Genomic DNA, 110688 nt, shown 5'->3' on the forward strand with positions numbered 1-110688 from the left:
CTGGAGGACCGCGCCCAGCAGCTGTCCCTGGCCTCCAAGTACAAGTCCGAGTTCCTGGCCAACATGAGCCACGAGCTGCGCACCCCGCTCAACAGCCTGCTCATCCTCGCCCAGCTGCTCGCCCAGAACCCCACCCGCAACCTCACCCCGAAGCAGGTCGAGTACGCGGGCATCATCCACTCGGCCGGCTCGGACCTGCTCCAGCTCATCAACGACATCCTCGACCTGTCCAAGGTCGAGGCCGGCAAGATGGATGTGAACCTGGAGCGAGTCTCCCTCAAGCAGCTCCTCAACTACCTGGAAGCTTCCTTCCGGCCGGTGACCAGCCAAAAGGGCCTGGAGTTCGACATCACTACGGCCCCTGGTGTGCCCGTCGATCTCCTCACCGACGACGCCCGCCTCCAGCAGATCCTGCGCAACCTGCTGTCCAACGCGGTGAAGTTCACCGAACACGGCCGCGTCCACGTCAAGATCGAACCTGCGGCTTCGGCGGAGCTCCCCGACGAACTGGCCCAGGCCGGCTCCGTGGTCGCCTTCCGCGTCATCGACAGCGGCATCGGGATCGCCGAGCAGCAACTGGAAGCCATCTTCGCCGCCTTCCAGCAGGCCGACGGCACCACCAGCCGCAAGTACGGCGGCACCGGACTCGGACTCTCCATCACCCGGGAGATCGCCCGACTCCTGGGCGGCGCCGTCACCGCCCGCAGCGAGCTCGGCAAGGGGTCCACCTTCACGCTGTACCTCCCCGTCTCGGGCCGCGAACCCACCGAAGAAGGACCGGCCGCCCTCGAAAGCGCGGCGCCCGACAGCTCGGGGGCAGCCGAGCCGGACAGCACTGCCCAGCCGGCTCTTGAGGAACAGCGTCACCCGCGGCGCATTCTGGTCATCGAGCAGCGCAGCAATGGCCTGCTCAGCCTGGTCGCGGAGAGCGCGGCCGGAGACCTGACCGCGGGCCGGGCGGTCACCGTGCCGGCAGACCGTGCCGAAGTCGTGACCGCGGTCACTGCGGCCGATGCGGCAGCCGCTCTGGCGCAGGCGCCTTTCCACTGCGTGGTCCTGGAACTCGGCTCCGACGGAGAAGGACTGCGCTTCCTCAAGGCTCTCGGCGGGGACAGCGCGCTTGCCTCCCTGCCCGTCCTCGCCCACGACAACCGGCGTATGACCAGGGAGCAGCAGGCAGAACTCGCCGAGCGGGCCGCCGTCCAGCCGCTGGAAGTGCTCTCCAGCCTGGATGAACTCCGCGAGCGGATCGCCCTGCATCTGTCGGCGGACCGCCCGGGCGACGTCCCCACACTCGTGCGCGCGGATGACCACCTTTCCCTCGAACATGCCGTCGTCGACGCGAGCCTGGCCGGCCGGTCGGTCCTCGTGGTGGATGACGACCCGCGCAACCTCTACGCCATCAGCGGCATCCTGGAACTGCACGGAATCCACGTGCTGCACGCAGAGAACGGCCGCCGGGGCATCGAAACCCTCACGGGCACCCCTGGGATCGACCTGATCCTCATGGACGTGATGATGCCGGAGCTGGACGGATACGCGGCAACCACAGAGATCAGGCGCATGCCCGAGTACAGCACTCTGCCGATCATCTCCGTCACGGCGAAGGCCATGCCAGGAGACCGTGAGAAGAGCCTGGCCTCCGGCGCCAACGACTACGTCACCAAGCCCGTCGACGCCAATGACCTCATCGCCCGACTCCGCCGGTGGCTTCCGCACCAGAGCGTCTCAGGTCCCACCCCAGCCTGACCGCCCTGGCCACCTTCGGAGGAAGAGCAACGCACAGTGAACACCACTCCTGACGACTACGCGGCATCCCAGCCCGATGCCATCGCCAACCCCACGGCGGACAACGCCGTACTCGACATCCGCACCGAACTCGGGCCGGAGAGTCCTCTACCGTCCCGGCCCCCCTTGCCCACCACCTCCGAGACGGAGGGGGGTCGGCTCGCCGCGACCGTGGAGCGCCTACGCGAGGAGGCTCTGCAAGCCCAGTCGGCGGCCGACGGCCGTGCCCTGGTGGAGCTGGCCAAGGGCATCCTCGTCGGGCAACTCGGATGCGGGCCCGCCGAGGCATCCCGACAGCTCGCCAAACTCGCCGAACAGGCCGGCACTTCCCTGCTGGCTCTCGCCGTGGACGTCATCAACCAGGCGGCCCGCGACCGCGTCAGCGAGGTGGCGGAGGGCTTCCTGACCACCGCTGTGGCCGAGCAGGCTTCCGACGCGGCGCCCGCGGTCCGGCTGCGGGCTGCGGAAAGCCGCGTCCTGGCAGCAGGCGACACACCGGCCGTCGCAGCGGCGCTCCTCGAAAACGCGCTCGCCCCTCTCGGGGCGCACGGCGTCGCCATCTGGGTCACCGGGGCCGACTCCTCGCTCACCCTGGCGGGCCAGGCGGGCTTCGCGCCGGAGGACGCCGACCGCTGGCGCTACGTCCCCCCGGAGGTCGCCACCTGCGCCCGGCTCGCCCTCACCCACCGCGAGCTCTCCATCGTCAGCAGCCTCTCGCACGCCAGTCTCCCTACCATCGGGCGGCGCCAGCATCCGGACGGTGGCCGTGTCGTGATCCCCGCAGGCACGGGGGGCCGCATCCACGGCGTCCTGGAAATCGGCTGGCCCCAGCCCCTGCCCGCGCAGCCCGTACAGATCATCCGCCAGCTCGAGGCGCTGGCCGAACTGTGCGCCCACACCCTTGAGGAGCAGGCCCCGCACAGCACTCCCGACCCGTCCGGCGCCGCGCATCACGCGACCCTGGCGGAACTCACCGACCTCGCCGGCCATCTCGACGACACCGCACTCGTCCTCGCACCCGTCCTCGACGCCGGCGGTCGCCTCACCGATTTCCGCATTCACCACGCCAACAACAGCTTCATCGACCCGGCAGGCCGTCCGAGCCCCATGGTCACCGGCCGCCCCTTCCTGGAGACTTACCCGGCGGCAGCCGAGGACGGGGGTCTCTTCGACAAACTGGAGAGGACCTACGCCACCGGCGAAGCATGCCAGGCACTGCGCACCGTGCTGACGACCTTCGTCGGTGAGGTCCCCCTCACCACCGTCGCCGACGTGCGCATCAGCCGTCACGGCTCCGCCCTCCTTCTCATCTGGAAGGTCGAGGACGAGAGGGCCCGGCTCGCCAACCTCCTGCAGCACGCACAACGCCTCGGCCGGGTCGGCGGCTTCGAACAGAACATGCACACCGGAGAGATCAGCTGGAACGAGCAGTTGTTCGCTCTGTTCGGGCTGCCGATAACCGCTACCCCCGTTCCTCTCGAGGACCTGGCAGCACACACGCACCCCCACGACGTCAACTCCATCGGACGCTTCCTGCGCACGCTCCTGCACAGCCGGCGCGAGTCGTCCGTGGAATTCCGCCTTCAACGTCCCGACGGCAACACGCGCCACATCCGCATGGTGGCCGAGCCCGTCCTGGACGGCCAGGGCCGCCTCTACTCCGTGCGTGGCGCCTGCCAGGACGTCTCGTCGCAGCACTGGACGGAGGTCGCCCTCGCCGCCACCCGGGACCAGCTTGCCGACACCGAAGCAGAATCTGCCGACCGCAGCCGCCTCGCCCTCCAACTGCAGCACGCCATCATGCCGCCCGCGCCCGCTGCCCTCGAAGTGCCCGGCATCCGGATCGCGGTGCGCTACCGACCGGCTGAAGCGGAATCTCTGGTCGGCGGGGACTGGTACGACTCCGTCGTCCTGCCCAACGGCAAGATCCTCCTCAGCGTGGGCGATGTCGCGGGACACGGCATCCAGGCCGCTACCGGCATGGTCGTGCTGCGCAACGCACTCCGCGGCCTCGCTGTTACCGGCGCCGGCCCGGCGCAGCTGCTCGCCTGGCTCAACCAGGTCGCATTCCATCTCACAAGCCACCTGACCGCCACCGCCGTGTGTGCCCTCTTCGACCCGGAGACCCGGATTCTGCAGTGGGCACGCGCCGGGCACCTGCCACCCGTCCTGGTCAGAGGTGTAGAGGCTCAGTCCTTCGCCCTCACTGCCGGACTGCTGCTCGGAGCACTCCCCGATGCGACGTTCACGGAGGAGGAAGTACAGCTCGAAGTCGACGACATCCTTCTCATGTACACGGACGGACTCGTCGAACGGAGAGACATCGCCGTCACCGACTCCCTCGCCCAGCTCCTCACCGTCGCGTCCCGCTCCGCTGACACGCTGGAGAAACGAATGGACAGCGTGCTGACGTACAGCGCGTCCGACACCGACGACGACACCTGCCTCATCGGAATCGAGGTCCACTGACCTGAGCCGACGTGATCGACGTGCGCCCCTGCCTGCTTGCGGTCCGATGCGAGGGGCAGAGCCACGGCTTCCCGGTACCCGTCGGCGGGGCCGGCGCTCTCACGGCGGCGCTGGTGAGCCGGCTGCGGCGGCGTCCCGCGGTGCGGGGAGCGGGTCGCCGAGGTCGTCGTACGGGCCGGGACCGCGGCGGAGGCCGTCCCCGACGACCCGTTCACCCTGTTCGACCAGATGACCACCGCCGACCCCAGCCGCTCACCGACCGGCACGGAGTCGGCGTAGGCAGGTACCCATCTGCCGCGGAAGATCTGCTCCGCCGCCGGCCCGGACGGCATTACCGGCCGCTGGGATTCCCACGAGCAGACGGCCATGGCCGACCGCATCGAGGCACAGGCGGAACGCTTCGCCCCGGGCTTCCGCGACCGGATCGCCGCTCGTCGGATCCTGGCACCCACCACGCCGCAGGCGATGGACGAGAACCCGCACAACGGCGCCATCGACAACGGCACCACCGCCCTCCACCAGGAGACGGTCTTCCGGCCGACACCGGGCTCAGGCCGGCCCGAGACGCCGGTCAAGCGGCTCTATCTGGCTTCCGCGGCTGCCCATCCCGGTGGAGGCGCGCACGGGGCCCGGGCGCGAACGCTGCCCGGGCCGCCCTGTGACTCTACGGCCTGCCCACGCTTCTCCACCGGGCCCAGCGCGGCTACGAACTGGCTCTCCAGCTCGCCCATCGCGGATTCGACCTGATCTTGAATTCCGCGGCCGAGGAACGGCTCGAACTCGCGGCTGCCCCCACTGCCAACAGCCAGTGACCATCGTCGCTCTCCTCGCGACGCCAGAGGCCGCCCGCCCCTCCATGCCCACCGGACTTTCCGATGTCGTCCCACTCCGCCGGGCTCCGTGACAGCACCATCAACGGGTCGGCAGCCTGGAAATCCGGCTGCCGACCGCAGACCCTGATGGCAGAGTCTGACCATGGTCTTCTTGCGCTGCGAAGCGGTCCGATGGGTCGATGACGAACCCCAGCCCGGCCTCGTCGAGGTCCGCTTCACCGACGCCCACGACCAGCAGTGGGCCTTGATCGACAAGTGGCCCGTCTTCTCCGGCGACGACCTGGCCCCCGACTCGCCCTATCCCGTCGAGGTCGGCGTCCTCTGCAACATACTGACCACCGGCAACACCGCGGGCACTTCGGACACGGTCAGGATCTCCGTCACTCCCTGGGGCCTCGAATCACTCGAAGGCCGCATCGAGTTGGAAGTGCGGGCTGATCAATTGACCACCAGCTGAGGTTCACGATCACGGGGCCCCGCCGACCTGACGGTCGGCGGGGCCCACGCATGCTCTCCGGCTCCTCACCTTCCCCACACCGTTCAAGCAGCAACGAAGTGAGGCGACGAGCACCAGCGGCCGTTTTCAAGAATCGCCATCAACGGCGCGGCACCAAGGCCCAGGCAGCCCCCGGCTGCTCGGGGCCGCCGACATCCTGCCGTGCCACAGCGTGCCGGCCTAAGCTGAAGCCCTGCAGAGCCCCCCGCGTCAGGCGACCTCCCGGCCCCGCCCGTGCCGGCACCAGCGGGCAGTGCGCGGTCCTACGCTTCACCGGCCGACTGACGGGCGAGGACGTGATCTTGCTGGAACAGCCGCTCCTCGACCCGCGGCTGACCGACGCCGACGAGTGGGTGTGGGAGGTGGCCGGTCTGGAGCACCTCGACCTCCTCTGCGCTTACGCCCTGCTACGAGCGCCCGGCGCGGCGGTTCCGGGTCGGTCCGCGTCCGCGGCGCCGGACGCACCATCCAGCGGACCCTGAGGCACGCCGGGGTGCACGCCGTGATTACGTTCGAGGAATAGCCACAGATCGAGAACGTCCAGGCCGCGGGTGTCAAGTTCTTTGACATGCGGTCCGGGTGGTGCGGGCACAAGCTGGTCATGACGGATTTCACCGCGCAGATGGTTTCGGTCAGAGGCGAGGTGGCCCGGCTGTGCCTTGGCTTTCAGGCGCTGCCCCTGGGACGCCGGTTGAGCGCGATTGCCGAGCTGCGAAGCGAACTCGACGAGGCGACGGGCCAGGCGCTGGAAGTATCCATGGCCGCGGCACGGCACGAGGGCTGGGGACTGCGCCGCATCGGCAAGGCCGCTCATCTGTCGCATGAGACTGTCCGCGGCCGACTGGCCCATCTGCATCCCGGCACAGGGAGGTGCACGTGAGCGGTCCCTTGCCGTTCCGAGTCGGCACCCGGATCACCGACGGCCGGGTGGTCGTGAGCGTGCGGGGCGAGATCGACCTCGATACCGGCCCCTGCCTCGGCGACGCCCTGGAAGAGGCTCTGAAAGCGGGAACGCCCGGCCTCGAGGTCGACTTCCGCCAGGTGTCCTTCTGCGACTGTTCCGGCCTGTCGGTCCTGCTGCGCACCAGAGCTGCCGCGCGCAGGGCCGGTGTGAACTTCGGCGTGAGCGGAGTGAACGCCCCCGAGGTCCAGCGCCTGCTCACGCTCACCGAGACCGCCCCGCTTCTGCTGCTGCCGTGGCAGCGGGCCGCCGCCTGACCGACCCCGGGCAGACTGCGCTCGGCCTGGTCAGCCCAGGAGGCGCGCGTGCGTTGCGGCCGGACTGTCGGTGACGGCTAGGGCCGTGTGGGTGCCTGTCAGCTCCAGCAGGACGACGAGCCGCTGGCGAAGAGGGCCGGCCACCATGAGGCGGGCGCTGCGGTGCATCCGGAGCAGGATGTTGAGCAGGGAGGGGTCGGCGAAGGTCACCCTGGACATGTCCGCGACGATGCGCTGGATCGCCGGGTCACTCGCCGCGGCCGCGCCGGTCTCGGCCTGGGGTGCGGGTGTCCAAGTCGAGCTCACCCTGGCACATCGCGACCCGGGCTCCTCCCGCATCGGGCTGCACCACCACACGGGCCCGGTCCATCCTCATCTCCCATCCCGCGCCCCGTACCGCCGGGGCCCCGCCCCTGCTACCGCCTCCGGCAATACACGCTTTCCCGCGGCTTTCCGCAACCGTCGGCGCAAAGAAACAGGGCCGGTGCCGGCCCTGCTCCTGCTCGGTTCGGCGGGTACATGCGCGGCATCGGTCGGGAGCGGGAAAGGGGATCTTGTGGTGGGAGCGCTGGTTGCGGGTGGGTGGGGCTTGTTCGCAGGCGCGGCGCTGCTGGTAGGCGCCGACATCGGCTTGTTCGTGCAGGTCCCGGCGCGGTGGATCGCGCTGGTCCTGGCGTTCGGCAGCGGGGTGCTGCTGTCCGCGGGGTCCTTCGAGCTGATCGCCGAGGCGTACGAGCGGTCCAGGATGGAGCCCGTGGTCCTCGGCGCGGTCGGTGGGGCCGTCGTGTACTCGGGTGTGAACGCGCTGCTGGCCCGGCGCGGTGCTCAGCACCGCAAGCGCTCCGGCCAGCAGCAACCGTCGGAGGTGCAGGCGCCGGGGTCAAGCAACGCCATCGCGCTCGGCTCGTTGCTGGACGGGGTCCCGGAATCGGTGGTGATCGGCACCAGCCTCCTGGGCGGCGGCCACCTCAGGGTGGTCACGGTGGGGGCGGTGTTCATCAGCAACCTGCCCGAGAGCCTGGCCAGCGCCGCCGGCATGCGTAGCGCCGGCCGCAGCCGACGCTACGTTCTGACGCTGTGGAGCGGCATCGCTCTGATCAGCGGCCTGGCGGCCCTGGCCGGCTACGCGCTGCTCGGGAACGCTTCCGAGCCTGTGATAGCCATGATCACAGCCGTGGCCGGCGGAGCCATCCTCGCCATGATCGCGGACACAGTGATTCCCGAGGCACCTGCTGACGGGGCTGGTCACCGTCGCCGGGTTCCTGTCCGCGGTCGCGCTGACCCACCTGTGAAGCCGGCCCGTGCCTGTCGGCCGCAGCATGGGCCCGGAGGGAGCCGGGCGGCGTCCGCGCGCCGCGTACCGGCCTGCGGCCGGGCCCGGACAGGATGGGGCCCGCACGGCACCGACGACTTCTGCAGACAGGTACCACACACGTTGATCACCTTGGGCATCCAACGCAATGGCGCAACCGTCCTGGCCCACATGAGCGGGCACCTCACCGACGAAGCGGGCATCCAGCTCCACCAGGCACTCGATCACCTCACCGGCGACGACCGAGACCTGATGGTCGATGTCCACGCAGTACAGGCCATGGACGCCGACGGCCTGCTGCACCTGGTCGACCTCCACCGGCGCGCCGAGCAACGTGGCCTCCGGGTCCTGGTGGTCGGCTGGCAGGCCCAGCACCAGCAGCTCATGGACCACATCGCGGGTATCCCCGGCCGCGGCCCAGCCACCGGTGAACGGTTCGCCCTGGCGGGCTTCCGCCGCCTGATCGAACAACGGACCCGCCAGGTACGGGATGCGACAGACTTCGGATCAGCTTGGCTCCCCCAGCCATGATCGCGGGCACGCGCCGGACCGGAACGAATGCCTGCGCCAGCAGCCGGACGGACCTGCACCGTCGGAGCCGCTTCCAGCCCGAGCCGCCGCCGTAACTCCGGTGCCGGACTGGCGCAGAACGAAGCCTCAGCCAGTCGGCAGCCGGCGGACGCCGCCGGTCTGCGCCCCGCAGCGCTACCGGATGCCGCGGCAAGGCGGGTCAGCCTTCGATGCCGGTGGTGGTGTGGGCGGCGCCTACCGGCTTCGACTCCGGTGAGCCGCGTTGACGCAGGTAGATCGACAGGACGACCATCGCCGCGACCGCCAGGAGCTCGGACTGCCAGTTCTGCAAGGTCCGGTTCCAGAAGTCCGGCGTACCGATGTAGCCCGCCCAGCTGACCGGGTCCTCGAGCTGGCGCAGCTGCTGGTCGTTGTAGGCGGCAGTGCCGGAAATGGACTGGGCGAGCCAGGAGAGCAGGAACAGGGTGCCCATGACGATGCCGAGGGAGCGGGCGTAGAGGGTCTGCCGCCAGTCTTTGGTCCCTGCCCATCGTGGCGAATCCGCACGGGCGTGATCACCCATGCGCTGATCGCGCTCACTCTCCGGCCCCGCCTGGTGGACCTTCTTCGACTCGGGTGAGCCGCGCTGGACGAGGTAGACGGTGCCGAAGATGTAGAGGAAGAACTGCAGGAACTCCGACTGCCAGTTCTCGGTGACGTCGACCGCGAAGTCGGAGGACGTCAGGTACTCGGCGAACCCGAGCGGCTGCAGACCGTCCACGATCATCTGCTCGTTGAACTCGGCCCGCCCAGCGACGGCCTGGCAGGCCAGGACCACCAGGAACGCGATCCCGAAGACGAGGGTGAGGCTGTTCTCCCGCCAGAAGCCCCGGCGCCCCTCACGGCTGTCAGTCATCGCTGGAGCACCCCGATGGTCATGAAGTAGCCGAGCCCGCCGATGATGACCACCAGACAGGCGGCGAACAGCAACCGCACGCTCTCACGCCCCCTTCACCCGGCAGTCGTAGGGCCGGTCCGGGCGCGGCGTGCAGCCCGCGGCCACGATCTTCCAGCCGCCGCTGAACATCGACAGGAACAGGGTGTCGCCCGCCATCCGCACCTGCGCCTGCCTCCCGTACGCCTCCACGCGCCGCACACCCCTCGCGGCAGACAGGTCCTGGCCGGCGAGTGCGGCCGAGCATGCCTGCTGTGTGTCCTGCTCCAGCTGGGCGCGGGTGGCCGGGGCCAGCAGGGAGCAGGCGCGGGCATGGTCCCCGGCGGCGAGGGCGGTCTCGAAGGCTGTCCCGGCGAGCGCGGCGGCGTCCTGCCGTGCGGCCGGCGCCCCGCACCCGGCCAGCGCAGCCACCGCCACGGCCAGGGCCATCACGGGCCGCACGCGTGCGCCCGGGCACAGCCCGGGGGTCACTTGGAGTCGGCGCTGGGAACGGCCAGCGGATCGCGCGGGGCCTTCTTCTTCTCCGCCTCCAGCTCCGCACCGAGTTCGGTGAGCCGGTTGCGGCCCATCGCCTTGCGGACGTCGGGGAACCAGTCCTGTTCCTCTTCCTCGACGTGGTGGCGCACCTGCTCCATGAGCACGGTCATCTTTGCCTTGAACCGCTCGTCGCCCGGGTCCATATCCTTGATCTCCGACAGCATCCACACCACCGCGTGGTGTTCCTCGATGCTCTCCAGAATGTGGTCGGTTGTATCCGGGGCGGCCTGGCGGGCAGCCGGGTAGAAGACCTTCTCCTCGATCCAGGCGTGGACCGTGAGCTCCTCGATCACCTGGTCGGCGATCGTGCGGCGCTCCGCGGTATCGCCGTCGCCCGTCTTCTCGAACCGTTTGAACAGCTTATCGACGGTCTTGTGGTCCTCGCGCAGCAGCACGATCGCGTCCATCGAAGTGACCTCTCGTCAGGTGTGGACGCGGCCGTTGGTGCCGTCGTGGCCGTCGGCCTGGTCGTCGTCGAACCAGTAGTCGCCGGCCGCCAGGTAGCGGAAGGAGTGGCCGCTGTGCTTGGGCAGGACGACGGTGGCCGCGCGCGTCCCATCGCCGCGTACCTGGAGCGGGTGAGCGGCCGGGTCCCAGTGGTTGAAGTCGCCCACGACACTCACGGGCCCGTCCGGGCTGTCGCAGGGGAGGACGAAGGTGACCTGCGTGCGGTCCTTGACCTGTTTACGTTCGAGCATGGAGGGACTCCTGGGAGGCGGAGAGAGGCAAACGGCCCGAGCACCCTCGCACGGCACCGCGCACCGCCCGGCCGGCACACGCCGCTGCGGAGGAGACCGTCACCCCCCTGGATGCGCGACGGCGGGAAGGTCAGTGGCCGAGGGCGTTCTTCAGCTGCTGCTTGGTCATGGTCGAGCGGCCCTCGATGCCGCGCTTCTTCGCCTCCTGGTACAGGTCGTCCTTGGTCCGCTCGGACGAGCCGCCCCCACCCCCCGACTTCTCCCCGCCCCGCTGCGAGGCGGACTTCCCCTGCGTCGAGGAGCGGCTGGCGGTCTTGCTCTCGCCGGACCGGGCGCGTTCCTTGTTCACCGTGCGGGAAGCCATCTCCTTCGCACGGGACTCGGACATACCGCGCTTCTCGCCGGACTCCTTGATGTGCTCGTACTGTCGCTCGCGCTTCGGGCTGGATCCCCTAGGCATGACAAATCCCTTCATCGGTGGACTGTCTTCAACGCCATCGTGTGCGCCTGATGACGCATCCGCATCTGGTGCTGCTCCGCGGACCCGCCTCCTGTCATCAACGGCCGCATCACCGGGCGGGAGCCCCGTCCGGGGTTCGGACCTGCACGGTCATGCCGCTGCGGGGCCGGGTCGGGATCCGGGTCACGGGGATGCGCAGGTCCTGCTCGGGGAAGTCGAGCTCGAGGTCGGCCAGCGTCTGCGCCAGGGTGGCCACGAGGTGGACCGTGATGTCCTCTCCGGGGCAGCGGTGGCCTGTGCGGGCACTCCCGCCGCCCTGGGCGATGAGCTCGCCGGGGCCGGGCTCCCGGCCCCGGAAGCGCCGCGGGTCAAAACGCTCCGGCTCGGGCCACAGGTCGGGGTCCCGGTGATGGCCGGGGACGTCAAGGAGCACCATGGTGCCCTCGCGCACGTCCTGATCGCCGAAGCGCAGGTCGCGGGCGGCAAGGCCGCCGACGAACGGTACGAACGGGTAGCAGCGGCGCACCTCGTGCGCGAAGGCCCGGGCATACGCCTCATCACCGGCGCGGAGTTCTTCGCGGACTGCGGGGAAGCGGTGCAAAGCGTGGGCGGCGAAGGTGACGAACCACGTGATGGCCACCGTGGGGCGCAGCACGTTGAGCATCTCCACCGCGGCCGTGTGGAGATCGAGCGGGCAGCCGTCCGCGTCCCGGTGGTCGGCCACGGCCTCCAGCACGGTCGCCTGCCCGCCGGAGCTAGATCGTGACGTGTCGCGGCGGACGCCGTCGACGGCCTGGGCGAGCGCGTTCTCCTGACGGCTGCGGGCCCGGCGGGCCTTCCACTGACGGGCGCCGGGGGTGGCAAACCCGTCAACCATCGCCACGCAGTCCTCGGCCAGCCGGCGGACCTCGGCCCCCGGCGCGCAGTGGACACCGCTCCACTCGCACACCGCCCCGGCAAGAGCGACGGCCATCTCGTCGAACAGCACAGCCTCACGACCGCGGAGACCGTCAGCCGTGCGCAGCCAGTGCTCGCGGGCCAGGTTACCGAGGCCCTTCACACCGTCGGGAGTCATGAGGTGGGAGGTGAACAGCTCCTTGCGGACCCGGTGCGTCTCGCCGTCCAGGGTATGCACGGCACCTCGGCCGAAAAGGGTGTCCAGGACGGGGCCGGGCAATGCGCCGTGCCGCAGCACGTGGCGTTCGTCGTAGAAGAAGTCCACCGCCTCCGGGCCGTGCAGCAGCACGGCCGGCCGGCCCATGAGCCGGGTCGCGACGGCTGGCGGGTTGCCGTGCCGTTGGCGCAGGGCGGGAGCCCAGGCGTAGCCGCGGGTCAACAGGGTCAGGGTGCTGTCGGCGTACGGATGCATGCCGAACGCTTACCCGGTCGCCCTGAGCGTACGCGCCGCCCCCTACGGCATACCCCGTGCGGGTCACGGTGGACGCGGTACCTCGGCAGGCCGCGCAGGCCGAGGTACCCGGCGGGGGCCGTGTCGGGCGGCGTGCTGCGGGTAGGCGCGATGGGAGGCATTCGGCGACGACGCCGAGAGTGCGAGGGAGCGGTCGTGAGGCGACATCCGGTGCACGCGTCCGGCGATCCGATCGCCGATCCGTGGGGTGCCCGCACCCCCTACCGGCAGGGCGGGCCGTGGCCCGCACGCATCGACTCCTGCCTCGCCGATGGAGTGGCTGGGGCAGACGTCGAGGCGTGGGTGCAGGCGGCTTCGCTGCTGCACTCCGATGGTGACGCGATGGACATCGCCGTGCAGGACGGGCGGATCGTCGGCGTCCGGGGCCGGGCCGGTGACCGCGTCAACCGGGGCCGGCTGGAGCCCAAAGACCTCTACACCTGGCAGGCCAACGGCTCCGCGGACCGGCTGACCCGCCCCCTGGTACGCGAGGGCGGACGCCTCGTCGAAAGCGACTGGCCTACGGCAATGAACCGCATCGTCGCCACGTCGCGGAAGCTGGTCGGCTCCCACGGGCCGCAATCCGTCGCCTTCTACACCTCGGGGCAGCTGTTCCTGGAGGAGTACTACACCCTCGCCGTCCTCGCCCGCGCCGGGATCGGCACCCCACACCTGGACGGCAACACCCGGCTGTGCACGGCAACGGCCGCCGAGGCGCTGAAGGAGTCCTTCGGCAGCGACGGGCAGCCCGGCTCGTACGAGGACATCGACCACGCGGACGCCATCGCCCTGTTCGGCCACAACATCGCCGAAACCCAAGCCGTCCAGTGGATGCGCATCCTGGACCGCCTGGACGGGAGTGACCCGCCCAGGCTGCTGTGCGTCGACCCTCGCTCCACCCCGGTGGCCCGCCGGGCGGCGGTGCACCTCGCGCCCCGGCTCGGCACGAACGTGGCCCTGCTCAACGCCCTGCTGCACGAGGTCATCCGACGCGGCTGGACCGACCCCGCCTACATCTCCCGCCACACGGTCGGCTACGACAGACTGCGCGCGGAGCTCGCTCCGTGCACGGCGCGGTGGGCCGCCGACATCTGCGACATCCCGGCAGCCGCGATCGAGGAGGCGGCCGAACTGGTCGGCACCGCCGACCGGCTGCTGTCCACCGTCCTCCAGGGCTTCTATCAGGCCAACCAGGCGACCGCGGCCTCGGTCCAGGTCAACAACCTGCACCTGATCCGCGGCATGCTCGGCCGCCCCGGCGCGGGGGTGCTCCAGATGAACGGGCAGCCCAGCGCCGAGAACACCCGCGAATGCGGAGCCGACGGGGACCTGCCGGGATTCCGGAACTGGCAGAACGAACAGCACGTCGCCGACCTCGCGAAGGTGTGGAACGTGGAACTGTCGGCCATCCCCCACGACGCGCCACCCACCCACGCCATGAAGATCTTCGAGCTCGCCGAGCAGCACAAGGTCCGCATGCTGTGGATCAGCGCCACCAACCCCGCCGTCTCCCTCCCCGAGCTGGCCCGGATCCGCTCGACCCTCGCTCAGGAAGGACTGTTCCTGGTGGTGCAGGACCTGTTCTTGACCGAGACGGCCCAGTTCGCCGACGTCGTGCTGCCCGCGGCGACCTGGGGCGAGAAGACGGGCACCTTCACCAACGCCGACCGCACCGTCCACCTCTGCGAGAAGGCCGTCGACCCACCCGGCCAGGCCCGCCCCGACCTCGACATCTTCCTCGACTACGCCGCCCGCATGGGTTTCGAGGACAAGGACGGCGCCCCGCTGGTCCACTGGACCAAGCCCGAGGAAGCCTTCGAGGCGTGGAAGGAGTGCAGCGCCGGCCGCCCCTGCGACTACACCGGCCTCACCTACGACAAACTCCGCGGCCCGAGCGGCATCCAGTGGCCCTGCACCGACCTGGCACCCGCCGGCACTGACCGCCTGTACCGCGACGGCGTCACCTGGGCGCACCCGGACCTGTGCGAGACGTACGGCAAGGACCTCGAAACCGGCGAACCCATGGGCGAGAAGTGGTACCGGGCGACGAACCCCGACGGGAAGGCCCTCATCCGGCCCGCCCCCTACCTCCGCCCGAAGGAGTGGCCCGACGAGGAGTACCCCTTCCAGCTGACCACCGGCCGCACCATCTACCACTTCCACACCCGCACCAAGACCGGCCGGATCCCCGAACTCGCAGCCGCGGCCCCAGAGGTATGGGTGGAGATCGCGGATGCCGACGCCGCCCGCCTGGGCCTGGCCGAGGGTGACATCGTCGAGGTCACCACCCGGTGCGGCACCCTGCGCGGCCGCCTGCGTACGGGCACGGTGCGCCCCGGCGTCCTGTTCGTGCCCTTCCACTACGGCTACTGGGACACTCCTACCGCAAACGCCCCCGCCGCCGGGGCGCCGGGGCGAGCGGCCAACGAGCTGATCCCCATCCTGTGGGATCCCGTCTCGAAGCAGCCGCAGTTCAAAACCGCGGCCGCCGCCCTCGCTCTCGTCGAACGAGCCGAAGACCCGGCCGCAGGCCGACGGCGCGCGAACGACTGCGGCACGGTCAGGCCGAATGGGCTTCCTCGAAGGTGATCTCGCGGCTCGAACGGATATCGGCTCCCATGTTGCGCTGCATCATCCGCAGCGCCGCGTCCGCGAGACCACCGTCGATGTGGGCGACCGCGTCCCTGGCCACGACGACGTCGAGGTGGCGGATGTGGGCGTCCAGGGCCGAGTAGAGCACACACTGCTCGGTCACCTGCCCGCACAGCACCACCGTGCGTACCCCGAGCTGGGTCAGGAGGTAGGCCAGCGGGGTCTCATAGAAGACCGAGTGCCGGGCTTTGACGACGAAGAGGGATTCCTCGTCCGGCACGATCGGCTCAACCAAGTCGGCGCAGGGGCCGGCGAGAGCCGCTTCGAGGAGCTCGCCGTGATGGGAGCGCCAACGCCCGAAGTTGTCGTTCACATAGATCACCGGCGCATCAGCAGCCCGAGCCCGCTCCAGCAGTGCCTCGACGCCCGGCAGGGCCCCGCGGACCGAGCGCATGAGCACCTCGGCATCCGGGTGCTCGTAGGTGCTCAGCATGTCGATCACGATGAGCGCCGTCCGGCCCATGCCTCCACCTCCCGTCACCCACGGCTCCGTCCGACGGGCCGCACCCCCACCCTGCGGGATGACCGACCGGCCACCCCGCTCGCCAGGCCGGTCCGCGCGCGTGGACCACTCCACCCGGGGTACGCGCGCACTACCGGAAAGGAAACGAATTCCCAACTTGATCACCTTGGAAGGAGATGCTGAACATGAACGGCAAGGCACTGAACCAGCCGGCCACGCACCGGGTGCCGCCCGAAGAAGAGGCCCGCACGTGCCGTCCCGCCATCGTGCGCCAGACGCGCACCGAAGAGCCCACGGACGAGAAGAAGCCGGGCAACCCGGACTGGAACATCATCCGCGGCGAGGACTGACGCACGACGCCTGCGTCCGGCCCCGGCCCCGGCACGCACCGCGCCCCCGGAAGCCCCGCCCCCGGCAGCGCGTGCCGGGCCCGGCCCCGCGAGCAGCAGCCACCACCTGCCGCCCTCCCAACCCCCGATAGGCGGCAATCCACCACCGGGGCGGGATGCGACTGCATCACCGGGGTAGCCGGACCACATGGACACCACCGAAACCACGCCCCTGCGCGCCGTCGCCCTCGTCTGCACGCTTTCGCCCTCGCCGAAGCCGTCCAGCTCCCAGCTGCTGGCCGAACAGACCATGGCCGCGCTCGCCGACCACGGCGTCACAGGCAAGGTGATTCGCATTGCCGACCATGACGTCAAACCGGGCGTCGAGGTCGACATGGGCGACGGAGACGCCTGGCCTGAGATCCGGGCCACGATCCTGGGCTGCGACATCCTGATCCTGTCCACCCCGATCTGGCTCGGCCACCCCTCCAGCGTCGCCCAACGCGTCCTGGAGCGTCTGGACGCCGAACTCGGCGAGAGCGACGGCGAAGGCCGCATGCTCACCTACGGCAAGGTCGCCGGCGTGTGCGTGGTCGGCAACGAGGACGGCGCCCACCACGTCAGCGCCCAGCTCTTCCAGGGCCTCAACGACGTGGGCTTCTCCCTGGCCCCGAATGCCGTCACCTACTGGGTCGGCGAGGCCATGCAGGGCACCGACTACCAGGACCTCGATAAAACCCCCGAAAAGACAGCGGGCACCACCAAGACCCTGGCTGCGAACACCGCGCACCTTGCACGCCGTCTCAAATCCGCCGCGTACCCGCCCTCGTCCTGAGCCCCGCGCACCTGCCGGAAGGAGATCATGATGTCCTCCCACGACCAGCCCAACGACCCGGTGACCCGGTACCCGCGGCCCCCGTTCCCCGCGCAGGACCAGGACCATCCAGGCTCGACCGAGGCGATGGATCCCCGCCCCGATCACGGCGAGGACACCTACAAAGGCCACGGCCTGCTGGCCGGCCGCAGGGCCCTGGTGACCGGTGGGGACTCCGGGATCGGCCGCGCCGTCTGTCTCGCCTTCGCCCGCGAAGGCGCGGACATCGCGTTCACCCACCTGCCCGAGGAAGCCGGAGAGGCCGAAGAGACCACGCGCCTGATCCGGGAGGCAGGCCATACCGCGCTGGCCGTCGCCTGCGACATCCGGCACGAGGACCAATGCGCCGCCCTCGTCGACCAGACGGTGAGCGAGCTCGGCGGCATTGACCTGCTCGTCAACAACGCCGCCTACCAGATGTCCCAACCCGACGGCATCGAGGCGATCACCACTGAGCAGTTCGACCGCGTCATGAAGACCAACCTGTACGGAATGTTCTGGCTCACCAAGGCCGCCCTGGCCCACATGCCCCGCGGCGGCTCGGTGATCAACACCGCCTCCGTGCAGGGCTACCAGCCCAGTCCTCACCTCCTCGACTACGCCATGACCAAGTCCGCGATCATCTCCTTCACCCACAGCCTCGCCCAGATGCTCGCCGAACGCGGCATCCGCGCCAACGCCGTCGCACCGGGGCCGGTCTGGACCCCGCTCATCCCGGCGACGATGCCCGACCCGACCGACTTCGGAAAACAGTCACCACTGGGCCGGCCCGCACAACCCGCCGAGATGGCACCCGCCTACGTCTTCCTCGCCTCCGACCGGGCCTCCTACATCACCGGCGAGATCGTCAACGCCACCGGCGGCACCCCCCTACCGTGACCCTGACGAAGTACGGCAGCTCCCATGGAGCAGAACCGGCACGGGACGGCACGCTTGACTCGGCTCGCTGAAGGATCTTCACGAGGGTCTTCGCCGATCTCTCGTCCACCAGCTTGACCCCGAACTGCGTGCTGTCGAATTGGCGTCCCGGCGATGCCTCCAGCTGTAGCGCCGACCGTTCCACCGTTGACACCAGTCGGAGGCCGTCGGAATCTCGGCCAAGTCGGCCAGCGATAGCGCCTCCTGGGTCGAGCGCATCACTCATGGCGTTCCGCCTCCGCTACTTTCGCAGCATCGTTGACAACACGCCCGGACTGTCTGCAGAAGCAACGGTTCCCCTGGTGCCGCGAGCGCTTGGCCCCGATCTGCTTCTACGCGGTGTGCAGCCACCTGCGCCGACCGGCTCCCGCAGCGCGATCCGAGGCACCCAGCGCCACAATGCGTCGCTCGACTCCATCAGCACCGCTGTCACCGGCGAGGAGCTGGGAGACGGGCCGCGCCGCGTGTATGTGGCGGACAGCGCCTGGTAGATGATCCCAAGGTCTCCCCGGGGCCAGCCGGCCAGACGTGAACAACCTGATGGCGGGTGCCCGGGCCGCGCCCCATCGGAAGACCTCGTCCCGACGAGCGGGGGTCCCTGCGGACCTCGGTGACGACTGCCCCCACCAGGGCACGGTTGTCGGTGTGCCTGCGGCGTGGCGCACAGGCCCGGCCGGTGTGGCTACCGGGCGGCTGGGCACTGCGTGAGGGGCGCGCCTCAGCCGCGTGTTGTCGGGCCTCGGCCCCAGTGTGGCCTCGCTGGTCCTTGATCTTGACCATGCGCCCTGTCCGGCCCCGGTGGACGGCTTGGTCAAAGTGGATACGTGGGCGGCCGGGCGTTCGATCACCGTGGTGGCTCTCACGCCTGCCCACCACCTGTCAGGAATGCCTCGGCCTGGCGCTCCGGCGGTGCGTGCGGCCCCGGCCGGCCTCGGCGCAGACGAGGTCCCGGGCGCTACGCAGGACGAGGAAGCGCTGCTCCGGCAACTACGCCGACGGCTTGGGGTGGGGGTTCGGGTGGATCGGGCGGCAGGAATCCGGCGGGCCCGTCACCGGAGGCATCCCTGTTTCTGACGCTGGTGTCGCGGCTCGTCTGGCGGGTAGCGGGTGGGTGAGAATGTAGGGCGGGTGGTCCTTCGGGAGGTGAGGTGCTGTGGGGGACTTCTCTCTCTTCCCCGAGGACGCTGACCCTCCGATCGGTGCGGAGGACCTCAAGCGGCTGTCGCTGGCGTTCACGGGCTTGCTGTCGGGTGGCTCGGGCATCAACGCGCCGGCCGCGCTGTGCCGGGCGTGCGTGGATCTGCTGGACATCACCGGTGCCTCGGTTTCGCTGGGCGGGGACAACGACGCCCAGGCGTTGTGGTGGTCCAGCGATCCGGTGGCGGGACGCCTTGCAGAAGCCCAGTACACGCTCGGGGTCGGTCCGTGCCAGAGCGCCCTGGCCCTGGCGGCGCCGGTACTTGCCGCAGACTTGACGGGCGGCACGGATGCACGGCGCTGGCCGGTCTTCGCCCAGCAGGCCGTCGAGCTGGGTGTCCGGGCGGTGTTCTCGCTCCCGCTGGGCTCGGCCGGGCTGGCGGTGGGGACCCTCGATCTCTACCGCGACCGCCCCGGACCGCTCTCCGAGCGGGACCTGTCCTTCGCCTTCCCGGCCGCCGACGCCATCACCACCGCTCTCCTCGTCCTCCAGGCACAGGACGGCCCGGGGGATGAAGCGGCGTGGCTGGGTGTGGCGGAAAGCGACCATGAAGAGGTGCACCAGGCCACCGGCATGATCATGGTGTTCCTCGACCTAGACGCACAGCAGGCCCTGGCCCGCCTCCGGGCCCACGCCTTCACCCGGAGCCAGAGCGTCACCCAAGCTGCGCGTGACGTTCTCGCCGGAAGGGTCACGTTCGATGAATAGGCTCTCCCCGCACGGTGGGACCGGAGCAGGAAAGACGGTGACGGACATGAACCGCGAACAGGCGATCACCGAGGCTTTCGTCGGCCTCACCGACACCGTCGCCGACGACGTGGACCCCCTCACGCTCCTGCGCCGCCTGGTCGACCACTGCGTACGCCTCACCGGCATGGACGCGGCCGGAGTCATGCTGGCCAACGCCCGCGGCCGCCTGCAGTCGGCGGTCGTCACCGAGGAGCGGGTCGAGCTCACGGAGATGTTCCAGGCCCAGGCCGATGAAGGGCCTTGCATCGACTCCTATCACACGGGCGATGCCGTCCACGCCGACGACCTGGCCGCCAGCGACGAGCGCTGGCCGGTCTTCACCCCGCTGGCCCGGGCCGCCGGGTTCGCGGCTGCGCACAGCTTCCCCCTACGGCTGCGCGGGCAGAACATCGGCGCCCTGAACCTCCTCGCCCGCACCCCCACCCCCCTCACGCCGGATGACGTCCGCCTCCTTGCGGCGCTCGTCCACACGGCCACGACGTCCGTGGTGACGTGGAGCCGGGAGCCCCTGCGGCCGTACGACATCGTCACCCGCACTCAGGCCGCCCTCTCCGCCAAGGCCGTCCTCGACATGGCCACCGGCATGCTCGCCGCCACCGCACCCCTGACCATGGCCGAAGCCGGACAGCGCCTGCGGGGCTACGCGGCCTCCCAGCACCTACGCTCGGCCGACGTCGCCGAAGACCTTGTGCGCCGACGCCTCACACCGGCCACCGTCCTCGCTGGGACGCCCTGAGGTCTCGGCTCCGGCAGCCCTGCCGGCATGCCGCAGACGGCAGCGGCCCCGTCGGTGCGGGCATTGGCTCAGTGCGCCGGCGTTTTCACCCTTGCGGGGCGTCCTGTCGGGCTCCTGCGGCTCCGGTCTCTCTGGCCGCGGCGGCGAAGCCCTTGAGGCTGCGCAGCATGCGGGTGGGACTGCCCCGGCCGGCCTGCGGGCACAGGCTGTCGACGAAGTCCAGGAGGCGGCGGGGCTGGGGCTGCCAGTTGTAGGCGAAGAACGCGATGCCGTGCTCGTCCAGGCGGCGTACGAGGTCGAGGAGGGCGTGCAGGCCCACGACGTCGAGGAAGGTCAGTCGTCCCATGTTGCAGGCGACCACGTCGACGCCGGTGAGGTCCTCCTGGATCCCGTCAAGAGCGGAGCGGGTGTCCAGGTCCAGTTCGCCGGTGGGGTCGAGGTGCGCTGTCGGCCCGTAGCGCCTCGTCCGCATCCGGACGTCCATGGGACGCGCCTGACCGGTTTGGGCTTTCTCAACCCCCGGGCGGCGAACTTCGGAGTGCGGGGTGACCGACACAGCAGTGTTCCGGACGGTCAGCACGTCCTGGGCGCCGGTGATGTGCAACAGGCGGGCGACAGAGCGGCTCAGCGCGGTAAGGACGAGAGTCTTACCGACGTCGAGGGCCAGCTGATGCATGTCCAGCAGGACGTGCAGGCCGGAGCTGTCGCAGATGGTGACGGCGGCCAGGTCGACGTCGAGTCCACCGAGGCTGGCGTCCAGGGCTGCGGTGAGGTCGGCGCGCACTTCGGCGGCGTCGTCCATGTCGATCTCGCCGCTCACGCGGACTCGTGTCCGCTCGGGCCCGGGCGCGACGGCCACGGCCAGGCGTTCCTGAGGTGAGGTCATGGCCTTGCTCCCTTCGCCGCCCCGACGCATGGGAACGAGGGCCTAGCAGGGCAGAGGTTCAGTGGCCGGGTCGGCGGTTCGGGTATCAGCCGTGCGGATCGCGCTCACGCTGATCACCCTCGGCGGTAGGGGGCCCGGCCGCCCCGGCCCGGGGGTCCAGGTCGACCAGGACCTGCAGGAGGTCCGCGATCTGGTGTTGCCCCTCGGCCGGATGACGGAAGAGAGTCTCGGGCGTGACCGCGTAGTGGTTGCGGCGGCCGTTGCGTACCCGGGTCAGGTAGCCGGCGGTCTCCAGGTCCGTGACGATGGCCTGGGCCGCGCGCTCGGTGATCTGGCAGGTCTGGGCCATATCCCGCAGCCGCGTCTCGGGATCCTTGAGGATCATGGCGAGGATCCGGGCGTGGTTGGTGACGAACGTCCAGCTGGTCCGAGGCCGCACCGGCTCCATGTCCGACATTATATGATTTGCGATTCCGGTTTCGCCAGTCCCGTTCCCAGATTCCTGAACGCAGACGGGAGGCGACTGGCCGTTTCATCCGTATTCGTTGTGGCATCGTCTGAAGATCGCCTCCTTCCGGATGGAGGGCCTCGCCGGGGGCAGTCGCCTGATGCGCGCGCGGGCGCATCGTCTCGACTTCGGAGGTGCGGAGTGACCAGTACGGCTCTGACCTCGGGAACCTCGGCCACGGGCCTGGTGGTTCTCCCGGGGGTCTACCGCCCGCAGGCGGACAGCTGGTTCCTCGCCGAGGCGCTCGCCCGCGAACGCATCGGCCCGGGGACGAAGATGCTGGAGATCGGTACGGGCACCGGCGTGCTGGCCCTCCTCGGCGCGAGCCGGGGTGCCGAGGTCACCGCGGTCGACGTCTCCTGGGCCGCCGTGATCACAGCACGCCTGAACGCACTGCGCCGGCAGCTGCCCCTGCGGCTGGTCCACGGAGATTTCGCCGCCGGGACGGCCGGCCGGTCCTTCGACCTGATCATCGCGAACCCGCCGTACGTTCCCGCCCCGGGCACCGCACTGCCGTCACACGGGGCCGAGCGGGCGTGGGACGCGGGCCCCGACGGCCGGACGGTCATCGACCGGATCTGCGCGGACGCCGCGACGCGGCTGAGGCCGGACGGCATTCTCCTCATGGTGCACTCGGCCCTGTGCGGGGCGAAGACCACCATCGACCGGCTCCACTGCGCGGGCCTGGCCGCCGAGGTGACGGCGACCCGCCGCGTGCCGTGGGGGCCCGTGCTGCGCTCGCGCCGGACATGGCTGGAGCGCCAAGGCTTGGTGGCCGAGGACGAGGAATGGGAAAAGCTGGTGACGATCCGCGCCCGCCACGAGGACAACCCCTGCGTTTGAGCTGATATGGCACCCCTGGCGCAGAGCCCTCACCTAGCGAGGGCGACGAGCCTGCGGTATGCCAGCTGGTCCGCGCGCCGGGCGGTCAGGTGGACGCGAAGGGCACAAAGATGCTCCTTCAGGGCGGTGAACCCGGCGGTGTAAGCCTCTTCTTGCGCGCCGGCGGATGGCGGCACCCAGAGGATCAGGAGCTGTGCGTGCCGCCGGGTGCCTTCCGGACTGGCGAAGCACAGCTCGTGTGCCACCAGCCTCGGCTCATCCATCGGCAGTACTTGCACCGGTTCCTCTTCGGTCAGGTTGCCCTCGACCTCTGGGACCAGAACACCCGGCATTTGCGCGTAGCGGAGCGTCACCGTGTTGATCTCCCGCCTCTCCCTCAGATGCGGCAACGCCGCAAGACCAGGTGGCCCCGACCTGCGTCCGGCGGGGGCTCGGGGGAGCACGGCGGATACCGGGCTCGGAACGAGCGGCCTGTCGTCACGCAAAATCGGGGTAGCGCCCCGATCATGGATGCCATGGCCCTGGCGGAGCTGCGGGACGCAACCGCAGTCGACGAATTCCTCTCCCGCCCCTCGCCCGTCCTTCTGCTGATCGGCTCCGCCGACCCGGACGAGCAGCCGGACGCGGTCCTGGCGTCCTTGTGCGCGTTGGGACCTACCGGCACAGTCGCCCGAGCACACCCGTACGGAGGAGCTGCCGATCGGCGGGTACGTCGCTACCTGTCTCATCTGCCGCAGACGGACAGGGCATGTCTGGTCCTCATGCAGGGCGCCGTGGTGCTCGACGTGCTGCGGAGCACGGATGTCGAGGCCCACGGGGAACGATGGGCATCGGCCCACTTCGCGGAACGTTTCCTCACCCCTCTGGCCGACAGGTGACCCGTGGGCTCTTGCCTGCCGGCCCCTGCGGGGTGGCGTTCCGTCGCCTCCCGGCCCCTCACAAGAAGGTGCGTGTTTCGGCGGTCCTCCACAGACTGAGACCGGAGCGGCACAGCCTGCCTGCCCCGATGCCTCCCCACCCATGGAGTCCACCGTGACCGTACGGAAACCGCTGAACGTGGGACCCGCTCGTGAGATCAGGGTGGCGTCCGTACCTGCCGGCCACGTGTACGTTCGGCACTGCTCCGCCGCGGAGCCCGACGGCGTTACCCGGCTGTCGGATCCTCGCCCGAACGGAGCCCCCAGTACGTCACAGCGCTGGTGGCCGCCGGTGATGCTCGACCCGGACTGGGTGGGTGCTCACCACGAGGACTTCGATGTCTTCCACCTGCACTTCGGCTTCGACGCCCAGAGCCCTGCCCAGCTCTCCGCACTCGTGGACGCTCTTCGCCTGCACGGGAAACCGCTCGTCTATACGGTGCACGACCTCCGCAATCCTCATCAGCCGGACCCTGCCACCCACGATGCAGCCCTCGACGTGGTCATCCCCGCAGCCGACCATCTGATCACCCTGACTCCCGGCGCGGCCCAGAGCATCCGCAGCCGCTGGAACCGGACAGCAACCGTGCTGCCCCACCCGCACGTGGTGGAACTGGCACGCCTCACCCGCCCCCGGCCGGTCCGCGACCGCTTCCGGGTCGGCGTGCACGCCAAGAGCCTGCGCCCCAACATGTCCGTCCTCCCCGTGGTACGAGTCCTCGCGGACACGGTGGCCGAACTCAGTAGTGCCGAGCTACAGGTCAACATCCACCGAGAGGTGGCCGATCCCAGATCCGCAGCCCACGCTCCGCACCTCCTCCAGGCGCTGGAAGAGCTGGCGGACCGAGGGCGCCTCACCCTCACCGTCCACGACTACTTCGACGACGACCAGCTCTGGGACTACCTCGCGTCTTTGGACCTGTCGGTGCTGCCCTACCTCTTCGGCACCCACTCCGGATGGCTGGAGGCGTGCCACGACCTGGGCACCGCCGTCGCCGCCCCGGACTGCGGCTTCTACGCCCAGCAGCGCCCCTGTCTGACCTACGGCCACAGCCAGCAAGGGGGCCTCGACGAGGGATCTTTGCGCGCGGCGGTGCAGACGGCGTACGAGGAGCGGCCGGCGCCGCGGGCCACCGAGCAGCACCGCACGCAGGAGCGGGACGCACTCGCCGCCGCCCACCGAGCCCTGTACACGAGCACGCTGCAATGAGCAGCCTGCGTGTGGCCCTCATCGCATCCGCGCGCTTTCCGATCAGTGAGCCGTTCGCCGGAGGACTGGAAGCACATACGTGGTGGCTCGCCCACGCCCTGCACCGGCGGGGCCACCGCGTGGAGCTCTTCGCCGCACCTGGCTCCGACCCGAGGCTGGGCGCCCGTGAACTTGCAGTACGTCGCCCCAGGCTCAGTCAGGCGGCGCGCTCCGATGCGAGCATGCCCAGTGCCATGTGGATGGAAGAGCACCATGCCTATCTGGGGCTGATGCTGGACCTGGCGCGAGACGGTGAGCACCGATTCGACGTGGTGCACAACAACAGCCTGCATCACCTCCCCGTCGCCATGGCGTCGGCACTGCGCATTCCCGTGGTGACCACGCTCCACACGCCGCCCACGCCGTGGCTGGAGTCCGCCATCACCGCCCAGGAAAGCTGCCCGGTGACGTTCACGGCCGTCAGCCGGTTCACCGCCGACGCCTGGCAGGCGACCGTCCCCTCCGCCCGAGTGGTGCGCAACGGTATCGACATGGACTTCTGGCGGCCGGGGCCGGGAGGCGGCAGCCTCGTGTGGTCCGGCCGCATGGTCCCCGAAAAGGCACCCCACATGGCGATCACATCCGCTCGTGCGGCCGGGATGGCACTGCGGATCGCGGGGCCGATCTCGGATCGGACGTACTTCGCGGACCGGATCGAGCCCCTGCTGGGAGAGGACGTGCGCTACGTCGGCCACCTGGACCGCCGTGAGCTCGCCGAACTCCTGGGTTCCGCGAGCGCAGCGCTGGTAACGCCCAGCTGGGACGAACCCTACGGACTCGTGGTCGCCGAGGCGCTGGCCTGCGGCACGCCAGTCTGCGGCTTCGACCGCGGCGCACTGTCAGAGATCCTCACACCGGACTGCGGCCTCCTGGCACCTCCCGGTGACGTCGAGGCGTTGGCGCAGCTCATTCCCCGCGCCACAAAGCTCGATCGCCGTGACGCCCGCCGCAGGGCGGAGCAGTTCTGCTCCCTCGACCGCACCGCCGACGCCTACACGGACCTGTACGAGGAGGTGGCGCAGTGATCGGCTACTACGTCCACCACCAGGGCCTCGGCCACCTGCACCGGGCCCAGTGCATCGCCGCGCACGTACAGGACACGCTGACCATCCTGTCCTCCCTTCCCCGGCCGGAAGCGTGGACACGTGAGTGGGTGCCGCTGCCCCCGGACAGCGACGACGCCCCTGTGGACCCTACGGCTCGTGGGCGCCTGCACTGGGCGCCGGTCCACCACCAAGGCCATCAGGAGCGGATGGGGACCATCGCCGAGTGGATCAGGCGGACGCGTCCCACGCTGTTCGTCAGCGACGTATCGGTGGAGGCCGCCGCGCTGGCCCGCCTGATGGGCACCCCGGTCGCGATCGCTGCCATGCGCGGCGACCGCAGTGATGAAGCCCACCGCCTGGCCTACGATCTTGCGGACGCCCTCATCGCTCCCTGGCCCGAGTCCTTCCCCGAGCGGGACTGGCCAGCGCACTGGCATGCCAAGACCCTGCACACCGGCAGCATCTCCCGCTACGACGGCCGCCCGCATCTCGCCTCCGGCAGCGATGACCCGCCCTCCCGGAAGGAAGTAGTGGTGATGCTGGGGGCCGGAGGGACTGACGTCACCGATCGTGAACTCGAGGAAGCGATCCGCGCCACCCCCGACTGGTCCTGGACCTTCCTCGGCGGCCCGCGGGCCCACTGGACCGACGACCCGTGGCCGCTGCTGTGCCGCGCGGACGTCGTCGTCACCCACGCGGGCCAGAACGCCATCGCCGAGTGCGCGGCCGCCCGCGTTCCCACCATCGTCATCCCCCAGGACCGCCCCCACGGGGAGCAGCGCGCGACCGCCCGAGCCCTGCACGCGGCAGGTCTGGCGACCGTGCGGGACAGCTGGCCGGCCCCGCACGCCTGGGCCAGACTTCTGGTGGAAGCAGCCGCCCTGCAAAATCGCTGGGAACGCTGGTCTCCCGGCGATGGCGCCCAGAGAGCAGGACGTCTGCTCACCGAACTGGCTCGGCGCACACCGAGGCAGCCCGTATGCGTAGCGCAGTGATCACCATCGCGGCGGGCCGCCACTCCCATCTGCTGCTGCAGCAGGACGGTCTCACACGTAGCCCCCGCGCCCCGGACCACTATGTCGTCGTCTCCATGGCCGACCCCGAAATCCAGGACGTCGTAGCCGGCAGGAACCCGGTCGCGGACGTCATCTTCGTCCCCCTGGAGGACGGGCGTCTGCCGTTGGCCGCCGCCCGCAACGCCGGCGCCGCACGAGCCCTGGCAGCCGGTGCGGACCTCCTGGTCTTCCTCGACGTGGACTGCGTCCCCGGCCCCACCCTCCTCGACGGATACACCCGTGCCGCCCAGGACGGCGCCCTGCTCTGCGGCACCATCGCCTACCTGCCGCCCCCACCCGCCCAGGGCTACCGGCTCGACGACCTCGCCGACATGGCACCGCCCCACCCGGCCCGCCCCACACCCGCAGACGGGCAAGTCTTCCGTGGAGGAGACCCCCGGCTGTTCTGGTCACTGTCGTTCGCCCTCACCGCCCGTACCTGGAACCACATCGGCGGGTTCTGCGCGGACTACACCGGCTACGGCGCCGAGGACACCGACTACGCCTCCACCGCAACCCGGCTCGGCGTGGACCTCTGGTGGGTCGGCGGGACACCTGCCTATCACCAATACCACCCGACCCAGCACCCTCCCGTCCAGCACATCGACGACATCATCCGCAACGGAGCCCTCTACAGGCGTCGTTGGGGGACATGGCCCATGGAGGGCTGGCTGCGCGACTTCGAACAGCTAGGACTGGTGCAGTACATCCCCGCCACGGACACGTGGTGCAGAAGGTGAAGCCCCGTACAGTCCTTGATCTTCGCGCGTTCAAGCACTGAGAAACTCCATGGGACGGCCACGCGACCGGCGCGCTGGCACCGGTGCAGACAGCACCGACAGCGAAAGAAGGCTACCCCGGTGGCCCCCGCATCCTCAGGCGTGCCTGGCGGGAAAGATCAGCAGCTTCTGCGGCGGGGCCAGCGTTGGCGTTCCAGGGTGGTAGTCGTACAAGCGACCTGCAAGCCAAAGGCGCGGCGTGTTGTCCCGGCTGCGGCTGGTCAGACACCCGCCCGGGATGCGGTCGGCGCGCCATCCCTCGTAGACGGCGTCCCGGTGTTGGCCGGGCCCCCCGGGCCGCGCCCCCCCCGCGGGGGGCGCACAAGGGGGGGGGGGGGGGGGGGCCCCCCCGGGGGGGGGGGGGGGGTTGGGGGGGGGTGGGGGGGGGGGGGGGGGGGGCGCGGGGGGGCCCGGCGGGGTGGCCTGCGGCAGGCTGCTCATCGCGGGCTCACCTCCGCCGGTCGTCGCGGCGGCGGAACAGGTCCCCGGCGTCCAGGTCCCCGTCGAGGAAGCGGCCGGCGACGAAGCCGACGGCTCCGAGGGCCGCCACCAGCAGGAAGGCACCGAAGCCGCCGAAATACCCGGCGAACCCCAGGGCCATGCCGGCCAACAGGCCGGCGACCGCCATGCTCATGTGGGCTCCTCTCGGCTACTGGAGTCGGGACTCCGGCTCCTCGTCGGGCTCATCGGGCAGTTTGACGTCGCTCACGGCGATGTTGACCTCGACGACCTCCAGGCCGGTCATGCGCTCGACCGCGGAGACGACGTTCTCACGGACCGCCCGGGCCACCTCGCGGATCGACACGCCGTAGTCGACGACGATCTCCAGATCGAGGGCCGTCTGGACCTCGCCGACCTCGGCCTTGACCCCGCGGGTGACCGAGGCGGACTTCCCGCCGCCGGGAACCCGGTCGCGGACGGCGCCGAGGGTGCGGGAGAGGCCGCTGCCCAGGGCGTGGACGCCGACCACCTCACGGGCGGCCAGACCGGCGATCTTCTCGACCACCCCGTCCGCGATGGTGGTGCGGCCCCGGTCGCCGGGTGCCTTGTGGGAGCCCCCTGATGCGCTGTCGGTCATCGCGTGTCCCTTCACGTGTACGGACTCACTCCGCACCACGTTAGGCGCGCGCGGACAGGACGGCGCCCCGGGACTACGCCGGTCGGCGTGCTCCCGGGGCGCGGCACGGCACGCATCACCCGTTCGGGTCAGTCGGAGAGTCCTGCCAGGTCGCGCAGCCGGCGGGCCTGGGCGGCGCGCTCGGCGGCGCGCTGGTCGTCGTACGGGCGGGACTGCGCGGCGCGCAGCAGGGCCTTGGTCTCGATCACGGCATCCCGCGGCGGGGCCAGCAGGGCGGTGGTGAGGTCCTGCACGGCGGCGTCGAGCTCGTCGGCGGGGACCACGAGGTTGGCGAGGCCGACCCGCTCCGCCTCCTCGGCGTGGACGAAGCGGCCGGTCGCGCAGATCTCCAGCGCGCGGGCGTAGCCGACGAGGGAGGCCAGCGGCTGGGTGCCGGCCAGGTCGGGTACGAGGCCCAGGCTGGTCTCGCGCATGGCGAACTGCACGTCGTCCGCGACAACGCGCAGGTCGCAGGCGAGGGCGAGCTGGAAGCCGGCGCCGATGGCGTGCCCCTGCACGGCGGCGACGGAGATGATGTCGTTACGCCTCCACCAGGTGAACGCCTCCTGGTACTCGGAGATCGTGGCGTCGAGCAGTTCGTCGCTGCCGCGCGCCAGATCGAGGAAGGACGGCTCGCCCTCGAAGCCTTCGGGGGTGAACGCCTGCCGGTCGAGCCCTGCGGAGAAGGACTTGCCCTCGCCGCGCAGCACGACCACCCGGACGGTGCCCGGCAATGACCTGCCCGCCTCGGCCAAAGCCCGCCAGAGCGCGGGGGATTGGGCATTTCGCTTGGCCGGGTTGGTCAGTGTCACCGTGGCGACCGTGTCGTCGACGGTGAGCCGTACGCCGTCCTTGTCGAGCAGAGCCATCTGTGTGCCTCCGGTGTGCAGTCGGCCGCAAGCCCGGCCTAAGTGACTGCACAGTAACCACCCGGCCGGCCTGCGGGCCGACCGGGGGTCACCGAAGGGAACGTCGGATCATGTGGGCCTCGGAGCGGTTGGAGCCGTGGAACGGTGGGGCCGGGGTCAGGGCGTAGCGGCCTTCTTGCCGCGCGTGGCGCCTCCGCGCCCGCGCAGCGAGACCCCGGACTCACTGAGCATCCGGTGGACGAATCCGTAGGACCGGCCGGTTGCCTCGGCCAGCGCCCGGATGCTCTCACCGGAGTCGTACTTCTTCTTCAGGTCTGCCGCGAGCTTTTCACGCGCGGCGCCGGTCACCCGGCTGCCCTTCTTCAGAGTCTCGGCCACCCGTGCCTCCTCATGGGAAGTGCGCTCTGGACTTCTCATGATCACCCCTCCCACGCTTCCTGGCCACCCATTCAGCAAGGTCGGTACGGCGGCATTTCCCGAGGGGTGGACATGCGGGCCGTACGGAGTCGCCCGCTCCACCGCATGACTTCCGTCACACTCCGCCGCCCTCGGCAGAAATCACCAGGTCAGCGGCGCGGAACCGGAAAACGAACGGCCCCGGCCGCGCCCGCGAGGGGGTGCGGCCGGGGCCGTCGTACGGCGCGCGACGGTACGAGACCGTCTCACTCAGATGATGGATCACCCGTGAGCCGAATGATCCATAAGGAATTGGATCAGAAGCGGAACCGGAACCGGAACCTCAGGCGAGGGCCACCAGGTCCCGGTAGTCCGGGCCCCACAGGTCCTCCACGCCGTCCGGGAGCAGGATGATCCGCTCCGGCTCCAGCGCCTCCACGGCGCCCTCGTCGTGCGTGACGAGGATGACCGCGCCCTTGTACGTGCGCAGCGCGCCCAGGATCTCCTCGCGGCTGGCCGGGTCGAGGTTGTTGGTGGGCTCGTCGAGGAGCAGCACGTTCGCCGAGGAGACCACCAGCGTGGCCAGGGCCAGCCGGGTCTTCTCGCCGCCGGAGAGCACCCCGGCGGGCTTGTCCACGTCGTCCCCGGAGAAGAGGAAGGAGCCGAGCGTCTTGCGTACGTCGACCAGGTCCAGGTCGGGCGCGGAGGAGCGCATGTTCTCCAGGACCGTGCGGTCCGGGTCCAGGGTCTCGTGCTCCTGGGCGTAGTAGCCGAGCTTGAGCCCGTGGCCGGGGGTGACCTGGCCGGTGTCGGGCTGCTCGGCGCCCGCGAGCAGCCGCAGCAGGGTGGTCTTGCCGGCGCCGTTGAGGCCCAGGATGACCACGCGGGAGCCCTTGTCGATGGCCAGGTCGACGTCGGTGAAGATCTCCAGGGAGCCGTAGGACTTCGACAGGCCCTCGGCGGTCAGCGGGGTCTTGCCGCAGGGCGCCGGGTCCGGGAAGCGCAGCTTGGCGACCTTGTCGGAGACGCGGACGGCCTCCAGCCCGGACAGCAGCCGCTCGGCGCGCTTGGCCATGTTCTGGGCGGCGACCGTCTTGGTGGCCTTGGCGCGCATCTTGTCGGCCTGGGAGTTCAGGGCCGCGGCCTTCTTCTCGGCGTTCTGGCGCTCGCGCTTGCGGCGCTTCTCGTCGGCCTCGCGCTGCTGCTGGTAGAGCTTCCAGCCCATGTTGTAGACGTCGATCTGGGAGCGGTTGGCGTCCAGGTAGAAGACCTTGTTCACGACGGTCTCGACCAGGTCGACGTCGTGGGAGATCACCACGAAGCCGCCGCGGTAGTTCTTGAGGTAGTCCCGCAGCCAGACGATCGAGTCGGCGTCGAGGTGGTTGGTGGGCTCGTCGAGGAGCAGGGTGTCGGCGTCCGAGAAGAGGATCCGGGCGAGCTCGACGCGGCGGCGCTGACCGCCGGAGAGGGTGTGCAGCGGCTGGCCGAGGACCCGCTCCGGGAGGCTGAGGGCGGCCGAGATGGTCGCCGCCTCGGACTCGGCGGCGTATCCGCCCTTGGTCAGGAACTCGGTCTCCTGGCGCTCGTACTGCTTGAGGGCCTTCTCGCGGGTGGCGCCGGAGCCGGTGGCGATGCGCTCCTCGTTCATCCGCATCTTCTTGAGCAGGACGTCGAGGCCGCGGGCGGAGAGGATCCGGTCGCGCGCGAGGACGTCGAGGTCGCCCGTGCGGGGGTCCTGCGGGAGGTAGCCCACCTCACCCGAGCGGGTGATGGTGCCGCCGGCGGGCATGCCCTCGCCGGCGAGGCACTTGGTGAGGGTGGTCTTGCCCGCTCCGTTGCGGCCGACGAGGCCGATGCGGTCGCCCTTGGCGATGCGGAAGGAGGCGGACTCGATGAGGATGCGGGCGCCGGCGCGCAGCTCGATGCCGGTGGCGGTGATCACGGAAATGCTCCAGGGCGGTCGGGACGGCGGAAGAGGGGGGCAGGACGCGATGCTTCGACGCCGCTAATCCGCGAGGAGATTTGCCATGGGAGTCATTCTACCGGGGGTGCGCAACCGGTTTCCGGGGCGCCGTCCGGGGCATCCGCGCTCCCGGACCGGCGTACCGCGTCCCCCGTCCGGCCCAGCGGGGCGGCGTGAGGGGCCGATGCGCGCCGGGACGAACGGGTCGATACTCGGCAGGACGGCCGCGGGGCGGCGTCTCCATCACGAGGGCGGTGCGGGATGCAGTTCGACGACAACGCCAACCTGGACACCTCCGAGGTCAAGGACGTGCGCGGGAGCCGCGTCCCGGGCGGGCGGGCCACGATCGGCGGCGGGCTCGTCGGCATCGTCGCGGTGATCCTCGGGCTGATCTTCGGCGTCGGCCCGGACCAGCTGGGCCTCTCCCCCGGCGAGGAGGAGCCCTCGGCGGCGGCCTCCTCGGTGAACCAGGTGCAGCAGGCGTGCCGGACGGGCCAGGACGCGAACGCGCGGGAGGACTGCCGGCTGGTCGCGGTGGTCAACAGCACCCAGGACTACTGGCGCCAGGAGTTCACCCGGCGCCAGGGCACGTACGCACCGGCCTCGACGGTGTTCTTCACCGGCCGGGTGAACACGGCCTGCGGCGCCGCCACCTCCGCGGTGGGCCCCTTCTACTGCCCGGCCGACCGGCAGGTCTACCTGGACCTGGGCTTCTTCGACGAGCTGCGGACGAAGTTCGGCGCGAGCGGCGGCCCCTTCGCCCAGGCGTACGTCGTCGCCCACGAGTACGGGCATCACATCCAGAACCAGCTGGGCACCCTCCAGCGCGCCCAGGACGGGCAGCAGGGCGCCAACAGCAACGCCGTCAAGGTCGAGCTCCAGGCCGACTGCTACGCGGGGGTCTGGGCGCACAACGCCACCCGCACCCCGGACGAGTCCACCGGGCGGCCCCTCATCACCAATCTGACCGACCAGGACATCCGGGACGGGCTGGACGCGGCCGCGGCCGTCGGCGACGACCGGATCCAGGAGAAGTTCCAGGGCCGGGTGAACCCGGAGTCCTGGACCCACGGCTCGGCCGAGCAGCGCCAGCAGTGGTTCTACCAGGGCTACCGGACGGGCGACATGGCCCAGTGCAACACCTTCCGCTGACTGCCGGTCCCGCCTGCCATGCTGGGTGACGCGGGTCACCATCACGAGAGGGAGTGATCGTCATGGCAGGCGTTCCGTCCATCTGTCCCACGCTGGTCTACCGCGACGCGAAGGCGGCCATCCGGCTGCTGACCGAAGCCTTCGGCTTCAGCCAGGTCGCGGTGTACGAGGGCGAGGACGGCTCGGTGGTGCACGCGGAGCTGGCGTACGGCAACGGCATGGTGATGCTCGGCAGCAAGGGCACCGGCAGCGTCTTCGACAAGGCCATGGAGGGCGGTGGCCCCTCGGGCACCTATGTGGTCGTGGAGGACGTGGACGCCCATCACCGGCGGGCCGCCGAGCACGGGGTGGAGATCCTGATGGAGCCCACCGACCAGGACTACGGCTCCCGCGACTACATGGCGCGGGACGCCGAGGGCAACATCTGGAGCTTCGGGACGTACGCGCCGCAGGTCTGAGACCGGCGGCGCGTACGCGCGTAGCGCGGTGCTCAGACGCCGCCGGTGTGGACCTGGAAGGCGGCCCGGCGCACGGCCTTGGCCAGCGCCGGGTCGGGGTGCGCCGCGGCCAGCGCGACCAGCACCTGCACGGTGCGCGGATGACCGACGGCGCGGACCTCGTCCAGCAGCCGCGGGACGGTGGTGCGCACCGCCGAGTCCAGGTGGCGGGCCAGCAGCTCGGCCTCGCCGTGGTCCGCGATGGCCGCCGCGGTGTCCACCCAGAGCCAGGTGGACTCCTCGGCGGTGAGCACGTGCTGGGCCTCGTCGGGGTCGATGCCGTCGTGCTCGGCGAGCCAGAGCAGCGCGTACGGGCGCAGCGCGGGCTCCCGGACGGCGGCGCGCACCTCGGGCTCGGCGGGGGCGCCGACGACCCGCAGCGCCTCGAAGGCCAGGCCGCGCAGCAGGGCGTCCTCCCCGCGGGCGGCCTGCAGCAGCTCGGCGACGGCGTGGCCGACGGGCCGGGCGGCGAGCCACGCCCGGTACTCGGCGCGGGCGGGGCCGGGGGTGAGCCGGGCGCAGCCGTGCAGCATGGCGGCGGCGGACTGCTCGATGTTCCCGGCGGGGCTCTGCGCGGCGACGCAGATCTGCTCCAGCTTGACCCAGACGGCCCAGCTCCCGAGCGGGGTGAGGGTGGCCCGGGCGGGGCCGAGGGTGACGGCGTCCACGGCGGCGAGCCCGCCGAGCGCCCAGCGCAGCAGCCGGGCGAGCGGGAAGGGCCGGCCGTCCTCGGCGGCGGCACCGGCCGGGGCGACGGAGGCGGGCGCGGGTGCGGCGGGCGCGGCCACGGCGCAGGCGGCGGCCGGGGCGGGAGCCTGAGCCGGGGCAGGTGCCTGAGCCGGAACCTGCGCCGCGGCGGTCCGGGCCGCCGCGGGCTCGGCCTCGTAGGGGATCTCGCACCGCTCGTCGCGCAGTTCGCTGACGCGCTGCCCGAGCAGGTCGAGCAGGTCCGGGACGGTCACCGGCCCGGCGGACAGCTGGAGCAGCGACAGGAGCTGCGGCATGGCCTCGACCACCTCGGCGACGGCCGCGGGGGCGATGTCGGCGGGGGCCGGGTGGACCAGGGACCAGGCGTCGAAGAGGGCGACCCAGCCGCGCAGGACGGCGGTGTCGTCGCGGTCCCAGGCGCGCAGCCGCCAGCCCGGCCGGGCATGGCCGCCGTGCACCTCGACCAGGCCGGCCAGCCGGGCGCGGTCCCAGCCGACACGGATCTGGCCGTGCGTCAGGCCCAGTTCCTCGGCGGCGCGTTCCACGTAGGCGGCGGGCAGCGCTCCGGTGGGGGCCGGGCTCGCGCCGTCCCCCGCACCGAGGTGGAGCTCGGCCCAGCGGGTCAGCCGGACGGCGTCGGCCAGCGAGGCCCGGGCCCGGTTCGCGAGGTCGGCGGTGGCCGGCGTGCCCGCCGGGGGCCGCGGAGCGGGCCGGGTCCGGCGGTCGGTCACCGCCTTGCGGGCCGTCGCGACGGAGCGCGGGGAGACGAGTCGGAGTCTGGAGTCGCGAGCCAACTGCTCATCAGGCTTTCGGGACGTCACGGAAGCAGTCTCGCCCGTCACCGGCCGAAAGCCCAAACGGAATGGGCTCCTTCCGCCACCGGCCCCGGGGCAGACCGGGACAAGCCGCCCGCAGGACCCGCTCCGTCACACGGCCTTCACATCAGCGGGGTGAGGAAGCGGCGCAGGGTCTCCTCGTAGCCCGCGGGGTCGGCGTTCCACATGGCGCCGTGTCCCGCCTCCGGCACGGTGTGCAGGGTGACGAGGTCGGGGCGGGCGGCGGCGAGCCTGCGGGAGGGCTCCCAGGGGGCGAGCGTGTCGTCGGGCCCGTGGAAGATCAGTACGGGGACCCGCAGGGCGGCGGGATCGGCGCCCGGGGGCCGCCGGTCGGCGCGCAGGCCCGCCCGGCTCTCGGCGGAGCGCACCGCGAGCGGCAGTACCGCGGCCGGGGTGCGGCGCGCGGCGGCGAGGCCGCGCAGGGTGGCGTGCCGGTCGAGGACCGGGGAGTCCAGGACGAGGCCGGAGATCCGGTCGGCCAGCGCCGAGCGTTCGAGGGCGTGCAGGGCCATGGTGGCGCCGGTGGACCAGCCGTGCAGGATCACCCGGCGGGCGCCGTAGCGCAGGGCGTAGCGGATGGCGGCGTCGAGGTCGCGCCACTCGGACTCCCCGAGGTGGCCGAGGCCGTCCGGGGAGGCGGGGGCGCCGAGGTCGCCGCGGTAGGCGAGGGCGAGGACGGGCAGCCGGTGGCGGTGCAGGAGGGGCATGACCGCCATCGGGTGCTCCCGGGTGGCGCCGAGCCCGTGCACGGTGATCACCCAGGTGTCCCGGATGGCGGGCACGAACCAGGCGGGCAACGCCCCGAGCTCCCCGGGCACGTCCACATCGGCGTGGTCGAGGCCGAGGGCCGAGCGCGGGTCCCCGGCGTACACCTGCGGGGTGAGGGTGACCCGGGTGCCGGGGGCGAGGCGGCCGTGGGTGACGGCGAGGAGGCGGCGGACGACGGTGTCCGGGCCGTGACCGGCCCCGGGCAGCACCTCCCCGACGGCGGCGTGCAGCCCGGGGGCGGTGAGGCCGTAGACACCGGGGCGAAGGGAGAGGAGGGAGCGGGTCAGCTCGACCCGGTCCTCCGCGGCCGAGTGGACGCTGAGCCGGCGCCCGCCGGGCAGGGGCCGCCCGGGCTCGGGCCGCAGGGCCGCGTCGGCGGCGTACCTGCCGAGCGCCACGGCGGCCGCGCCCGCGCCGAGAAGGGTCGTGGTGACGGCCGCTGCCGTCGCAGTCACGGTACGCACTGCTCCAGTGTCGGGCTGCGAGCTCCTGCGGGCCACCGGAAGCGGAATCCAGCGCGTCGCCGGAGGAGATCACTCCGGCGGGAGCGGAGGGGTGAGTGATCTAGGTCTCTTTCGGGGGGCGGGAGGCGGGGCCGGGGGTGCTCGTGGGTACCTGCCGGGGGGTCCGTTCGCCCGGTCCTGACGTGCATTAATAGCGATATCGGCGGATGAATCAGGACGAATGTCCGGATCACGCCCCGTGCCCGTACACCGCTCCGCCCGAGCCAGTTCACCTTCCGTTCATCCAGGTTGCCTACGTTCGCCGAGCCACTGACGCCAAACAGAAGCCTGGGTAAATGGAGCACATAACGCTTCTCCTCGGGATCGTGATCATCACCGCTCTCGTGTTCGACTTCACGAACGGTTTCCACGACACGGCCAACGCGATGGCCACCACCATCTCGACCGGCGCCCTCAAGCCCAAGACCGCGGTGGCCATGTCCGCCGTGCTCAACCTCGTCGGCGCGTTCATGTCCGTGGAGGTCGCCAAGACGATCTCCAAGGGCCTCGTCAACGAGGAAGGCATCCAGCCAGAGGTGATCTTCGCCGCCCTGGTCGGCGCGATCCTCTGGAATCTCGTCACCTGGCTGGTCGGACTCCCGTCCAGTTCCTCCCACGCCCTGATGGGCGGCCTGATCGGTGCCGCGGTCGCCTCCGCCGGCATCGGCGCGGTCAACGGCGGAGTCGTCGTGACCAAGGTCCTCATCCCCGCGATCGCCGCCCCGCTGGTGGCCGGCATCGCCGCGTACCTGGCCGCCAAGCTGACCTACAAGCTGGGTGGCAAGGTCGGCGAGAAGACCTCCGCCAAGGGCTACCGCGCCGGTCAGATCGCCTCGGCCGGTCTGGTCTCCCTGGCGCACGGCACCAACGACGCGCAGAAGACGATGGGCATCATCACCCTGGCCCTGATCGCCGGCGGCGCGCTCGCCCCCGACGCGAACCCGCCGGTGTGGGTCATCGTCTCGGCCGGTATGGCCATCGCGCTCGGCACCTACCTGGGCGGCTGGCGCATCATCCGCACCATGGGCAAGGGCCTGACCGACCTCCAGCCGCAGCAGGGCTTCGCCGCCCAGACCTCGGCCGCGTCCGTCATCCTCGCCTCCTCGAACCTGGGCTTCTCGCTCTCCACCACCCACTCGTGCTCCGGCGCGGTCATGGGTGCCGGTCTGGGCCGCAAGGGCGGTGTGGTCCGCTGGTCCACCGCCACCCGCATGTTCGTCGCCTGGGGTCTGACCCTGCCGGCCGCCGCACTGGTCTCCGCCGGTGCCGAGCTGGTCATGCGCGTCGGTGACGTGGGCGTGGCCGCCGTCACGGTCTTCCTGGTCGGCTCCTGCCTGGCCATCTGGCTGATCTCGCGCCGCCAGGTCGTCGACCACCACAACGTCAACGAGGTGGAGCCGGCCGGCGCCACCGAGGAGCCGGGCGTCGTCACCACCGCGATGGCCGCCGTCACCGTCCCGCCGACCGTCGCCGCCGCCGGTACCACCGCCGCCGTCACGGACGAGGACCTCAAGGCCACCATCCCAGCCGCGACCCAGAACGAGGCGGCCCCGGCCGCCGCGGTCTGACCGCGGCCAGGACGACCGAGACCAGAGACACAGAGGAACCGGCAGTATGAAGATCGACTGGGCAGCGCTCGGCTCCGTGTTCGGGGTCAGCCTCCTCGCCACCGTCGCCCTCGTGGCCCTCTTCACCCTGGGCCTGGTGGGCCTGTCCAAGCACGAGACCGCCACCGAGCAGGGCGGTACGGCCACCCTCGCGCGCAGCGGCGCCTACGCCTGCTTCGCCGTCATCGCGGCGGCCGTGGGCTACGGGATCTACCTGATCGTCGCCTGATCCGCCGCCCCGCGGCCGGCCGGGCTCGAAGGCTCCCTCCGGGTTTGTCCCGGAGGGAGCCTTTCGCATGCCCCGCCCCTCCTCCGCCGCAGGTCAACGGCGAGTTGACGGGCCTTCTGGGTGCGTGGTGGACTGCCCGAGCCAATACGGCGGCATGGAGAGGAAGTCCGGTGCGATTCCGGCGCGGTCCCGCCACTGTCACCGGGGAGCGCACGCCGTGCGTGCGCCCCGGGAGCCAGGAACTCTCGCCGCCGGACACGTCGAACCAGGGCGCGGACCCTGAGTGAGGACATACCTGCCACCATGCGTGCCGATCGCGTCTTCGCGTACGGCGCCACGGCCGGCCTGATCGGCGACCGGATCCTCGGTGATCCCCGCCGAGGGCACCCCGTGGCCGCCTTCGGACGAGCCGCCGCCGCCGTCGAGCGCACCCTGTGGCGCGACGACCGCGCCCGGGGCGCCCTGCACACCGCGCTCTGCATGGGGGGCGCGGCCGCCGTCGGCGCGCTCGGCGCCCGCGCCGTGCGCTCCCGGCCCGCGGCGGCCCGTATCGCGCTGACCGCCGCCGCCACCTGGGCCGTCGTCGGCGGCACCTCGCTGGGCCGGGAGGCCCGCGCCATCGGCGGCGCGCTCGCCGCCGGGGACACCGAGGTCGCCCGGGAGCGGCTGCCGCACCTGTGCGGGCGCGACCCGCAGGCCCTGGACGGGCAGCAGCTGGCCCGCGCCGTCGTGGAGTCCGTCGCCGAGAACACCTCCGACGCGGTGGTCGGGGCCCTGGTGTGGGGCGCCGTCGGCGGGGTCCCCGGGCTGCTGGCCTTCCGCGCCGTGAACACCCTGGACGCGATGGTCGGCCACCGGTCGCCCCGCCACCTGCGCTACGGCTGGGCCTCCGCCCGGCTCGACGACGTGGCGGGCTGGCCCGGCGCCCGGCTGACGGCCCTCGCCGCCGTACTGGCCGGTCCCGACCGGCGGGGTGCCGTACGGGCCTGGCGCGCGGACGCCGCCGCGCACCCCAGCCCGAACGCCGGGCCCGTCGAGGCGTCCTTCGCGGGGGCCCTCGGTGTCCGGCTGGGCGGCACCCTGGCCTACGGCGGCCGGGTCGAGCACCGGGCCGTGCTCAACGGCGCGGCCGGACGGCCGGTGGAGGTCGCGGACATCGACCGGGCGGTCCGGCTGTCCCGGCAGGTGACCTGGCTGGCGCTGGGCGCCTGCGTGGCGGCGCGGACGCTGGCGGCACGGATACGAGGGGGACGCGGATGAACGGCGCCAAGCGCGGCGGCGGACTGCTGGTCGCCGGTACGACCTCCGACGCGGGCAAGAGCGTGGTCACGGCCGGCATCTGCCGCTGGCTGGCCCGGCAGGGCGTGAAGGTGGCGCCCTTCAAGGCGCAGAACATGTCGCTGAACTCCTTCGTCACCCGCGAGGGCGCCGAGATCGGGCGCGCCCAGGCCATGCAGGCGCAGGCGGCCCGGGTGGAGCCGACGGCGCTGATGAACCCGGTGCTGCTCAAGCCCGGCAGCGACCGCAGCAGCCAGGTGGTGCTGCTGGGCAAGCCGGTGGGCGAGATGAGCGCCCGCGGCTACCACGGGGGACGCCAGGAGCAGCTGCTCGGCATCGTCACGGACTGCCTGGAGCAGCTGCGGGGCACGTATGACGCCGTGATCTGCGAGGGGGCGGGCAGTCCGGCCGAGATCAACCTGCGCCGGACCGACATCGTGAACATGGGCATCGCGCGGGCCGCGCGCTTCCCGGTGGTCGTCGTCGGCGACATCGACCGCGGCGGGGTGTTCGCCTCCTTCTTCGGGACGACGGCGCTGCTCTCCCCGCAGGACCAGCAGCTGATCGCCGGGTACCTCGTCAACAAGTTCCGCGGCGACGTCTCCCTGCTGGAGCCCGGCATGGAGATGCTGCGCGGGCTGACCGGGCGGGCCACCTACGGGGTGCTGCCCTTCCAGCACGGGCTGGGCATCGACGAGGAGGACGGCCTGCGGGTCTCGCTGCGCGGGGCCGTGCGGGAGTCCGTGGTGGCGCCGCCCGTGGGCGAGGACGTGCTGCGGGTGGCCGTGTGCGCGGTGCCGCTGATGTCGAACTTCACGGACGTGGACGCGCTCGCGGCGGAGCCGGGGGTCGTGGTGCGGTTCGTGGACCGGGCCGAGGAGCTGGCCGACGCGGACCTGGTCGTCGTACCGGGCACCCGCGGCACGGTGAAGGCGCTGGCCTGGCTGCGCGAGCGCGGGCTCGCGGACGCGCTGGCCCGGCGGGCGGCCGAGGGCCGGCCGGTGCTGGGCATCTGCGGCGGCTTCCAGGCCCTCGGCGAGCACATCGAGGACGAGGTGGAGTCCCGCGCGGGCGCGGTGGAGGGCCTGGGCCTGCTGCCGGTACGCGTCCGCTTCGAGCGGGAGAAGACCCTGGCCCGGCCCACCGGGACCGCCCTCGGCGAGCCCGTCGACGGGTACGAGATCCACCACGGGGTGGCCCGGGTGCTGGGCGGGGAGCCCTTCCTCGACGGGTGCCGGGTGGGCTCGGTGTGGGGCACGCACTGGCACGGCTCGCTGGAGTCGGACGGCTTCCGCCGGGCCTTCCTGCGGGAGGTGGCGGCGGCGGCCGGGCGGCGGTTCGTCCCGGCCCCGGACACCTCGTTCGCGGCGCTGCGGGAGGAGCAGCTCGACCTGCTGGGCGATCTGATCGAGGAGCACGCGGACACCGGCGCGCTGCTGCGGCTGATCGAGGGGGGCGCCCCCGCCGGCCTGCCGTTCCTCCCGCCGGGCGCGCCATGACGGCGGCGGAGCCCCCGGCACGGCGCCGCACCGGCCCGGACCGCACCCCCCGTACGCACACCCGGATCCGCACAGAGAGAGGCACCGCATGAGCACGCCCTATCCGTTCACCGCCGTGGTCGGCCAGTCCGACCTGCGGCTGGCGCTCCTGCTGAACGCCGTGAGCCCGGCGGTCGGCGGCGTCCTCGTACGCGGCGAGAAGGGCACCGCCAAATCCACCGCCGTGCGCGCCCTGTCGGCGCTGCTGCCGCAGGTGGACGTGGTCCCCGCCTGCCGCTTCTCCTGCGCGCCCGCCGCCCCGGACCCGGCCTGCCCGGACGGCCCGCACGAGGCCGGTCCCGGTGACGCGCGCGCGGCCCGCATGGTGGAGCTGCCCGTCGGCGCCTCCGAGGACCGTCTCGTCGGCGCGCTCGACATCGAGCGGGCGCTCTCCGAGGGCGTGAAGGCGTTCGAGCCCGGACTGCTCGCCGACGCCCACCGGGGCATCCTCTACGTGGACGAGGTCAACCTCCTCCACGACCACCTGGTGGACGTGCTCCTCGACGCCGCCGCCATGGGCGCCTCCTACGTGGAGCGCGAGGGCGTCTCCGTCCGGCACGCCGCCCGCTTCCTGCTCGTCGGCACCATGAACCCGGAGGAGGGCGAGCTGCGGCCGCAGCTGCTCGACCGGTTCGGGCTGACCGTGGAGGTGGCCGCCTCCCGGGTGCCCGCCGAGCGCGTGGAGGTCGTACGCCGCCGGCTCGCCTACGAGGACGATCCCGCGGGCTTCGCCACCCGCTGGGCCGGGGACGAGGCCGAGGTCCGGGCCGGGGTGGTGGCCGCGCGGGCGCTGCTGCCGCAGGTCCGGCTGGGTGACAACGCGCTGCTGATGATCGCCGCGGTCTGCGCGGGCTTCGAGGTGGACGGCATGCGCGCCGACATCGTCATGGCCCGTACGGCGTGCGCGCTGGCCGCCTGGGCCGGGCGTACCGCCGTCCTCAAGGAGGACGTGCGGCAGGCCGCGCTGCTGGCGCTGCCCCACCGGCGGCGGCGGGCGCCCTTCGACGCGCCGGGGCTGGACGAGGCCAAGCTCGACGAGCTGCTGGACGGCTTCGACGACGACGAGCCGGAGCCCGACCCGGAGCCGCAGCCGGACCGGGAGCCGGACCCCGAGCCCGGTCCCGAGGGTCCGGAGGACCCGGACGGCGGCCCCGACGGCGACGGCGGCGGTCCCGGCGGCGGTGTGCCCCCGCAGGGCGGCGGACCGCAGGACGCGCCCGAGCCGGCCGAGGCCCCGGAGGAGCCGCGTCCGGCCGAGGCCCCGGCGGACTCCCCCGACCCGGCGAAGCCCTCGGCGCAGGGTGCCGACGGGCCCGAGCAGGCCGCCGTACGGGCCTCCGCGCCCTTCCGGACCCGGGTGCTGAGCGTGCCGGGGCTCGGCGAGGGCGCGGCCGGGCGGCGTTCGCGCGCCCGGACCGCGCACGGCCGGACCACCGGCTCCCAGCGCCCGCGCGGCCACCTCACGAAGCTGCACCTGGCGGCCACCGTGCACGCCGCCGCCCCGCACCAGAAGGCGCGCGGCCGGGCCGGGCGCGGCCTGGTGATCCGCAAGGACGATCTGCGGCAGGCCACGCGGGAGGGCCGGGAGGGCAATCTCGTGCTCTTCCTCGTCGACGCCTCCGGCTCCATGGCCGCCCGGCAGCGCATGAGCGCCGTCAAGGGCGCCGTGCTCTCGCTGCTCCTGGACGCCTACCAGCGCCGGGACAAGGTCGGCCTGATCACCTTCCGGGGGACCTCCGCGGAGCTGGCGCTGCCGCCGACCTCCTCGGTGGACGCGGCCGCCGCCCGGCTGGAGCGGCTGCCCACGGGCGGCCGGACCCCGCTGGCCGCCGGGCTGCTCAAGGCGCACGAGGTGCTGCGGATCGAGCGGCTGCGGGACCCCTCGCGGCGGCCGCTGCTCGTCGTCGTCACCGACGGCCGGGCCACCGCGGCCGGCGGGGCCGCCGGTGAGGGCGACCCGCGCGAGCTGTCGGCGCGCGGCGCGCGGCTGCTGGCCGCCGGGGGGACCGCCTCGGTGGTCGTGGACTGCGAGTCGGGGCCGGTCCGGCTGGGGCTGGCCGGAGCGCTGGCCGCGGAGCTGGGCGGGCCCTCGGTCACGCTCGACGGGCTGCGGGCCGACTCGCTGGCCGGGCTCGTGAAGGACGTACGTACCGCTACAACTCCCGCTCCGCACACCACCAGGAGGGCCGCGTAATGCCTCAGGGACAGCCGTCCGTCGTTCCGGACGACGGACTCACGACGCGCCAGCGCCGCAACCGCCCGCTCGTCTTCGTGCACACCGGCCCCGGCAAGGGCAAGTCCACGGCGGCCTTCGGGCTGGCGCTGCGCGCCTGGAACCAGGGCTGGCCGGTCGGGGTGTTCCAGTTCGTCAAGTCGGCGAAGTGGAAGGTCGGCGAGGAGAACGCGCTCAAGGTGCTCGGCGCCTCCGGCGAGGGCGGGTCCGTCGTCTGGCACAAGATGGGCGAGGGCTGGTCCTGGGTGCAGCGCGACGCGCAGCTCGACAACGAGCAGGCGGCGAAGGAGGGCTGGGAGCAGGTCAAGCGCGATCTGGCCGCCGAGACGCACAAGCTGTACGTGCTGGACGAGTTCGCGTACCCGATGCACTGGGGCTGGATCGACGTCGACGAGGTCATCGAGGTGCTGCGGAACCGCCCCGGCACCCAGCACGTGGTGATCACGGGCCGCAACGCGCCGGAGAAACTGGTGGAGTTCGCGGACCTGGTCACCGAGATGACCAAGGTGAAGCACCCGATGGACGCCGGCCAGAAGGGCCAGAAGGGCATCGAGTGGTGACCTCGTCCGACATACCCCGGCTGGTCGTCGCCGCGCCCTCCTCCGGCAGCGGCAAGACCACCGTGGCCACGGGCCTGATGGCCGCCTTCACGGAGCGCGGCCTCGCCGTGTCCCCGCACAAGGCCGGGCCCGACTACATCGACCCCGGCTACCACGCGCTGGCCACCGGCCGGCCGGGCCGCAACCTGGACGCCTTCCTGTGCGGGCCGGAGCTCGTCGCCCCGCTGTTCGCGCACGGGGCCGCCGGCTGCGACCTCGCCGTGGTCGAGGGCGTGATGGGGCTCTACGACGGGGCCGCGGGCCGGGGTGAGCTGGCGTCGACGGCGCAGGTGGCGAAGCTGCTGCGGGCGCCGGTGGTGCTGGTGGTCGACGCCTCCTCGCAGTCGCGGTCGGTGGCCGCGCTGGTGCACGGCTTCGCCTCCTTCGACCCGCAGGTGCGGCTGGGCGGCGTCATCCTCAACAAGGTCGGCTCCGACCGGCACGAGGTGATGCTCCGGGAGGCCCTGGAGGAGGCCGGGATGCCGGTGCTGGGCGTGCTGCGGCGGGCTCCGCAGGTGGCCACGCCCTCGCGGCACCTGGGTCTGGTGCCGGTGGCCGAACGGCACACCGACGCGCTGGCCGCGGTGGCGGCACTGGCCGACCAGGTGCGGGCGGGCTGCGACCTGGACGCCCTGATGGCACTGGCCCGCACGGCACCCCCACTGACCTGCGAGGCATGGTCGCCGCATCAAGCCCCGCCGGCATTGCATCCAGCCGCGCCGGCGTTCGAGGCGCCGTCGCCGAATCCAGCCCCGCCGACGATTGAGGCGCGGGGTCCGGGGCAGCGCCCCGGCCACGGCGCCGCACCGCACGACCGGCCGGTCATCGCCGTCGCGGGCGGAGCCGCGTTCACCTTCTCGTACGCCGAGCACACCGAACTGCTCACCGCGGCGGGCGCCGAGGTCGTCACCTTCGACCCGCTGCGGGACGAGGCCCTGCCCGAGCGCACGGCCGGTCTGGTGATCGGCGGCGGCTTCCCCGAGGTGTACGCGCCCGAGCTGTCCGCGAACGAGCCGCTGCGGGCAGCCGTAGCGGCCTTCGCCGCGGCCGGCGGCCCGGTGGCGGCCGAGTGCGCCGGGCTGCTCTACCTGGCGCGGTCGCTGGACGGCCGGCCGATGTGCGGGGTGCTGGACACGGGCGCGCGGATGTCGGACCGGCTGACCCTGGGCTACCGGCAGGCCGTGGCGGTGTCCGACAGCGCCCTGGTGGCGGCGGGCACCCGGCTGCGCGGGCACGAGTTCCACCGGACGGTCACGGAGCCGGGGGCCGGGGCCTCCCCCGCCTGGGGGTTCACGCATCCGGAGCGCCGGGTGGAGGGCTTCGTCCAGGGCGGTGTGCACGCCAGCTACCTGCACACGCACTGGGCCGCGGAGCCCTCGGTGGCCCACCGGTTCACGCGGGCCGCGGCCGCGGCGGCGGCCTCCGGCGCCACGGCCCGGGACGCCTCGGCAGCCCGGCGGTGAGACCGGCCGGATCACTCCGCGAGGCCCACCACGAGCCAGATGCCGGCCACCCCGCCCACCGTGCACAGCAGCGTGGACAGGGCGGGATGCCGGTGGTGGGCCTCGGGCAGGATCTCGGCCGAGGCCAGGTAGAGCAGGACCCCGCCGAAGAACCCGAGGTACGCGCCGAGCGGTTCCTCCGGAAGGGTGAACAGCAGGGTGGACGCCGCGCCCACCACGGGGGCGGCGGCGTCGGCGAACAGCATCAGCAGGGCCTTGCGGCGGTCGTTGCCGTAGAGGCTGGTCAGTGTGTACGTGTTGAAGCCGTCGGCGAAGTCGTGGGTGACGACCGCCAGCGCCACGGCCACGCCCATGCCGCCGCCGACCTGGAAGGCGGCGCCCAGCGCCACCCCGTCGGCGAGGCTGTGGCCGACCATGGCGGCCGCGGTCAGCCCGACCTGCGGGACGCGGGCGCCGTCCTCGGCGCCGTGCGCGGCCTGCCGTACGGCCAGGAGCCGTTCGACGACGTGGGCGACGAGGAAGCCGGCCACGAAGAGCAGCAGGGCGAGCGGGACGCCGAAGATCTCGTCACCCGCCGCGTGCAGGGCCTCCGGGAGCAGGTCGAGGCCGACGACGCCGAGCATCAGCCCGCCGGCGAGGCCCAGCACGAGGTGGCGGCGGTCGGTGACGCGCTGCGCCGTCCAACCGCCCGCCAGGGTCATCAGGAACGCGCCCAGCGCCACGATCACGGCCATGTGCCCCTGGATACAGACTCCGCGTCGTGCGCGCACGTCCCCGCGCGGGCCGCGGGCGGCGCGCTGTTGACGCCCGACGGCTCGTCACCGGGGCCGCGGGGCGCCAGACTCACCAGTCGTGGCGCGCGGCTCATGTCCGGCGGGCGGGCGGACAGGAGCGCAGGGCGTCCGGTGGTGTGCCGGTGACCGCGACTACGGAAGGAGGGCCCCCGGTGGGCGAGTACAGGACACAGCTGGTGGTCGGGGTCGGCGGCCGGGCGGGGGTCTCCGTCGCGGAGGTCTGCGCCCTGGTGGAGGAGACCCTGCGGGGTGCCGGGCTGGCCGCGGAGGCCGTGACGGCGCTGGCCACGGTGGAGTCGAAGACGGCGGAGCCGGGGCTCGCGGGCGCGGCGGAACGTTTCGGCGTGCCCCTGGTCGGCTATCCGGCGGCCCGGCTCGCCGCCGTGGAGGTCCCCGAGCCCTCGGAGGCCGTACGGCTCGCCGCCGGGACCCCGTCGGTGGCGGAGGCCGCGGCCCTGGCCACGGGCGGGGAACTCCTCGTACCCAAGCGGCGTTCGGTCTCGGCCACCTGCGCGGTGGCCACGGCGCAGGGCCACGACCTGCGGCACCACGGGGACGCCGAGGTGATCGACGCGGGCTCCGCGCTGGTGGACCTCGCGGTCAACGTACGGGCGCACACGCCGCCGGAATGGCTCACCCGGCGGATCGCCGACTCCCTCGGGGACCTCGCGGCCTACCCGGACGGGCGGGCGGCGCGGGCGGCGGTGGCGGACCGGCACGGGCTGCCGGTGGAGCGGGTGCTGCTGACGGCGGGGGCGGCGGAGGCGTTCGTGCTGATCGCCCGCGCCCTGGAGGCCGTACGGCCGGTCGTGGTGCATCCGCAGTTCACGGAGCCGGAGGCGGCCCTGCGGGACGCCGGGCACCGGGTGGAGCGGGTGGTGCTGCGGGCCGCGGACGGGTTCCGGCTGGACCCGGCGGCGGTGCCGGAGGACGCGGACCTGGTGGTGATCGGCAACCCGACCAACCCGACCTCCGTGCTGCACCCGGCCGGGGTGCTGGCCGCGCTGGCCCGGCCGGGCCGGATCCTGGTGGTGGACGAGGCGTTCATGGACGCCGTGCCGGGCGAGCGGGAGGCCCTGGCGGGGCGGATGGACCTGCCGGGGCTGGTGGTGCTGCGGAGCCTGACGAAGACCTGGGGGCTGGCGGGGCTTCGGATCGGCTATGTGCTGGCCGAGCCCGAGGTGATCGCGAAGCTGGCGGCCGCGCAGCCGCTGTGGCCGGTGTCGACGCCCGCGCTGGTGGCGGCGGAGGCGTGCGTGGCGCCCGCCGCGCTGGCCGAGGCGGAGGAGGCGGCGCGGCGGATCGCGGTGGACCGGGCGCATCTGCTGGCCGGGCTGGCGGAGTTCGAGGAGGTGGAGGTCGCCGGGGTGGCGGAGGGGCCGTTCGTGCTGATCCGGGTCGCGGACGGCGCCGGGGTCCGCACCCGGCTGCGCGCGCTGGGCTTCGCCGTGCGCCGGGGGGACACCTTCCCGGGCCTGGACCGCTCCTGGCTGCGCCTCGCGGTCCGCGACCGGGCCACGACGGGCCGCCTCCTCCAGGCCCTGGACCGGGCCCTCACCCTGACGTCCCGCTGACCCCGGGGACGCGACGGGGGCTCCGGAAGCTCCGGAGGCGGTTCGCCCGGACGGGCGCCTACGATGGCGCCGGGGGCGGGGCCGCGTGAGGATCCCCGCATCGGGACACCGCACCGGGGGTCGGGAATGAAGGCATTCGCCAAGGCGGGCATCGCGCTCGCCGGGCTGGCGGTCGTGGGCGGCGGGATCTACGCCGTACCGGGGGTGTTCGACGGCGGCGCCGCGCCGGACCCGCGGCAGCGGCTGAGCGGCGAGCCGGAGCAGGGCCGCACGGCCGCTCCGGAGCCCGCCGCCCCGGGGCGGCCCTTCACCCTGGTGGCGACCGGCGACATCATCCCGTACCCGTCGATCATCCAGCGGGCGGGGGACGACGCGGGGAAGGCCGGGGAGTACGACTTCCGGAAGATATTCGCGGGGGTCAAGCCCCTGATATCCGCCGCCGACCTGGCGATATGCCATCACGAGATACCGTACGGGCGCCCCGGCGGCCCCTACACGGGATATCCCACCTTCAAGGCCCCGCACCAGCTCGCGGACGCCCTCAAGGACGCCGGGTACGACAGCTGCTCCACCGCCTCGAACCACACCCTCGACGACGGCTACGACGGCCTCGCCCGCACCCTCGACCACCTCGACCGGGCCGGCATCCCGCACGTCGGATCGGCCCGCAGCCCCAAGGAGGCCGCCGCCCCGGCGCTGCTCTCGGCGGGCGGCACGAAGGTGGCCCAGCTCTCCTACACCTACGGTACGAACGGCATCCCGCTCCCCCAGGGCAAGCCGTGGGCCGTGAACCTGATCGACAAGGACCGGATCATCGCCGACGCCCGCGCGGCCCGGGCGGCGGGCGCGCAGGTCGTGGTGCTGAGCGTGCACTGGGGTACGGAGTGGCAGACGGCCCCCGACCAGCAGCAGAAGGATCTGGCGCAGGAACTGACCGCCTCGCGCGCGGCCGACGGGCTGCCCGACATCGACCTGATCCTCGGCACCCACAACCATGTGCCGCAGCCCTACGAGAAGATCAACGGCACCTGGGTGGTCTTCGGCATGGGCGACCAGGTCGCCAGCTTCGTCCCGGCGGACAAGCTCCGCGGCAACCAGTCCTCGGTCCCCCGCTTCACCTTCGCCCCGGCCGCCGGGCATCCCGGCCGCTGGGAGGTGGTGAAGGCCGAATACCTCACGCAGTACTCGGACATGGGCCCGCCCTTCCGCGTGGTCTGCGCCTCCTGCGCCGCCGACGGCGGGGCCGGTGGGCCGGGCGGATCCGACGGCCCCGACGGCTCCGATGGCCCCGACGGCTCCGGCAGCCCGCTGCCGGCCGCGAAGCGCGCCGAGTACGCGCGGATCGACCAGCAGGTCTCCGAGGCCGTCCGGTCGCGCGGGGCCGAGGGCCAGGGGCTGACGCACGCCACCCGTTGAGCACTCCCCTCCGATGTGCTCCCCGGGCGGCGCCGCCGGACCCCGGCCCGCGGGGGTCAGGAGGTCCGGCCGCGCCGGGTCACGAAGAGCGCGCCGCCGCCGAGGGCCAGCAGGGTCAGCGCGCCGCCGGTGATGTAGGGGGTCAGCGAACCGCCGCCGGTCTCCGCCAGGTTGGCCCCCGGGGCCGTGCCGGTGCCGGTGCCGGATCCGCCCGTGGTGGCGGTGCCGGTGCCGGTCTGCGTCTTGATGTCGGGGGCGGTGTCCTTCGGTGGGTTCGCGGCCGGGGCCGCGCCCTTCGGGGTCTCGCAGTGCGCCTCGGCGAGCACGATCTCGCCGTCCACCTGCGCCACGTTCAGGTTGAGCGGGTTCACGGCCACCTTGAGCCGCAGCGCGGCCGCCGCGGCGGTGGTGGAGGTGGTCTGCGTACCGGACAGCTCCATGCTGACCAGGCCCACGCCCGGGACCTCCAGCTTGGTGGGGCCGCCCGCCGTCAGGGTGACCTTCTTGCCGAGGGCGGTCACCGTGCCGAGCACGTTCGCGCTGGCCACCGGCTTCTTGCCGGCCTCGCAGACGGCCTTGGAGGTGACCTTCTCCACCTCGATCAGGGAGAGCAGCGGCAGTCCGGGGACATGGACGGACGCCTTGGCGAGGTTGGCCTCCGCCACCGCGCGGGTCTTGTCCGCGGTGGCTTTGGAGGTGGCCACGTCGGCGCGCAGGACGCTGACCGGCCTGTTGCCCTCGACCCCGTCCAGGGTGACGGTCAGCGCGGTCTTCTCGGCGGGTGCGGCCGGGGCCTGGACCTCGTTGAGGGTGGCCTTGAGCGGGACGTGCACCGTCTTGTTGAGCAGGCCCACATCGAGTCCGGCCCGCAGGACGACGGCACCGGCCTTGCCCTCGGTGCCGCCCCCGCCGCCTCCGGTGGCATGGGCGGGCGGGGCGGTGAGCAGGGCGACCGCTCCCGTGGCGAGCAGCGCGGCCGCGGGCATGCGGAAGGTATTGCGGTTCAAGGTGGTGGAACCCCCGAGGAGTTGGGTGCCGTCGCGCGGCCAATGGGGGACATCGCGCGCGCCGACGGCTTCGACCCTCGGAATCCTTACTCAATGTGGGTGAACGGGCGGCAATCCAACGGCACTTCACCCCAAAGGGTGGTTTCCGTGCGCGGATTCGAATTGTGGCGTGCGCCGGGCATGCCTCCCGCGGCCGTGTTCCGCCCCGCGCTCAGGCGCGTACCGCCCCGTTCACGACCACCCGCAGGGGCTGCGCCAGGCTGCGTACGTCGGCCCGCGGGTCGGAGCCGTAGACCACCAGGTCCGCCGGTGCGCCCTCGGTCAGGCCCGGCCTGCCGAGCCAGGCGCGGGCGCCCCAGGTGGTCGCCGAGAGGGCGGCGGAGACCGGGATCCCGGCCTTGACCAGCTCTGCGACCTCGGCCGCGACCAGCCCGTGCGGGAGGGAGCCGCCGGCGTCGGTGCCGACGTAGACGGGGACGCCCGCGTCGTAGGCGGCGCGCACGGTGTCGTAGCGCCGCTCGTGCAGCCGCCGCATGTGCGCGGACCAGCGGGGGAACTTGGCCTCGCCGCCCGCCGCCAGCTTGGGGAAGGTCGCGATGTTGACGAGGGTGGGCACGATCGCGACGCCGCGCTCCGCGAACAGCGGGATGGTGTCCTCGGTGAGACCGGTGGCGTGTTCGATGCAGTCGATGCCCGCCTCCACGAGGTCGCGCAGCGAGTCCTCCGCGAAGCAGTGGGCGGTGACGCGGGCGCCCAGCCGGTGCGCCTCCGCGATGGCCGCCTCCACCTCGGCGCGCGGCCAGCAGGCGGTGAGGTCGCCCGCGTCCCGGTCGATCCAGTCGCCGACGAGCTTCACCCAGCCGTCGCCGCGCACCGCCTCGCGGCCCACGTAGGCGATGAGGTCGGCCGGTTCGATCTCGTGCGCGTAGTTGCGGATGTAGCGGCGAGTGCGGGCGATGTGCCGGCCCGCGCGGATGATCTTCGGCAGGTCCTCGCGGTCGTCGATCCAGCGGGTGTCGGAGGGGGATCCGGCATCGCGGATGAGGAGGGTGCCCGCGTCGCGGTCGGTGAGGGCCTGGCGCTCGGCCGTCTCCGCGTCGACCGGGCCGTGGGCGTCGAGCCCGACGTGGCAGTGCGCATCGACCAGGCCGGGCAGGGCCCAGCCGGTGACCGTGGTGATCTCGCGGGCGCCGGGGGGCCGGTCGTAGGAGATCTTCCCGCCGACCACCCAGAGCTCGTCGCGGACCTCGTCGGGTCCGACCAGCACCCGCCCCTTCACGTGCAGCACATCGCTCATGCGGGCACTGTACGCGCGGCCCGCGCGGGCGCGGCGGGCGGTGGCGGGCCGGGCTCCTCACAGGGGCAGGACGGGCCGCGTGGAGAAGTCCTCGCACAGGCCCTCGCCGTCCGGGCCGTGGACGAACTCGGCCAGGTACGGGTTGCGGTGGGCGGTGGCCAGCGGCAGCCAGCCCAGCAGGTTCCCGTAGCCGCCGCAGACCGATTCGCCGCCGTCCCCGCCGTGCACGGCCGCAGGGTCGTCGGTCAGTTCCGTGCGGTACGTGTCGTAGGCGATGCGCAGCCCGAAGAGGCTCGGCTCGTGCCGGGGGCCGCCCCGGTCCCCGTACGGCGGCCGGTCGAGGGGGCACGCGTCGCCCCAGCGGAAGAGGGTGCCGGCGCCGGCTCCGCAGGCGTACTCCCACTCGTCGGGGCTCGGCATCCGCAGCCCGCGGGCGGCGAGCACGGCGGGCATCGCGGCGGGTACGTCGGTCAGCTCCTCGTCCGCCACGGCCACGAGCAGCGCGGGCAGGGTGACGGTCCGGCGGGGGCTGAGCACGAGGGCGAGGTGGCCGCGCAGGTCGGGGGCGTGGCCGAAGCCCTGTTCCGCACTGGCCGCGTAGTCCGCCTCCTGCGCGGGCGTGGGCCGCCAGGCGTCGAGGTCGAACCCCACGCGCACGGTCCCGCCGGGCACGAGCCCGAACTCCTGCCCGTCCCGCTCCACCCGCACCCGGTGCACGGTCCCGCCGCCGCCCTGCTGCCGCCCGGTGCCGAACCCGCTGAGGCGGCCCCCGACCGCCCCGGCGAGCTCCCGCGCGATCCGGCGGGCGGCCTCCGGGTCGAGCGCCTGCCAGTGGCCGAGGGTGAGATCCGCGAAAGACATGCCGCGCAGTCTCACACGCGGGTCCGACACTGCCCCTCCGGCAACGGGGCCGGGGGCGCGGCGGTTATGCCGGGGTGTCCAGGGCGTTCAGCAGGTGGTCCACGTCCGCCTCCGTCGTGTACAGGTGGAAGGAGGCGCGGAGGAAGCCCGCGCGGGCGGAGAGGGTGATGCCCGCCGCCTGGAGGGCCGGGAGGCGGTCGGTGAGGCCCGGGACCGAGACGATCGCGGCCTCGCCGGGCACGGGCTCGTGGCCGAGGCGGGCCAGGCCCGCCCGGTAGCGGGCGGCGAGGGCGGTGTCGTGGGCGTGCACGGCCTCGACACCGATCAGCTCCAGCAGGGCCAGCGAGGGCTCGGCGGCGTGGTAGGCGAGGAAGCCCGGCGACTCGTCAAACCGGCGGGCGCCGTGGGCCAGTTCGGCCATGGGCCCGTAGGTGGCGTCCCACATGGACTCGGCCGCCACCCAGCCCGCGTGCAGCGGGGTCAGGGAGTCCTGGGCCTCCCGGGACACGGTCAGGTACGAGGCTCCGCGCCCGCCGAGCAGCCACTTGTAGCCGCCGGTGACCGTGTAGTCGTATGGCGACGCGTCGAAGGGGAGCCAGCCGGCCGCCTGGGTGGCGTCGACGAGCATCCGGGCGCCGTGCGCGGTCGCGGCGGCGCGTACGGCGGGCAGGTCCGCGATCCGGCCGTCCGCGGACTGCACGGCGCTGAGTGCCACGAGCGCGGTGTCCGGGCCGACGGCCCCGGCGATCGACTCCAGCGGGGCGTAGCGCATCTTGAGGTCGCCCCGCACGGCGAAGGGGTTGATCACGGAGGCGAAGTCGCGCTCGGAGCACAGGACTTCGGCGCCGGGCGGGAGCGAGGCGGCGACGAGGCCGACATGGGTGGCGACGGCGGAGCCGACGGCCACCCGGTCGGTGCCGACGCCGACCAGGCGGGCGAAGGCGGCCCGGGTCCGGTTCACCCGGTCGAAGTCACCGGATCCGGCGGGCAGACCGGCCCCCGCCGCCTCGGCCAGCTCCCGTACGGCCGCGACCGCGGAGCGCGGGAGGACCCCGCAGGTGGCGGTGTTGAGGTAGGTGGTGGTGGGGGCGAACTCGGCACGGGTCGCTTCGGCGAGTGCAAGATCCATGCCTTCACTCTGCGCCAGGAACGACCCAAAGTCCATTGCCGAGTTCTACCCGACACCCCCAAGCGATCCTTATGCCTGCGGGACCGCGCACGCCCCGTCGGGCTCGCAGGCGTCGGCCCCGGCGGCCGGCTCCTCGACCTCGCGGCCGGCCCACGCCTGCTCCAGCGCCCGGGTGAACACCTCGGCGGGCTGGCCGCCGGAGATCCCGTAGCGGCGGTCCAGGACGAAGAACGGCACGGCGTTCGCGCCCAGCTCGGCGGCCTCGCGCTCGTCGGCACGGACCTCGGCGGCGTAGGCGGAGCCGTCGGCGAGGAGGGCCCGGACCTCGGCCTCGTCCAGCCCGGCCTCCACGCCGAGCGCGGCCAGCACCTCGGGGTCGAAGACGGAGCGCTCCTCGGCGAAGTTGGTGCGGAAGGCCAGGTCGAGCAGTTCCGTCTGGCGGCCCCGCGCGGCGGCGAGGTGCAGCAGCCGGTGGATGTCGAAGGTGTTGCCGTGGTCGCGGCCCTCGGTCCGGTACGTCAGCCCCTCGGCGCGGGCGCTCTGCGCGACGTGCTCCTCCATGGCGCGGGCCTCGTCGAGGGTGCGGCCGTACTTCGTGGCCAGCATCTCCAGGACGGGGGCGGTCACGCCCTTGGCGCTGCCCGGGTCGAGCTCGAAGGACCGGAAGACGACCTCCACCTCGTCGCGGTGCGCGAACTCGGCCAGTCCCTTCGTGAAGCGGGCCTTGCCGATGTAGCACCAGGGGCAGGCGATGTCGCTCCAGATCTCGACGCGCATGTTCCTTCTTCTCTCCGGGGTGGGGTACGGGGACGAAACGGTTTGTTCTTCAACCAAGGGTGGTCAACCATCCGTCCCCGCGTCTCATTCCCCGGACGGGGCGGAGGGCGCGGAGGGCGCGGGAGGCGCGGGGGGCGCGGGCGCGATCTCCAGCCACAGGACGAGGTGGCTGCCCGCGGGGCCGTCGGCCGGGTCGGGGGCCCAGCCCTGGGCGGCGTAGAACGCCTGGGCGCGCAGGTTGTGCTCGTAGACCTCCAGGCGGACCCGGCGGATCCCCGCCCGGCGCCATGCCTCCAGGCAGGCGGCGTGCAGGGCGGCGCCGGTGCCCCGGCGCCAGTGCACGGGGTCGACGTGGAGCTGGGTGAGGGTGGTGACGCCGTCCTGGGTGCGGTAGGCGGCCACGCCGGTGAGCTCGCCGTCCCGCTCGGCGCAGAGCACCCCGCCCTCGGCGGCGTCCCGGGCCACCGCGACGGTCCAGCCCTCGCGGGTGCGCCGCAGCTCGGCCTGGCCCGCGTACGCCTCCTCCGGTATGCGGCCCCGGTAGTAGGTGGCGCGGGCCCGGGTGTGGAGGGCGGCGATGGCGTCGAGGTCGGCGGGATGCGCGGTCCTGATCATGGAAGAGGACACGCGCCGGGAACCGCGGCGGTTCCCGGCGCGCTCCCCGGCGGGGTTCCCGGCAGGGCCCCCGAAGGCGGCAGGGCTACTTCCTCAGCCAGGACTGCATCATCTTCTGCGCGATCGGGGCGGCCAGCTTGCCGCCGCCGATCTCCGAGCGGTCGGTGTCGGAGTTCTCGATGACCACCGCGACCGCGATCCGCTTGTCGCCCTGCTTGGCGTACGAGGTGAACCAGGCCAGCGGCGCCAGGCTGTTGTTGACCCCGCGCTGCGCGGTGCCGGTCTTGCCGCCCACCTCGGCGCCCGCCACCTGCGCGGGCTTGCCGCCGCCCTCGGTGGCGACCGTACGCATGGCGTCGCGGATCATCGAGGCGGTGCGCTCGCCCATGACCTGCTGGGACTTCGGGTCCTTGAAGCTCTCCAGCACATTGCCGTTGGCGTCGGTGACCTCGGAGACCATGTGCGGGGCGACGAGCTTGCCGCCGTTCTCGATCGCGGCGGTCACCATCGCCATCTGGAGCGGGGTGGCCTGGACGTCGAACTGGCCGATGCCGGTCTGCGCGACCTGGTCGACGGACATCTTCTGCGAGGGGTACGTGCTGGGCGGGTTGGTGCGGACCGGGGTGTCGATCTGCTTGTTGAAGCCCAGCTTCTCGGAGGTCTCGCGCATCTTGTCCTGGCCGAGCTTGGACGCGAGCTCGGCGAACACGTTGTTGCAGGACAGCCGCAGCGCGGTGCGCACAGAGACGTTGTTGCAGGCCGCCGAGCCCGCCTCGCTGGGCAGCAGGGTGCGGGTGCCGGGGATGGTGTACGGGTCGGGGATGCCGGTCGGCTGGTCGATGCTGCGGACGAGGCCGTTCTCGATGGCCGAGGTGAGGGTGACCAGCTTGAAGGTGGAGCCGGGCGCCTGGGGCTTGCGGAGGGCGACGTTCTCCATGGCCTTGCCGTTGTCGGCGGACAGCTTCCCCCACGCCTCCTTGTCGTTGGCGCCGGCGATGGTGCCCGGGTCGAAGGACGGATTGTTGACCACGGCGAGGATCCGGCCCGTCTCCGGGTCGAGGGCCACGGCGGCGCCCTGCTTGCCCTGGAGGGCGTCGTAGGCGGCCTTCTGCACGTCCTTGTCGATCGTGGTCAGGACATTGCCGGGGTCGGCCCGCTTGTTGGTGATCATGTCCATCACGGTCTTGAGCCGGCTGTCGGAGCCGTTGAGGACGTTCTTGTAGATGCCCTCCAGCAGCGTCGTGCCGTACGCCTGGGAGCTGTAGCCGGTGATGGGCGCGTAGAGGGGCCCGTCGACATAGGTCCGCTTGTAGCCGAAGTCCTTCCCGCCGGTCTGCACCGAGCCGGTGACCGCCTCCCCGCCCACGATGATGTTGCCCAGCGGGTTGGCGTACTGCCCGATGAGATTGCGCCGGTTGTGCTTGTCTTCTGCGAGTGCCTGGCCTTGGTATGCCTGCACCCAGGTGACGCGGACCAGCAGGGCCAGCACCAGGAGCAGACAGAAGACCGACGCACGCCTGATCGTTTTATTCATCCCCCGGAAGGACGCCCCGGGGCCCGCGACCGTTCCGCTCTGCCCCGATTGTGGCGGAGTTCTCAGCTTTTCCTCATGATGAAGCCCCCCTCGTACGCCGCGATGACCGCCTGGGTGCGGTCGCGGGCGCCCGTCTTCGCGAGCACCGCCGCGACATGGGTCTTGACCGTCTGCGGCCCGACGCCGAGGTGTTGGCTCAGCTCCTGGTTGGACAGCCCGGTGGCCATCAGGCGCAGCACCTCGGCCTCGCGCTCGGTGAGCCGGGCCGCCCAGGGCGCGGCGGCGGGCGGGGCACCGGGCGCGTACGCCGCGGCGAGGGAGCGGACGGCCGCCGGGAAGAGCAGCGAGTCCCCGCGGGCGACGAGCCGCACCGCGCCGGTCAGCTCCTCGGGGTCGGCCCGCTTGAGGAGGAACCCGGCGGCTCCGGCGCGCAGCGCGTCGTAGACGTGGGCGTCGTTCTCGAAGGTGGTGACGACGACGATCCGGGGCGGCGCGGGCATGGTGGCGAGAATCTGCTCGGTGGCCCGGATGCCGTCGATCTCGGGCATCCGTACGTCCATGAGCACCACGTCGGGGGCGAGGGACCGGACCAGCGGCACCGCCTCGGCCCCGGTGGCGGCCTCCCCGACGACCTCCAGGTCGGGCTCGGCCTCCAGGATGACCCGCAGGGCGGTACGGACCATCCGCTCGTCGTCGCAGACGACGACCCGCAGCGGCGCCCGGCCCGCAGTCCCGGTCCCGCTCATCGGCCGGCCCCCGCCCCGGCGAGCGGGAGGACGGCGCGCAGCCGCCAGTGGTCCCCGTACGGGCCCGCCTCCACCCGGCCGCCGAGCAGCGCGGCCCGTTCGGCGCAGCCGCGCAGCCCGCGGCCGCCGGTGGTCCGGGGCTCGGGTCCGCCGGGCCCGGCGGGCGGATTGCTCATGGTGATCTCCAGTTCTCTGTGCCGTTCGCCTTCTCCGTGTTCTCCGCGCCGGTGGCCTTCTCCGCGCCGGTCCTCGGCACCGCGCCGGTCCTCCTCACCGCTCCGTACGCGGATCCGCAGCTCCACCGGCCCGCCGCCGTGCCGCAGGGCGTTGCTCAGGCCCTCCTGGACGATCCGGTACGCCTCGCGCGAGGTGATCGCGGGCAGCGCCGCCCAGTCGCCGAGGGGCCCGGGGTCCTGGTGGAGGGTGAGGGTGGTGCCGGAGGCCCGGCCGCGGCCCAGCAGCCCTTCGAGGTCGCGGGCCAGCGTCGGCGAGGGCGCGGTGTCCGCGCGCGCCGGGTCCCCTTCCCGCAGCAGGCCCAGTACGGCGTCCAGCTCGCCCACCGTCCGCCGCGTAGTGTCCTCGATCGCGGCGAGGGCGTCCCGTACGAACACGGGGTCGCGCTCCAGCATCCGGCGCGCGGCGGCCGCCTGGAGGGTGACCGCGCTCAGGGCGTGCCCGACCGCGTCGTGCAGCTCGCGGGCCAGCCGGTTGCGTACGGCCAGGTCGGCGGCCCGCTCCTCGGCCGCCGCGAGCCGGTCCGCGGGCGCCGGTCCGAGCAGTACGGGCGCCACCCGGGCCAGCAGCGCCCCGGCCCCGGCGGCGCACAGCACCAGCCCGCCCAGCAGGCCCGCCCCGAGCAGCGGCCCCAGCCAGGGATCGGCCTCGGTGGTGAACGGGCCCAGCGCGAGGTCCGCCTCCCGCGGCCCGCCCACCCCGGGCAGCGCGATCAGCACCACCCCCCAGGGCGGCAGCGCGAGGGTCAGGGCGCTGACCAAGGCCCCGACCCCCAGATGCAGGGTCCACCAGACCGCAGCCCGTCCCCTGGCGGCCCAGGACCGCGCGGGCCCCTGCGCCAGCAGCTCCCCCGGCACCCCGCACAGGGCCCGTACGGCGGTCACCGACAGGGGTCTGACCAGCCCGAAGAGGCAGGCGCTGGCCGCGGTGAGCGGCAGGGCGACCCCGTAGGCGGTGAGGATCAGCGAGGGCGAGGCCAGGGCGTTGACCCCGCCCGCCGCCACACCGACCCCCACCTGGGTGAGGAGGAAGTACGGCATGAGCAGCGCTCCGCCGAGGATCAGGTGGACCCAGCGCAGCCGGGCCCGGGCCCCGAGGAGCGCGCCCAGGCCGGCGCGCGTCATCTCGCGGGGCGGGACATCAGGAACCGTACGAGGACGGCGGCGGTGAGCGATCCGGTGAGCATCTGGCCAGCGTAGGTCAACCGGCCTATGAGGGACGGGCCTTCCCCGCCGTCGATCGAGGGGCCCAGCGAGGCGAGCAGCATGCCCGCGCCCCAGCTCAGCGTCACCGCCGCGCCCGTCCAGGCCAGGCCGAGCGGCAGGCGTGCCCGCGGCCTCCCGCCGCGGGCCAGGAGCAGGGCCCCGGCCCCGGCGGCGAGGGCGCCCAGCCCGTGCACGGCGGCCACCACCCCGCCCTCGGCGGTGTGGGCCGCCGCGCGCCCGGGCGGCAGTCCGGCCGCGCCGCCGAAGGCCCAGTAGGCATGGGCCACCGCGATGACCAGGCCGCAGACGGCCGCGGCTGCCGCCACCACCCCCGTGGGCGACGGCAGCCGCTCCCCTGTCACGCCCCGCAGGCGCCGGCCCCAGCGCGTGCGCGCGTAGGGCACGAGCAGCCCGGCCAGGGCGAGTCCTTGGAGGGTGAAACCCCCGTACACGAGGGGGAAGACCCAGGGGTCGAGGTAGGGCTCCGGCCCGGCCGTCGGCTCCGGACCGGCCCCGAAGCCGAGTGCGCGGAGCGTCAGTTGGCCCGCGAAGCCGCACAGGATGGGGGTGAGCAGGCCGGTGGCGACGAACGCCGGGACGATCAGCAGCCAGCCGGGCACCCGTCTGCCCCAGGGTCTGGTGAGCACCAGGACGAGCAGGATCACGCAGGCGTCCATGGCCAGCGTGACGGCGTTGACCGCGAGGAGGAAGCCCCCCGGCTCGCGCAGCGCGCTGCCCGCCGGTATGCCGATCGTGCTGCCTGCCAGCCAGGCGGACTTGAGGGACAGATAGGGCAGGGTGGCGGCCACGGCCACGGCCGGCAGGACCCGCCGCGCGACCCACCCGGGCATGTGCGGCTTGGGGCTCGACGGGCGCTGCGTCGCGTGAACGGCTTGTGTGTCCATGCCTCAACGGTCCCGTGGACCGCTCCCCGCCGCCTCCCCCTCGGAGGGGAACCGCCTCCCCCACCCGGGGGAGGAACGGCCGCCTCCACGACCGCTTCCGCGGCCGCTTCCGCCCGCGACCCCGTCCTCACATCCGCCGCGTCACCACCGTCAGCCGGTCCCGGGCCTCGAACAGTGCCGCCTTGATGACCTGTTCGTGCCCCGGCGTCAGCCGGGCCACCGGCACCGAGCAGCTGACCGCGTCGCGCGCCGGTGTCCGGTACGGCACCGCCACCCCGAAGCAGCGCAGCCCGAGGGTGTTCTCCTCCCGGTCCACCGCGTAGCCCTGCTCCCGTACCAGCTCCAGTTCCTCGATGAGCCGTTCCCGGTCGGTGGTGGTGTGCTCGGTGACGGCTTCCAGCCGCCGCGGGAGCAGCGCCCGTACCTCCGCGTCCGTGTGGGTGGCCAGCAGCGCCTTGCCCAGCGCCGTCGAGTGCACCGGCAGCCGCCGCCCGACCCGGGTGAAGGGGCGCAGGTAGTGCTGGGACTGCCGGGTGGCGAGGTAGACCACGCTGGTGCCGTCCAGCCGGGCCAGGTGGATGGTCTCGGTCGTGTCCTCGGAGAGCCGGTCCAGGGTGGGCCGGGCGGCGGCGACCACCTCGTCCCCGTCGATGTAGGAGCTGCCGACGAGCAGGGCCCGTACGCCGATGCCGTAGCGGGTGCCCGTCGCGTCCGTCTCCACCCAGCCCAGGTTCACCAGGGTGCGCAGCAGCATGTAGAGGCTGGACTTGGGCAGCGACAGGTCGTCCTGGATGTCGGCCAGGCTGTGCAGCCCCGGGCGGGCCGCGAAATGCTCCAGCAGCAGGACGGTCCGGACCGCCGATTTGACCGGTGCCGCCTGGGCGGGGACCCCCGATTCGGCCGTCGTCATACGCCTGCTCCCCCTCTGGTCGCCTCTTGTCACGCGGAGGACCCGGAAATAGAGTCCGCACCAGACGTGATCATTCATCCACCGGAACGGCGTTCAGAATACTGAACGGGACACTGAACGATCCAGGAGGCAGCGGGCCATGACAGCGACCCCAGTCTGGAGTGTGGACCCCCGCACCGGGAAGCAGCGCGAGCAGGTTGCGGTGGAGGCCACATCCCGCGAGGTGGACGAGGCCGTACGCGCCGCCCACGCGGCCCGCGCCGCCCTCGCCGACGCCCCCGCCCGCGCCGCCTTCCTGCGCGCCGCCGCCACGCTCCTCGACCAGGCCGCCGCCCATGTCATCGAGGCCGCCGACGCCGAGACCGCGCTCGGGCCGGGCCGCCTCACCGGCGAACTGGCCCGCACCACCGGCCAGCTGCGCGCCTTCGCCGACGCCGTGGACGCCGGGGCGTACCTCGACATCCGCATCGACCGCGCGAACCCCGCCCTCAGCCCGCCGCGCCCCGAACTGCGCCGCTACAAGGTCCCGCTCGGTGTGGTGGCCGTCTACGCCGCCTCGAACTTCCCGCTCGCCTTCTCCGTCCCCGGCGGGGACACCGCGAGCGCGCTGGCCGCAGGCTGCCCGGTGGTCGTCAAGGCGCACCCCGACCACCCCGCCACCTCCGAGCTGTGCGCGTCGCTGCTGCGCCGGGCCTCCCTCGCCTCCGGGCTGCCCGGCGATGTGGTGGTCCTCGTCCACGGCTTCGACGCGGGGCTGGAGCTGATCCGCCACCCGCTGGTGGCCGCCGCCGGGTTCACCGGGTCCGTACGGGGCGGCCGGGCGCTGTTCGACGCGGCCGCCGCCCGGCCCGTACCCATCCCCTTCCACGGCGAACTGGGCTCCCTCAACCCCGTCGTGGTCACCCCGGCGGCCGTCGCGGAGCGCGCCGAGGAGATCGGCGCCGGGCTCGCGGACTCGGTGACCCTCGGCGTCGGCCAGTTCTGCGTCAAGCCCGGCCTGGTGCTGGTCCCCGAGGGCGCCGACGGCGACCGGCTCACCGACGCGCTCACCAAGGCCCTCGGGGAGACCGAGCCGGGGGTGCTGCTGGACCACCGCATGCGGGAGAACTTCGTCTCCGGCGTACGGGAGCGCGCCGCCCTCCCCGGCGTCACCGCGCCCGTCACCCCCGGCTCCGGCGGGGAGCACACCGTCGGCGCCGGATATCTGACCGTGCGCGCCGCGGACCTCCTCGCGGGCGGGGCGTACGACGTGCTCCTGGAGGAGTGCTTCGGCCCGGTCACCGTGGTCGTGCGGTACGCCGGCCAGGACGAGGCCGGCGCGGTCCTCGGGCGGCTCGCCGGGAACCTGAGCGCCACCCTCCAGCTGTCCGCCGCCGAGACGGCGGGCGCGCCGGGTCCGGCGGCCGCGCTGATCGAGCAGGTCACGGGGCTGGCGGGGCGGATCGTGGTCAACGGCTGGCCGACCGGGGTCGCGGTGGCCCCGGCCCAGCACCACGGCGGCCCGTACCCGGCCGCCACCTCGCACTCCACCTCGGTGGGTGGTACGGCGATCGAGCGCTGGCTGCGCCCCGTGGCCTACCAGTCCGTACCGGACGCCCTCCTCCCGCCCGCGCTGCGCGAGGCCAACCCGCTGGGCCTGCCCCGGCTGGTGACCGGCGGCTGAGCGGGCACACCACCGCGCCGCCGACGCCACCGCACGTACCGCCGAAGGCCGCCGCCCCGCCCGGGGAGGCGGCCTTCCGCATGCGGGCGGCTCCGTACGGATCCCGGGCACAACACGCGCACATCCCGCCACTTGACGCCTCATAAGCATGCCCCGGGCAACCATGCCGCCGATTTCCGCAAGGGTGGGGCCACTTGCGGGAAGGGCCCCACCCCCGAGTCGGCATGCGCATGGAGGCAACTGGTGACCGAGATCCCTGCCCAGCGAGGCGGACCTCCGCCGCGCGAGATCATTCGCGAGGCGTACCGGGCCGCCGAGTCCGCGGCACTCGCCAGCCCTCTGTTCCGCGCCCTCCCGGACGACAACAAGTCCATGGTCCTGAACGAGGCTTCCGTCTGCGTGCTCATGGGGCTCGCCGAGGCCCCTGTGACGCCCGGCCTGAAGGAGGTGACGGAGCTCCTCACCGACGAGGTCTTCCGCCAGATCAAGATCCTGAACCGGAAGGAGAACCTGTACCGCAGGAACGCCTACCCCACGACCTACTTCGACCACCTCGTCCACCCGGACGACCCCCACGGCGGACACGATCCCGAGGGCCCCGACGGCGAACCGCCGGAAACCGGAGCCCGCGACCAGGACCGCCCCGGACTCGCCCCGGAGGAGCTGGAGGCGTTCTGGACCGTCCTCCGCTCGGCCTTCCGCGGCCGTCAGCTCGCCATCCTCGAAATGCGGTACAGCGAGGAGGGCGCCACGCTCAGCGAGGAGAAGATCGCCGAGCGGCTCGGGGTGTCACGGCGGACGGTGCGCACCGCTCTGGAGCGCGCGCAGAAGAAGTTCCCCGGCCTGAGGGAGGCCCTGCGCCCCCTCGGCGAGAAGACCGGCCACATCGAGAGCCACGAAGAACCCCACCACTAGCGCATGTTCGCGGCCGGGGCCGTCGTACGGCTGCAACCACAGCGACGGCCCCGCCCGTTCCCCGGCCAGTGACAGCCAGGTTGGAGACAGAATGCACATGACGAACGAGGACGAAAACCTCGGCATCGAGGATTGGTTCAGCCGACACCTCCGGGCACTGCACGCCTGGGCCCGTACGAGGCGTGCCGCCCGGGACGTCGAAGCGGAACTCGACCAGGTGTACGCCGAGGTCGCGCGGCGCCTGGCCCAGCGCGAGAAGGCCGCGCCGGACAAGGCCGAAGGGTGGCTTTGGCGCGGCCACCGCAGCCACGGCCGACGCACCCGGGCCGACGGGGGGTGGCAGCTGATTCCCCCCGGTCTGGCCTGGGCGGCGCTCCCCCGGCTGCCGCACCCGGTCCGGGTCTGGCTGGCGATCGGCGCCGCCGCCCTCACGACGATCTGCGCCGTGAGGCTCCAGTAACCACCGGACAGCATGAAGCCCGCTGCTCACCTGGCGTAGGAACCGAGAGCAGCGGGCCACCGGAGACATCCTGTGGAGGGACATCACCATGAGCAGCATGCCCGATGCGCGCGACGCGCGACACCCGAACACCCCGGCGGTCCTGGGGCACACCCTGGAGGATCTGCTCGCCGAGGCCGAACAGGAGCTGCTGCGCCGCAAGGCGGCGGTCGCGCAGCAGCGGACCGAGGTCCGGCGGCTCGAGCTCCGCCGGCGCCGTGCCCGCCGCCGCGTCCGGCGACTGCGGAGGGCGCGCCTGATCCGCCCGGCGCTGGGCATCGCCCTCGGCGTGTGCGGTCTGCTCGCCTTCGTGTGCGGCCTCGCCGCGTTCCTGATGGGGTCGGACCGGGCGGACGACTGGTTCACCCTGGGGGTGACGGCCTGGGGCGCGGCGGCCGTGTTCCGCGCCGAGCGCCGGCGCTAGCGTCCTCGGCCGGCCGGGCATCCGGACCACCGGCCGGCGGTACGGATGCCCGGCGGTACGGATGCCCGGCGGCCCGCGGAAATATCGGGCGAGGGTAAGGGAACGGCAAAGCACCTCCGGTCGTTCTCCGGGCATGACCGCTATGACCCCTGGATCCAACCTGCCGCTCAATGCCGTCCGCGTCACGGTCGACGTGGCCGCGCCGGTGCGGCTCGATGTCTCGGCCCTGCTCCTGACGGCCGACGGCAAGGTGCGCTCGGACGCCGACTTCATCTTCTTCAACCAGCCCACCGGGCCCGGTGTCGTCTACCGGTCCGGTGGGGGGTCGGCGCCGGACTCGGTCTCCGTGGACACCTCCGCGCTGCCGCCGGGCATCGAGCGGATCGTGGTCACGGCCAGCCCCGATGCCGCCGGGCAGAGCTTCCAGGGCATCGAGCCCACCGCCACCGTGCGCGACGCCGAGGGCGGTGCGGTGATCGCCAGCTTCACCCCGCCGCAGCTCGCCACCGAGACCGCGCTGGTCGTCGTCGAGATCTACCAGCGCGGCGGCGTGTGGAAGGTGCGCGCGGTCGGCCAGGGGTACGCGAACGGCCTCGCCGGCATCGCCACCGACTTCGGCGTCTCCGTGGACGAGGAGCCGGCGCCCGCCGCGGCCGCCCCCGTCGCGGCCGCCCCCGTCGCCCCGCCCGCGCCGCCCGCGGCTCCGGCGCCGCCCGCCCCGCCGGTGTCCTACCCGCCCTCCCCCTGGCTCGGCGGCGCCACCACGCCCGCCGCACCGGCGGCCCCGGCCCCGGCCGCGCCCCCGGCCGCACCCGCCGCCCCCGCCGCCTCCGGGAAGATCAACCTGGACAAGGGGCGGGTCAGCCTCCAGAAGAACCAGACCGTCTCCCTGGTCAAGGGCGGCCGCCCGCTGCTCTCCCAGGTCAAGATGGGCCTGGGCTGGGAGCCCGCCTTCGGCGGCCGCGACATCGACCTCGACGCCTCGGTCATCGCCTACGGCCCGCAGCGCAACCACATCGACAGCTGCTACTTCGGCAAGCTGTCCATCCTCAACGGCGCGATCAAGCACTCCGGGGACAACCTCACCGGTGAGGGCGCCGGGGACGACGAGGTGATCGTCGTGGACCTCGGCCGGCTGCCCGCCGAGGCCACCGGCCTGGTCTTCACGGTGAACTCCTTCTCCGGCCAGAAGTTCACCGACGTGGCCAAGGCGTACTGCCGGCTGATCGACGCGGCGAGCGGCGAGGAGCTGGTGCGCTTCGACCTCACCTCCGCCGAACCGCAGACCGGCGTGATGATGGCGAAGCTGATCCGGCAGTTCTCCGGCGAGTGGGAGATGACGGCCATGGGCGAGTTTGTGAAGTCGCGCACAGTGCGCGGCATGGTCAAGCCCGCCGCACAGGCACTCTGAGCAGGTGGGCGGGCCCGTACGGCCGTTGGGGGCGCGGGGCCAGTGATGGAGGCCACGCGTAATCCGCGAGTGGCTGTCAGTGTGCGCCCGTAGCCTTGTGGGTATGCACCAGACACTCACACCCGCGGGGCCCGCCCGCCCGTCCGCCGCCGAGGCGAACGAGGCGATACGGCACCTTGTCGAGACCCGGGTTGACGGCGAGTGGCCTGCGGAGGCGTATGAGTTCCTGCTCTCCGAGTGGGCCGAAGCCTCGCGCGCGGAGGTCTCCGCCGCCCGGTGACGCGGTACGGCGCGGACCCGAGGTCCGCGCCGCCCGCCTGCTGGACCTGCCCTCCCGGAAGGGCCCCGGCCTCAGTGACCGCGCCGCCACGGCCCGGTGACGGCCAGCATGATCCCCGGATCCTGGATGTTGGCGTACAGCGTGCGCCCGTCCGGTGAGAAGCACACCCCCGTGAACTCCGCGTACTCGGGCTGCTCCGGCGTCCCGATGTTCAGCTCGTTGCGCGCCAGCGGATACGTACGCCCCGCCTCCGTGGCACCGAAGAGGTGCTGGAGCCCCGAGCCGTCCTCCGCGATGACCAGCCCGCCGTACGGGGACACCGTGATGTTGTCGGGCCCGTCGTAGCCGCCCTCCGCCGAGGGATCGGCGTTCACCCCGATGAGCACGGTCAGCCGTACCGTGCGCCGCTTGGGGTCGTAGAACCAGACCTGCCCGTCGTGCGCCGCGCCGGGGCTCTCCTCGCGGGCGTAGGAGGAGACGAAGTAGGCGCCGCCGTCGGCCCACCACATGCCCTCCAGCTTGCGTCCGCGCGTCACCGCGTGGTCCGCGAACTGCCCCCGCACCGGCACGGTCCGGGCGTCGCGGTCCGGCACGTCCACCCAGTCCACCCCGTAGACGGTGCCGATCCGGGTGGCGCGGGAGAGGTCGTCGACGAACCGGCCGGAGCTGTCGGTGCACTTGGCCGCCTGGAGCACCCCCGCGTCCGGGGCGAGCGTACGGAGCCTGCCGCGGCCGTGCCGGAAGCCGCGGGGCGGGGTCCAGCGGTAGAGCAGCCCGTTCGGGCCGGAGGCGTCCTCGGTGAGGTACGCGTGGCCCTGGCGCGGGTCGATGACCACGGCCTCGTGGTCATAGCGGCCGAACGCCTTGACGGGGCGCGGGTCGCGGTTCGCGCGCCGGTCGTGCGGGTCCACCTCGAAGACGTAGCCGTGGTCCTTGGTCATCCCGTTCCGGCCCGCGAGGTCGGAGTTCTCCTCGCAGGTCAGCCAGGTGTTCCAGGGGGTGGCGCCGCCCGCGCAGTTGGTGGACGTACCGGCGATGCCCACCCATTCGGCGACCTCGCCGCCGCGCCGGACCTCGACGACGGTGCAGCCCCCGGCCGCGGCCGGGTCGTAGACGAGGCCGTCGGCGAGCGGGACCGGGCGGGGCCAGTTCGTCCGCCGGCCCTTGAGCTCGTGGTTGTTGACGAGGAGGGTGACCCCGCGGTGGCCCTCGAAGGCGGCCGTGCCGTCGTGGTTCGACGGGGTGGTCTCCCCCGATTCCAGCCGGGTCACCCCGCTGTGCGTGATCACCCGGTACCGGAAGCCGGCGGGCAGGGCGAGGATGCCGGCCGGGTCGGGCACGAGGGGGCCGTAGCCGGGCTCGCAGGGCCGTCCGTCCGCCTCGCGGCGCGTGCTGTCGTCGGCCGCCAGGGCCCCCGGGGCGGTGGCGAGGGCGCCGACCGTCCCGGTGAGCGCCACGCCCGCACCCGCGAGGACGGTACGGGCGGTGAAGTCTCTACGGCTGAGCGGCATCGGATCTCCAGGGTGGGGAGTGGTGCGCCTGTCGTGCGGTCGTCGGCGCACACGCTCCCGCCCGCACGTGAACGGCGGCTGAATTACCCACGAAGGGGAAGCGGCCCCTCACCGCTCGGCGGAATGGCCAACTCCGGCCGTGGAACGGCGCATTGCCGCCACCTGCCCCCGGATGCTCAGGGCCGCCGGGACCGCGCCTTGAAGGCCGCCTTGCGGGCCTCCTTCGCCGTCCCGCGGTCCGGGTGCAGCCGCCCCATCGCCTCCAGGACGGCGGCCGTGGACGGGTGCTCGGTCCGCCACACCTGCTCGAAGAACTCCGCGTGGTGCGCGGTCAGGGTCTCCATGAGCAGCGCCAGCTCCTCCGTCTCCCCGTCCGCCGCGAGCTGCGCCGCGATGGTGTCGACGGTCAGCCAGAACACCATCTCCGGATCGGGCGCCGGTACGTCGGCCACCCCGCGCTCCGCCAGCCAGACCCGGGCGAGCCCGCCGAGCTCCGCGTCGTCCAGCACCGAGCGGACCGCCGGCTCGGCCTCGGGACCGGCGGGGGCCAGGGCCTGCTGGCAGCGCAGCCGGCGCAGCGGGCCGCCCTCGTCGTCGCCGCGGGCCGCCGCCAGCAGCTCCGTGACCGCGGCGGCCAGTTCGCGGCCCGCCAGCCACTGCTCGATCTCGGCCTGGGCGGCGCTCTCGGGGTAGTGGGAGATCGCGTCGAGGAGGGCGTCGGCCCCCTTGCCGGCCAGCTCCCCGACGGCCGGGGCATCGGCCCCGGCCTCCAGCAGCCGGGCGCGGATCCCGTAGAGGCCGAGCGGGGTGAGGCGGACCATGCCGTAGCGGGAGACGTCCTCGTCCTCCTCGGCCCCGGCGCCGGATCCGCCGGCGGCGATCTCCTCGTCGGCCGCCTCCGCCATCAGCTCCTCGTCGACGGGGCGGAACTCCACCAGCCCGATCGGCTCCAGCTGCCGGAACTGGTCGTCGAGCCGCATCATCGCGTCCGAGACCTGCTCCAGCACGGCGTCGGACGGCTCGCCCATGCCCTCGGGCACGACCATGGAGGCGGCGAGCACCGGCAGCGGCACCGGCTGGTCCGCCGGGCCGCCGCTCCCGGCGGCGGTGAGCAGGTAGAGGTTGGCGAGGACCCCGTCGAGGAAGTCGGCCTCGCGGCCCGGGTTCCAGTCGAGCCGGTCGAAGTCGATGCCGCCGCCCGCGTCGAGGGCGTCGGCCAGGTCGTCGAGGTCGGGCACCGCCGCGTCGGCGAGGACGGTGTCCAGGGCGGCCAGCCACAGGTCGAGTACGTCGCCGGGCGTGCCGCCCGTCACCAGCGCCAGGTCCTCGCCGGGCGCGGCCGTACCGGTGGCCTCCCCGTCCGCGGCGTCCGCCGCCCGCTCCTCCTCCGGCTCGGTCACGTCCACCAGCCCGGTGTCCACGGCCACCCGCCACGCCTGGCTCGCGTACCCGGCGGAGTCCGCGTCGGCCGGGTCCAGGCCGAGGTGCGCGGCCGCCTCGGGGAGCTGGGCCGCGGCGAGTTCGCCGCCGACACCGACGCGGGTCGCGGGCCCGGCCCAGCGGGCGAGCCGGACGGCGCGCGCGAACAGCGGGGCGGTGAGCGCGTCGCGGGCCAGTTCCGCATCGGACCGCAGCCGGACCGGCGGCAGTGTGGGGTGCGACTCAGCGGACATAGGGGAGGGCTCCTCGCGGACGCGGTGGGGTGGGGACGGGCCGTGACGGCCACCACTGCGGCCGGACCGTCATACCCGCCCGAAAACCGGCGACATGGCCGACATGACGGGCAGTGCGGGCATGGCTGATGTGGCGCAGATGACAGGTGTGGCCGTCGTGCGGCGCTCCAGCGTAGACGCATATCGGGCACCTCCGCCGGGTCATCCCCGTTGGTTCATCCCACAGTCAGCCGCCGTCTTCCCTGGAGGGCTTGACAACTTTGCTGACCAACCAGGAAATTGACGCGCGTAGACGTATCGGGGGCGGCACGACCACCGCGGACCCCGATGCCGTACCCCCCTCCTTGCCCCTCTCCCACACCGGAGTTCCTGACCATGCGCTCCTCGCATCCCCGTTCCGCCGCCGTCGCGGCCCTCGTCGCCACCGCCCTGGCCACCGGCCTGCTCGCGGGCTCCGCCGACGCGGCCGAGGGCGCGGCGTCCGCCGAGCCGGTCCGCATCCACGACATCCAGGGCACCACCCGCATATCCCCGCTCAACGGCAAGCAGGTCACCGACGTCGAGGGCATCGTCACGGGTGTGCGCACCTACGGCTCGCGCGGCTTCTGGATCCAGGACCCGGACGCCGACGACAACGACGCCACCAGTGAGGGCGTGTTCGTCTTCACGAACTCCGTCCCCACCGTCGCCGTGGGCGACGCCGTCAAGGTCTCCGGCACGGTCGGTGAGTACATCCCCGGCGGCGTGAGCTCCGGCAACCAGTCCGTCACGCAGATCTCCAAGCCGGCCGTCACCCTGGTCTCCTCCGGCAACGCGCTGCCCGAGGCGACCGCGATCAACGAGTACACCGTGCCCGCCGAGTACGCCCCGGCCGGCGACCCGGCCGCCGGCGGCAGCATCAACGGCCTGGCCCTGGAGCCCTCGCGCTACGCCCTGGACCACTACGAGTCGCTGGAGGGCATGAACGTCAGGATCGGCACCTCCCGCGTGGTCGGCGCCACCGACCCGTACTCGGAGCTGTGGGTCACGGTGAAGGGCTGGGAGAACGCCGCCAAGCGCGGCGGCACCGTCTACGGCTCCTACGAGTCCCAGAACACCGGCCGCCTCCAGATCCAGCAGCTGGCGCCCGTGGCGCAGCAGCCCTTCCCGGTGGCCAACGTCGGTGACAAGCTGACCGGCACCACCGAAGGCCCGCTGGACTTCAACCAGTTCGGCGGCTACACCCTGGTGGCCCGCACCCTCGGCACCGTCAAGGCGGGCACCCTCGCCCCCGAGAAGACCAAGCCGCAGACCGACCAGGAGCTGGCGGTCGCCACGTACAACGTGGAGAACCTGGACCCGACGGACCCGCAGGAGAAGTTCGACGCGCTGGCGAAGGCCGTCGTCGAGAACCTGGCCTCCCCCGACATCCTCGCCCTGGAGGAGATCCAGGACGACAACGGCGCCAAGAACGACGGCACCGTCTCGGCGGAGCAGACGATCGCCAAGTTCACCGCAGCCATCACGGCGGCCGGCGGCCCCTCCTACCAGTGGCGGACCGTCAACCCGGAGGACAAGAAGGACGGCGGCGAGCCCGGCGGCAACATCCGCCAGGTCTTCCTCTTCAACCCGGCCCGGGTCTCCTTCACCGAGCGCGCCCCCGGCGACGCGGTGACGGCCACCGGTGTCGTCAAGGAGAACGGCAAGGCGCACCTGACCCACTCCCCCGGCCGCGTGGACCCGGCGAACCCGGCGTGGGCCGACAGCCGCAAGCCGCTCGCGGGCGAGTTCACCTTCCGCGGCAAGACGGTCTTCGTCATCGCCAACCACTTCGGCTCCAAGGGCGGCGACGAGGGCCTGACCTCGCACCACCAGCCGCCGCTGCGCTCCTCGGAGGCCAAGCGGCTGCTCCAGGCGCAGGCCGTGAACGGCTTCGTGAAGCAGATCCTGGCGGAGGACAAGAACGCCAACGTGCTCGCCCTCGGCGACATCAACGACTTCGAGTTCTCGGCGACGACGCAGGCGCTGGCGGACGGCGGGGCCCTGTACCCGGCCATCACGTCGCTGCCGAAGGCGGAGCGGTACTCGTACGTCTACCAGGGCAACGCGCAGGTGCTGGACCAGATCCTGACCAGCCCGGCGATCAAGAAGTTCACGTACGACAGCGTGCACATCAACGCGGAGTTCGCCGCCCAGAACAGCGACCACGACCCGCAGGTGCTGCGCTTCCGCCCGTGATCCCGGGGCGGTGAGCGGCAGGGGGCCCGGCCCGGCGACGCGGCCGGGCCGGGCCCCCTCCGGGGAACTCGCGGAAGCCGGGGAAGCCGGGGAACTCACGGAAGCCGGGGAAGCCGGGTAAGTCGGGGACTTTCGGCCCTGGCGTGACGCTCGCCACATCTCTACCGAATCGACCGGTTGTGGTGTTGAGTGTCTGCACGCCCGATCTTGTCCCGGCTCGTACCGACCGCCCTCCCTGGAGGATCCTGGTGTTGCCCTCGATCTCCCTCGCGCAGGAAATCGGCCTCGGCGTCCTGCTGGTGGCCGTACTCGTCTGGGTCCTCGGCCTCGGCCGCCTGATGCGGGGCGGGCGCGCGCACCGCGCGGAGCCGGCGGTCCGCCAGGGCCTGCCGATGATCCCGGCGCAGCGGGTCGCCGCCGGGCATCCGATGGAGACCGTGCAGCTGACCGAGGCCGAGGAGCAGGCGTTCGCGGGCCTGGTCCGCACGATCCCGCTGCACTGAACCGGGCCCGCCGCCTCCGTCTACGGGCGGCCCGCCGGCTCCTTCGGCCTGACGGCGCCGACCAGCGCGCAGACACCCGAGCCGATGACCAGGCTCCCCAGCAGGACCAGGGCCACGCCGACCAGGAACAGCCCGCTGTCGTCGTCCGACCAGTCGTAGGCGGCGGCCGCGGTGAGGCCGACCGCAAGGCCCGCGACGGCTCCGGCCGCGAGGCCCCGGTACGCCGCCCAGCACAGCGGCACCAGCAGGGTCAGCCCGAGCCCCAGCACCTGCCAGACCTCGTACGGCCCGGTCTCCGACCCGTCGGGCCCCACATCGCGGTGCTGGTCCCAGCCAAGCCAGGCGGCCCAGGCGGCGGCCGCCAGCACGGCGAGCGCCAGGGCGACCGGGAGCAGGGACGCGGGTCCGGACCGTATTCGTCGTCGCATGCGTCCAGCCTGCCCCCGGAGCCCCGTTTCTGTCAGTCGTTGCTGTGCAGGACCTCGTTCAGGCCGCCCCAGTTCGCCTTGTACGGGCGGGCCTCGACGGCGCCGGTGACCGAGTTGCGGCGGAAGAGGATGTGGTCGGCGCCGGACAGCTCCAGCGCCTTGACGACCTGGCCGTCCGGCAGGGTGACGCGGGTGCCCGCGGTGACGTAGAGGCCCGCCTCGACGACGCACTCGCTGCCGAGCGCGATGCCGATGCCCGCCTCGGCGCCGATCAGGGTGCGCTCGCCGATCGAGATGATCTGCTTGCCGCCGCCCGAGAGGGTGCCCATCGTGGAGGCGCCGCCGCCGATGTCGGAGCCGTCGCCGACCACGACGCCCGCGGAGATGCGGCCCTCGACCATGGAGGTGCCGAGGGTGCCGGCGTTGAAGTTGACGAAGCCCTCGTGCATGACGGTGGTGCCCTCGGCCAGGTGCGCGCCGAGGCGGACCCGGTCGGCGTCCGCGATGCGCACGCCCTTGGGCGCGACGTAGTCCGTCATGCGCGGGAACTTGTCGATCGAGGTGACCTGGAGGTGCAGGCCCTCGGCGCGCGCGTTGAGGCGTACGGTCTCGACCTGGTCCACGGCGACGGGACCGAGCGAGGTCCAGGCCACGTTGGTCAGGAGGCCGAAGACCCCGTCGAGGTTCTGGCCGTGCGGCTTCACCAGGCGGTGGCTGAGCAGGTGCAGGCGCAGGTACGCGTCGTGCGCGTCCAGCGGCTTGTCCTCCAGGGAGGCGATGACCGTGCGGACGGCTACGACCTCGACCCCGCGGACCGCGTCCGTACGGATCGCCTTGGCCGCGGCGGCGCCGAGGAGTTCGACGGCCCGCTCGGCGCTCAGGCGCTCGGTGCCGGCCGGGCCGGGCTCGGAGACCAGCTCGGGGGCGGGGAACCAGGTGTCGAGGACGGTGCCGTCGGCGGTGAGGGTGGCAAGTCCGGCGGCGACGGCGCCGGTGGTACGCGTAGCAGTCATATCCGAAACCTAACCGGCGACGGCCCGAGGGTGCGAACCGGTCTCATGTGCCGGTCGGACCGCGTGTCGCCGCGGCCGCGCCGCAGCCCACAGCACCGCACCGCCCGCCCCCGCCGCCAGCACCGCGCACAGCGGCCACAGCAGGCCGGGCGCGCCGGAGTAGAGGGTCCCGCCGAGCGTCGGCCCGAGGACGACGCCGCTGACCGAGACCCCGGCGTAGAGGCTCTGGAAGCGCCCGACGGCGTGCTCGGGCGCGGCGTCCGCGACGTAGGCGGTGGCCGTGGTCTTGTACAGGATCTCCCCGAGGCTCAGCAGGACCATCATCACCACGGCCGTCCCGGCCCCGGCCCCGAGCAGCAGCGCCCCGTACGCGGCCCCCACCAGCAGCATCCCGGTGCCGATGACCGGCAGCGCGGGCCTGCTGCGCAGGGCCACGGCCGCGGGCAGTTCCAGCAGCAGGATGACGGCCCCGTTGAGGGCGAGGACGAAGCCGAAGGTGCGGGCGTCCAGGCCGTGGTCGGTGAGGAAGACGGGGAAGGTGGAGTACTGCTGGCGGTAGACGAGATCGGTGACCAGGATCGCGCCGAGCAGCACCAACAGGGCGGGCCGGTCCCGCAGTTCGGCGAGGATCCCGCGGCCCCCGCCAGCGGGCGCCTTCGCCGCGGCCCCGGCCCCGCGCGCCGGGACCACACGGGCGGTCCAGAGGGCGAGGAGGAGGGTGCCGGCGCCGTCCGCGACGAACAGCCAGCCGTAGGAGACGCCGGTGGCGATCAGGGCGCCGAGCGGCGGCCCGAGGGTGAAGCCGCCGTTCGCGGCGCAGCGTACGAGGGCGAACGCCGGGCGGCGGGCCCCCTCGGGGACGGTGACGGCGACCAGCGCGGAGTTCGCCGCCCTGATCACCCCGGAGGTGTACTGGGCCGCCGGGAGGGCGGCGACCAGCAGGGCCAGCGGCAGCAGCGGGAGCGCGGCGAGGACCGTCCCGCCCAGCAGGGAGGCGGCGAGCAGCACCCGGCGGTGGCCGAAGCGGTCCCCGTACCAGCCGCCGGTGAAGTTGCCCGCGACCAGGCCGACGCCGCCGATACCGCTGACGAGCCCCGCCTCGGAGGCACTGAGTCCGCGCGGGCCCGTCAGGTAGAGGAAGACGAAGACGAAGGTGAAGCTGACGACGGCGTTGACGAAGACCCCCGCGGCCAGCAGCCACACGACCCTCGGTATGTCCTTGAACCCCTGTGGCACGCCCGTGTCCCCCGCTGTCCGGATCGCCGGCCGCTCGCTGTCCGATCACTGTCCGAGCACCGCCCGACGAGTCAGTTCCTTTTGGGAACGGACTATGTCAGCATGACAGCCTTGGGTCAACGGACGAAGGAGTTCCCATGGCCCAGCGCACACACCTCGGCGACGCGGACTGCGCCATCGCCCAGGCCCTCGACGTGGTGGGCGACTGGTGGACGCTGCTGATCGTGCGCGACGCCGCGCGCGGGCTGCACCGCTTCGACGAGCTCCAGCGCGAGCTGGGCGTCTCCCGCAAGGTGCTCGCGGAGCGGCTGAGGCTGCTGGTCGACGCCGGGGTGCTGACGCGCGAGCCGTACCAGGAGCGCCCGGTGCGGCACGAGTACCGGCTGACCCCGCGCGGGCGGGCCCTGCTGCCGGTGCTGGTGGCCCTCCAGGACTGGGGGGACACCTGGATCCTGGGAGAGGGAGAGATGACGGCGACCACGGACGAGGCATCGCGCGAGGCGGAGCGGATGCACGCGCTGCGCGGGACCCGGGTGCCCCCGCTGCTGCTGCCGGACCGTTCCGGCGGGCTCACCGACCCGGTGGCGGACACCCCGTTCACGGTCCTGTACTGCTTCCCCGGCGCCTACGCCCGCGCCGAGTCCTACCCGCCGGGCTGGGGCGGCATCCCGGGCGCGCGGGGCTGCACCTTCGAGTCCTGCACCTACCGCGACCAGCTGGCGGAGTTCACCGGAGCCGGGGCCACCGTGCACGGGGTGTCCACCCAGCGCCCGGACGAGCAGCGGGAGTTCGCGGAGCACGAGCGGCTGCGCTTCCCGCTGCTCTCCGACGCCGACCTGAGCCTGACGGCGGCCCTGCGGCTGCCGACCTTCCGCGCGGCGGGCGTGAGCCGGATCAAGCGGCTGACCCTGGTCGTGGACCGCGAGCGCACGGTCCGCGAGGTGATCTACCCGGTCACGGACATCGAGGCGAGCGTACGGGCGGCCCTCACGGCGGTCCGCACGGCGGGCGGGGCCCAGGCGTAGAGCCCGCTCAGGCCCCCGGCCGCAGCACCCGGGACAGCACCTCGCGGGCGTACCCCTCGTCGTACGGGGCGTCGGTCAGCAGCACCTGGAGGCTGATCCCGTCCATCACCGCCACCAGCGCCCGCGCCGTCACCGGATCGGTCCGGGCGGCCAGCGCCGCCGACACGGCGGTGTACCACTCCGCGGCCACCGGGCGCAGGGCCGGGCGGCGCAGGGCCGCGAGGTAGAGCTCGTACTCCAGCTCCGCGCGGCCGCGGTCCGGCGCCAGGAACTCCCCCAGCAGCCGGGCGAGGGCCCGCGCGAGGTCGGTGTCCGGGTCCGCCAGCGCCGCCGAGCCGGCCACCGCGCGCGCGAAGCCCTCGTTGGCCTGGCGCAGGGCGGCGACCAGCAGATCGTCCAGCGTCCTGAAGTGGTAGGTGGTGGACCCCAGCGGTACGTCGGCCTCCGCGGCCACGGTGCGGTGGCTCAGCCCGGCGATCCCCTTGGCCGCCACCACCCGGATCGCCGCGTCGATGATCCGCTGGGGCCGCTCGGGGTCGTAGCGCCGGGCCGCCGGGGACATCAGTGGGCCCCGCCGAGATTCAGCAGGACCACGCCCGCGATCACCAGGGCGATCCCGGCGATCTTCGCGGCGGTGGCGGGCTCCCCGAGGAAGACCATGCCGATGGCGGCGATCGCGGCGGTGCCGACCCCGGCCCAGATCGCGTAGGCGGTGCCCACCGAGAGGGATTTCAGGGTCTGGGCGAGCAGGGTGAAGGCGATGGCGTACCCCAGCAGGGTGCCCAGCGAGGGCCAGAGCCGGGTGAAGCCGTCGCTGTACTTCATGGCGGTGGTTCCGGCGACCTCGGCGGCGATGGCCGCGGCAAGCAGCACGTAGGGCATGTGTACGAGTGTACCCATCGATGCGTACGGCCGTACACAACAGCGGGAAACTCGGTGCCATGCCCCTGACATGCTGGGATACGGTATGTGCGTTCGACGGGGGAACGAGATTACGGAGCACATGCATGACGCAGAACACAGGGTGGGGACCCGCGGGGGCACCCGGTCCGCAGGGCTGGGGGAACCCGCAGCAGTGGGGCGGATGGGCCCCGCCCCCGCCCAAGCCCGGAGTGGCGCCGCTGCGCCCGCTGGGCCTCGGGGACATCGTGAACGCCTCGTTCTCCGCCCTCGGCCGCCACTGGAAGCCGCTCCTCGGCGTGACGATGGCCGTCCAGGGCCTCTGCCTGCTCGTGATGGCCCTGCTGGCGGGCACCGCCCTGGCCGTCGTGTTCGGGCACATCGCACCGGTCATGGACACACCGGACGGGATGGACCCCGCGCCCGAGCACCTGACCCCGCTCATCGTGGCGGCCGTCGTGCTCTTCGTCCTGCTGATGATTGTGGGAACCGTGGCCATGGCCATGCTCACCGCCGTCTTCCCCGCGGTGCTCCGCGAGTCGGTCATGGGCCGGACCACCACCTTCGGCTCCCTGTGGCGCGAGGCCCGGCGCCGCACCCCGGCGGTCCTGGGGACCCTGCTGCTCTCCTGGCTGGTCACGGGCGCGCCGATGCTCGCCGCCGCGGCGGTGGGGCTGCCGCTGCTCTTCGCCGGCCTCGCGGGCGAGGACCCCGCGCCGTGGGCCGCGGTGCTGCTGCCGGCCCTGCTGCTGCCGGCCGTCCTGGTGGCCGTCTGGCTCCAGACCCGGTTCGGCCTGGCGCCCGCCGCCGCGGTCATGGAGGAGGCCAGGCCGGTCACCGCGCTGCGGCGCTCCACCGCCCTGGTCAAGGGCAACTGGTGGCGGATCTTCGGCATCACCCTCGTGGGCGGCATGATCGGCGGCAGCATCGCCTACGTGATCCAGATACCGTTCCAGTTCATCGGCATGTTCGGGTTGATCCCGGCGATGAACGGGGGCGGCGTGACCGACGGCACCGACATCGCCGGCCTGATCGCCGGCTTCGTGTTCGTCCTCGTCTGCGTCCTGATCGGCGCCGGCACGAGCCAGATGTTCCAGCTCGGCTACGTCCAGCTGGTCAGCAGCCTGCTGTACGTGGACCAGCGCATCCGGCAGGAGAACCTGGCCGCGAACATCCTCGCCGAGCTGGCCGCCACCCGGCCCCCGGCACACGGCTGAGCGGTACGCACGCCGGGCGACCGGCGGCATACGGGAAGGGCCCCCGGCACGATCGCCGGGGGCCCTCTCGGTGTTCTTCGGACTCAGACGTTGAATCCGAGCGCGCGCAGCTGCTCGCGGCCGTCGTCCGTGATCTTGTCCGGGCCCCACGGCGGCATCCAGACCCAGTTGATCCGGAGCTCGTTGACGATGCCGTCCGTCGCCGACTTCGCCTGGTCCTCGATGACGTCCGTCAGCGGGCACGCCGCCGAGGTCAGCGTCATGTCCAGGGTGGCGATGTTCGCGTCGTCGATGTGGATGCCGTAGATCAGGCCCAGATTGACGACGTCGATGCCCAGCTCGGGGTCGACCACGTCGTAGAGGGCCTCGCGGACCTCCTCCTCGGTGGCCGGCTTGATCGACGCCTCGGGCGTCGCGTTCTCGGTCATGCCGTCTTCCTCTCCGCGCCGTCGCCCAGCGCCTGGGCGGTCGCGTCCTTCCAGGCCATCCAGCTCAGCAGGGCGCACTTCACACGAGCCGGGTACTTGGAGACGCCGACGAACGCGACCGCGTCCTCCAGCACCTCCTCCATGGCCTCGTCGGGCTCGATCTTGCCCTTGGACTGCATCATCTCCAGGAACACGCCCTGGATCTTCTGCGCCTCGGCCAGCTCCTTGCCGACCAGCAGCTCGTTCAGTACGGACGCGCTGGCCTGGCTGATGGAGCAGCCCTGGCCCTCGTAGCTGACATCCGTCAGCGTCTCACCGTCGTACTTCACGCGCAGGGTGATCTCGTCGCCGCACGTCGGGTTGACGTGGTGCACCTCGGCGTCGCCGTCGCGCAGGCCACGGCCGTGCGGGTGCTTGTAGTGGTCCAGGATCAGTTCCTGGTACATCGAATCGAGCTTCACTGCGTCCTCGTCGCCTCGTCCGTCAGCCGAAGAAGTTCCGTACGTGCTCCAGCCCGTCGATCAGCGCGTCGACATCGGCCGGAGAGGAGTACAGATAGAAAGACGCTCGCGTCGTCGCCGGAATTCCGTAGCGCAGGCAGACCGGGCGCGCGCAGTGGTGTCCCACGCGGACCGCGATGCCCTGCTCGTCCAGGACCTGGCCGACGTCGTGCGGGTGGATGTCGCCGAGTACGAAGGAGATCGCGGCGCCGCGGTCCTCGGCCGTGGTGGGGCCGATGATCCGCAGGTCGGGCACCTCGGCGAGGCGCTTGATCGCGTACTCGGTGATCGCGTGCTCGTGTGCGGCGATCTTGTCCATGCCGATCGCGGACAGGTAGTCCACGGCCGCGCCGAGGCCGACGGCCTGGGCGATCGGGGGCGTACCGGCCTCGAACTTGTGCGGCGCCGGGGCGTAGGTCGAGGCGTGCATCGACACGGTCTCGATCATCTCGCCGCCGCCGAGGAACGGAGGCAGGTCCTCCAGCAGCTCCTGGCGGCCCCAGAGCACGCCGATGCCGGTCGGGCCGCACATCTTGTGGCCGGTGAAGGCCACGAAGTCGGCGCCGAGCGCCTGCACGTCCAGCGGCATGTGCGGGGCGGCCTGGGAGGCGTCGATCAGCACCAGCGCGCCGACGTCCTGGGCGCGCCGGACGATCGCCTCGACCGGGTTGACCGTGCCCATGATGTTGGAGACCAGCGTGAAGGAGACGATCTTCGTCTTCTCCGTGATGACCTCTTCGATGGTGGACAGGTCGAGCCGGCCGTCGTCGGTGAGGCCGAACCACTTCAGCTTGGCGCCGGTACGCTGCGCGAGCAGCTGCCACGGCACGATGTTGGAGTGGTGCTCCATCTCCGTGATGGCGATCTCGGTCTCGCGGTCGACCCGGTAGGGCTCGTCCGCCCAGCCGAGCATGTTGGCGACGAGGTTGAGCGACTCCGAGGCGTTCTTGGTGAAGATCACCTCGTCGCGGCTCGGCGCGTTGATGAAGGCGGCGACCTTGTCGCGGGCGCCCTCGTACAGCGCCGTGGCCTCCTCGGCCAGCACGTGCACGCCGCGGTGGACGTTGGCGTTGTGCTGTTCGTAGTACTCGCTCAGCGCGTCGAGCACCTGGCGCGGCTTCTGGGAGGTCGCCGCGTTGTCCAGGTAGACGATCTTCTTCCCGTCGTGGACCACACGATCCAGCAGGGGGAAGTCCTTGCGGATCGCGTCGATGTCGAGGAGGCCAGGCAGCTGTGTCACGCGGTCGCGCCACCCTTCACGTACTTGTCGTAGCCCTCGTTCTCCAGCTGGTCGGCGAGCTCGGCGCCGCCGGACTCGGCGATGCGGCCGTTCGCGAACACGTGCACGAAGTCGGGCTTGATGTAGCGCAGGATGCGCGTGTAGTGGGTGATCAGCAGGGTGCCGACCTCGCCGCCCTCGCGGACGCGGTTGACGCCCTCGGAGACGATGCGCAGGGCGTCGACGTCGAGACCGGAGTCGGTCTCGTCGAGGATCGCGATCTTCGGCTTGAGGAGCTCCAGCTGCAGGATCTCGTGGCGCTTCTTCTCACCGCCGGAGAAGCCCTCGTTGACGTTGCGCTCGGCGAAGGACGGGTCCATCGACAGCTGCTCCATCGCGGACTTGACCTCCTTCACCCAGGTGCGCAGCTTGGGGGCCTCGCCGCGGATGGCGGTGGCGGAGGTGCGCAGGAAGTTGGAGACCGAGACGCCGGGGACCTCGACCGGGTACTGCATGGCGAGGAAGACGCCGGCGCGGGCGCGCTCGTCGACGGACATCTCCAGGACGTCCTCACCGTCGAGGGTGACGGTGCCGCCGGTGACCGTGTACTTCGGGTGGCCGGCGAGGGAGTAGGCCAGGGTCGACTTGCCGGAGCCGTTGGGGCCCATGACGGCGTGCGTCTCGCCCTGCTTGATGGTCAGGTCGACGCCCTTGAGGATCTCGCGGGGGCCGTTCTCCGCCTCGACGGAGACGTGCAGGTCGTGGATTTCAAGCGTAGCCATGGGTGACTCAGGACTCCTGGGTGACGGAGACGAGCACATCGTCCCCTTCGATCTTTACGGGGTATACGGGAACGGGGCGCGTCGCGGGCAGACCGGAGGGCTTGCCGGTACGCAGGTCGAAGGCCGACCCGTGCAGCCAGCACTCGATCATGCAGTCCTCGACCTCGCCCTCCGAGAGCGAGACGTTCGCGTGCGAGCAGATGTCGTTGATGGCGAACACCTCCCCGTCGGTGGAGACGATGGACACCGGCGTGCCGTCGAGCTCCACCCGCTTGGGGGTGTTCTCCTCCAGCTCGCTCAGCGCGCATGCCTTGACGTAGTTCATCAGACGGAGCCCTGGAGCTCGGCCTCGATCTTGGTGATCAGGCGCTCCTCGATGTCGTCGACACCGATCTGCTGGACGAGCTCGGCGAAGAAGCCGCGGACGACCAGACGGCGGGCCTCGTCGGCCGGGATACCACGGGCCTGGAGGTAGAACAGCTGCTCGTCGTCGAAGCGGCCGGTGGCGGAGGCGTGGCCGGCGCCGACGATCTCGCCGGTCTCGATCTCCAGGTTCGGTACGGAGTCGACCCGCGCGCCGTCCGTGAGGACGAGGTTGCGGTTCATCTCGTACGTGTCGGTGCCCTCGGCGCTCTTCTCGATGAGCACGTCACCGATCCAGACGGCGTGGGCGTCCTGGCCCTGGAGCGCGCCCTTGTAGACCACGTTCGAGGTGCAGTGCGGGGCGTCGTGCGTGACCAGGAGGCGGTGCTCCTGGTGCTGGCCGGCGTCCGTGAAGTACAGGCCGAGCATCTCGGACTCGCCGCCGGGGCCCGCGTAGGTGATGCGCGGGTGGAGGCGCACCAGGTCGCCGCCGAAGGTGACGACCACGGACTTGAAGCTCGCGTCGCGGCCGATGAGGGCGTTGTGCTGCGAGGTGTGCACCGCGGTGTCGTCCCAGTCCTGGACGGACACGAAGGTCACCTTGGCGCCGTCGCCGACGAGGATGTCCACGTTGGCGGCGCGCACGCCGTCGCCGGTGTGGTCGATCACGATGATCGCCTCGGCGAAGGGCTTGATGTCGAAGACGGTGTGACCGAAGGTCGTGCCGCCCTCGCCGTGCAGGGCGACCCGGATCGGCTCGGGGAGCACGGTCTCCTTGGGCACGGTGACGACCGTGGCCTTGGCGAAGGACGAGAACGCCTGGGCGGCGACCCGGTCGACGGGGACACCGGCCTTGCCGATGCGCTCGTCGCCGCGCTCCACGGACTCGATCGTGACGCCCTCGGGCGCGTCGATCTGGGCCTTCATGGTGCCGTCGGCGACGGCGGTGCCGTCGTGCAGGCCCTTGAGGCGGGCGAGCGGGGTGAAGCGCCACTCCTCCTCGCGGCCGTGCGGGACCGGGAAGTCGGCCACGTCGAAGGACGGGGGCGCGCTCATCCGGGTGGCGACGGTGGACTCGGCGGCCACCGCGATCGCGCCGGCGGTGGTGGAGCCCGCCGCGGGGGTACCGCCCTGAACCGTCAGGTCCTTGGGGGCGTTCTGAGCCTCAGCCATGGCTGTCGTGTTGCTCTCTTCCTACGTCTACAGAATCGTCGCTGTACTGCGGTGGGGGGCGGGGCGGCCGGTCAGCCGACCGAGCCCTCCATCTGCAGCTCGATCAGCCGGTTGAGCTCCAGCGCGTACTCCATCGGCAGCTCCTTCGCGATCGGCTCGACGAAGCCGCGCACGATCATCGCCATGGCCTCGAACTCGGTGAGGCCGCGCTGCATCAGGTAGAAGAGCTGGTCGTCGGAGACCTTGGAGACGGTCGCCTCGTGGCCCATGGTCACGTCGTCCTCGCGGACGTCCACGTAGGGGTACGTGTCCGAGCGGGAGATGGTGTCGACGAGCAGCGCGTCGCACAGCACGTTCGACTTGGAGCCGGGCGCGCCCTCACCGATCTCGACCAGGCCGCGGTAGGAGGTGCGGCCGCCGCCGCGGGCCACCGACTTGGAGACGATGTTCGAGGAGGTGTTCGGCGCCATGTGGACCATCTTGGAGCCGGCGTCCTGGTGCTGGCCCTCGCCCGCGAAGGCGATGGACAGGGTCTCGCCCTTGGCGTGCTCGCCCATCAGGTAGACGGCCGGGTACTTCATGGTGACCTTGGAACCGATGTTGCCGTCGATCCACTCCATGGTCGCGCCCTCGTAGGCCACGGCGCGCTTGGTGACCAGGTTGTAGACGTTGTTCGACCAGTTCTGGATCGTCGTGTAGCGGCAGCGTCCGCCCTTCTTCACGATGATCTCGACGACGGCGCTGTGCAGGGAGTCCGAGGAGTAGATCGGGGCGGTGCAGCCCTCGACGTAGTGGACGTAGGCGTCCTCGTCGACGATGATCAGCGTCCGCTCGAACTGGCCCATGTTCTCCGTGTTGATACGGAAGTACGCCTGGAGCGGGATGTCCACGTGGACACCCTTGGGCACGTAGATGAAGGAGCCGCCGGACCACACCGCGGTGTTCAGCGAGGCGAACTTGTTGTCGCCGACCGGGATGACCGTGCCGAAGTACTCCTGGAAGAGCTCCGGGTGCTCCTTGAGCGCGGTGTCCGTGTCGAGGAAGATGACGCCCTGCTCCTCCAGGTCCTCGCGGATCTGGTGGTAGACGACCTCGGACTCGTACTGGGCGGCGACACCGGCGACGAGGCGCTGCTTCTCCGCCTCCGGGATGCCGAGCTTGTCGTACGTGTTCTTGATGTCCTCGGGCAGGTCCTCCCAGGAAGCGGCCTGCTTCTCGGTGGAGCGCACGAAGTACTTGATGTTGTTGAAGTCGATGCCGGACAGGTCCGAGCCCCAGAGCGGCATGGGCTTCTTGTCGAAGAGCCTCAGGCCCTTGAGACGGAGGTTCAGCATCCACTCGGGCTCGGACTTCTTCGCCGAGATGTCGCGGACGACGGCCTCGGACAGACCCCGCTTGGCAGCGGCGCCGGCCGCGTCGGAGTCGGCCCAGCCGTACTCGTAGTTGCCCAGACCCTCGAGCTCAGGGTGAGCAGTCTCCGTGGTCATGCGGGGTTCCTCCCGGCCGTACTTGCTGATGTGTCGGTCTGTGTGGTGCTCGCGCTGCGCGGAATGAACGTCGTACACACTCCGTCGCCGTGGGCGATCGTGGCGAGGCGCTGCACATGGGTCCCGAGCAGGCGGGAGAAGACCTCGGTCTCCGCCTCGCAGAGCTGCGGGAACTGCTCGGCCACGTGGGCGACCGGGCAGTGGTGCTGGCAGAGCTGTTCACCGCTGTGCGGACCGGGAGCGCTCTTCGCCGTAGCAGCGTACCCGTCCGCGGTCAACGCCTTGGCCAGGGCCTCCGCGCGGCCCGCGGGGGCGGCCGCCTCGACGGCCTCCCGGTAGGCGCGGGCCTGGGTCTCCATGCGGGCCCTGGCGAAGGCGGCCACGGCCGCCTCGCCCGGCTCGCCTCCGCCGGCCGACTGCGCGATCCAGCGCAGGGCGTCCGCGGCGAGCGCGTCGTAGGACTGGTCGAAGGCGTCGCGGCCGCAGTCGGTGAGCGCGAAGACCTTGGCGGGCCGGCCACGGGTGCGTGCGCCGTACACACGCTGCTCCCGGGGTTCGACCACGTCGTCGGCGACGAGCGTGTCGAGGTGGCGGCGGACGGCGGCCTGGGTGAGACCGAGACGCCCCGCGAGGTCGGCGACGGTGGACGGACCGTGGTCCAGGATCGAGCGCGCCACGCGGTTGCGGGTCGACCGCTCCCCGGTGGCGAGCTCCCCCTGGGGGGTCTCGATCATCCGTTCGCCGTTTTTCACAACGCCATTGTTGCGTAATTAACCGAGCCCGTACAAGCCGTGACCGACGCCACTCGTGGTGGTCTCCATCACTAAGGGTTACCTTATTTATCTACGCAGAGTTATTCGGACGGAGTAATTCCACCGACCCCGGAAACCGCGCCGGTCACCGGCCCATCCGCTCCCACCAGCAGTCCTTCACACACCGTGTCCGCCGGGCCGGATACGGAGCGCTCACGGAAAAGATCGCGGAAACGGACTGACCCGTCCGGGTCCCCCGGAGTAAAAAAGAACCGTATTCGCGACGTGGCGTTCGATCGGCGGGCCATCCCGACCCGGGACCGGAGCCCCCGCGCCGCGCTCCGTAGACTCACCCCCCATGAGCAACGACCCCGCCGTGGAGATCCGCGGACTGGTGAAGCGGTACGGCGAGAAGACGGCCGTGGACGGCCTGGACCTCACCGTCCGCGGCGGCTCCGTCACCGCCGTCCTCGGCCCCAACGGCGCGGGCAAGACCACCACCGTGGAGACCTGCGAGGGCTACCACCGCCCCGACGCCGGCACCGTCCGCGTCCTCGGCCTCGACCCGGTCGCCCAGGCCGAGGCCCTGCGCCCGCGGATCGGCGTGATGCTCCAGTCCGGAGGCGTCTACTCCGGAGCGCGTGCCGTCGAGATGCTGCGCCACATGGCCAAGCTGTACGCCGACCCGCTCGACCCGGACACCCTGGTGGAACGCCTCGGCCTCGGCGGCTGCGGCCGCACCCCCTACCGCCGGCTCTCCGGCGGCCAGCAGCAGCGCCTGGCCCTGGCCATGGCGGTCGTCGGCCGCCCCGAGCTGGTCTTCCTGGACGAGCCCACCGCCGGGCTGGACCCGCAGGCCCGCCGCGCGACCTGGGACCTCGTACGGGAACTGCGCGCCGACGGGGTCACCGTCGTCCTCACCACCCACCACATGGACGAGGCCGAGCAGCTGGCCGACGAGGTCGCCATCGTGGACGCCGGCCGGGTCGTCGCCCACGGCAGCCCCGAGGAGCTGTGCCGCGGCGGCGCCGAGAACACCCTGCGCTTCACCGGCCGCCCCTCCCTCGACCTCGCCTCCCTGCTCAAGGCCCTGCCCGACGGCACCCGGGCCGCCGAGCTGACCCCGGGCGTCTACCGGGTGACCGGCGAGGTGGACCCGCAGCTGCTGGCCACCGTCGCCTCCTGGTGCGCGCAGAACGGCGTGCTCCCGGACAGCCTCTCGGTGGCCCGGCACACCCTCGAAGACGTCTTCCTCGAACTCACCGGCAAGGAGCTGCGTCCATGAGCGCCGGCACGTTCACCCCCCGGCCCGGGGCCGCACCCGTCTCCCGGATGATCCTCGCCCAGACGGCGCTGGAGACCCGGATGCTGCTGCGCAACGGCGAGCAGCTGCTGCTCACGGTGATCATCCCCTCGCTGCTGCTGGTGCTGTTCTCGGCCGTCGACATCATCGACACCGGCGCGGGCGCCTCCGTGGACTTCCTGGCCCCCGGCATCCTCGCGCTCGCGGTGATGTCCACCGCCTTCACCGGCCAGGCCATCGCCACCGGCTTCGACCGCCGCTACGGCATCCTGAAGCGGCTCGGCGCCTCGCCGCTGCCCCGGTGGGCCCTGATGGCCGCCAAGACCCTCTCCGTCCTGGTCACCGAAGTCCTCCAGGTCGCCCTGCTCGCGGTGATCGCGCTCGCGCTGGGCTGGTCCCCGCAGGGCGATCCGTTCTCCGTGGCCGCGCTGCTGCTGCTGGGCACCGCCGCATTCTCCGGGCTCGGGCTGCTGATGGCGGGCACCCTCAAGGCGGAGGCGACCCTGGCCGCCGCCAATCTGGTCTTCCTGTTGCTGCTGGTCGGCGGCGGGGTCATCGTGCCGATGGAGAAGTTCCCGGAGGCGGTGCGGTCCGTGCTGGAGCTGCTGCCGATCTCGGCCCTCTCCCACGGGCTGCGCGAGGTGCTCCAGCACGGCGCCGCCCTGCCCTGGGCCGACGCGGCCGTCCTGGCGGCCTGGTCCGTACTCGGTCTGGGCGCGGCGGCGCGGCTCTTCCGCTGGGAATGAAACCCTTTCCCTCCCCCGGGCCCAGCCGCGAGGATGGGCGCCTCCACACATGAGGCCGGGGGGCGGACATGGTGCAGCGGGAGGCCGTGCTACGGCTGGACGACCGGTGGGCGCGGGTACGGGCGGGGGCCGGGCCCGGTGACCCGGCGGAGCACGAGCGGCTGCTCGACGAGCTGATCGGCGCCCTGCGCACGGTCGCGGACGACCCGGAGTGCACCGCCCTGCTCGGCCTGCGGCTGGCCGACCGGGCCGCCCTGCGCTTCGCCGCGGGCGACCGCGCGAGCGCGCTGGCCACCATCGAGGAGGGCCTGCGCAGCTCCGAGCGCGCCGCCCGGCACTCCCCCGAGTTCGCCCGCTGGTACGCCCGCGGGCTGATCAACCACGGCGTCTGGCTGGCCTGGCCGCTGAGCGACGGCGACCGGCTGCCCCGGCATCCGCTGGGCCCGGCCGCGGGCGAGGGGCCGAGCGCCATGGAACGGGCCGCCGGTGAGCGCGCCCGCGATCTGACGCGGACCGCGGTGGAGGTATGGGCGGGACTGGACCAGCGGGAGGCTGTCAACCGGCGGGGGCTCGCCCAGGCGAAGGTCTTCCTCGGGGACCGGCTCGCCGAGCTCGGCGCCACCGAGGAGGCCGTGGCCTGGGCCGTCGACGCCGAGGCCGACTTCCGGCAGCTGCTGCTGGCCGGGCCCGCCGCGCGGGGCACCGAGGAGGCCGAGGAGGCCCTGGACCACATCGGCCGCCAGCTGGAGCTGCGGCTGCGCTTCCTGGACTTCGACGCGCTGGTCGGCCTGCGCGCCCGGGGGCTGCTGCCCGAGCGGCTGCTGCCGCGGGCGGTGGTGGCGGCCCGTATCCGCTCGGTGGAGGAGGCGGGGATCGCCGCCCGGCTGCGCCTCGGGGCCGAGCAGGTGCGCACGATGCTGGAGGTCACGCCCTGGCTCGCGGTGTGGCGCTTCGACGTCCGCGGTCCCGACGGCCTGTGGACCGTACTGCCGCACCCCTGGCACAGCGCCGCCGAGGTACGGGACCGGACGGCCGCCGAGGTGGCGGAGGAGCTGGTCCGGGGGTTCACGGCCTCCCCCGGGCACCCCGGCGACGGCGCCCCCTGGCGGATGCACCTGTGGTGGCAGGAGGAGGGGGACCCCGCGGGGGCCGCGTACCGGCTGCTCGCCGGGCCGGACTCCGCGCCCGGCACCCCCTCGTGAAAGTTTGCACAAGGGGTCGCCTACGATATGGGGCGTGCTGAACCCCCTCGCCCTTATCGCCAGCCGCTGGACCCCCTCCCCCCGGACCGTCCAGCGGGCCGCCCTCGCCGCGCTCCTCATGAGCGTGGTCATCGTCGTCACCGGCGGCGCGGTACGGCTGACCGGATCCGGTCTCGGCTGCGACACCTGGCCCAAGTGCACCGACGAGAGCCTGCTCGTCACCCAGGAGCAGGGCTTCCACGGCGCCGTGGAGTTCGGCAACCGCATGCTGACCTACGTGCTCAGCGCGGCCGTCGGCTGGGCGATCATCGCCGCCCGCTCGGCCAAGCCCTGGCGGCACTCGCTGTCCCGGCTCGGCTGGCTCCAGTTCCTCATCGTGCTGGGCAACGCCGTCCTCGGCGGCATCACCGTGCTGACCGGGCTCAACCCGTACAGCGTCGCCGGGCACTTCCTGCTCGCCACCGCGCTGATCACCGTCACCACGCTCACCTGGCAGCGCAGCCGCGAGGGCGACGGCGCCCCGAAGCCGCGCGTCCCCGGGCCGGTGCGCAAGCTCTCCTGGGCGCTGATCGCCACCACCCTGGTCCTGATCGCCGCGGGCACCGTCGTGACCGGCTCCGGCCCGCACGCCGGTGACAGCAGCGAGATCGCCCGTATGCCGTTCGACTGGGACACCACCGCCCATGTGCACGCCGTGGCCGCCTGGCTCGTGTGCGCGCTGGGCGTCGCGATGTGGCTGGTGCTGCGGGTGGTGGACGCCCCCGCCGACACCCGGGCCCGCGCCCGCGACCTGCTGGTCGTCCTGCTCGCCCAGGGCGCCATCGGCTATGTGCAGTACGCCACGCAGGTCCCCGAGGTGCTGGTCGCGGCGCACATGCTCGGCTCCTGCCTGGTGTGGATCGCCGTGCTCCGCGTCGCGCTGAGCCTGCGCGAGCGGCCGGCCGAGCAGGCCGAGGTCCCCGCGCAGGGCGATCCGCAGCTCTCGGCGGTCTGACCCCCGCTCAGTCCCGGTCCAGGCGGTACGCGCGGCGGGCGTTGCCCGCCGCCACCAGGGCGGCCACGCGCTCGGCGTCCCGCCAGGACCACGAGCCCTCGGCGGCCCAGCCGCCGAGCACCCGGCCGAGCGCGTCCCGGAACACCAGGGCGCCGACCGCGTGCAGTTCGGGCAGCCCCCGCCCGCCGCTGGAGAACAGCACTTTCCCGAACGGGGCGGCCTCCAGCAGCTCGGCCAGTACGGCGGCGGCCCGCGCCCCGGTCCGCCCGAGGGCCGCGCCGACGTCGGCGTAGACGTGCGGGAACTCCCGCGCGAGCAGCGCCGTCTGCCGGTGGTACGGATATCCCCCGAGCAGCACCAGCCGCGTGCCGAGGCCCGCCGTGGCCCGGACGAAGCCCGCCAGCGGCGCGGGATCCGCCGCCCCGCAGCGCAGCTGGAGCGGCAGCCCGGTGTCCGCCGCGCTCCACAGCAGATGCCGCAGGAGTACGGGATCCCGTACGGCCCCGCCCGCGGCCCGCGCGGCCAGCCACCGCGCGGCCGCCCGCCGGAGCTCGCCCGGCCCGGGCGGAGCGGGCGCGAGGACGGGACCGTACGGGTGGCCGGGGGCGGTGGCGCAGGTGAAGGCCGCGGCTCCGGCGGCGGCGTGGTGGACGGCTTCGGCGAGCCCGGCGAGGAAGGCGGCGGCCGTCCCGGCGGTATCGGCCGCGCGCTCGGCCAGGGACTCCAGCCGGACCGTCTCGAACGCCTCCGCGTCGGCGGCGAGTGCCAGTTCCTTCGCGGTGGTGAGCTCCCCGCCGGGGTCCGCGGAGGCTCCGGCGTCGACCAGGTAGGCGGCGACCCCGGACCCCCTCAGCAGTCGGCGCGCGGTCTCGGCCGGGCCGAGTTCGCGGCGGCGGGCCAGATAGCGGGCGGGCGCGGCGTACGGCTCCAGGCCCAGCAGCGGCGGGCACCAGCGGCGGACGGCGAAACCGGTCTGGGTGTCGAAGAAGGTGGTGCCCGCGGCGGGCGGCCCGGCCCCGGGGATCAGCTGGGCCTCGAAGGTGCCCAGGCCCAGCTCCGTACGGAGGACCCCGTGGCAGTACTGGTCCACCAGGGGCGGCGTTTCGATCATCCGGGCATCCCGTTGCGGACGTGAGGCGGACGCTTCCACACGTCCTAACGGGTGAGCGGGGTGTGAGGTGTTGCTCGGGCTGTTGACCGAGACGCACTCCGCCCCCGGACCGGGTCCGGGGGCGGAGGGTTGTCTGTATGGGGGCTGTCGGGCCCGGGGGCTGTCAGGCCGCCGGGTTCGCGGGCCCGCCGAGCTGGAGGCCGGCCATGCGCGACCACTCGTAGGGGCCGGTGCGCACGCGGGCGGCGAACTCGCCGTCGAACTCGTCGTGCAGCGTGAGCCCGGCCTTCTCGGCGGCCAGCCGGGCCGTCTCGAAGGTCGGGGCCACCAGGTCGCCCCAGCCGCCGTCGGTGCCGACGAGCACGATGCGGGTGCCGGCCTGGCCGATGTGGGCGAGCTGGCCTTCGGCGCCGCCGTGCTCCTTGGCGAACGCGCCGATCTGCTTGGCCAGCCTCGCCGCCTTGCGGTCCTGCTTCTTGTCCGCGGCGCCTGCGGCGGCGGCGGTGTCTGCGGTGTCTCCCATGGACAGCATGCTACCGGCGAGTAATCAGCGGAGGAAGGGATCCACGGCCACCGCCACGAACAGCAGCGACACATAGGTGATCGACCAGTGGAACAGTCGCATCTCCTTGAGCTTCGCGCCCGTCACGCCCGCCTTGGCCCGCGCGTGCAGCGCGTGCGCCTCCCACAGCCACCAGCCGCCGGCCACCAGCGCCACCGAGGTGTAGAACCAGCCGGTGTAACCGAGCGGGGTCAGCAGCAGCGAGACGGCGACCATCACCCAGCTGTAGAGGACGATCTGCCGCGCCACGACCTTGTTGCCCGCGACGACCGGGAGCATCGGCACCCCGACGCGCGCGTAGTCGTCGGCCACCTTCATCGACAGCGGCCAGTAGTGCGGCGGCGTCCAGAAGAAGATGACGAGGAAGAGGATGATCGCGGCCCAGGAGACCTCGTTGCGCACCGCCGACCAGCCGATGAGCACCGGCAGGCAGCCCGCGATGCCGCCCCAGACGATGTTCTGGGCCGTGCGCCGCTTCAGCAGCATCGTGTAGACGACGACGTAGAAGAGGAGCGCGCCGAGCGAGAGCGCCGCCGACAGCCAGTTGATCAGCAGGCCGAAGAACAGCGTCGACACCACTCCGAGGGTGATGCCGAAGACCAGGCACTCCCGCGGGCTGACCATGCCGGTCACCAGCGGGCGCTGCGCGGTCCGGTCCATCAGCGCGTCGATGTCGCGGTCGATGTACATGTTCAGGGCGTTGGCGCCGCCCGCGGACAGGTAACCGCCGACGCAGGTGGCCAGGACCAGCCACAGCGGCGGCACGCCCTGCTGCGCCAGGAACATCACCGGCACTGTGGTGATCAGCAGAAGTTCGATGATCCGCGGCTTGGTCAATGCCACGAAAGCCATGACGCGGGTCCCGAACGGCCGGTGACCGGGGCTCGTCCCGAGCACCCCCGCTGGACGGGATTCGACGGCCGTCACGCACACCCCTGAGAGAGAATCCAGCAAGCTCCGGCTCGGGCCGCCCAGAAGAATGGCGCCCGGCTGGGGCTTGCGCGTACCACGCCACTCTAGACGTTGCCCTTACCCCGCCCTGCGCCGGGGTCGCTTCGTGTTGGGCCGATCGGACCGTGCGTACCTACGGCCGACGGCCCCCGCCGCGGACCCGTGCCCGGGTGAACGGCGGCGGGCGGCGCGGTGACGGACCGCCTGCACTCGAATAGCCGCACGCCGTCGCGGGGGTAGGCTCGGAATCGCCGGTGCACCGTTCGTCACCGGGACACGAACATGTGGAGAGGAGCCCTGACCCAGGTGAGCACCAAGCCGACCACCACAGAGCTCGAGTGGACCGAACTGGACCAGCGGGCCGTCGACACCGCCCGCATCCTGGCCGCCGACGCGGTCCAGAAGGTCGGAAACGGCCACCCCGGTACGGCGATGAGCCTGGCCCCCGCCGCCTACACCCTCTTCCAGAAGGTGATGCGGCACGACCCGGCGGACCCCGAGTGGGTGGGACGCGACCGCTTCGTGCTCTCCGCCGGGCACTCGTCCCTCACCCTCTACACCCAGCTGTACCTGGGCGGGTTCGGGCTGGAGCTCGACGACCTCAAGGCGTTCCGCACCTGGGGCTCGAAGACCCCGGGCCACCCGGAGTACGGCCACACGGCCGGCGTCGAGACCACCACCGGCCCGCTCGGCCAGGGTGTCGCCAACGCGGTGGGCATGGCCATGGCCGCCCGCTACGAGCGCGGTCTGTTCGACCCCGAGGCCGCCCCGGGCACCTCGCCGTTCGACCACATGGTCTACGCGATCGCGGGCGACGGCTGCCTCCAGGAGGGGATCTCCCACGAGGCGTCCGCGCTGGCCGGCCACCAGAAGCTCGGCAACCTCGTCCTCATCTGGGACGACAACCACATCTCCATCGAGGGTGACACGGAGACGGCCGTCTCCGAGGACACCATGAAGCGCTACGAGGCGTACGGCTGGCACGTCCAGCGCGTCGAGCAGCAGGAGAGCGGCGACCTCGACCCGAAGGCCCTGTTCGCCGCCCTCCAGGCGGCCAGGGCCGTCACCGACCGGCCGTCCTTCATCGCGGCCCGCTCGATCATCGCCTGGCCCGCCCCGCACGCCCAGAACACCGAGGCCGCGCACGGCTCGGCGCTCGGCGACGACGAGGTCGCGGCCACCAAGCGCGTGCTCGGCTTCGACCCGGAGCAGACCTTCGAGGTCGCCGACGAGGTCATCGCCCACACCCGCCGGGCCCTGGACCGCGGCCGCGAGGCCAAGGCCGCCTGGGAGAAGGAGTTCTCCGCCTGGCGCACCGCCAACCCGGAGCGCGCCGCCTCCTTCGACCGCATCGAGGCCAACGAGCTGCCCGCGGGCTGGGAGGACGAGCTCCCCGTCTTCGAGACCGGCAAGGCCGTCGCCACCCGCGCCGCCTCCGGCAAGGTGCTCCAGGCGCTCGGCGCGGTCGTCCCGGAGCTGTGGGGCGGCTCGGCCGACCTGGCCGGCTCCAACAACACCACCATCGACAAGGACTCCTCGTTCCTGCCGGTGGGCAACCCGCTGCCGGAGGCCGACCCGTACGGCCGCACCCTCCACTTCGGCATCCGCGAGCACGCCATGGCCGCCGCCATGAACGGCATCGCGCTGCACGGCCACACCCGTGTATACGGCGGCACCTTCCTGGTGTTCTCCGACTACATGCGCAACGCCGTGCGCCTGTCCGCTCTGATGCACCTGCCGGTGACCTACGTGTGGACGCACGACTCCATCGGCCTCGGCGAGGACGGCCCGACCCACCAGCCGGTCGAGCACCTGGCCTCGCTGCGCGCCATCCCGGGCCTGACCCTGGTCCGCCCGGCCGACGCCAACGAGACGGCCCTCGCCTGGCGCGAGATCCTGCGCCGCCACACCAAGGTGTTCGGCAAGGGCACCCCGCACGGCCTGGCCCTCACCCGCCAGGGCGTGCCGACGTACGACACGGACGAGAACACCGTCAAGGGCGGTTACGTGCGCTTCGAGGCGGAGGGCGGCGACGCCCAGGTCGTCCTCATCGGCACCGGCTCCGAGGTGCACGTGGCCGTCGAGGCCCGCGAGCAGCTCCAGGCCGCCGGCATCCCGACCCGCGTGGTCTCCATGCCGTCCGTGGAATGGTTCGAGGAGCAGGACCAGGAGTACAAGGACAGCGTCCTGCCGCCCTCCGTCAAGGCCCGGGTCGCGGTCGAGGCGGGCATCGGCCTGACCTGGCACCGCTACGTCGGTGACGCGGGCCGGATCGTGTCGCTGGAGCACTTCGGTGCCTCGGCCGACGCGAAGGTGCTGTTCCGCGAGTTCGGCTTCACGCCCGAGGCCGTCGCCGCCGCCGCCCGGGAATCCCTCGCCGCCGCCGCGCGCTGACGCCCGTACAAGTACCAGTAGGAGATGCAACTCATATGACAGACGCACTCAAGCGCCTCTCCGACGAAGGCGTGGCGATCTGGCTGGACGACCTGTCCCGCAAGCGCATCACGTCCGGCAACCTGGCCGAGCTCATCGACCAGTCGCACGTGGTCGGTGTCACCACCAACCCGGCGATCTTCCAGAAGGCGATCAGCGGCGGCGAGGGCTACGAGCAGCAGCTCACCGACCTCGCCACCCGCAAGGTCACCGTGGACGAGGCGCTGCGCATGATCACGACGGCGGACGTCAGGGACGCCGCCGACATCCTGCGCCCGGTCTACGACCGCACCGACGGCCAGGACGGCCGCGTGTCGATCGAGGTCGACCCCCGGCTGGCCCACGACACCGCGGCGACCGTGGCCGAGGCCAAGCAGCTCGCCTGGCTGGTGGACCGCCCCAACACCCTCATCAAGATCCCGGCGACCAAGGCCGGCCTGCCGGCGATCACCGAGGTCATCGGCCGGGGCATCAGCGTCAACGTCACGCTGATCTTCTCGCTGGAGCGCTACCGCGAGGTCATGGACGCCTACCTGGCGGGCCTGGAGAAGGCCAAGGCCGCCGGCCTGGACCTCTCCCTGATCCACTCGGTCGCCTCCTTCTTCGTGTCCCGCGTGGACACCGAGATCGACAAGCGCCTGGACGCCGTCGGCACCGACGAGGCGAAGGCCCTCAAGGGCAAGGCGGCGCTCGCGAACGCCCGTCTGGCCTACGAGGCGTACGAGGAGGTCTTCTCCTCCGACCGCTGGACCGCCCTGGAGCGCGCCGGAGCCAACAAGCAGCGCGCGCTGTGGGCCTCGACCGGCGTCAAGGACCCGGCCTACAAGGACACCCTGTACGTGGACGACCTGGTCGCCCCGAACACGGTGAACACCATGCCGGAGGCCACCCTGGAGGCCGCCGCGGACCACGGCCGGATCACCGGTGACACCGTCCGCGGCACCTACGAGCAGGCCCGCGCCGAGCTCGACGCGGTCGCGAAGCTGGGCATCTCGTACGACGATGTGGTGCAGCTGCTCGAAGACGAGGGCGTCGAGAAGTTCGAGGCGTCCTGGAACGACCTGGTGAAGTCGACCGAGGCGGAGCTCCAGCGCCTCGCCCCCACGGAGGCATGACCACTTTGTCTGTAAACGGAGCGAACCCGCTTCGTGACGCACAGGACCGGCGGCTCCCGCGTATCGCGGGGCCGTCCGGCCTGGTCATTTTCGGCGTTACGGGTGACCTGTCGCGCAAGAAGCTGATGCCGGCCGTCTACGACCTGGCCAACCGCGGCCTGCTCCCACCGGGCTTCTCGCTCATCGGGTTCGCCCGCCGCGAGTGGGAGCACGAGGACTTCGCCCAGGAGGTGTACGAGGCGGTCAAGGAGCACTCGCGCACCCCCTTCCGGGAGGAGGTCTGGGCACAGCTGGTGCAGGGCTGCCGGTTCGTACAGGGCGACTTCGACGACGACGCCGCCTTCGAGACCCTGAAGGCGACCATCGAGGACCTGGACAAGGCGCAGGGAACGGGCGGGAACTTCGCCTTCTACCTGTCCGTCCCGCCCAAGTTCTTCCCCAAGGTGGTCCAGCAGCTCAAGGACCACGGCCTGGCCCAGAAGGAGGGCTCCTGGCGGCGCGCCGTCATCGAGAAGCCCTTCGGCCACGACCTCAAGAGCGCCGAGGAGCTCAACAAGGTCGTCCACGAGGTGTTCCCCCGTGACGAGGTCTTCCGCATCGACCACTACCTCGGCAAGGAGACCGTCCAGAACATCCTGGCGCTCCGCTTCGCGAACACGATGTTCGAGCCGATCTGGAACCGGTCGTACGTGGACCACGTGCAGATCACCATGGCCGAGGACATCGGCATCGGCGGCCGGGCCGGCTACTACGACGGCATCGGCGCCGCCCGCGACGTCATCCAGAACCACCTGCTCCAGCTGCTGGCGCTCACCGCGATGGAGGAGCCCGGCTCCTTCCACCCCAAGGCGCTGGTGGCCGAGAAGCTCAAGGTGCTGACCGCGGTGGAGCTGCCCGAGGACCTGGGCAAGCACACCGTGCGCGGCCAGTACTCGGCGGCGTGGCAGGGCGGCGAGAAGGTCGTCGGGTACCTCGAAGAGGACGGCATCGACCCCAAGTCGAAGACCGACACCTACGCGGCCATCAAGCTGGAGATCAACAACCGCCGCTGGGCGGGCGTCCCCTTCTACCTGCGGACGGGCAAGCGCCTGGGCCGCCGGGTGACGGAGATCGCGGTGGTCTTCAAGCGGGCCCCGTACCTGCCGTTCGAGTCGGGCGCGACCGAGGAGCTGGGGCAGAACGCCCTGGTCATCCGGGTCCAGCCGGACGAGGGCGTCACGGTCCGCTTTGGTTCCAAGGTGCCGGGCACCTCCATGGAGGTCCGGGACGTGACGATGGACTTCGCCTACGGCGAGTCGTTCACGGAGTCGAGCCCCGAGGCGTACGAGCGGCTGATCCTCGACGTGCTCCTCGGCGACGCGAACCTCTTCCCGCGCCACCAGGAGGTCGAGCTGTCCTGGAACATCCTCGACCCGATCGAGGAGTACTGGGACAAGCACGGCAAGCCCGCCCAGTACCCGGCGGGCACGTGGGGGCCGGTCGAGGCGGACGAGATGCTCGCACGAGACGGACGGAGCTGGCGCCGGCCATGAAGATCGACCTCACGGATACCAACTCCAGCAGGATCAACGCCGCGATGGTGCAGGCCCGCCGGGACATCGGCACGCCGGCCGTCGGCATGGTCCTCACGCTGGTGATCGTGACCGACGAGGAGAACGCGTACGACGCGCTCAAGTCGGCGAACGACGCGTCCCACGAGCACCCCTCGCGGATCGTCGTGGTCATCAGGCGGGCCAGCCGCTCGCCGCGCAGCCGCCGGGACGCCCGGCTCGACGCGGAGGTACGCGTCGGGGCGGACGCGGGCAGCGGCGAGACGGTGGTGCTGCGCCTGCACGGCGAACTGGTCGACCACGCCCAGTCGGTGGTCCTCCCGCTGCTGCTGCCGGACGCCCCCGTGGTCGTCTGGTGGCCGGACGGGGCTCCCACGGACCTGGCGGGCGACCCGCTCGGCGCGCTGGGGCAGCGCAGGATCACGGACACCTACGCCTGCGAGGACCCGATCCGGATGCTCGGCGCCCGCGCCGGGGCGTACGCGCCCGGGGACACGGACCTGTCGTGGACCCGGATCACGCCGTGGCGCTCCATGCTGGCGGCGGCGCTGGACCAGCAGGCGCTCGCGGTGGTCTCGGCGACCGTCGAGGGCGAGGACGACAACCCGAGCTGCGAGCTGCTGGCCATGTGGCTGGCGGACCGGCTCCAGGTCCCCGTCCGGCGCACGCTGTCGGCGGGGCCGGGGCTGACGGCCGTACGGCTGTCCACCAAGGACGGCGACATCGTCCTGGACCGGGCGGACGGGCACCTGGCGACGCTGTGCATGCCGGGTCAGCCGGACCGCAACGTCGCGCTCAAGCGGCGCGACACGGCGGAACTGCTGGCGGAGGAGCTGCGCCGGCTGGACCCGGACAACACGTACGAGGCTTCGCTGAAGTACGGCGTCTCCCAACTGGCGGCCCCGGACCCGACCCCGGACCCGGAGCCCGCCGCTCCCACGGAGCCCGCTCCGCCGAAGCCGGCCAAGGCAACGAAGAAGGCCCCGGCCAAGTAATCACCCGCTGCGCGGACCCGGTCCTCAAACGCCGGACGGGCTGGAAAATCCAGCCTCGCCGGCGTTTGAGGCGCGGGGTCCGGGGCGGAGCCCCGGTTTCACCACCCCCACACCCACGAAGGCGGCAGCACATGGGTATGACGACTCCCCAAGTCGTCGTCCACCAGGACAAGGAGCTGATGGCCCGGGCCACCGCGGCCCGGCTCATCACGAAGATCGTGGACGCGCAGGCGGCCCGCGGCACCGCCTCGGTCGTGCTCACCGGCGGCCGCAACGGCAACGGCCTGCTCGCCGCGCTGGCCACCGCCCCCGCCCGCGACGCGATCGACTGGCGCCGGCTCGACCTCTGGTGGGGCGACGAGCGGTACGTGCCCGCCGCCGACCCCGAGCGCAACCACACCCAGGCCCGCGAGGCCCTGCTCGACTCCGTGCCCGTGGACCCGGCCCGCGTGCACGCCATGCCCGCCTCGGACGGCCCGTACGGGGCCGACGTGGACGCCGCGGCCGCCGCGTACGCCGCCGAGCTCGCGAAGGCCGCCGGTCCGGAGGACCACGGCCCCGTGCCCACCTTCGACGTGCTGATGCTGGGCGTCGGCCCGGACACGCACGTGGCCTCGCTCTTCCCCGAGCACCCCGCCACCCGCGAGACCGAGCGCACGGTGGTCGGCGTGCACGGCGCCCCGAAGCCCCCGCCCACCCGGATCTCGCTCACCCTCCCGGCGATCCGCGCCGCCCGCGAGGTCTGGCTCCTGGCCGCCGGCGAGGACAAGGCGGGCGCGGTCTCGCTCGCGCTCGGCGGCGCGGGCGAGGTGCAGGCCCCGGCGGCGGCCGCGTACGGCCGCTCCCGCACCCTGTGGCTGCTGGACCGTGCCGCGGCGGCCCAGCTCCCGAGCGGGATGTACCCCCCGGCCTCCTGACCGGAGAACCGCAAGGGCCCGCTCCCCCGTGGGGGAGCGGGCCCTTGCGTTTCGTGTCAGCCGCGGCCGCGCAGCGACCGGTAGGTGCTCACCAGCGCCCGCGTCGAGGCGTCCAGGCCCGGCACCTCGGCGCCCTCGGTCAGGGCGGGCTCCACCCGCTTGGCGAGGACCTTGCCCAGCTCCACGCCCCACTGGTCGAAGGAGTCGATGTTCCACACCGCGCCCTGGACGAACACCTTGTGCTCGTAGAGGGCGATCAGCTGGCCGAGCACGCCGGGGGTGAGCTCCCCCGCCAGGATCGTGGTCGTCGGGTGGTTGCCGTGGAAGGTCTTGTGCGGGACCAGCGGCTCCGGCACCCCTTCCGCCCGCACCTCGTCCGCCGTCTTGCCGAAGGCCAGCGCCTGGGTCTGGGCGAAGAAGTTCGCCATCAGCAGGTCGTGCTGGGCGGCCGGGGCCGCCTCCAGCTCCGCGACCGGCCGGGCGAAGCCGATGAAGTCCGCGGGGATGACCTTCGTGCCCTGGTGGATCAGCTGGTAGTAGGCGTGCTGCCCGTTGGTGCCGGGCGTACCCCAGACCACCGGGCCGGTCTGCCAGTCCACCGGATTGCCCTCGCGGTCCACGGACTTGCCGTTGGACTCCATGTCCAGCTGCTGCAAGTAGGCGGTGAAGCGCGAGAGATAGTGGCTGTACGGGAGCACCGCGTGGGACTGCGCGTCGAAGAAGGCCCCGTACCAGATCCCCAACAGGCCCATCAGCAGCGGCGCGTTCTGCTCCGCGGGGGCCGTGCGGAAGTGCTCGTCCATCAGGTGGAAGCCGGCGAGCATCTCGCGGAAGGCGTCCGGGCCGATGGCGATCATCAGGGAGAGGCCGATGGCGGAGTCGAAGGAGTAGCGTCCGCCGACCCAGTCCCAGAACTCGAACATGTTCGCCGGGTCGATGCCGAAGTCGGTGACCTTCTCGGCGTTGGTGGACAGGGCCACGAAGTGCCGTGCCACGGCGGCCTGGTCCCCGCCCAGACCGGCGAGCAGCCAGCCGCGAGCCGAGGTGGCGTTGGTGATGGTCTCGATGGTGGTGAAGGTCTTGGAGGCGATGATGAACAGCGTCTCGGCCGGGTCCAGGTCCCGGACGGCCTCGTGCAGGTCGGCGCCGTCCACGTTGGAGACGAACCGTACGGTCAGGGCGCGGTCGGTGAAGGCGCGCAGCGCCTCGTAGGCCATGGCCGGGCCCAGGTCGGAGCCGCCGATGCCGATGTTGACCACGTTCTTGATGCGCTTGCCGGTGGAGCCGGTCCACTCCCCCGACCGGATGCGCTCCGAGAAGTCCGCCATCTTGTCGAGGACGGCGTGCACGTGGGGGACGACGTTCTCGCCGTCCACCTCGACCACGGCGTCCCGGGGGGCCCGCAGCGCGGTGTGCAGGACGGCCCGGTCCTCGGTCGTGTTGATCTTCTCGCCGCGGAACATGGCCTCGCGCAGCGCGGCCACGCCGGTGGCGGCGGCCAGCTCGCGCAGCAGGTCCAGCGTCTCGTCGGTCACGAGGTGCTTGGAGTAGTCGATGTGCAGGTCCCCGACCCGCAGGGTGTATCCGGCGCCGCGGCCGGGGTTCTCCTCGAACAGTTCCCGCAGGTGCGTCTGCCCGAGCTCCTCCCGGTGCTTGCCGAGTGCCAGCCACTCCGGCATCCGGTTGAGCTTCGCCCTGCTCTCTGCGTTCATCTCGGACATCAACCCGTCTCTTCCGTCCTGTCGTGCCCCGCCGTGCTCCAACCTAAGGGATCACAAGCGGGACAACACACACAAAGAGGCCCGGTCGCGCAGGAGATGTTCCTGCACGACCGGGCCTCGGGTCCTCGGTGCGCCCCGCGTCAGATCTCGCCCCGGAGCTTGGCCAGGGCCTCGGCGAGGATCGCCTCGCCGTCGGCGTCGGAGCGCCGCTCGCGGACGTACGCCAGATGCGTCTTGTACGGTTCGGTGCGCGGCGGCGCGGGCGGGTTGTCCCGGTCCTGGCCGGCCGGGAACCCGCAGCGCGGGCAGTCCCAGGTGTCCGGCACCTGCGCGTCGCTGGCGAAGCTCGGCTGCGTCTCGTGCCCGTTCGAGCACCAGAAGGAGATGCGCAGGCGGGGCGCGGACTCGCCGCGTTCCGCCTCACCCATCGGGCCCGCTCCGACCCGGCTACCACGGATCGCGTTGCCACTTGCCACGGTCGTAACTCCCTGCGTGATGGTGCCGCGGAGCGTGAGTGGTGATTCCGCCGCGGAGCGCCCAAGTCTACGTAAGGCCCAACGCACGTCCAGTGACCGGAGTTACTGATTCCAGGTCATGGACGCAGGACCTCATGATAGGCCGGGTGATAGCGACCGGAGTGCCCGAATGGCGAGATCCGTCAGCTGTTCGACTTCATCAGCAGGCCGAGCGCGACGATGCACGCGAACCAGAGCAGGCCCACGACGACGGTGATGCGGTCGAGATTCCGCTCCGCGACGGAGGAGCCGCCCACCGAGGACTGCATGCCGCCGCCGAACATGTCGGAGAGGCCGCCGCCCTTGCCCTTGTGCATCAGCACGAGCAGCATCAGCAGGGCGCTGAAGACGATCAGGGCGATCGAGAACCCCATAATCACGGCTGATTCCTACTTTCTGGCGTTTCAGGCTTTCCGGCTTTGCGGGATGTGCGCGGGGGCCAGCGGCTGTGCAGCCTCTGGCCCCCGCAAGGGTACGACGGATCGGTCCTACCGCATACTCACTGGTCGCGGAAGCGGACGATCTTGACGAACTCGTCCACGTCCAGCGCCGCGCCGCCGATCAGGGCGCCGTCGACGTCGGGCTGGGCCATGATCGCCGCGATGTTCCCGGACTTCACGGAGCCGCCGTACTGGATGCGGACCTTGTCGGCCAGCTCCTGGGAGTACAGCTCCGCGAGGCGGCCGCGGATCGCCCCGCAGACCTCCTGGGCGTCCTCGGGGGTGGCGACCTCACCGGTGCCGATGGCCCAGACGGGCTCGTAGGCGATCACGATGGACTCGACCTGCTCGGCCGGCACGTCCTTGAGGCCGCCGTCGACCTGGGCGAGGGTGTGGGGGACCTGCTCGCCGGCCTTGCGGACGTCCAGGCCCTCGCCGACGCACAGGATCGGGGTGATCCCGTGCTTGTAGGCGGCCTTGACCTTGGCGTTGCAGACCTCGTCGTCCTCGCCGTGGTACTGGCGGCGCTCGCTGTGGCCGACGGCCACGTACGCGCACTTGAGCTTGGACAGCATGGGGCCGGAGATCTCGCCGGTGTAGGCGCCGGAGTCGTGCGCCGAGATGTCCTGGGCGCCGTACTTGATCTTCAGCTTGTCGCCGTCGACGAGGGTCTGGACGGAGCGCAGGTCGACGAAGGGCGGCAGGACCGCCACCTCGACGGCGTCGTAGTCCTTGTCGGCGAGCGCGAAGGCGAGCTTCTGGACGTGGGCGATGGCCTCCAGGTGGTTGAGGTTCATCTTCCAGTTGCCCGCCATGAGCGGGGTGCGCGTGGTCATACGGGTTCAGCCCTCCAGGGCGGCGAGGCCGGGGAGCGTCTTGCCCTCGAGGTATTCGAGGGAGGCGCCGCCGCCGGTGGAAATGTGGCCGAAAGCGTTCTCGTCGAAGCCCAGGGTGCGGACCGCGGCGGCGCTGTCGCCACCGCCCACGACGGTGAAGGCGTCGCTGTCGACGAGGGCCTGCGCGATCGCGCGGGTGCCTCCGGCGTAGTCGGGGTGCTCGAAGACGCCCACGGGACCGTTCCAGAAGACGGTCTCCGCGTCCGCGATCTTCGACGCGTACAGCTCACGGGTCTTCGGACCGATGTCCAGACCCTCCTTGTCGGCGGGGATCCTGTCCGCGTCGACGGTGATGAAGTCGGCCGGGGCCTTGGTCTTGAGGTCGGGGAACTCGGCCGAGGCCAGGATGTCCACCGGGAGGACCAGCTCCACGCCGTTGGCCTCGGCGCGGGCCATGTACTCCTTGACGACGTCGACCTGGTCCTTCTGGAGCAGGGAGATGCCGACCTCGTAGCCCTTGGCGTGGAGGAAGGTGTAGGCCATGCCGCCGCCGATGAGCAGGCGGTCGGCCTTGCCCAGCAGCTCGTCGATGACGGCGAGCTTGTCGGAGACCTTGGCGCCGCCGAGGACGACGACGTAGGGGCGCTTGACCTCGGCGGTCAGCTTCTTGAGGACGCCGACCTCGGTGGCGATCAGGAAGCCGGCCGCGTGCGGCAGGCGCGCGGGCAGGTCGAAGACCGAGGCGTGCTTGCGGTGGACGGCGCCGAAGCCGTCACCGACGTAGACGTCGGCGAGCTCCGCGAGCTGGTCCGCGAAGGCGCCGCGCTCGGCGTCGTCCTTGGCGGTCTCGCCGGCGTTGAAGCGGAGGTTCTCGATGACGGCGACCCGGCCGTCGGTGAGGGCCGCGACGGTCTCCTTGGCGGAGGTGCCGACGGTGTCGGTGGCGAACGCGACCTCCGCGCCGAGCAGTTCACCGAGTCGCGCGGCGGCCGGAGCGAGCGAGAAGGCCGGGTCCGGGGCGCCCTTGGGGCGGCCGAGGTGCGAGGCCACGACGACGCGGGCGCCGGATTCGGCGAGCTTCGCGATCGTGGGCAGGACGGCGCGGATGCGGCCGTCGTCGGTGATGGTGCCCTCGGCGAGCGGCACGTTGAGGTCCGCGCGGACGAAGACCCGCTTGCCCTTGACGCCTTCGGCGAGCAGTTCGTCGATCGTCTTCATGTGTTTCTGACTCCTTTGGGCGCCCGTGTCGGGGGCGAAGAACGACTGGCAAGCTACAGGGTCCGGTCCGCGCATCGTCGCGCGGCCCGGACCCTGTGCTTCACATCGTGGTGTCAGCCCTGCGAACTCAGAGCCGGCCGCCGACGAAGACCGTGAGGTCCACGAGACGGTTCGAGTAGCCCCACTCGTTGTCGTACCAGCCGACGACCTTGACCTGCTTGCCCTGGACCATGGTCAGGGAGGAGTCGAAGGTGCAGGACGCCGGCCAGTTCACGATGTCGGAGGAGACGATCGCGTCCTCGGTGTAGTCGAGGATCCCCCGCAGCTGGCCCTCCGCGGCCTTCTGGAAGGCGGCGTTGATCTCGTCGCGGGTGACCTCGCGGTCCAGCTCCAGGACGAGGTCGGTGACCGAGCCCGTGGGGACCGGGACGCGCATGGCGATGCCGTCCAGCTTGCCCTTGAGCTGCGGGAGGACCAGCGCGGTGGCCTTGGCGGCACCGGTCGAGGTCGGGATGATGTTCTCGGCGGCGGCGCGGGCGCGGCGCAGGTCCGAGTGCGGGAAGTCCAGGATGCGCTGGTCGTTGGTGTAGGCGTGGACCGTCGTCATCATGCCCTTGACGATGCCGAAGTTCTCGTCGAGGACCTTGGCCATCGGCGCCACGCAGTTCGTGGTGCAGGACGCGTTGGAGATGACGTGGTGGTTCTCCGCGTCGTACTTGTCCTGGTTGACGCCCATCACGATGGTGATGTCCTCGTCCTTGGCCGGGGCCGAGATGAGGACCTTCTTCGCGCCGGCCGCGATGTGCTTGGCGGCGTCGGCCTTCTTCGTGAAGATGCCGGTCGACTCGATGACGATGTCGGCGCCCAGCTCGCCCCAGGGCAGGTTCGCGGGGTCGCGCTCGGCGAAGGTCTTGAAGGTGTTGCCGCCGACGGTGATCGTGTCGTCGGTGTGGGAGACCTCGGCCTTGAGGCGGCCCAGGATGGTGTCGTACTTGAGAAGGTGCACCAGGGTGGCGTTGTCAGTCAGGTCGTTGACACCGACGATCTCGATGTCCGCTCCCTGCTCCAGGAGCGCCCGGAAGTAGTTGCGGCCAATGCGGCCAAAACCATTGATGCCTACGCGGATCGTCACGAACCGATCTCCTCGTTGGTGCGCCGGTGAGAGCGCCGGCGAGCTGAAATGGGATGTCCCCGACCGCTTACGACCCTACCTCTCCGTGAGCTTGGGGGTGACATCGGTCGGGGCCTGACACTCCCCCCTCTTCATGGGGGCACCCGGCCCGGGGCCCCCTGCCGGAGGGTCCGGAAGGGGGCCCGGGACCTTGGTCCCGGTCACTCAGGGTGAGCGCCGGTGGGGTGGGTGATCAGCGGTGCAGCGCGCGGAGCGCCGTACCGACGAGTAGCGCGCGGTCCTTCGCCGCGGGCAGGTGCTCCAGGCCGAATCCCAGCAGGACCGTGTCACGCGTAGTGACAGCGGCGTAGGACCGGAACAGCTCCCCGGTACGGGCCCAGTCGCCCGGCACCTCGGGACTGCCGGCCGGTGCCCCCTGGGCCGTCCACGCGCCGAGCGAGGACTCGAAGCCCTCCACGGCCCGGTCCGTGCCGCCGGCCGACAGCCGCGCCTCGTCCGCGAAGACCCCGCGGCCGCCCGTGCCGGGGTCGGTGATGGAGGACAGCGAGAGCTCGACGGTGCGGCCCGCGTAGGCGCTCAGGTCGAAGGCGACCTGCTTCCAGCCGCCGGAGGATCCGGTGAAGCTGTGCCAGGCGCCGCTGGTGCCCCGAGGGGAGCAGCCCGCCGCGTCCAGGGTCAGGTAGTGCCGCAGGAACGGGTGGCCGTTGAGGAGGAAGCCCGCCTCGCACTCCTCGGGGACGGCCGGGCTCGACAGCCCGCCGGTGTCGGGCAGCGTGGTCCAGTCCTCGCCCCCCGCGGTACGGGCCTCCAGCACGGCGTGGTCGTAGCCCTCCTCGGTGTTCCAGTTGAGGGCGAGGCTGAGCTGCGGCTTGTCCGCGGCGCTCACACCGGTCAGGTCGACGGTGCGGACCAGCCGCTTCCAGTCGGCGTCGGTGTGCAGCGCGGAGGCCATGCCGGTGCCCGCGTAGGGGGCGTACGGGTTGGTGATCCCGGTGTAGGAGCCGGCCGGGGCGCTCCTGAACTGCGGGAACTGCGCGGGGGCCAGGGTGTCGGAGGTCACCGTGTAGGCGCCGGGTGCGTCGAGCGGGTTGCCGGCGGCGCCGCCGAGGCCGCCGCGTGCGCCCTGGAGGGGTCCGGCGCCGCCGAAGCCGGTGGCGCCGGGGGCGCTGGTGCGGCTGTGGGCGCCGAGCCAGTACTGGCTGAAGTCGTTGGTCACGGCGCGGCCGACCTGGGCGTTGCCGCCCGCCAGTTCACCGGCCTCGATCAGCTTGCCGCCCTCGTTGAGGAAGTCCCGGATCGCCAGCTGGGTCGCGCCGCCGGGGGAGGTCGCGCCGGTGGAGTGGACGGCCGTACGGAAGTGGGAGAGCACGCCCAGGTGGTGCGGGGCACCCTGGACGGCGACGTCCCAGACGGCGGCGGAGCGGCCGTTGGCGCGCAGGGCGTCGACGTATGCCTGGGCGTGCTGCGCCTTGGCGCCCTCCTCGGCGATCACCAGGACCTCGGCGCGGGGGCGTTCGGCCACGGTGTAGGTGAAGTGCTCGCTGGCGACGCGCTTTCCGGTGCGGTCGCGGCCGGTGAACCAGACCTCCACCCGGTCGCCGGGCCGGGTGCCCTTCACTTCGGCGCGGTACTCGTCGAACCAGTTGTTGTCCTCGCCGCCGTAGACCTCGCCGCCCTTCCAGGCTTTCAGGTCCTCGTCGTGCGTGCGGCCGCCGTTGATCCGGTAGGTGAGCTCCTTGTCCCTGAGGGACTTACGGGCCGTGACGGCGACCGGCTGGTCCTCGCCGCGGGCGGCGTAGGAGGTGGTGAAGGGGTCGAGGGTGAAGTCGGCGGCGCTCAGGCCCACGGAGGAGGCCGGGCGGTCGGGGTGCGCGGCGCTCTCGGCGACGGCCAGGGCGAAGGGCACGTTCTTGGCGAACTCGGCCTGGATCAGCTTCTCGTCGTCCGGGAAGTTGAAGCCGGAGGCGCAGTCCTCGGGCCTCCACGGGTCGTCGGGGTCGCTCGCGGCGGCGGTCTGGCAGGTGGTCATCTCCGGCGTGAACATCATGATGCCGTTGACGTTGGCGCCGTGGCCGTCGGCCTCGCCGTTGGTGGTGTACAGCTCGGAGGAGACCTGCGGGTAGTAGCCGGGGACGGCCGGGTTCTCCGGGGTGCCGGCGAGGGCCTTGTAGGCCACGTCGTCGGGGGTGGGGGTGGCCACCTGCCAGCCCACGCCGTAGAGGAGCAGTTCGGCCGCGGAGTGGTAGTTGATCGCGTACGCGAAGCCCACGCGCTTCTCGAAGGCGTCCAGGGCGGTGGTCTCGGGCTCGGAGGACGCCTGGGGGCCGCGGTAGGTCTCGCTCGCCTGGTTCGGTGAGGAACCCTCGTTGTCGTAGCCCCACTTGTAGGCGAAGTTGCGGTTCAGGTCGACGCCGTCGCCCGGTGCGACGCGGCCGTCGCCGTTGTTGTCGCGGAGGTTCTTGCGCCACAGCCGCCGGCCGTCGGGGGCGTGGGTGTAGTCGTAGCCGTCGGGGTTGGCGCTGAGCAGGAACCACAGCTCGGTGGAGTCCACCAGGGCGGTGACGCGGGCGTCCCTGCCGTAGCTGTCGAGGGTGTGGTGCATCAGCCGCCGGGTCATCTCGGGGGTGATCCACTCACGGGCGTGCTGGTTGGACATGTAGAGGACGGAGGGCTTCGCCCCGTCCCGGGTCCTCCCGGCGTTCTTGGTGACCTTGAGGGCGAGGATGTCCTTGCCCTGCACCGTCCTGCCGATGGAGACGACCTTGGTGAGGCCGGGGTGCTCCTGGGCGGTGCGCAGGATCTCCTCCTGGAGCCCGCCCTTGCCGCTGTACGGACGGAAGACCCCGTCCCCGGCGGCCTCGGTCCGGGCCAGGCCCTGGGCGCTCACCTTCCGCTCGGCGAGCTCGACCCCCTGCGCGGTGAGTCCGGCCGCCTGGGCGCCGGTGAGGAAGAGCTCCACGCGGGCGGTGCCGGTCTCCGGGGCGTGCCGGCTGAGTTCGTGGGCGTCCTGGCCGGCGGTGAGGACCAGCGGGACCTGCTCGCGGGTGATGTCGGCCTCGTAGACGCGTACCTCGTCGGCGCCGGAGGCGGCGTCCGGGGCGGCGCCGGACGGGGCGGCGGAGGCGGGCCGGGCCTGGGCGGCCGCGGGTAAGGCGGCGAGTGTGGTGCCGAGGACGAGTGCGCTTGCGGCGAGGATGACTCTCGCGCGGTGACTCATATGCCCCCCTGGGCGTCGTCTGCCACGAAAGGTTCGGACGCCAGACTCAAGACCGGCCCGTGCTCATGTCAATGGGGCATGCGGCGAAGGGGCCCGCACGAATGATCGCGCGGGCCCCTCCTGCCGTAGGACTTCGGCTAACCGGCCATGTTGTCGGCCAATTCCTCGCTGAGGTCGAGGTTCGACTCGGTGCCCGGGATGCCGAGGTCCTGGGCGCGCTTGTCGGCCATCGCCAGCAGGCGCCGGATCCGGCCCGCCACCGCGTCCTTGGTCAGCGGCGGGTCGGCGAGGGCGCCCAGCTCCTCCAGGGACGCCTGCTTGTGCTCCATGCGCAGCCGGCCGGCGGCCGCCAGGTGCTCGGGCACTTCCTCGCCCAGGATCTCCAGGGCGCGCTGTACGCGGGCCCCCGCGGCCACGGCGGCCCGCGCCGAGCGGCGCAGGTTGGCGTCGTCGAAGTTGGCCAGGCGGTTGGCGGTGGCGCGCACCTCGCGCCGCATCCGCCGCTCCTCCCAGGCGAGCACCGACTCGTGCGCGCCGAGGCGGGTCAGCAGGGCGCCGATGGCGTCGCCGTCGCGGACCACGACCCGGTCCACGCCGCGCACCTCGCGCGCCTTCGCGGCGATGGAGAGCCTGCGGGCGGCGCCCACCAGGGCCAGGGCGGCCTCCGGGCCGGGGCAGGTGACCTCCAGGGAGGAGGACCGGCCCGGCTCGGTGAGCGAGCCGTGGGCCAGGAAGGCGCCGCGCCAGGCCGCCTCGGCGTCGCAGGTGGCCCCGGAGACCACCTGCGGCGGCAGCCCCCGGATCGGGCGGCCGCGGCCGTCCACCAGGCCCGTCTGGCGCGCCAGCTGGTCACCGCCGGCCACGACGCGGACCACGTAGCGGCTGCCGCGGCGCAGTCCGCCGGGGGCCATCACCACCAGGTCCGAGGAGTGGCCGAAGATCTCCAGGATGTCCTTGCGCAGGCGCCGGGCGGCGATTCCCGTGTCGAGCTCCGCCTCGATGACGATCCGGCCGCTCACCAGGTGCAGCCCGCCCGCGAACCGAAGGATCGCCGAGACCTCCGCTTTTCTGCAGCAGGTCCGGGTGACGGGGAGCCGGGAGATCTCATCCTTCACCGCTGGCGTCATCGCCATGGGCCGATCCTTCCATGCATCCGAAAAATACGGTCGTACGCGGCGGCCAGCAGCTCCGGGTCGTGCTTGGGAGAGCCGTCCTGCCTGGCCACGGGCGCCAGCTCGACCGCGGCTCCGAACCGTTTCGCGGCATCGGCGAGGGACTCGCGGTCGGGCACGGCGGCCTCGTCGGCCAGCACCACGTCCAGGGCGAGTTTAGGGGCGTGTCGGGCCAAAACCTCCAAATGACGCTGCGGAGAGAAGCCCTCTGTTTCACCGGGCTGCGGCGCGAGGTTCAGCGACAGCACCCGGCGGGCCTTCGTCTCGATCAGCGCGTCCAGCAGTTCCGGCACGAGCAGGTGCGGGATCACGGACGAGAACCACGAGCCCGGCCCCAGCACCACCCAGTCGGCGTCGAGCACGGCGGCGACGGCCTCCGGCACGGCCGGCGGGGCCGCGGGCACCACCTGTACGGACAGCACCTCGCCCGGGGTCAGGGCCACCGTGGCCTGCCCCCGCACGGTGTCGACGTCCTCGGGGCGGTCCGGGTCGTGGCCCCGGACCAGGGCCTGGAGCTCCAGCGGTACGGCCGACATCGGCAGCACCCGGCCCTGCGCGCCGAGCAGCCGGCCCACCAGGTCGAGGGCCTGCACCGGGTCGCCCAGCTGCTCCCACAGGGCGACGATCAGCAGATTGCCGACGGCGTGCCCGTGCAGGTCGCCCTCGGACTGGAAGCGGTGCTGGATGACGCGGGCCCAGGTCTGGCCCCAGTCGTCGTCCCCGCACAGCGCGGCCAGCGCCTTGCGCAGGTCGCCGGGCGGCAGCACGCCCAGCTCCTCGCGGAGCCGGCCGCTGGAGCCGCCGTCGTCGGCGACGGTGACCACGGCGGTGAGGTCACCGGTGATGCGGCGCAGCGCCGCGAGGGAGGCGGACAGGCCCTGTCCGCCTCCGAGCGCGACCACCTTGGGCGCCGCGCCGCGCCGGCGGCCGGCGCGGCCCGCGCCGTCCTCGCCCCGGCCCGGGGTGAGACGGCGCAGCCGGCTCAGCCGCAGGGTGCGTCCGCTCACTCGCGCCCCATGTCCCGGTGGACGACGACGGTCTCGACTCCCTCGGAGGCGAGGCGGGCGGCCAGCTTCTCGGACATGGCGACACTGCGGTGCTTGCCGCCCGTGCACCCGACGGCGATGGTGACGTACCGCTTGCCCTCGCGGCGGTAGCCGGTGGCGATGAGCTGGAGCAGCTCGCTGTAGCGGTCCAGGAACTCCTTGGCGCCGGGCTGGCTGAACACGTAGCCCGACACCTCCTCGTTGAGCCCGGTGAAGGGGCGCAGCTCGGGGACCCAGTGCGGGTTGGGGATGAAGCGGCAGTCGACGACGAGGTCGGCGTCGACGGGCAGGCCGTACTTGAAGCCGAAGGACATGACGGTGGCCCGCAGCTCGGGCTCCTCGTCCCCGGCGAACTGGGCGTCCATCTTGGCGCGCAGCTCGTGCACGTTGAGGCTGGAGGTGTCGATCACCAGGTCGGCGTCGCCGCGCAGCTCGCGCAGCAGGTCGCGCTCGGCGGCGATGCCGTCGGTGATGCGGCCGTCGCCCTGGAGCGGGTGCGGGCGGCGGACCGACTCGAAGCGGCGGACCAGCGCGTCGTCGGAGGACTCCAGGAAGACGATGCGGCGGGTGACGCCCTTGCTGTCGAGGTCGGCCAGGGACTCGCGCAGCGCGTCGAAGAACTGCCGGCCGCGGACGTCGACGACGACGGCGATCCGGGCCACGTTGCCCTGGGAGCGGGCGCCGAGCTCCACCATGGTGGGGATCAGCGCCGGCGGGAGGTTGTCGACGACGAACCAGCCGAGGTCCTCCAGACACTTGGCCGCCGTGCTGCGGCCGGCGCCGGACATGCCGGAGATGATCACCAGCTCGGGGATGGCCGCCTCGGCGGTCTCACCGGGCTCCACTGTCGTGCCCGTACTCACCTGTGCTCCGTCTCGGTCGTGCGTGCTGTTCGGGTCGGTCATTGCTCGGTCCCCCGTTCGGACGGTGTCCCCCGGCTGCCGTCGGGGGCGCCCCCGCCCGCGGGGGCGGGGGGCTCATCCTCAATGATCTCTCCTGTGGCCGTGTTGACGGCAGGACCGGCCGGGACCGCGCCGGCGAGGGCCGCGGCGACGATCTCGGCCGTCTTGCGGCCCACGCCGGGTACCTCGCAGATCTGCTCGATTGTCGCCTGTCTCAGCTTCTTCACCGAACCGAAGTGCTTCACCAGGGCGTGCTTGCGGCTCTCGCCGAGGCCCGGCACCTCGTCCAGCGGTCCGGATTTCAGGCGCTTGGCGCGCTTGCCGCGCTGGTACTGGAGGGCGAA

107 protein-coding genes, 1 pseudogene and 1 riboswitch (1 of these 109 only partly in view) are annotated in these 110688 nt (G+C 72.3%); of the genes and pseudogenes, 49 read left to right on the forward strand and 59 right to left on the reverse strand.

The genetic code is table 11. The annotated features are described in order from the left end of the window. The 6 genes and pseudogenes from ABZ873_RS12050 to ABZ873_RS12075 all read left to right on the forward strand — a co-directional run. Positions 1 to 1749: ATP-binding protein (locus ABZ873_RS12050; protein WP_360869078.1), on the forward strand; the 1749-nt coding region annotated here is incomplete at its 5' end. 165 nt (positions 1750 to 1914) lie between these two features. Beyond that, positions 1915 to 4257: a SpoIIE family protein phosphatase gene (locus ABZ873_RS12055; RefSeq protein ID WP_360869348.1), complete on the forward strand. Its 2343-nt coding sequence runs from the start codon at positions 1915 to 1917 to the stop codon at positions 4255 to 4257. Between the two features lie 53 nt (positions 4258 to 4310). Next, positions 4311 to 4919 (forward strand): annotated as a pseudogene (locus ABZ873_RS12060) (NAD(P)/FAD-dependent oxidoreductase); the annotation flags it as partial. Between the two features lie 313 nt (positions 4920 to 5232). Continuing rightward, on the forward strand, positions 5233 to 5547 hold the full coding sequence (locus ABZ873_RS12065) for a hypothetical protein (protein ID WP_360869081.1): 315 nt from the start codon (positions 5233 to 5235) through the stop codon (positions 5545 to 5547). A 640-nt stretch (positions 5548 to 6187) separates the two neighbouring features. Further along, entirely contained in the window at positions 6188 to 6466 is a 279-nt protein-coding gene (locus ABZ873_RS12070; protein WP_360869084.1) for a hypothetical protein, read from the forward strand. Then, on the forward strand, positions 6463 to 6804 hold the full coding sequence (locus ABZ873_RS12075) for an STAS domain-containing protein (protein ID WP_360869087.1): 342 nt from the start codon (positions 6463 to 6465) through the stop codon (positions 6802 to 6804). Before ABZ873_RS12070 ends, ABZ873_RS12075 begins: the two co-directional genes overlap by 4 nt. A gap of 30 nt (positions 6805 to 6834) precedes the next feature. On the opposite strand, the gene ABZ873_RS12080 is transcribed toward ABZ873_RS12075, so the two are convergent. Further along, positions 6835 to 7110 carry a hypothetical protein gene (locus ABZ873_RS12080; RefSeq protein WP_360869090.1) on the reverse strand — a complete coding sequence of 92 codons (276 nt, stop codon included), beginning with the start codon at positions 7108 to 7110 and terminating at the stop codon, positions 6835 to 6837. 250 nt (positions 7111 to 7360) lie between these two features. On the opposite strand from ABZ873_RS12080, the gene ABZ873_RS12085 reads away from it, so the two are divergent. Beyond that, positions 7361 to 8647, forward strand: coding sequence for an STAS domain-containing protein (locus ABZ873_RS12085; protein ID WP_360869093.1), 1287 nt, complete (start codon positions 7361 to 7363; stop codon positions 8645 to 8647). Positions 8648 to 8846: 199 nt separating this feature from the next. Here the strand turns inward: ABZ873_RS12085 and ABZ873_RS12090 are convergent, their stop codons facing one another. From ABZ873_RS12090 to ABZ873_RS12115, 6 genes are all read right to left on the reverse strand, one after another. Further along, positions 8847 to 9542 carry a DUF6766 family protein gene (locus tag ABZ873_RS12090; RefSeq protein WP_360869096.1) on the reverse strand — a complete coding sequence of 232 codons (696 nt, stop codon included), beginning with the start codon at positions 9540 to 9542 and terminating at the stop codon, positions 8847 to 8849. An 84-nt stretch (positions 9543 to 9626) separates the two neighbouring features. Continuing rightward, entirely contained in the window at positions 9627 to 10022 is a 396-nt protein-coding gene (locus tag ABZ873_RS12095; protein ID WP_360869098.1) for a hypothetical protein, read from the reverse strand. 26 nt (positions 10023 to 10048) lie between these two features. After that, entirely contained in the window at positions 10049 to 10525 is a 477-nt protein-coding gene (locus tag ABZ873_RS12100; RefSeq protein ID WP_360869101.1) for a hemerythrin domain-containing protein, read from the reverse strand. A gap of 15 nt (positions 10526 to 10540) precedes the next feature. Continuing rightward, positions 10541 to 10816, reverse strand: coding sequence for an isoamylase early set domain-containing protein (locus ABZ873_RS12105; RefSeq protein ID WP_360869104.1), 276 nt, complete (start codon positions 10814 to 10816; stop codon positions 10541 to 10543). Between the two features lie 130 nt (positions 10817 to 10946). Next, positions 10947 to 11276 carry a plasmid stabilization protein gene (locus tag ABZ873_RS12110; RefSeq protein WP_053706339.1) on the reverse strand — a complete coding sequence of 110 codons (330 nt, stop codon included), beginning with the start codon at positions 11274 to 11276 and terminating at the stop codon, positions 10947 to 10949. A gap of 109 nt (positions 11277 to 11385) precedes the next feature. Next, positions 11386 to 12645: a cytochrome P450 gene (locus tag ABZ873_RS12115; protein WP_360869108.1), complete on the reverse strand. Its 1260-nt coding sequence runs from the start codon at positions 12643 to 12645 to the stop codon at positions 11386 to 11388. A gap of 210 nt (positions 12646 to 12855) precedes the next feature. Here ABZ873_RS12115 and ABZ873_RS12120 point away from each other — a divergent pair, with 210 nt between their 5' ends. Further along, positions 12856 to 15273, forward strand: coding sequence for a molybdopterin-dependent oxidoreductase (locus tag ABZ873_RS12120; protein ID WP_360869351.1), 2418 nt, complete (start codon positions 12856 to 12858; stop codon positions 15271 to 15273). Here the strand turns inward: ABZ873_RS12120 and ABZ873_RS12125 are convergent. Next, positions 15245 to 15799, reverse strand: a complete 555-nt coding sequence (locus ABZ873_RS12125) for an isochorismatase family cysteine hydrolase (protein ID WP_360869354.1) — start codon at positions 15797 to 15799, stop codon at positions 15245 to 15247. The genes ABZ873_RS12120 and ABZ873_RS12125 overlap by 29 nt on opposite strands. A gap of 185 nt (positions 15800 to 15984) precedes the next feature. Between ABZ873_RS12125 and ABZ873_RS12130 the strand changes: the two genes are divergently transcribed. From ABZ873_RS12130 to ABZ873_RS12150, 5 genes are all read left to right on the forward strand, one after another. Beyond that, entirely contained in the window at positions 15985 to 16149 is a 165-nt protein-coding gene (locus ABZ873_RS12130; protein ID WP_360869111.1) for a hypothetical protein, read from the forward strand. Between the two features lie 187 nt (positions 16150 to 16336). Then, positions 16337 to 16963, forward strand: coding sequence for an NAD(P)H-dependent oxidoreductase (locus ABZ873_RS12135; RefSeq protein WP_360869114.1), 627 nt, complete (start codon positions 16337 to 16339; stop codon positions 16961 to 16963). A gap of 30 nt (positions 16964 to 16993) precedes the next feature. Beyond that, positions 16994 to 17881 (forward strand): SDR family oxidoreductase, encoded by an 888-nt coding sequence (locus tag ABZ873_RS12140; RefSeq protein ID WP_360869356.1) that lies wholly within the window; start codon positions 16994 to 16996, stop codon positions 17879 to 17881. Positions 17882 to 19073: 1192 nt separating this feature from the next. Further along, positions 19074 to 19826, forward strand: a complete 753-nt coding sequence (locus tag ABZ873_RS12145) for an ANTAR domain-containing protein (protein WP_360869117.1) — start codon at positions 19074 to 19076, stop codon at positions 19824 to 19826. Positions 19827 to 19872: 46 nt separating this feature from the next. After that, positions 19873 to 20604: a GAF and ANTAR domain-containing protein gene (locus ABZ873_RS12150; protein ID WP_360869120.1), complete on the forward strand. Its 732-nt coding sequence runs from the start codon at positions 19873 to 19875 to the stop codon at positions 20602 to 20604. Positions 20605 to 20689: 85 nt separating this feature from the next. On the opposite strand, the gene ABZ873_RS12155 is transcribed toward ABZ873_RS12150, so the two are convergent. Together ABZ873_RS12155 and ABZ873_RS12160 are read right to left on the reverse strand one after the other, a co-directional pair. After that, positions 20690 to 21490, reverse strand: a complete 801-nt coding sequence (locus ABZ873_RS12155; RefSeq protein WP_360869123.1) for an anti-sigma factor antagonist — start codon at positions 21488 to 21490, stop codon at positions 20690 to 20692. Positions 21491 to 21575: 85 nt separating this feature from the next. Beyond that, positions 21576 to 21938, reverse strand: coding sequence for a MarR family winged helix-turn-helix transcriptional regulator (locus tag ABZ873_RS12160; protein WP_360869126.1), 363 nt, complete (start codon positions 21936 to 21938; stop codon positions 21576 to 21578). A 201-nt stretch (positions 21939 to 22139) separates the two neighbouring features. Here ABZ873_RS12160 and ABZ873_RS12165 point away from each other — a divergent pair, with 201 nt between their 5' ends. Then, the gene (locus ABZ873_RS12165) at positions 22140 to 22841 is read left to right on the forward strand and encodes a HemK2/MTQ2 family protein methyltransferase (RefSeq protein ID WP_360869129.1); all 702 of its coding nucleotides are present in this window, start codon (positions 22140 to 22142) and stop codon (positions 22839 to 22841) included. 29 nt (positions 22842 to 22870) lie between these two features. Here ABZ873_RS12165 and ABZ873_RS12170 read toward each other — a convergent pair whose 3' ends face one another. After that, positions 22871 to 23194 (reverse strand): hypothetical protein, encoded by a 324-nt coding sequence (locus ABZ873_RS12170; RefSeq protein WP_360869133.1) that lies wholly within the window; start codon positions 23192 to 23194, stop codon positions 22871 to 22873. Between the two features lie 153 nt (positions 23195 to 23347). Here ABZ873_RS12170 and ABZ873_RS12175 point away from each other — a divergent pair, with 153 nt between their 5' ends. The 5 genes from ABZ873_RS12175 to ABZ873_RS12195 all read left to right on the forward strand — a co-directional run bounded on the left by ABZ873_RS12175 (position 23348) and on the right by ABZ873_RS12195 (position 27848). Further along, entirely contained in the window at positions 23348 to 23719 is a 372-nt protein-coding gene (locus ABZ873_RS12175) for a hypothetical protein (RefSeq protein WP_360869136.1), read from the forward strand. A 334-nt stretch (positions 23720 to 24053) separates the two neighbouring features. Further along, positions 24054 to 24968 (forward strand): glycosyltransferase family 1 protein, encoded by a 915-nt coding sequence (locus ABZ873_RS12180; protein WP_360869358.1) that lies wholly within the window; start codon positions 24054 to 24056, stop codon positions 24966 to 24968. Then, positions 24965 to 26032, forward strand: coding sequence for a glycosyltransferase (locus ABZ873_RS12185; RefSeq protein WP_360869139.1), 1068 nt, complete (start codon positions 24965 to 24967; stop codon positions 26030 to 26032). The genes ABZ873_RS12180 and ABZ873_RS12185 overlap by 4 nt, the downstream gene beginning before the upstream one ends. Beyond that, a complete protein-coding gene (locus ABZ873_RS12190; RefSeq protein WP_360869142.1) occupies positions 26029 to 27048 on the forward strand; it encodes a glycosyltransferase in 1020 nt (339 codons plus the stop codon). The genes ABZ873_RS12185 and ABZ873_RS12190 overlap by 4 nt, the downstream gene beginning before the upstream one ends. Further along, positions 27033 to 27848 (forward strand): glycosyltransferase family 2 protein, encoded by an 816-nt coding sequence (locus tag ABZ873_RS12195; protein WP_360869145.1) that lies wholly within the window; start codon positions 27033 to 27035, stop codon positions 27846 to 27848. The genes ABZ873_RS12190 and ABZ873_RS12195 overlap by 16 nt, the downstream gene beginning before the upstream one ends. A 487-nt stretch (positions 27849 to 28335) precedes the next feature. Here ABZ873_RS12195 and ABZ873_RS12200 read toward each other — a convergent pair whose 3' ends face one another. The 5 genes from ABZ873_RS12200 to ABZ873_RS12220 all read right to left on the reverse strand — a co-directional run bounded on the left by ABZ873_RS12200 (position 28336) and on the right by ABZ873_RS12220 (position 32211). Further along, complete coding sequence (locus ABZ873_RS12200) at positions 28336 to 28521, reverse strand: hypothetical protein (protein ID WP_360869148.1); 186 nt, start codon at positions 28519 to 28521, stop codon at positions 28336 to 28338. A gap of 15 nt (positions 28522 to 28536) precedes the next feature. Continuing rightward, entirely contained in the window at positions 28537 to 28965 is a 429-nt protein-coding gene (locus ABZ873_RS12205; protein WP_360869151.1) for an Asp23/Gls24 family envelope stress response protein, read from the reverse strand. A gap of 128 nt (positions 28966 to 29093) precedes the next feature. Then, positions 29094 to 29873, reverse strand: coding sequence for an enoyl-CoA hydratase/isomerase family protein (locus tag ABZ873_RS12210; RefSeq protein ID WP_360869154.1), 780 nt, complete (start codon positions 29871 to 29873; stop codon positions 29094 to 29096). Positions 29874 to 30029: 156 nt separating this feature from the next. Beyond that, positions 30030 to 30251: a helix-turn-helix domain-containing protein gene (locus ABZ873_RS12215; RefSeq protein WP_360869157.1), complete on the reverse strand. Its 222-nt coding sequence runs from the start codon at positions 30249 to 30251 to the stop codon at positions 30030 to 30032. A gap of 361 nt (positions 30252 to 30612) precedes the next feature. Further along, positions 30613 to 32211 carry an ABC-F family ATP-binding cassette domain-containing protein gene (locus ABZ873_RS12220; protein WP_360869160.1) on the reverse strand — a complete coding sequence of 533 codons (1599 nt, stop codon included), beginning with the start codon at positions 32209 to 32211 and terminating at the stop codon, positions 30613 to 30615. Between the two features lie 282 nt (positions 32212 to 32493). On the opposite strand from ABZ873_RS12220, the gene ABZ873_RS12225 reads away from it, so the two are divergent. Next, positions 32494 to 33384, forward strand: coding sequence for a neutral zinc metallopeptidase (locus tag ABZ873_RS12225; RefSeq protein WP_360869163.1), 891 nt, complete (start codon positions 32494 to 32496; stop codon positions 33382 to 33384). A 62-nt stretch (positions 33385 to 33446) separates the two neighbouring features. After that, the gene (locus tag ABZ873_RS12230; protein ID WP_360869165.1) at positions 33447 to 33842 is read left to right on the forward strand and encodes a VOC family protein; all 396 of its coding nucleotides are present in this window, start codon (positions 33447 to 33449) and stop codon (positions 33840 to 33842) included. A gap of 32 nt (positions 33843 to 33874) precedes the next feature. On the opposite strand, the gene ABZ873_RS12235 is transcribed toward ABZ873_RS12230, so the two are convergent. Together ABZ873_RS12235 and ABZ873_RS12240 are read right to left on the reverse strand one after the other, a co-directional pair. Continuing rightward, a complete protein-coding gene (locus ABZ873_RS12235; RefSeq protein ID WP_360869360.1) occupies positions 33875 to 35320 on the reverse strand; it encodes a hypothetical protein in 1446 nt (481 codons plus the stop codon). Positions 35321 to 35526: 206 nt separating this feature from the next. After that, positions 35527 to 36657: an alpha/beta fold hydrolase gene (locus ABZ873_RS12240; RefSeq protein ID WP_360869168.1), complete on the reverse strand. Its 1131-nt coding sequence runs from the start codon at positions 36655 to 36657 to the stop codon at positions 35527 to 35529. Between the two features lie 335 nt (positions 36658 to 36992). On the opposite strand from ABZ873_RS12240, the gene ABZ873_RS12245 reads away from it, so the two are divergent. The 7 genes from ABZ873_RS12245 (at position 36993) to ABZ873_RS12275 (ending at position 45643) form a co-directional block, all read left to right on the forward strand. Then, positions 36993 to 38264: an inorganic phosphate transporter gene (locus tag ABZ873_RS12245; RefSeq protein WP_360869171.1), complete on the forward strand. Its 1272-nt coding sequence runs from the start codon at positions 36993 to 36995 to the stop codon at positions 38262 to 38264. Positions 38265 to 38310: 46 nt separating this feature from the next. Next, positions 38311 to 38532 carry a hypothetical protein gene (locus ABZ873_RS12250; protein WP_360869174.1) on the forward strand — a complete coding sequence of 74 codons (222 nt, stop codon included), beginning with the start codon at positions 38311 to 38313 and terminating at the stop codon, positions 38530 to 38532. Between the two features lie 158 nt (positions 38533 to 38690). Then, positions 38691 to 38777: riboswitch (cobalamin riboswitch) on the forward strand. A 58-nt stretch (positions 38778 to 38835) separates the two neighbouring features. Then, entirely contained in the window at positions 38836 to 39792 is a 957-nt protein-coding gene (locus tag ABZ873_RS12255) for a cobalamin biosynthesis protein (RefSeq protein WP_360869177.1), read from the forward strand. Next, a complete protein-coding gene (locus ABZ873_RS12260; RefSeq protein WP_360869179.1) occupies positions 39789 to 41309 on the forward strand; it encodes a cobyric acid synthase in 1521 nt (506 codons plus the stop codon). The genes ABZ873_RS12255 and ABZ873_RS12260 overlap by 4 nt, the downstream gene beginning before the upstream one ends. An 88-nt stretch (positions 41310 to 41397) precedes the next feature. After that, positions 41398 to 43542, forward strand: coding sequence for a putative cobaltochelatase (locus tag ABZ873_RS12265; protein WP_360869181.1), 2145 nt, complete (start codon positions 41398 to 41400; stop codon positions 43540 to 43542). After that, positions 43542 to 44141, forward strand: coding sequence for a cob(I)yrinic acid a,c-diamide adenosyltransferase (gene cobO, locus ABZ873_RS12270; RefSeq protein WP_360869184.1), 600 nt, complete (start codon positions 43542 to 43544; stop codon positions 44139 to 44141). Before ABZ873_RS12265 ends, cobO begins: the two co-directional genes overlap by 1 nt. Continuing rightward, positions 44135 to 45643, forward strand: a complete 1509-nt coding sequence (locus ABZ873_RS12275) for a cobyrinate a,c-diamide synthase (RefSeq protein ID WP_360869186.1) — start codon at positions 44135 to 44137, stop codon at positions 45641 to 45643. Before cobO ends, ABZ873_RS12275 begins: the two co-directional genes overlap by 7 nt. Positions 45644 to 45654: 11 nt before the next feature. Here ABZ873_RS12275 and ABZ873_RS12280 read toward each other — a convergent pair whose 3' ends face one another. Beyond that, positions 45655 to 46377 (reverse strand): ZIP family metal transporter, encoded by a 723-nt coding sequence (locus ABZ873_RS12280; RefSeq protein ID WP_360869189.1) that lies wholly within the window; start codon positions 46375 to 46377, stop codon positions 45655 to 45657. A gap of 212 nt (positions 46378 to 46589) precedes the next feature. Between ABZ873_RS12280 and cobC the strand changes: the two genes are divergently transcribed. Then, entirely contained in the window at positions 46590 to 48011 is a 1422-nt protein-coding gene (gene cobC / locus ABZ873_RS12285; RefSeq protein WP_360869193.1) for an Rv2231c family pyridoxal phosphate-dependent protein CobC, read from the forward strand. Between the two features lie 126 nt (positions 48012 to 48137). Then, the gene (locus ABZ873_RS12290; protein WP_360869196.1) at positions 48138 to 49427 is read left to right on the forward strand and encodes a CapA family protein; all 1290 of its coding nucleotides are present in this window, start codon (positions 48138 to 48140) and stop codon (positions 49425 to 49427) included. 56 nt (positions 49428 to 49483) lie between these two features. Here the strand turns inward: ABZ873_RS12290 and ABZ873_RS12295 are convergent, their stop codons facing one another. From ABZ873_RS12295 to ABZ873_RS12345, 11 genes are all read right to left on the reverse strand, one after another. After that, a complete protein-coding gene (locus tag ABZ873_RS12295) occupies positions 49484 to 50434 on the reverse strand; it encodes an SCO1860 family LAETG-anchored protein (protein WP_360869199.1) in 951 nt (316 codons plus the stop codon). A 211-nt stretch (positions 50435 to 50645) separates the two neighbouring features. Continuing rightward, entirely contained in the window at positions 50646 to 51731 is a 1086-nt protein-coding gene (locus ABZ873_RS12300; protein WP_360869202.1) for an amidohydrolase family protein, read from the reverse strand. Positions 51732 to 51788: 57 nt separating this feature from the next. Beyond that, positions 51789 to 52592 carry a hypothetical protein gene (locus tag ABZ873_RS12305; RefSeq protein WP_360869205.1) on the reverse strand — a complete coding sequence of 268 codons (804 nt, stop codon included), beginning with the start codon at positions 52590 to 52592 and terminating at the stop codon, positions 51789 to 51791. Between the two features lie 64 nt (positions 52593 to 52656). After that, positions 52657 to 53721, reverse strand: coding sequence for an aminotransferase class V-fold PLP-dependent enzyme (locus ABZ873_RS12310; protein ID WP_360869208.1), 1065 nt, complete (start codon positions 53719 to 53721; stop codon positions 52657 to 52659). Between the two features lie 69 nt (positions 53722 to 53790). Continuing rightward, positions 53791 to 54498, reverse strand: a complete 708-nt coding sequence (locus ABZ873_RS12315; protein ID WP_360869211.1) for a DsbA family oxidoreductase — start codon at positions 54496 to 54498, stop codon at positions 53791 to 53793. A gap of 84 nt (positions 54499 to 54582) precedes the next feature. After that, a complete protein-coding gene (locus ABZ873_RS12320; protein ID WP_360869363.1) occupies positions 54583 to 55113 on the reverse strand; it encodes a GNAT family N-acetyltransferase in 531 nt (176 codons plus the stop codon). An 85-nt stretch (positions 55114 to 55198) separates the two neighbouring features. Further along, complete coding sequence (locus tag ABZ873_RS12325) at positions 55199 to 56647, reverse strand: penicillin-binding protein 2 (RefSeq protein ID WP_360869213.1); 1449 nt, start codon at positions 56645 to 56647, stop codon at positions 55199 to 55201. A gap of 62 nt (positions 56648 to 56709) precedes the next feature. After that, a complete protein-coding gene (locus tag ABZ873_RS12330) occupies positions 56710 to 57393 on the reverse strand; it encodes a response regulator transcription factor (RefSeq protein WP_360869217.1) in 684 nt (227 codons plus the stop codon). After that, the gene (locus tag ABZ873_RS12335) at positions 57390 to 58751 is read right to left on the reverse strand and encodes a histidine kinase (protein WP_360869220.1); all 1362 of its coding nucleotides are present in this window, start codon (positions 58749 to 58751) and stop codon (positions 57390 to 57392) included. The genes ABZ873_RS12330 and ABZ873_RS12335 overlap by 4 nt, the downstream gene beginning before the upstream one ends. Continuing rightward, positions 58748 to 59737 (reverse strand): hypothetical protein, encoded by a 990-nt coding sequence (locus ABZ873_RS12340; protein WP_360869223.1) that lies wholly within the window; start codon positions 59735 to 59737, stop codon positions 58748 to 58750. Before ABZ873_RS12340 ends, ABZ873_RS12335 begins: the two co-directional genes overlap by 4 nt. Before the next feature lie 127 nt (positions 59738 to 59864). Continuing rightward, positions 59865 to 60647, reverse strand: a complete 783-nt coding sequence (locus ABZ873_RS12345; protein ID WP_360869225.1) for an IclR family transcriptional regulator — start codon at positions 60645 to 60647, stop codon at positions 59865 to 59867. A gap of 139 nt (positions 60648 to 60786) precedes the next feature. Here ABZ873_RS12345 and ABZ873_RS12350 point away from each other — a divergent pair, with 139 nt between their 5' ends. The 6 genes from ABZ873_RS12350 to ABZ873_RS12375 all read left to right on the forward strand — a co-directional run bounded on the left by ABZ873_RS12350 (position 60787) and on the right by ABZ873_RS12375 (position 65839). Then, the gene (locus ABZ873_RS12350; RefSeq protein ID WP_360869228.1) at positions 60787 to 62310 is read left to right on the forward strand and encodes an aldehyde dehydrogenase (NADP(+)); all 1524 of its coding nucleotides are present in this window, start codon (positions 60787 to 60789) and stop codon (positions 62308 to 62310) included. A 243-nt stretch (positions 62311 to 62553) separates the two neighbouring features. Further along, entirely contained in the window at positions 62554 to 63225 is a 672-nt protein-coding gene (locus tag ABZ873_RS12355) for an HTH domain-containing protein (protein ID WP_360869231.1), read from the forward strand. 97 nt (positions 63226 to 63322) lie between these two features. Continuing rightward, positions 63323 to 63685 carry a hypothetical protein gene (locus tag ABZ873_RS12360; RefSeq protein WP_360869234.1) on the forward strand — a complete coding sequence of 121 codons (363 nt, stop codon included), beginning with the start codon at positions 63323 to 63325 and terminating at the stop codon, positions 63683 to 63685. Between the two features lie 88 nt (positions 63686 to 63773). Then, on the forward strand, positions 63774 to 64148 hold the full coding sequence (locus tag ABZ873_RS12365; RefSeq protein WP_360869237.1) for a hypothetical protein: 375 nt from the start codon (positions 63774 to 63776) through the stop codon (positions 64146 to 64148). Positions 64149 to 64281: 133 nt separating this feature from the next. Further along, the gene (locus tag ABZ873_RS12370; RefSeq protein ID WP_360869240.1) at positions 64282 to 65559 is read left to right on the forward strand and encodes a TerD family protein; all 1278 of its coding nucleotides are present in this window, start codon (positions 64282 to 64284) and stop codon (positions 65557 to 65559) included. 103 nt (positions 65560 to 65662) lie between these two features. Further along, the gene (locus ABZ873_RS12375; RefSeq protein WP_360869243.1) at positions 65663 to 65839 is read left to right on the forward strand and encodes a hypothetical protein; all 177 of its coding nucleotides are present in this window, start codon (positions 65663 to 65665) and stop codon (positions 65837 to 65839) included. 71 nt (positions 65840 to 65910) lie between these two features. Here the strand turns inward: ABZ873_RS12375 and ABZ873_RS12380 are convergent, their stop codons facing one another. Together ABZ873_RS12380 and ABZ873_RS12385 are read right to left on the reverse strand one after the other, a co-directional pair. Continuing rightward, entirely contained in the window at positions 65911 to 67350 is a 1440-nt protein-coding gene (locus tag ABZ873_RS12380) for an alkaline phosphatase PhoX (RefSeq protein ID WP_360869246.1), read from the reverse strand. Between the two features lie 176 nt (positions 67351 to 67526). Next, the gene (locus ABZ873_RS12385; RefSeq protein WP_360869249.1) at positions 67527 to 69023 is read right to left on the reverse strand and encodes a hypothetical protein; all 1497 of its coding nucleotides are present in this window, start codon (positions 69021 to 69023) and stop codon (positions 67527 to 67529) included. A gap of 375 nt (positions 69024 to 69398) precedes the next feature. Here ABZ873_RS12385 and ABZ873_RS12390 point away from each other — a divergent pair, with 375 nt between their 5' ends. Continuing rightward, entirely contained in the window at positions 69399 to 71240 is a 1842-nt protein-coding gene (locus tag ABZ873_RS12390; RefSeq protein ID WP_360869252.1) for an endonuclease/exonuclease/phosphatase family protein, read from the forward strand. 248 nt (positions 71241 to 71488) lie between these two features. Then, positions 71489 to 71743 (forward strand): hypothetical protein, encoded by a 255-nt coding sequence (locus ABZ873_RS12395; protein ID WP_360869255.1) that lies wholly within the window; start codon positions 71489 to 71491, stop codon positions 71741 to 71743. 20 nt (positions 71744 to 71763) lie between these two features. Here the strand turns inward: ABZ873_RS12395 and ABZ873_RS12400 are convergent, their stop codons facing one another. The 3 genes from ABZ873_RS12400 to ABZ873_RS12410 are packed head-to-tail and all read right to left on the reverse strand — an operon-like array spanning position 71764 to position 74420. After that, positions 71764 to 72171, reverse strand: coding sequence for a hypothetical protein (locus ABZ873_RS12400; protein ID WP_360869258.1), 408 nt, complete (start codon positions 72169 to 72171; stop codon positions 71764 to 71766). Between the two features lie 32 nt (positions 72172 to 72203). Then, a complete protein-coding gene (gene dapD, locus ABZ873_RS12405; RefSeq protein ID WP_360869261.1) occupies positions 72204 to 73184 on the reverse strand; it encodes a 2,3,4,5-tetrahydropyridine-2,6-dicarboxylate N-succinyltransferase in 981 nt (326 codons plus the stop codon). A gap of 9 nt (positions 73185 to 73193) precedes the next feature. Continuing rightward, the gene (locus ABZ873_RS12410; protein WP_360869264.1) at positions 73194 to 74420 is read right to left on the reverse strand and encodes an MFS transporter; all 1227 of its coding nucleotides are present in this window, start codon (positions 74418 to 74420) and stop codon (positions 73194 to 73196) included. A gap of 137 nt (positions 74421 to 74557) precedes the next feature. Here ABZ873_RS12410 and ABZ873_RS12415 point away from each other — a divergent pair, with 137 nt between their 5' ends. Continuing rightward, positions 74558 to 75445, forward strand: coding sequence for a winged helix-turn-helix transcriptional regulator (locus ABZ873_RS12415; protein WP_360869267.1), 888 nt, complete (start codon positions 74558 to 74560; stop codon positions 75443 to 75445). Positions 75446 to 75452: 7 nt separating this feature from the next. On the opposite strand, the gene ABZ873_RS12420 is transcribed toward ABZ873_RS12415, so the two are convergent. Further along, entirely contained in the window at positions 75453 to 76007 is a 555-nt protein-coding gene (locus ABZ873_RS12420; RefSeq protein ID WP_360869270.1) for a TetR family transcriptional regulator, read from the reverse strand. Beyond that, the gene (locus ABZ873_RS12425; protein WP_360869273.1) at positions 76007 to 76327 is read right to left on the reverse strand and encodes a multidrug efflux SMR transporter; all 321 of its coding nucleotides are present in this window, start codon (positions 76325 to 76327) and stop codon (positions 76007 to 76009) included. Before ABZ873_RS12425 ends, ABZ873_RS12420 begins: the two co-directional genes overlap by 1 nt. A 125-nt stretch (positions 76328 to 76452) precedes the next feature. On the opposite strand from ABZ873_RS12425, the gene ABZ873_RS12430 reads away from it, so the two are divergent. Continuing rightward, the gene (locus ABZ873_RS12430; RefSeq protein WP_360869276.1) at positions 76453 to 77562 is read left to right on the forward strand and encodes a hypothetical protein; all 1110 of its coding nucleotides are present in this window, start codon (positions 76453 to 76455) and stop codon (positions 77560 to 77562) included. A gap of 83 nt (positions 77563 to 77645) precedes the next feature. Here the strand turns inward: ABZ873_RS12430 and ABZ873_RS12435 are convergent, their stop codons facing one another. From ABZ873_RS12435 to ABZ873_RS12470, 8 genes are all read right to left on the reverse strand, one after another. Continuing rightward, on the reverse strand, positions 77646 to 77990 hold the full coding sequence (locus ABZ873_RS12435) for a metal-sulfur cluster assembly factor (protein ID WP_030388904.1): 345 nt from the start codon (positions 77988 to 77990) through the stop codon (positions 77646 to 77648). Continuing rightward, the gene (sufU, locus tag ABZ873_RS12440) at positions 77987 to 78451 is read right to left on the reverse strand and encodes a Fe-S cluster assembly sulfur transfer protein SufU (protein ID WP_030858995.1); all 465 of its coding nucleotides are present in this window, start codon (positions 78449 to 78451) and stop codon (positions 77987 to 77989) included. Before sufU ends, ABZ873_RS12435 begins: the two co-directional genes overlap by 4 nt. Positions 78452 to 78473: 22 nt before the next feature. Beyond that, positions 78474 to 79730 (reverse strand): cysteine desulfurase, encoded by a 1257-nt coding sequence (locus tag ABZ873_RS12445; protein WP_360869280.1) that lies wholly within the window; start codon positions 79728 to 79730, stop codon positions 78474 to 78476. Continuing rightward, a complete protein-coding gene (gene sufC, locus ABZ873_RS12450; protein ID WP_360869283.1) occupies positions 79727 to 80491 on the reverse strand; it encodes a Fe-S cluster assembly ATPase SufC in 765 nt (254 codons plus the stop codon). Before sufC ends, ABZ873_RS12445 begins: the two co-directional genes overlap by 4 nt. Before the next feature lie 7 nt (positions 80492 to 80498). After that, positions 80499 to 80816, reverse strand: coding sequence for a bifunctional 3-phenylpropionate/cinnamic acid dioxygenase ferredoxin subunit (locus ABZ873_RS12455; RefSeq protein ID WP_360869285.1), 318 nt, complete (start codon positions 80814 to 80816; stop codon positions 80499 to 80501). After that, complete coding sequence (sufD, locus tag ABZ873_RS12460) at positions 80816 to 82027, reverse strand: Fe-S cluster assembly protein SufD (protein ID WP_360869288.1); 1212 nt, start codon at positions 82025 to 82027, stop codon at positions 80816 to 80818. The genes ABZ873_RS12455 and sufD overlap by 1 nt, the downstream gene beginning before the upstream one ends. Positions 82028 to 82098: 71 nt before the next feature. After that, positions 82099 to 83514 carry a Fe-S cluster assembly protein SufB gene (gene sufB, locus ABZ873_RS12465; RefSeq protein WP_360869291.1) on the reverse strand — a complete coding sequence of 472 codons (1416 nt, stop codon included), beginning with the start codon at positions 83512 to 83514 and terminating at the stop codon, positions 82099 to 82101. After that, on the reverse strand, positions 83511 to 84248 hold the full coding sequence (locus ABZ873_RS12470) for an ArsR family transcriptional regulator (RefSeq protein ID WP_360869366.1): 738 nt from the start codon (positions 84246 to 84248) through the stop codon (positions 83511 to 83513). The genes sufB and ABZ873_RS12470 overlap by 4 nt, the downstream gene beginning before the upstream one ends. 376 nt (positions 84249 to 84624) lie before the next feature. On the opposite strand from ABZ873_RS12470, the gene ABZ873_RS12475 reads away from it, so the two are divergent. The 4 genes from ABZ873_RS12475 to ABZ873_RS12490 all read left to right on the forward strand — a co-directional run bounded on the left by ABZ873_RS12475 (position 84625) and on the right by ABZ873_RS12490 (position 88511). Then, positions 84625 to 85551, forward strand: a complete 927-nt coding sequence (locus tag ABZ873_RS12475; protein WP_360869294.1) for an ABC transporter ATP-binding protein — start codon at positions 84625 to 84627, stop codon at positions 85549 to 85551. Next, positions 85548 to 86315 (forward strand): ABC transporter permease, encoded by a 768-nt coding sequence (locus ABZ873_RS12480; protein WP_360869297.1) that lies wholly within the window; start codon positions 85548 to 85550, stop codon positions 86313 to 86315. Before ABZ873_RS12475 ends, ABZ873_RS12480 begins: the two co-directional genes overlap by 4 nt. A 68-nt stretch (positions 86316 to 86383) precedes the next feature. Continuing rightward, positions 86384 to 87517, forward strand: a complete 1134-nt coding sequence (locus ABZ873_RS12485) for a hypothetical protein (RefSeq protein ID WP_360869300.1) — start codon at positions 86384 to 86386, stop codon at positions 87515 to 87517. A 4-nt stretch (positions 87518 to 87521) separates the two neighbouring features. Then, a complete protein-coding gene (locus ABZ873_RS12490) occupies positions 87522 to 88511 on the forward strand; it encodes a COX15/CtaA family protein (protein WP_360869303.1) in 990 nt (329 codons plus the stop codon). A 7-nt stretch (positions 88512 to 88518) separates the two neighbouring features. Here ABZ873_RS12490 and ABZ873_RS12495 read toward each other — a convergent pair whose 3' ends face one another. From ABZ873_RS12495 to ABZ873_RS12505, 3 genes are all read right to left on the reverse strand, one after another. Next, positions 88519 to 89622, reverse strand: coding sequence for an amidohydrolase (locus tag ABZ873_RS12495; RefSeq protein ID WP_360869305.1), 1104 nt, complete (start codon positions 89620 to 89622; stop codon positions 88519 to 88521). A 163-nt stretch (positions 89623 to 89785) separates the two neighbouring features. After that, positions 89786 to 90145, reverse strand: coding sequence for a hypothetical protein (locus tag ABZ873_RS12500; protein WP_360869307.1), 360 nt, complete (start codon positions 90143 to 90145; stop codon positions 89786 to 89788). Positions 90146 to 90169: 24 nt separating this feature from the next. Continuing rightward, a complete protein-coding gene (locus tag ABZ873_RS12505; protein ID WP_360869310.1) occupies positions 90170 to 91117 on the reverse strand; it encodes a heme o synthase in 948 nt (315 codons plus the stop codon). Between the two features lie 324 nt (positions 91118 to 91441). On the opposite strand from ABZ873_RS12505, the gene tkt reads away from it, so the two are divergent. From tkt to pgl, 5 genes are all read left to right on the forward strand, one after another. Continuing rightward, positions 91442 to 93529 carry a transketolase gene (tkt, locus tag ABZ873_RS12510; protein ID WP_360869313.1) on the forward strand — a complete coding sequence of 696 codons (2088 nt, stop codon included), beginning with the start codon at positions 91442 to 91444 and terminating at the stop codon, positions 93527 to 93529. Positions 93530 to 93564: 35 nt separating this feature from the next. Beyond that, on the forward strand, positions 93565 to 94683 hold the full coding sequence (tal, locus tag ABZ873_RS12515) for a transaldolase (RefSeq protein WP_360869315.1): 1119 nt from the start codon (positions 93565 to 93567) through the stop codon (positions 94681 to 94683). Continuing rightward, a complete protein-coding gene (gene zwf, locus ABZ873_RS12520) occupies positions 94680 to 96215 on the forward strand; it encodes a glucose-6-phosphate dehydrogenase (protein WP_360869318.1) in 1536 nt (511 codons plus the stop codon). Before tal ends, zwf begins: the two co-directional genes overlap by 4 nt. Beyond that, positions 96212 to 97228, forward strand: a complete 1017-nt coding sequence (opcA, locus tag ABZ873_RS12525) for a glucose-6-phosphate dehydrogenase assembly protein OpcA (RefSeq protein ID WP_360869320.1) — start codon at positions 96212 to 96214, stop codon at positions 97226 to 97228. Before zwf ends, opcA begins: the two co-directional genes overlap by 4 nt. A 137-nt stretch (positions 97229 to 97365) precedes the next feature. After that, positions 97366 to 98145 (forward strand): 6-phosphogluconolactonase, encoded by a 780-nt coding sequence (gene pgl, locus ABZ873_RS12530; RefSeq protein WP_360869323.1) that lies wholly within the window; start codon positions 97366 to 97368, stop codon positions 98143 to 98145. Positions 98146 to 98201: 56 nt separating this feature from the next. Here pgl and pgi read toward each other — a convergent pair whose 3' ends face one another. From pgi to uvrC, 11 genes are all read right to left on the reverse strand, one after another. Next, positions 98202 to 99857: a glucose-6-phosphate isomerase gene (gene pgi, locus ABZ873_RS12535; protein ID WP_360869369.1), complete on the reverse strand. Its 1656-nt coding sequence runs from the start codon at positions 99855 to 99857 to the stop codon at positions 98202 to 98204. A 149-nt stretch (positions 99858 to 100006) separates the two neighbouring features. Further along, entirely contained in the window at positions 100007 to 100342 is a 336-nt protein-coding gene (locus ABZ873_RS12540) for an RNA polymerase-binding protein RbpA (protein WP_010352468.1), read from the reverse strand. A gap of 182 nt (positions 100343 to 100524) precedes the next feature. After that, positions 100525 to 100755: a preprotein translocase subunit SecG gene (gene secG / locus ABZ873_RS12545; protein ID WP_360869327.1), complete on the reverse strand. Its 231-nt coding sequence runs from the start codon at positions 100753 to 100755 to the stop codon at positions 100525 to 100527. Between the two features lie 125 nt (positions 100756 to 100880). After that, complete coding sequence (gene tpiA, locus ABZ873_RS12550) at positions 100881 to 101657, reverse strand: triose-phosphate isomerase (protein ID WP_360869329.1); 777 nt, start codon at positions 101655 to 101657, stop codon at positions 100881 to 100883. Positions 101658 to 101663: 6 nt separating this feature from the next. Beyond that, positions 101664 to 102875 carry a phosphoglycerate kinase gene (locus tag ABZ873_RS12555; RefSeq protein WP_360869331.1) on the reverse strand — a complete coding sequence of 404 codons (1212 nt, stop codon included), beginning with the start codon at positions 102873 to 102875 and terminating at the stop codon, positions 101664 to 101666. Between the two features lie 127 nt (positions 102876 to 103002). After that, positions 103003 to 104007 (reverse strand): type I glyceraldehyde-3-phosphate dehydrogenase, encoded by a 1005-nt coding sequence (gene gap / locus ABZ873_RS12560; RefSeq protein ID WP_360869334.1) that lies wholly within the window; start codon positions 104005 to 104007, stop codon positions 103003 to 103005. A gap of 232 nt (positions 104008 to 104239) precedes the next feature. After that, a complete protein-coding gene (locus ABZ873_RS12565; RefSeq protein ID WP_360869337.1) occupies positions 104240 to 107224 on the reverse strand; it encodes a M14 family zinc carboxypeptidase in 2985 nt (994 codons plus the stop codon). A gap of 137 nt (positions 107225 to 107361) precedes the next feature. Beyond that, on the reverse strand, positions 107362 to 108357 hold the full coding sequence (gene whiA / locus ABZ873_RS12570) for a DNA-binding protein WhiA (protein WP_037792880.1): 996 nt from the start codon (positions 108355 to 108357) through the stop codon (positions 107362 to 107364). Continuing rightward, complete coding sequence (gene yvcK, locus ABZ873_RS12575) at positions 108348 to 109403, reverse strand: uridine diphosphate-N-acetylglucosamine-binding protein YvcK (RefSeq protein ID WP_360869340.1); 1056 nt, start codon at positions 109401 to 109403, stop codon at positions 108348 to 108350. Before yvcK ends, whiA begins: the two co-directional genes overlap by 10 nt. After that, the gene (gene rapZ, locus ABZ873_RS12580; RefSeq protein ID WP_360869343.1) at positions 109400 to 110347 is read right to left on the reverse strand and encodes an RNase adapter RapZ; all 948 of its coding nucleotides are present in this window, start codon (positions 110345 to 110347) and stop codon (positions 109400 to 109402) included. The genes yvcK and rapZ overlap by 4 nt, the downstream gene beginning before the upstream one ends. Continuing rightward, on the reverse strand, positions 110344 to 110688 hold the 3' end of the coding sequence (gene uvrC / locus ABZ873_RS12585; RefSeq protein WP_360869345.1) for an excinuclease ABC subunit UvrC. It continues 1692 nt past the right edge of the window; only the last 345 of its 2037 coding nucleotides appear in the window; its start codon lies beyond the right edge, outside the window; its stop codon occupies positions 110344 to 110346. Before uvrC ends, rapZ begins: the two co-directional genes overlap by 4 nt.

Source organism: Streptomyces sp. NPDC047014, from assembly GCF_040644195.1.
In the GTDB taxonomy this organism is placed as follows: Bacteria; Actinomycetota; Actinomycetes; order Streptomycetales; family Streptomycetaceae; genus Streptomyces.

What these genes read in the sequence shown, in the direction of transcription:
- ABZ873_RS12320 (WP_360869363.1), bottom strand. Translation starts at nt 55,113, where the DNA reads ATGATCAGGACCGCGCATCCCGCCGACCTCGACGCCATCGCCGCCCTC.
- ABZ873_RS12065 (WP_360869081.1), top strand. Translation starts at nt 5,233, where the DNA reads ATGGTCTTCTTGCGCTGCGAAGCGGTCCGATGGGTCGATGACGAACCC.
- ABZ873_RS12070 (WP_360869084.1), top strand. Translation starts at nt 6,188, where the DNA reads ATGACGGATTTCACCGCGCAGATGGTTTCGGTCAGAGGCGAGGTGGCC.
- ABZ873_RS12495 (WP_360869305.1), bottom strand. Translation starts at nt 89,622, where the DNA reads ATGATCGAAACGCCGCCCCTGGTGGACCAGTACTGCCACGGGGTCCTC.
- pgi (WP_360869369.1), bottom strand. Translation starts at nt 99,857, where the DNA reads ATGAACGCAGAGAGCAGGGCGAAGCTCAACCGGATGCCGGAGTGGCTG.
- ABZ873_RS12435 (WP_030388904.1), bottom strand. Translation starts at nt 77,990, where the DNA reads ATGACCGAGAACGCGACGCCCGAGGCGTCGATCAAGCCGGCCACCGAG.
- ABZ873_RS12415 (WP_360869267.1), top strand. Translation starts at nt 74,558, where the DNA reads ATGGCCCAGCGCACACACCTCGGCGACGCGGACTGCGCCATCGCCCAG.
- ABZ873_RS12200 (WP_360869148.1), bottom strand. Translation starts at nt 28,521, where the DNA reads ATGAGCATGGCGGTCGCCGGCCTGTTGGCCGGCATGGCCCTGGGGTTC.
- ABZ873_RS12105 (WP_360869104.1), bottom strand. Translation starts at nt 10,816, where the DNA reads ATGCTCGAACGTAAACAGGTCAAGGACCGCACGCAGGTCACCTTCGTC.
- ABZ873_RS12115 (WP_360869108.1), bottom strand. Translation starts at nt 12,645, where the DNA reads ATGCATCCGTACGCCGACAGCACCCTGACCCTGTTGACCCGCGGCTAC.
- dapD (WP_360869261.1), bottom strand. Translation starts at nt 73,184, where the DNA reads ATGACTGCTACGCGTACCACCGGCGCCGTCGCCGCCGGACTTGCCACC.
- ABZ873_RS12390 (WP_360869252.1), top strand. Translation starts at nt 69,399, where the DNA reads ATGCGCTCCTCGCATCCCCGTTCCGCCGCCGTCGCGGCCCTCGTCGCC.
- sufB (WP_360869291.1), bottom strand. Translation starts at nt 83,514, where the DNA reads ATGACCACGGAGACTGCTCACCCTGAGCTCGAGGGTCTGGGCAACTAC.
- ABZ873_RS12260 (WP_360869179.1), top strand. Translation starts at nt 39,789, where the DNA reads ATGAACGGCGCCAAGCGCGGCGGCGGACTGCTGGTCGCCGGTACGACC.
- ABZ873_RS12325 (WP_360869213.1), bottom strand. Translation starts at nt 56,647, where the DNA reads ATGAATAAAACGATCAGGCGTGCGTCGGTCTTCTGTCTGCTCCTGGTG.
- ABZ873_RS12185 (WP_360869139.1), top strand. Translation starts at nt 24,965, where the DNA reads ATGAGCAGCCTGCGTGTGGCCCTCATCGCATCCGCGCGCTTTCCGATC.
- whiA (WP_037792880.1), bottom strand. Translation starts at nt 108,357, where the DNA reads ATGGCGATGACGCCAGCGGTGAAGGATGAGATCTCCCGGCTCCCCGTC.
- secG (WP_360869327.1), bottom strand. Translation starts at nt 100,755, where the DNA reads ATGGGGTTCTCGATCGCCCTGATCGTCTTCAGCGCCCTGCTGATGCTG.
- ABZ873_RS12110 (WP_053706339.1), bottom strand. Translation starts at nt 11,276, where the DNA reads ATGCCTAGGGGATCCAGCCCGAAGCGCGAGCGACAGTACGAGCACATC.
- ABZ873_RS12420 (WP_360869270.1), bottom strand. Translation starts at nt 76,007, where the DNA reads ATGTCCCCGGCGGCCCGGCGCTACGACCCCGAGCGGCCCCAGCGGATC.
- ABZ873_RS12400 (WP_360869258.1), bottom strand. Translation starts at nt 72,171, where the DNA reads ATGCGACGACGAATACGGTCCGGACCCGCGTCCCTGCTCCCGGTCGCC.
- ABZ873_RS12210 (WP_360869154.1), bottom strand. Translation starts at nt 29,873, where the DNA reads ATGGCTCTGCTCGACAAGGACGGCGTACGGCTCACCGTCGACGACACG.
- ABZ873_RS12485 (WP_360869300.1), top strand. Translation starts at nt 86,384, where the DNA reads ATGGTGCAGCGGGAGGCCGTGCTACGGCTGGACGACCGGTGGGCGCGG.
- ABZ873_RS12345 (WP_360869225.1), bottom strand. Translation starts at nt 60,647, where the DNA reads ATGACGACGGCCGAATCGGGGGTCCCCGCCCAGGCGGCACCGGTCAAA.
- ABZ873_RS12230 (WP_360869165.1), top strand. Translation starts at nt 33,447, where the DNA reads ATGGCAGGCGTTCCGTCCATCTGTCCCACGCTGGTCTACCGCGACGCG.
- rapZ (WP_360869343.1), bottom strand. Translation starts at nt 110,347, where the DNA reads ATGACCGACCCGAACAGCACGCACGACCGAGACGGAGCACAGGTGAGT.
- ABZ873_RS12425 (WP_360869273.1), bottom strand. Translation starts at nt 76,327, where the DNA reads ATGCCCTACGTGCTGCTTGCCGCGGCCATCGCCGCCGAGGTCGCCGGA.
- ABZ873_RS12175 (WP_360869136.1), top strand. Translation starts at nt 23,348, where the DNA reads ATGGATGCCATGGCCCTGGCGGAGCTGCGGGACGCAACCGCAGTCGAC.
- ABZ873_RS12135 (WP_360869114.1), top strand. Translation starts at nt 16,337, where the DNA reads ATGGACACCACCGAAACCACGCCCCTGCGCGCCGTCGCCCTCGTCTGC.
- ABZ873_RS12555 (WP_360869331.1), bottom strand. Translation starts at nt 102,875, where the DNA reads ATGAAGACGATCGACGAACTGCTCGCCGAAGGCGTCAAGGGCAAGCGG.
- ABZ873_RS12315 (WP_360869211.1), bottom strand. Translation starts at nt 54,498, where the DNA reads ATGCGCGTCGAGATCTGGAGCGACATCGCCTGCCCCTGGTGCTACATC.
- ABZ873_RS12500 (WP_360869307.1), bottom strand. Translation starts at nt 90,145, where the DNA reads ATGGGAGACACCGCAGACACCGCCGCCGCCGCAGGCGCCGCGGACAAG.
- cobO (WP_360869184.1), top strand. Translation starts at nt 43,542, where the DNA reads ATGCCTCAGGGACAGCCGTCCGTCGTTCCGGACGACGGACTCACGACG.
- ABZ873_RS12265 (WP_360869181.1), top strand. Translation starts at nt 41,398, where the DNA reads ATGAGCACGCCCTATCCGTTCACCGCCGTGGTCGGCCAGTCCGACCTG.
- ABZ873_RS12100 (WP_360869101.1), bottom strand. Translation starts at nt 10,525, where the DNA reads ATGGACGCGATCGTGCTGCTGCGCGAGGACCACAAGACCGTCGATAAG.
- sufC (WP_360869283.1), bottom strand. Translation starts at nt 80,491, where the DNA reads ATGGCTACGCTTGAAATCCACGACCTGCACGTCTCCGTCGAGGCGGAG.
- ABZ873_RS12360 (WP_360869234.1), top strand. Translation starts at nt 63,323, where the DNA reads ATGACGAACGAGGACGAAAACCTCGGCATCGAGGATTGGTTCAGCCGA.
- tal (WP_360869315.1), top strand. Translation starts at nt 93,565, where the DNA reads ATGACAGACGCACTCAAGCGCCTCTCCGACGAAGGCGTGGCGATCTGG.
- ABZ873_RS12335 (WP_360869220.1), bottom strand. Translation starts at nt 58,751, where the DNA reads ATGACGCGCGCCGGCCTGGGCGCGCTCCTCGGGGCCCGGGCCCGGCTG.
- ABZ873_RS12430 (WP_360869276.1), top strand. Translation starts at nt 76,453, where the DNA reads ATGACGCAGAACACAGGGTGGGGACCCGCGGGGGCACCCGGTCCGCAG.
- ABZ873_RS12375 (WP_360869243.1), top strand. Translation starts at nt 65,663, where the DNA reads ATGCACCAGACACTCACACCCGCGGGGCCCGCCCGCCCGTCCGCCGCC.
- ABZ873_RS12205 (WP_360869151.1), bottom strand. Translation starts at nt 28,965, where the DNA reads ATGACCGACAGCGCATCAGGGGGCTCCCACAAGGCACCCGGCGACCGG.
- ABZ873_RS12370 (WP_360869240.1), top strand. Translation starts at nt 64,282, where the DNA reads ATGACCGCTATGACCCCTGGATCCAACCTGCCGCTCAATGCCGTCCGC.
- ABZ873_RS12290 (WP_360869196.1), top strand. Translation starts at nt 48,138, where the DNA reads ATGAAGGCATTCGCCAAGGCGGGCATCGCGCTCGCCGGGCTGGCGGTC.
- ABZ873_RS12130 (WP_360869111.1), top strand. Translation starts at nt 15,985, where the DNA reads ATGAACGGCAAGGCACTGAACCAGCCGGCCACGCACCGGGTGCCGCCC.
- ABZ873_RS12300 (WP_360869202.1), bottom strand. Translation starts at nt 51,731, where the DNA reads ATGAGCGATGTGCTGCACGTGAAGGGGCGGGTGCTGGTCGGACCCGAC.
- sufD (WP_360869288.1), bottom strand. Translation starts at nt 82,027, where the DNA reads ATGGCTGAGGCTCAGAACGCCCCCAAGGACCTGACGGTTCAGGGCGGT.
- ABZ873_RS12180 (WP_360869358.1), top strand. Translation starts at nt 24,054, where the DNA reads ATGCTCGACCCGGACTGGGTGGGTGCTCACCACGAGGACTTCGATGTC.
- ABZ873_RS12480 (WP_360869297.1), top strand. Translation starts at nt 85,548, where the DNA reads ATGAGCGCCGGCACGTTCACCCCCCGGCCCGGGGCCGCACCCGTCTCC.
- ABZ873_RS12280 (WP_360869189.1), bottom strand. Translation starts at nt 46,377, where the DNA reads ATGGCCGTGATCGTGGCGCTGGGCGCGTTCCTGATGACCCTGGCGGGC.
- ABZ873_RS12470 (WP_360869366.1), bottom strand. Translation starts at nt 84,248, where the DNA reads ATGATCGAGACCCCCCAGGGGGAGCTCGCCACCGGGGAGCGGTCGACC.
- ABZ873_RS12155 (WP_360869123.1), bottom strand. Translation starts at nt 21,490, where the DNA reads ATGACCTCACCTCAGGAACGCCTGGCCGTGGCCGTCGCGCCCGGGCCC.
- ABZ873_RS12225 (WP_360869163.1), top strand. Translation starts at nt 32,494, where the DNA reads ATGCAGTTCGACGACAACGCCAACCTGGACACCTCCGAGGTCAAGGAC.
- zwf (WP_360869318.1), top strand. Translation starts at nt 94,680, where the DNA reads ATGACCACTTTGTCTGTAAACGGAGCGAACCCGCTTCGTGACGCACAG.
- ABZ873_RS12160 (WP_360869126.1), bottom strand. Translation starts at nt 21,938, where the DNA reads ATGGAGCCGGTGCGGCCTCGGACCAGCTGGACGTTCGTCACCAACCAC.
- ABZ873_RS12255 (WP_360869177.1), top strand. Translation starts at nt 38,836, where the DNA reads ATGCGTGCCGATCGCGTCTTCGCGTACGGCGCCACGGCCGGCCTGATC.
- ABZ873_RS12310 (WP_360869208.1), bottom strand. Translation starts at nt 53,721, where the DNA reads ATGGATCTTGCACTCGCCGAAGCGACCCGTGCCGAGTTCGCCCCCACC.
- ABZ873_RS12340 (WP_360869223.1), bottom strand. Translation starts at nt 59,737, where the DNA reads ATGGACACACAAGCCGTTCACGCGACGCAGCGCCCGTCGAGCCCCAAG.
- ABZ873_RS12195 (WP_360869145.1), top strand. Translation starts at nt 27,033, where the DNA reads ATGCGTAGCGCAGTGATCACCATCGCGGCGGGCCGCCACTCCCATCTG.
- ABZ873_RS12385 (WP_360869249.1), bottom strand. Translation starts at nt 69,023, where the DNA reads ATGTCCGCTGAGTCGCACCCCACACTGCCGCCGGTCCGGCTGCGGTCC.
- ABZ873_RS12090 (WP_360869096.1), bottom strand. Translation starts at nt 9,542, where the DNA reads ATGACTGACAGCCGTGAGGGGCGCCGGGGCTTCTGGCGGGAGAACAGC.
- ABZ873_RS12475 (WP_360869294.1), top strand. Translation starts at nt 84,625, where the DNA reads ATGAGCAACGACCCCGCCGTGGAGATCCGCGGACTGGTGAAGCGGTAC.
- ABZ873_RS12330 (WP_360869217.1), bottom strand. Translation starts at nt 57,393, where the DNA reads ATGAGCGGGACCGGGACTGCGGGCCGGGCGCCGCTGCGGGTCGTCGTC.
- ABZ873_RS12305 (WP_360869205.1), bottom strand. Translation starts at nt 52,592, where the DNA reads ATGTCTTTCGCGGATCTCACCCTCGGCCACTGGCAGGCGCTCGACCCG.
- ABZ873_RS12365 (WP_360869237.1), top strand. Translation starts at nt 63,774, where the DNA reads ATGAGCAGCATGCCCGATGCGCGCGACGCGCGACACCCGAACACCCCG.
- ABZ873_RS12250 (WP_360869174.1), top strand. Translation starts at nt 38,311, where the DNA reads ATGAAGATCGACTGGGCAGCGCTCGGCTCCGTGTTCGGGGTCAGCCTC.
- ABZ873_RS12140 (WP_360869356.1), top strand. Translation starts at nt 16,994, where the DNA reads ATGTCCTCCCACGACCAGCCCAACGACCCGGTGACCCGGTACCCGCGG.
- ABZ873_RS12245 (WP_360869171.1), top strand. Translation starts at nt 36,993, where the DNA reads ATGGAGCACATAACGCTTCTCCTCGGGATCGTGATCATCACCGCTCTC.
- ABZ873_RS12380 (WP_360869246.1), bottom strand. Translation starts at nt 67,350, where the DNA reads ATGCCGCTCAGCCGTAGAGACTTCACCGCCCGTACCGTCCTCGCGGGT.
- ABZ873_RS12125 (WP_360869354.1), bottom strand. Translation starts at nt 15,799, where the DNA reads ATGGGCCGGACGGCGCTCATCGTGATCGACATGCTGAGCACCTACGAG.
- ABZ873_RS12455 (WP_360869285.1), bottom strand. Translation starts at nt 80,816, where the DNA reads ATGAACTACGTCAAGGCATGCGCGCTGAGCGAGCTGGAGGAGAACACC.
- opcA (WP_360869320.1), top strand. Translation starts at nt 96,212, where the DNA reads ATGAAGATCGACCTCACGGATACCAACTCCAGCAGGATCAACGCCGCG.
- ABZ873_RS12150 (WP_360869120.1), top strand. Translation starts at nt 19,873, where the DNA reads ATGAACCGCGAACAGGCGATCACCGAGGCTTTCGTCGGCCTCACCGAC.
- ABZ873_RS12350 (WP_360869228.1), top strand. Translation starts at nt 60,787, where the DNA reads ATGACAGCGACCCCAGTCTGGAGTGTGGACCCCCGCACCGGGAAGCAG.
- tpiA (WP_360869329.1), bottom strand. Translation starts at nt 101,657, where the DNA reads ATGACCACGCGCACCCCGCTCATGGCGGGCAACTGGAAGATGAACCTC.
- pgl (WP_360869323.1), top strand. Translation starts at nt 97,366, where the DNA reads ATGACGACTCCCCAAGTCGTCGTCCACCAGGACAAGGAGCTGATGGCC.
- ABZ873_RS12565 (WP_360869337.1), bottom strand. Translation starts at nt 107,224, where the DNA reads ATGAGTCACCGCGCGAGAGTCATCCTCGCCGCAAGCGCACTCGTCCTC.